Origin of the sequence: Leisingera sp. ANG59 (genome assembly GCF_013317235.1) — a bacterium.
GTDB lineage: Bacteria > Pseudomonadota > Alphaproteobacteria > Rhodobacterales > Rhodobacteraceae > Leisingera.
This window is the reverse complement of sequence record NZ_WLCM01000006.1, coordinates 110,336-193,743: the sequence shown is the minus strand read 5'-3', so window position 1 is coordinate 193,743 and position 83,408 is coordinate 110,336. Positions and strand designations below refer to the sequence as shown.

Here is an 83,408-nt window from a genome sequence, read left to right as displayed (position 1 = left end):
GGTAGCGTCCCAACCCGTGGTGTAGGAGGCCGCGCGCGAAGCCATTGGCTTAGCGCAGCGCGCGGCCGGGCTGGCGGCCACCGCGCATCTTCGTAGTCTGAGGTTGTTGAAGCCGATGACAACGAAGGAGAGCACGATGACCGAGACCATGATCGACCTTCCGGGGGTGATCGCCAAGAGTGATGACGCGGATTTCTTGCGTGAGCTGATCCAGGACGCCGCACAGCGGCTGATGGACATCGAAGTATCTGCGCTTTGCGGAGCCGGGCATGGCGAGCGGACACCAGAGCGTGAGAACCAGCGTAACGGCTACCGATCGCGGCAGTGGGATACGCGCGCGGGCACGATCGGGCTGAACATCCCCAAGCTGCGCAAGGGCAGCTACTTCCCGGCGTTTCTGGAGCCACGCCGGACGGCCGAGAAGGCGCTGATGGCGGTGATCCAGGAAGCTTACATTCAAGGAGTCTCCACGCGCGCCGTCGACGACCTGGTGCGCGCCATGGGTCTGGCCGGCACGTCGAAGAGCCAAGTGTCGCGGCTCTGCGGGGAGATCGACGAGCGCGTGCAGGCGTTCCTGAACCGGCCGCTGGAGGGCGATTGGCCCTTCCTCTGGCTCGACGCCACCTACGTGAAGCTGCGCGAGGGCGGGCGGATCGTGTCCATGGCGGTGATAGTGGCCGTGGCGGTCAACACCGACGGGCGGCGCGAGATCCTCGGGATCACCGTCATGCCTTCCGAGGCCGAGGCGTTCTGGGCCGACTTTTTGCGTTCGCTCACCCGACGAGGCCTGCGCGGAGTTCAACTTGTGATCAGCGACGCCCACGAGGGCCTGAAGGCCGCTGCCCGCAAGGTTCTGGGAGCTGGATGGCAGCGCTGTCGCGTGCATTTCCAGCGCAACCTTTTGGCCCGGGTGAACAAGACCAACAAGCCGGTGGTCAGCGCCGTGGTGAAGACCGTCTTCGCAGAGAAGGACCGCGATCAGGCCCATGCCCGCTGGCGGGAGGTCGCCGACAGCCTGCGTGACCGGTTCAGGGATGTCGCCGAGCTCATGGACGAGGCAGAGCACGACGTTCTCGCCTACATGGCCTACGACGAGAGCCTGCGCTCGAAGTTGCACAGCACGAACCCTTTGGAGCGCGTCAACAAGGAGATCAAACGGCGCACCAACGTCGTCGGGATCTTCCCGAACCGCGCGGCTGTCGTCCGGCTCGTCGGCGCCCTCATGCTGGAACAAAATGATGAGTGGACCGTCTCGCGCCGCTACATGCCGGTGGAAAAGCTGACTGACGTGTGCAACGATCCCGATACGGCGAAGATGGTCGCCGCCCAGTGAACGAGCAACACCAGCCATGAAGAAGCAGGTGGACGCCAGTTCCTACACCATCTCCCGGGGCACTACCNCAAACGGCGCACCAACGTCGTCGGGATCTTCCCGAACCGCGCGGCTGTCGTCCGGCTCGTCGGCGCCCTCATGCTGGAACAAAATGATGAGTGGACCGTCTCGCGCCGCTACATGCCGGTGGAAAAGCTGACTGACGTGTGCAACGATCCCGATACGGCGAAGATGGTCGCCGCCCAGTGAACGAGCAACACCAGCCATGAAGAAGCAGGTGGACGCCAGTTCCTACACCATCTCCCGGGGCACTACCCGCACCATCGGCTGGGTAAGGAAGGATTTGCCATCCTTGTCGGACAGCCTTGCCAGCATCTCCAGCGGGGTTTCCGCGCCGCCATAGCGGGACTTGCGGCCGCCCCCTGCGGCCTCGCCCGGATCTGGCGCCTCGAACGCCGCCTGTGCCTCGCAAAAACCGCCCTCCAGCCGGGCGCGGGCGCGGTTCTCCTGGTCGGCGATGATCCGGTTCAGCGCCGCGCGCCCGGCCGCAGTGATCGAATATCGGCTGATCCGCCCCTTGCGCGAGCAGGCAATCCAGCCGGTAAGCGCCAGCGCCCCCGCCAGGGGCCGCGACACCGCTACCTTCTGGCAGTCGGCTTCGTGGCCTTCGCGCACCACCACGGCCATTTCCATGCCCTCGGCAGCGGCCAGAACCGCACCGCCCCGGCTGAGCAGGGTCAGCACGCTGGCTGCCTCCCGCTCGAATCCCGTCCTCAGGCTGCGGTTTGCGGCGGAGGGCTTTTCCTCCTGCCGGGGTTTCGCCGGGGCGGATTTATAGCGCCCGGCCAAATAGGTCAGCACCTCGTCTATCAGCGGGTCGTCCCGCAGGACCTCCACCCGCCGGACCTGCCGCAGAATGGTCGAGGGATGGCAGCCCGCCTTGCGGGCCAGCTGGCGGATCGGGCGGCCTGCCTCGGTGTGCTGAAGGTAGCGGCATGTTTCCAGCGGCACCCAGCCCGGAAAGGGTGCCCGTGTCATGTTTTGCATTCTTAACCCCCGGTTTTAAGCCAGGCTGCCGGGGCAGCCGCACTCAAAGGTGCCTGCGGCATGTCCCATTTCGCCCGGCCGAATCTGGACAAAAGCGCGGATCGAGCACCATTGTTTCCAGAAAAAGCATAATCATCACAAAACGGACCGTTCGCCGGTTTCCCCCTTTCCGCAACACCACCCTGGGTTGTGTTATAGCAGGGCCAGATCAGAGATAGGAAAGGAGACGATCATGCAGGATGTTTTCAGCCGCGTTTCGTTGCTCCGGCGCCCGAGGATCCTGGCGCGGGCGGCCCGGCTTGGCGCCCGGAACTATTGCCGCAAACGCGACCTGCGGCGGATTCTGGGCTATGGCGGCATACCGCGGCCTGCGGCAGCGGTGATGCGGCTCTTGGAGATGGAAGAGGGCCTGAATGCGTCACGCCAGGCCGGCGAAGCAGGATATTCGATGATCCGCCATGTGGATGTTCTGATCGCGCTGGCCAGTGAGGCGGCGTATCTGCGCACGCGCTGCAACGCAAAAACGGCGGTCCCGCGGGACCGCCGTTTTGCCGCGGCAGAGGGTGCGGCCCCCTGCCCCTGATTTTCGCCCTTGGCCTTACATGAAGGCGTCGGGCATGGAGGCTTTCTTCTCGGCCACGTATTCGTCCAGCGCCATTTTGACCGACGGATCCAGCGCCGGCTGCTCGTAGGTGGCCAGCAGTTTCTCAACCCGGCTTTCTGCCAGCGCGTAGGTGTCGCGGGCGCCTTCTTCTTCCCACTGTTCGAACGGTTTGTAGTCGAGCAGGTCGGATTTCCAGAAGGCCGATTTGAAGTTGGCCTGGGTGTGGCCGCAGCCGAGGTAGTGGCCGCCGGGGCCGACTTCGCGGATGGCATCCATCGCCTGGCCGTTCTCGTCCACGGCGATGCCCTTGGCAAGGCCGTGCAGTGCACCCAGCTGGTCGGCGTCCATCACGAACTTCTCGAAGTCGGCAACCAGGCCGCCCTCGAGCCAGCCGCAGGAGTGCAGCATGAAGTTCACGCCGGACATCAGGCCCATGTTGAGCGAGTTGGCGGTTTCATAGGCGGCCTGCGCATCCGGCAGCTTGGAGCCGCAGAAGGAACCGGCCGAGCGGAACGGAACGCCCAGGCGGCGGGCCAGCTGGCCTGCGCCGTAGGTGACCAGCGACGCTTCGGGGGTGCCGAAGGTTGGCGCGCCGGAGTTCATGTCGATCGAGGACACGAAGGCGCCGAAGATCGCGGGCGCGCCGGGGCGGCACAGCTGGTTGTAGGCGATACCGGCCAGAACCTCTGCCAGCACCTGCGTGAGGGTGCCTGCCACCGACACCGGCGCCATGGCGCCGCCGACGATGAACGGCGAGATGATGCAGGCCTGGTTGTTCTGAGCATAGACTTCCAGCGAGCCCATCATCACGTCGTCGAAGGTCATCGGCGAGTTGATGTTGGTGAGCGAGGTCATCACGGTGTTGTTCTGCACGAACTCCTTGCCGAACAGGATGCCGCACATGTCGACTGAGTCCTGGGCGCGGCTGGGTTCGGTGACGGAGCCCATGAACGGCTTGTCGCTGAGGGTCATATGCGCCATCAGCATGTCGAGGTGGCGCTTGTTCACCGGGATGTCGGTGGGTTCGCAGACGGTGCCGCCGGAGTGGTGCAGCCACTTGGACATATAGGCCAGTTTCACGAACTTGTTGAAGTCGTCCATGGTCGCATAGCGGCGGCCGCCGCTGCGGGTGCGCACGAAGGGCGGGCCGTAGACCGGTGCCAGAACCAGGTTGCGGCCGCCGATGACCACCGATTTCGCGGGGTTGCGGGCATGCTGGGTGAACTCGGCCGGTGCGGTTTCGCACAGCTTGCGGGCCAGGCCGCGGGGGATGCGCACGCGCTCGCCCTGGACGTCGGCACCGGCATCGCGCCAGCGCTGCAGCGCTGCCGGGTTGTCAACGAAATTGACGCCGACCTCTTCCAGGATCGTGTCCGCGTTGTACTCGATGATCTCCAGCGCTTCCTCGTTCAGGATCTCGAAGTTCGGAATGTTGCGCTCGATGTACTTGGCGGTCTCGATCTTGACGCTGGTGCGCTCGGCGCGGCGGGCGGCGCCGCCGCCGGAACCGCGGGCACGACGGCGCGGGGCTGCTTCTGTCATGGTTTATCCTCACCACAGGCATTTCATTGCGAAGGGTATTATAGCCAGTGCGCGCGCCGCCGCCGCAGGATTGCGGCCATTCAAGTTGAAAAGCGACATTGCCGGAGCATTTTCCACCGCGCCGGTGGACTTCGGCATACCTTCCGCGGGCCGGACGCCGGTCAGCCGTTAAATAGAGCACGTGTTCCTGCAGGGCGGCCAAACCCCCTTGCGGAAACCGCGTTCCTGCCCTATGGCGCGTGCATGACAGAGACATCCCATGACCGCCTTCTCATCATCGACTTTGGCAGCCAGGTCACGCAGCTGATTGCGCGCCGCCTGCGCGAGCTGAACGTCTATTGCGAAATCCACCCCTATCAGAATGTCACCATGGACTTTGTGCGCGAGCTGGCGCCCAAGGCGGTGATCTTCTCGGGCGGGCCTGACAGCGTGACCCGCGAGGGCAGCCCGCGGGCGCCGCAGGAGATTTTCGACTATGGCGTGCCGATCCTGGGCATCTGCTATGGCCAGCAGGTGATGATGCACCAGCTCGGCGGCAAGGTGGAAAGCGGCCACGGCACCGCCGAATTCGGCCGCGCCTTTGTGACCCCGACCGTTGACCGGCTGGAGCTGCTGGACGGCTGGTTTGCAAACGACGCCGACCGTGAGCAGGTCTGGATGTCGCATGGCGACCACGTTAGCAAGATCGCCCCGGGGTTCGAGGTCTACGGCACCTCCCCCAACGCGCCTTTTGCCATCACCGCCGATGTGTCGCGCAATTTCTATGCAGTTCAGTTCCACCCGGAGGTGCACCACACCCCGAACGGCGCCAAGCTCTATGAGAACTTCGTGCGTCTGGCCGGCTTCAGCGGCGACTGGACCATGGGCGCCTACCGCGAGCAGATGATCGAGAAGATCCGCGAGCAGGTCGGCGACAAGAAGGTGATTTGCGGCCTGTCCGGCGGTGTTGACTCCTCGGTTGCGGCGATCCTGATCCACGAGGCGATCGGCGACCAGCTGACCTGTGTGTTCGTGGACCACGGCCTGCTGCGCAAGAACGAGGCGGAAGAAGTCGTTTCGATGTTCCGCGACAATTACAACATCCAGCTGATCCACGCGGATGAAAGCGATCTGTTCCTGGGCGAGCTGGACGGGCAAAGCGACCCGGAAACCAAGCGCAAGATCATCGGCAAGCTGTTCATCGACGTGTTCCAGAAACACGCCGACACCATCGACGGCGCCGAATTCCTGGCGCAAGGCACCCTGTACCCGGATGTGATTGAATCGGTCTCCTTCTCGGGCGGGCCTTCGGTCACCATCAAGTCGCACCACAACGTCGGCGGACTGCCGGAGAAGATGGGCCTCAAGCTGGTCGAGCCGCTGCGCGAGCTGTTCAAGGACGAAGTCCGCGCCCTCGGCCGCGAGCTGGGCCTGCCGCAGAGCTTCATCGGCCGCCATCCCTTCCCCGGGCCGGGTCTGGCGATCCGCTGCCCCGGCGAGATCACCCGCGAGAAGCTGGAGATCCTGCGCGAGGCGGATGCGATCTACATCGACCAGATCCGCAAGCACGGTCTGTATGACGAGATCTGGCAGGCCTTCGTGGCGATTCTGCCGGTCCGCACCGTCGGCGTGATGGGCGACGGCCGCACTTATGACTACGCCTGTGCCCTGCGCGCGGTGACCTCTGTCGATGGCATGACCGCGGATTACTACCCCTTCAGCCACGAGTTCCTGGGCGAGACCGCCACAAGGATCATCAACGAGGTGAAGGGCATCAACCGCTGCACCTACGACATCACCTCGAAGCCTCCGGGCACCATCGAGTGGGAATGATCTGATTTCACAGAGCCCCGGCCAGTTTGGCCGGGGTTTTTCTTTTCGGCAGCGGATTAACCTCTCTGACAGGTGTCTTTGGAATATTGCCCAAAACACTTCAGGTCAGGAGAATCCCATGATCATTTGCCACCCGCTGAAACTCATCTTTATCAAGACCAAGAAGGTTGGTGGCACGTCGTTTGAAATTGCCTTGTCCAGCTTTTGCGACGGCACAAGCATCATCACTCCGATCTCTCCCGATGACGAAAAAAACCGTGCAGAATTGGGCTATCCTGGTGCGCAGAACCATCAGCGCCAGGTCTGGCCGGACGGCTCCGAAACAAGTGCCGGTTTCTACAACCACATCCCCGCCGCAGAGGCCCGGAAACTGATCCCGCAGGATATCTGGGACAGCTATACGAAGGTCACAATCTGGCGCGATCCCTTTGACGCCATAATCTCCCGCTATTACTGGGAAAAAGCTGATGCCGCCGGGATTCCCTTCGGACAGTTCGTGCAACGATTCCCCGGCATGCTGACTGAAAACACCCGGATTGCACCACTGGAGGGCCCCTCTGCCCCGGATGTTTTCCTGCGTTACGAACACCTGGAAGAAGATGTCGCCGCACTGGGCATCGACGGGCTGTGGGAGCGGTTTTCCAGCCTGAGGGCCAAAGGGGCGTTCCGCCCGAAATCCGGCACGGATCCCGCCACGCTCTTTGCACGGCATCCTGACGCCGCAGACATTGTGGCAAAGAAATGCGCCGCTGAGATCCGCAAGTTCGGCTATACGCGCCCGGGCGCTCCAGCGGCGGCTGCCGCCATACCGGAAAAACCCCGTACAAGCGACTTTATCTTCGCCCTGTCAGCCGGGCGTACCGGCACCGCCTGGCTGGCGCAGCTCCTGAAGGACAACCTGGAAATCAACTCTGTGCACGAGCCCATGGCGGTCGAGGATTTTGGTTCAGCAATGCCCGAAATCGGCCACATGCGCACATTCAACACCCGCGGTATGACGCCGAAGTTGCGGGACTTCTGGAACAGGAAACTGGACTCTCTGGAGGCCCCTTATGGTGAGTCCAATCACGCCTTGGGCAAATGCGGGCTGATCGAGGCACTGGCGGACAGCAGCATCTGCGACCGGACCACCGTGATCATCCTCCGCCGTGATCTGGCCAAGCAATGCGCAAGCTACGCGGGGCGCGGTGATTTCACCAATTTGACAGTAGTTTGGCAGTGGTACCTCGACGTGAGCTACGGCAACGTCATCGTCAATCCTGCTAACTTCCTGAAACTGGGCCAGATCGGCTGGGCGATCTGGTACGCGCTGGAGATGGAGGCACGCTATGCCTATTACCTGCTGAGGTACGGCCAAAAGATAAACTTTGTCACTGCCCGCCTTGAGGAGGCGACAACACCGAACGGCGCCGCCAAGCTGCTGGCGGACCTGGGGCATAGCGGCCCAGTGGTGCTGCCGGAGAAGAAGAATGCGACCAGCAACCCGGCTGATGCGGCCGGGGAACTGACGGCCGAGATCAGAACGCTGCTGAACCGGCTGAACTTCGACCCGGTGGCAGCGGCAGCCACCTACATCAAGTCTGGGCGCACGCTGGATGCGCAGGCAATGGGCCGCGCTGCGGCCTGAGACTTGCGGGCGGCCCGCCTTTTGACCGCCCCGCCGCGTTCTGCTTGACCCCGATGGGAAAATCCGCCTCTTCTCTCACCAGAAGAGCGGGGGGCAGGCATGACACAGGGCGAGACACGCGCGGGACTGGCAGCGCTGTGGATGGTTGGGGCCATTGTCTCCTTCTCCGCAATGGCGATTGCCGGGCGCGAGGCCGGGCTGACGCTGGATACCTTCGAGATCATGGCCTACCGCAGCCTGGTGGGGGTGGTGATCGTGGTTGCCATCCTGACCGCCGCGGGCCGCTGGCATCAGGTCCGGCGGCAGCGGCTGGGGGTGCATCTGCTGCGCAATACCTTCCACTTCACCGGGCAAAACCTGTGGTTCCTGGCAGTGACGCTGATTCCGCTTGCCCAGGTCTTCGCGCTGGAGTTCACCTCGCCCTTGTGGGTGATCATCCTGTCGCCGCTGCTTCTGGGCGAGGCGCTGACCCGGCGACGGATGCTGGCGGCTGCACTTGGCTTCAGCGGCATTCTGATCGTGGCGCGGCCCAGCCCGGACACGCTGAATATTGGCCTGGCCGCGGCGGCCAGCTGCGCCATTTTCTTTGCACTCACCGCGATTCTGACCAAACGGCTGACCCGGTATGAACACACCGCGTCGATCCTGTTCTGGCTGACGTCCATGCAGCTGGCGATGGGGCTGCTGGCGGCGGGATGGGACGGCGACATGGCGCTGCCGGATGCAACCACCCTGCCCTGGCTGGTGCTGATCGGCATTGCCGGGCTGACTGCGCATTTCTGCCTGACCACCGCCCTGTCGCTGGCGCCCGCCAGCGTGGTGGTGCCGGTGGATTTCGCCCGCCTGCCCGCCATCGCCATCCTGGGCATGGTGATCTATGGTGAGGCGCTGGATGCCTGGGTGTTGGGCGGAGCCGCTATCATTTGCTTTGCGAATTACCTCAACATAGTTGCAAGACAGCCCCACAGAACCCCTCAGAGCTGACTGAAACCGCCTAGTTGCCGCGCGGTTAATGTTGATTTGCTGAAATCCGCCCGATTACGTTCGCGTAAAGCGGCTCACCACGGCCGCAAATGAGGGAGGAACAATGAAACGCTATCTTGCAACTACGGCGGCTTTTGCGCTGGTATCCGGCTCTGCCATGGCAAGCGGTCTGGACCGCACCGGCCAGCCGATCGGGATCATCTTCGAAGAAGGCAACTATGCCGAGTTCTCGTTCGCCACAACCTCGGTAGACCTGTCGGGCAATGACCGCACGTCCCTGAACCCCTTAGGCTCTGCCACCGGCGATGTCGGTGAGCGTTTCAACATGTTCGGCGCCGGCTACAAGCGCGACATCAACGAACAGCTGTCGTTCGCCCTGATCTTCGATCAGCCCTGGGGGGTGGATGTGAATTATCCGACCACCGGCTCCCTGCTGCTTGGCGGCACAACCGCACAGGCGGATTCGAACGCGATCACTGCCCTGCTGCGCTACAAGTTCAATGAGCGCTTCAGTGTTCACGGCGGCCTGCGCTACCAGGAAATTGACGGTGAGATCAATCTTGCCGGCGGCGCATACACTGCAGCCATTCCCGGCGGCACCTACAATGTTAAAGTCGCCAAGGATGGCGCATTCGGCTGGGTGGCCGGTGTCGCCTATGAGATCCCCGACATCGCATTGCGCGTGGCACTGACCTACAGCTCTGAGATCGAGCATGATTTCGACCTGACGGAAACCTTTGCCGGCTTCCCGGCGGCGAACGGCACGTCTTCGACCAAGACCAAAACGCCGCAGTCCGTGAACCTGGACTTCCAAACCGGCATCGCGCAGGACACGCTGCTGTTCGGCGGCATCCGCTGGGCAGAGCACAGCGTGACCAATCTGGTTCCCGGGATCTTTGGCCGCGACCTGATCGACCTGGACGACTCGGTGACCTACACGCTGGGTGTCGGCCGCGCCTTCAACGAGAAATGGTCCGGTTCGGTGGCGCTGATCTATTCGGATTCGGACGGCGACAACCTGGTCTCGCCGCTGGCGCCGACCCACGGCTATGAGGCAATCCGCGTCGGCGTGCAGTACAAGCAGGACAACATGACCGTCTCTGCCGGTGTCCGTTACACCCAGCTGGGCGATGCGGTGGCCTCCCCTGGCGGCAACCCGGTCACAAACTTTCAGGACAACGACGCGGTCAGCTTCGGCCTGAAGGTCGGCTTCCACTTCTGATCCAGGCGCCAGCCGGACAGATTGCCCCGCCCCTTTCCGGGCGGGGTTTTCTTTTGCCGCAAGAAACGGGTCGCTCGACGCCCGCCCGCGCGCTACTTGGCGGGCATGAGCCCGCAGAAATCCATATCCCCCCGCGCCTGGGCCGAGCTGATCCTGCTCGGCGTGATCTGGGGCGGATCGTTCCTGTCGATCCGCATCGCCCTGGATGAAATCCCGGTTGTCACCCTGGTGCTGCACCGCTGCGGCTGGGCGGCGCTGTTCCTGTGGGCCGTTGTGCTGCTGATGCGGCTGCCGGTGCCCAAGGAGCCGCGGGTCTGGGGCGCCTTTCTGGTGATGGGGCTTTTGAACAACGTGATTCCCTTCGGGCTGATGGCCTGGGGGCAGCTGCATATCGAAACCGGGCTGACCTCGATCCTGAATGCGGCGACGGCGATTTTCGGGGTGATCGTGGCGGCCCTGGTGTTCGCTGACGAGCGGCTGACGGCGCGCAAGGCGCTGGGAGTGGGGTTTGGTTTCCTGGGCGTGGCGACGGCCATCGGGCTGGAGCAATTTGCCAATTTCGACATCCGCAGCACCGCGCAGCTGGCGGTTCTGGCGGGCACGGTTTCCTATGCCTTTGCCAGCGCCTGGGCGCGGCTGAAACTGTCCGGCCTGGCGCCGCAGGTGGCGGCGGCGGGGATGCTGAGCGGCTCCACCCTGTGCCTGGTGCCGGCCGCGCTGCTGATTGACGGCGCGCCTGCGCTGGCGCTGGAGACTGGCACCTGGATCTCCATCGCCTATTTCTCGCTGATTGCCACGGCCGGGGCCTATCTGCTGTATTACCGGGTGCTGGGGCTGGCGGGCAGCGGCAATCTGATGCTGGTCACGCTGATCATCCCGCCGGTCGCCATCGTGCTGGGCGCATGGGTGCTGGGCGAAGCGCTGAAGCCGCAGGCCTATGCAGGCTTTGCCCTGCTGGCGGCTGGGCTGGCGGTCCTGAACGGCAAGCCCAGCTTGCGGCGCAAGCGCGCACGGAATTGACCCAGCCCGCGCAGACGATTAGCAAGGCCTGAAACCTTCAGGGACTTGGAACTTCCATGCTTTACTCTTCCGCACAGGACTGGCGCGACGCCCCCAGCAAACGGGTGCTGTTCTTTGGCATGTCCGGGCTTGGCAAAACCTATGTCAGCAACGTCCTGCGCGGGGCCGGCAGCTGGTTCCACTATTCCATCGATTACCGCATCGGCACCCGCTACATGGGCGAATACATCGCCGACAATGCCAAGGCCGAGGCGATGAAAGTGCCGTTCCTGCGCGAGCTGCTGCTGACGGATTCGATCTTCATCGGCTCCAACATCACGTTTGAGAATCTGCGCCCGGTCTCTGCCTATCTGGGCAAGCCCGGCGATACCGCCAAGGGCGGGCTGCCGATTACCGAATACAAGCGGCGGCAGGAGCAGTTCCGGGTTGCCGAGATCCGCGCGCTGCTGGACACCGAGTATTTCGCGGACCGGGCGCAGCAGCTCTATGGCTACCCGAATTTCATCTGCGACACCGGCGGGTCGATCTGTGAATGGGTTGAGGCCAACGACCCGAACGACCAGCTCCTGTCGGAGCTCAGCAAGCACACGCTGATGGTCTGGATCAAGGGCAGCGAGGCGCACACCGCAGAGCTGGTGCGCCGCTTTGACCGGGCGCCCAAGCCGATGTCCTACCAGCCGGAGTTCCTGAACCGGGTCTGGCAAGAGTATCTTGACAAAAACGGGGTATCCGAAGCGGATGTTGACCCCGATGCCTTTATCCGCTGGACCTATGCCCAGGCGCTGGCGCACCGCCAGCCGCGCTATCAGGCGATGGCGGACAACTGGGGCGTGACCGTAACCGCCGACCAGATTTCGGCCGTCAAGGATGAGGCCGGTTTCGTGGATTTGATCACCTCGGCCCTTGAGGCCCGCGGCTAACCGGCTTATCTGACAACCTCCGCTATATCGCACAACTTTCCGCAAATCAGGATACTGACATGCCCATCAAGATCCCCGCAGACCTGCCCGCCTATGACGTTCTGACGAACGAAGGCGTGATGGTCATGTCGCCGGATCAGGCGGCGCGTCAGGACATCCGGGCCTTGCGCATCGGGCTGCTCAATCTAATGCCCAAGAAGATCCAGACCGAAAACCAGTTTGCCCGGCTGATCGGGGCGACGCCGTTGCAGATTGAGCTGAGCCTGATCCGGATGACCGAGCATCAGACCAAGAACACCGCGGCTGAGCACATGGAGGAGTTCTACCACTCCTTCCAGGAAGTGAAGCACGAGAAGTTCGACGGGCTGATCATCACCGGCGCGCCGATCGAGCACCTGGAGTTTCCGGAAGTCACCTATTGGGACGAAATGCAGGAGGTCTTCGAGTGGACCCAGACCAACGTGCATTCGACCTTTGGCGTCTGCTGGGGCGGCATGGCGATGATCAACCATTTCCATGGCGTGAAGAAGCACATGCTGGACCACAAGGCGTTCGGCTGCTTCCGGCATCAGAACCTGGAGCCGGCCTCGCCGTACCTGCGCGGGTTCTCGGATGATTTCGTGATTCCGGTCAGCCGCTGGACCGAGATGAAGCAGGCGGAGGTCGACGCTGCCGAAGGATTGAAGACGCTGCTGGGCAGCGACGAGGTCGGCCCCTGCCTGATCGAAGACAAGGCGCACCGGGCGCTCTATATCTTCAATCACTTCGAATACGACAGCGATACGCTGAAGCAGGAATACGACCGCGACGTGGCAAACGGCACCCCGATCAACGTGCCGGGCAACTACTATCCGGACAACGATCCCAGCCGCCAGCCGCAGAACCGCTGGCGCAGCCACGCGCATCTTCTGTACGGCAACTGGATCAATGAGATCTATCAGACGACACCATATGACCTGGATGAGATCGGCCGCTAGAATGCTGGTCTGGGCGGGCCTTGCAGCCGCGGCAGGGGCTGCCCTCACCCTCTGGCAAGCGGGCCGGCGCGAGGCCGCGGCTGAGGCCCGCCATCCGCCGCAGGGGCAGGTTCTGGTGGTGGGGGCCCACCGCGTGCATGTGGTGGAGATGGGCCGGCCCAAGGGCAGCGCCCCGGATCTGGTGCTGCTCCACGGCTCCAGCGGCAATTCGCGCGACATGACTTTCCGCCTGGCGCCAGCGCTGGCGGAGGAGTTCCGCATCCTGATCTTCGACCGCCCGGGACTGGGCTATTCCAGCCCGCTGAACGGCAGCGGCGCCACCATCCGCCAGCAGGCAGACCTGCTGCGCCAGGCCGCGGCGCAGATGGGGGCGGAAAAACCAGTGGTACTGGGGCAAAGCTACGGCGGCGCGGTGGCACTGGCCTGGGCGGTGGATCATCCCGGAAGCGTCTCGGCCCTGGTCTCGGTATCCGGGGTGGCCTACCCTTGGACCACGCCGCTGGATCCGCTCTACCGTGTGACCTCCTCGCGCTTTGGCAGCATGGTGGCGGTGCCCCTACTAGCAGCTTATGTGCCTGATTTCGTGGTCAGCCGCTCCTTGCAGGAGATCTTCGCGCCGCAGGCGGTGCCCGAGGGGTACGAAGAGCACTTCGGCACCGGCCTGTCGTTGCGGCGCGGCTCCCTGCGGGCCAATGCCCGGCAGCGGGCGAACCTGCTGGAGGAAGTGACCGAGCTTTCCCGGCACTATGGCGGCATCACGGTGCCGCTGGAGGTGATCCACGGCAGCGCCGACGATCTTGTCAGCCCCGTGCTGCATGCCGAGGGGCTGGCGCAGACTGTGGACAGCGCAAAGCTGACCCTGCTGGAGGGGATCGGGCATATGCCGCAACATGTGGCCACGGAAGATGTCGCCGATGTCGTCCGCCGGGCAGCGGGCCGCGCAAATTTGCGTTAAAGCGATTCACATTCCATACTTCCTTCCCATATAAGGGGTTGAGGACAGGAGGGTTTTACATGCAGCTGCCATTTGATGGCGCGATCAGCGCATATTTCGAAAGCGGCGCTCCGAAGGACATCCGGACGGCCATTGAGAAGGCCGGCAAGGATGGCATCCTGAACCCCTCCTATCCGCATGCCGAGCGGATAAGCCGCAAAGAGTATGAGAAAGAGATCAAGGCGCTGCAGATCGAACTGGTCAAGCTGCAGGCCTGGGTCAAGGCAACGGGGCAGCGGATCGCCATAGTCTTCGAAGGCCGAGATGCAGCCGGCAAGGGCGGCACTATCAAGCGGTTCCGCGAGAACCTGAACCCGCGCGGCGCCCGGGTGGTTGCGCTGCCAAAACCCACCGAGGCCGAGCAGAGCCAATGGTATTTCCAGCGCTACATCGAACACCTGCCCGCGGGCGGGGAAATCGTTTTCTTTGACCGCAGCTGGTACAACCGCGGGGTGGTCGAAAAGGTGTTCGGCTTTTGCACCGACGCGCAGCGCGAGCGGTTCTTTCACCAGGTCAGCGGCTTTGAACGGGCCCTGGTGGACGACGGCATCAGATTGTTCAAGCTGTGGCTGAATGTCGGCCGGGCAGAGCAGTTGCGCCGCTTCATGGCGCGGGAATCCGACCCGCTGAAGCACTGGAAGCTGAGCCCGATTGATGTTCAGGGCCTGGCGAAATGGCACGAGTACACCGCGGCGATTTCCGAAACTTTCGAACGCAGTCACAGCGAAGACGCCCCCTGGACCGTGGTGCGCTCCGATGACAAGAGGCGCGCGCGGCTGCAGTCGATACGTTCGGTGCTGATGAACATTGATTACGCCGAGAAAGATGCGATGGCAGTCGGCAGGACCGACGGTTCAATTTGCGGAGGCCCGGATATCTGGGATGCCTAAACGCGGTTATCATCACGGCAATTTGCGCCAGGCGCTGGTCGAAGCCGCTCTGCAGCTGATCGAGGCCAAGGGGCCGACCGGATTCACCCTGTCGGAAGCGGCGAAGCAGGCAGGTGTCACCCCGGCGGCGGTCTACCGCCATTTCGAAGGCCGCGAGGACCTGATCGCGGAAGCTTCCCGCCAGGGCTATGTGATGTTTGCCGATCTGATGCAGCATGCCTATGACAAGTATCAGCCCTCGGCGCTGGCCGCTTTTGAGGCCACGGGGCGGGCCTATCTGGCCTTTGCCCGCAAGCACCCTGGCCATTACATCGCCATGTTCGAAAGCGGCATTTCGGTGAACCGCACGCCCGAACTGTCAGATGCTGCCGCCCGGGCGCGCGCCATTCTGGAACGCGCGGCGGCAGACCTCAGCCAGCATATCCCGGCAGAGAAACGCCCGCCCGCCTCGATGTTCTCGGCGCATGTGCTGGCGATGAGCCACGGGGTGGTGGAGCTGTATGCACGCAATTCCCCCGGTGCGGCCTCGCCGTTCCCGCCGGAGGATCTGCTGGAAAGCGGGATCGGGATTTATCTGCGCGGTTTGGGGCTGATTGAACCGGACAGCTAGCGGGCTGACACCTAAAAGCGGCTGCTCGGCTGCGGTGCGCTCAACTCATCGCCGACATTGACCAGATGCACCTCACCGATGCCCTTGATGTCCTCCGGGCCGATGTCGGTGACATGGAATTCCTCTGACAAGGCATCCTTCATTTCCTCTGGCGCGACAATTTTCATCGGGTTGGCAAAGACCTGCAAGCGGGAGGCGAGATTCACCGCCGGTCCGAAGACGTCATAGACGTACTTCTGGATACCAACCACAGACCCGACGGCAGAGCCGGTTCCAAGGCCGATCCGCGCCTCCCATTTGTGCTGGTGGCTCTGGTTGCGCCGGTCCAGATAGCGCAGGAATCGGGTGGCGCAATGGGCCACCGCAGTGGCGTGATCCGGCGCCGGTTCCGGCATCCCCGATACAGCGAGATAGGCGTCGCCAATGGTCTTGATCCGCTCGCAGCCGTATTGCTCAACGATGCGGTCGAAGGCGGTGAAGATGTCGTTCAATTCGCCCAGAGTGACGGTCGGGTCGGTGCGGGAGGCGAAGTCGGTGAAGTTCACGAAATCCAGCATCACCACCGACACCTTGGGGTAGAGCTGCGGGGTGACCACGCCGAAAGTCTTGAACTCCTCGTAAACGGAGCGCGGCATCAGGTTGAGCAGCAGGCGCTCCACCCGCTCCTTCTCACGCTCCAGCTCGCGGGTGTTGCGCTCCACCATGGTGGAGTAGCTGTCGATCATGCTCTCCAGTTCGCGGATACGGGTGATGTTCTGGCATTCCACCACCAGCAGCGCCTCATTCCGGTGGCTGGCCTGGGAGATGTTGATGGCAAAGACCAAAGTGCGGCGTTTGCGCTTGATCTTCAGCTCCGCGGAATAGCGCAATCCGTCATCGCAAAGTGCGTTCAGGTCCTCCAGGCTGAGCCCGTCCATGGCGTCGGTCAGCGATGCGCTTTCGCCCGGTGTCCCGAACCACTCCGCAAATGGCTGATTATGAAAGACAAACCCCAGGTCAGAGGCGCGCACCACAGCCACTCCGACGCCAATGGCACGCAACAGCTGCTCATTGATTGCGGCGATGCTCATGCCGCTTCCCGGGTGACGATGATATTGCGTTTGCTTTCAATGGCGTGAAGGGTGGTGCGGATGTCCGGCTCTGACAGACCATGCCGTGCCAGCGCTTCTTTCAGTAGCGCGCCCATTTCGTCGAAATCTTCATGGGTTATGCCCAAGGCCTTGTGCACCGCTTCCAGACGCTCGTCGCTGAAGGAGGCCGGGCCGCCCAGGAGCGAGGAAATGAACTTGGTCTGGTGGTCAATGAGCCGCGCCATGTCCACATCGGCGAAGTAATCGCCGATCTGATCAGAATCCAGTGCCAACTCGTAGAAGGTCATCACAACCCGGCTGATGGCACTGAACCCGCCGTATTTCTCGTAGATCGTTTGCGGCATGGCAGCTGTCCCCCAACAGGAAGCGGTCTGCCCATGTTACGCCAATTTTGTAAAAAAGTTAACGCCCGGGGGCCGCCCGGCCGGAAATCAGCCGGTATAACGGTGGAGCTTCATGGCCCTCCGCGGTCAGGCCGCGCTTTCATCAGAGAAGGTCACCAGATCGCTGACAATGCATTGCAAACCCTCGATCAGGTCCAGCGTGGGCTGTGCGGACAGCAGCGGTGCCATTTCCTGGATCAGCGGAAGCGGCAGATCCCACCAGCGCAGCGCCTGCAGATTTTTGCAAACCGCGTCGTCAAAGCGCTTGCGCACAAGCTGCGCCGGGTTGCCGGCCCAGACCTCATATGCCCCCACATCGCCGGTCACGGTGGCATTGGGGCTGATGACGGCGCCGTCGCCGATTGTCACCCCGCCAAGCAGGGTTGCGTTGGCACCGATCCAGACATCGTTGCCGATCACCACATCCCGTCCGCACTGCTGCGGCGCATGTGTTTCAGCACCGCCCAGATGCTCCGTAAAGACTTCGCCAAAGGGGAAGGCCGTGATCCGGTCCAGCGTCGGGGACTGATCCAGCATCACCCGCACGCCCCGGCTGATTGAGCAGAAGGAGCCAATCGCCACATTTGCACCGCCGCCCTGCCCCTCAATCTCCATGTCTTCATAGCCATGGGTAAACCGGCCGATGTCCAGCTTGCCGTTGCCGATCGGGGCAGTCTTGAAGAGTTCCGGTGATGCCATTGTTTTTCCTGCCTTCCGTTGCCCATTCCAGAAATTCGGGGCCAGCCTAGAAAAACTTTCTAAAAGAAGCCTGAAAGATTTCCCGAAAGCCGCGAAGGCAAAAACAGAAAGGGCCCGCCAGAGGCGAGCCCTTCCAAAACCATATGGTCCCAGCTTAACGCTTGGAGAACTGGAACGAACGGCGGGCTTTGGCCTTGCCGTATTTCTTACGTTCCACAACGCGGCTGTCGCGGGTCAGGAAGCCGGCCGCTTTCAGCGCGCCGCGCAGCGACGGATCGTACAGCTGCAGAGCTTTGGAGATGCCGTGCTTGACCGCACCGGCCTGACCGGACAGGCCGCCGCCCTTGACGGTGGCGTAGACGTCGAACTGGTCTTCAACGCCGGCAACCGTGAACGGCTGGCGCAGGATCATCTGCAGCACCGGACGGGCGAAGTACTTGTTGATTTCCTTGCCGTTCACTTCGACCTTGCCGGAGCCCGGCTTGATCCAGACGCGGGCAACAGCGTCCTTACGCTTGCCGGTGGCATAGGAGCGGCCCAGTTCGTCACGAACCGGCTCACGCGCGATGGTTTCTTCAGCCACTGCTTCCGCACCGGTTGCAGCTGCGAGCTCTTCAAGAGTGTTGATCTGATCAGCCATCGGTATCAGCTCCGGGTGTTTTTCTTGTTCATGGATTTGACGTCCAGAACTTCAGGTGCCTGGGCTTCATGCGGGTGCTCGGCACCGGCATAGATACGCAGGTTGGTCATCTGCTGGCGCGACAGGCGGTTGCCCGGCAGCATGCGCTTGACAGCCTGGAACACGACGCGCTCCGGATGTGCACCTTCCAGGATTTCCTGCTTGGTGCGCGACTTGATGCCGCCCGGGTGGCCGGTGTGCCAGTAGAAGTGCTCGTCGCGCTTCTTGCCGGTCATCTGCACCTTGTCGGCGTTGATGATGATGACGTTGTCGCCCATGTCCATATGCGGAGTGAAGGACGCTTTGTGCTTGCCACGCAGGCGCATGGCAACGATCGAGGCAAGACGGCCCAGAACAACGCCCTCGGCGTCGATCAGGATCCACTTCTTCTCGATATCTGCCGGAGTAGCAGAGAAGGTTTTCATGGCAGGTCAATCCTGTTTGTCGTGAAGGCAGAATCCCATAGGTCTTCGGCCTGAATTCGATGGTCGGGGTTTACGGGCTTCCCAAACCCCAGTCAACACCAGCAAACAAGAATAAACCAATATAAATCAATAAGTTAAAAAATAGGTATAGTAATACCCCACAAAATCACACGCTGATCTGCTCCGGCGGGTTGTCCAGCAGGGCGCGCAGGCGCAGCATAGCCTCCTCAAACTGTTTCAGCGGCACATGCGCGTTGATGGCAATGCGCACCGCATGGGGTGCGCGACCGTCGCGCAGAGCGAACTCATCTGCCGAGCGGATCTGCACCCCGTTGGCCTCCGCCGCGCGGGTAAAGGCGGCGGCGCGCCAGCCGGACGGCAGTTTCAGCCATAGGAACGGCACCTCAGGGTTCCAGGTCAGGTCGAAGCCGCCAAGCGCATTGACCGCCACCCGCACGTAGCGGGCCATTTCGTTGTGCACCGCCTTCACCAGACCCGGCAGGCGCGGATCGGTCAGCAGGATCCGCACCAGTTCCGCCAGCGGCTGCGCCAGACCGAAATAGCCGTATTCCGCCACCCGCCGCAGGTCTGCCGCCCGCCCCTCCGGAGCAAGGGCAAAACCGACGCGCAGGGCCGGCGTCAGGATCTTGGAGATCGAGGAGACATGCCAGGCCAGCTCCGGCGCCAGAGAACGGTAGCTGGGGGCGCGTGACTCGCCGAGGCGGTAGCAGTCGTCCTCGACAATCTGCACCCCGTGGCGGCGGGCGATGCGGACAATCTCCTTGCGCCGTTCCAGCGGGGTGAACAGCCCGGTGGGATTATGGACCTCCGGACTGGTGCAGATGACAGAGGCGCCGGACTTGCGGATTGCCAGCTCCATCGCATCCGGGCGGAGGCCGTGTTCATCCATGGCGACCTCAACCACCTGCGCCCTGAGCAGCTCCGCCGCGCGGCGGAAGCCGGCATAGGTCAGGTCCTCCACCATGATCACCGGCTGCTGGCCTTGCAGGATGGCCTGGAGAACCACCATGATTCCATTCTGACCGCCATGGGTCAGGACCACGTCCCGTTCGCTGACCGGGCCAACCGGCGCCTTGGCAATCCAATCCGCAGCGGCCTGGCGTACCGGCTTATATGCATCACGGGTCGGGTAGTTCAGGAAATTCCGCGCCTGACCCTCGGCTACCTTGTGCAGCGCCTCGCGCACCGCAGCCACCTGCCCCATGTCGGCAATCCGCGGGCTGAACAGGCTGACATGGCCGGGATCGCGCGCCTCCAGCAGATGCAGTTCCCGCGACCATACGTCATCGGGCACCGGCTTCTTCTTTTCGGCTACGAAAGTGCCGCGCCCGACTTCAGCCTCCAGCACGCCCTCATCGGTCAGAATGCTGTAAGCGCGGGCGACAGTGCCGGGTGTGATGCTCAACTGATACGCGAGATCACGCACCGGCGGCAGCTTTGTACCAATTTTCAAGCTACCCAATTCAACAGCAGATCGGATTGTATCTGCGACCTTTTTGTACTTGGGACCTTTTGTCTCACCCAGGGCTTGCGGCCAAATTGTACCCATTACAATCCATCCTTGGACAATGTTGCACCCCCTTTGTATCAAAACATCACGACAAATCAACAGGATTGTATCAACACAATACGAAGGAAGCCTCCCATGGCACAGCATACGCAAATGGCACAATCGCACATGTCCTACCTGAACAGCCGCCCGGCCTTGCCGGTGCTGGCGCAGTGGGCCGTTTCCTTTGCCGTGCTGGTGACCAAGTGGAGCCTGCGCCATCGCACCCGAACCCATTTGAAACACCTGAGCGAGACGCAGCTGAAGGACATCGGGCTGAGCCGAGAGGACGCCCATTATGAAGCCACTCTTCCGTTCTGGCGCCCGTGATCCCCTGGGCAAAGGAACAACCTGACGGCCGGGGCATGCCCCGGCCTTTTTTGTTTCGCCGCCGCCTGCAGGATCTGAAGCCGCGCAACCGCGGTGCTGGAAATCCGCTCTTGGCCCGCGCCCTGCTTCTTGCTAGGCGCAGCGGGACGAAACCTGATTTGGCAGATTTGATGCAGCGCGACCCCATTCTTGTTGTTGACCGCGAGACCGGTGAGACCTTTGAAGAGGCGGTGCTGGGCGAGAAATGGATCCGCTGGGCCTATCAGAACGCCAGCGCGCGGCCCATCGAGAAGCTGCTGTTCCACTCCTCCCTGATCAGCCGCCTGATGGGCGCCTGGTTCGACTCGCGGTTTTCCCGGGGCAAGATCCGCGCAGTGATCGACGAGCTTTCGATCGACATGGATGAGGCCACCGCGCCTGCCGAAAGCTACGGCTGTTTCAACGACTTCTTCGTGCGCCACCTGAAACCGGAGGCTCGCCCCTTCAGCGCGGCCCCGAAAGACATTGTATCGCCCGCCGATGGCCGGGTTCTGGTGTTCCCGGAACTGGCGGAGGACGTGTTTGTGCCGGTCAAGGGCTATCCGATGTCGGTCCGCACCATGCTGCCCGGCATTGCCGAGCGGTTCATCGGCGGCGCGCTGGCGATCGTGCGGCTGTGCCCGGCGGACTACCACCGCTACCACTTCCCTGCCGCGGGCCGCATCACCGCAGCACAGGACATTCCCGGCGCGCTGCATTCGGTCAACCCGATAGCGCTTGGCGCGGGGCCGGATGTGTTCGGCGAGAACAAGCGGACCTGGACCCTGATCGAAACCGAGAACCTGGGCAGCTACTGCTTCGTCGAGGTCGGCGCCTTCGGGGTCGGCTCTATCATCAATACCCGCACCTCGGGCGCGGTGCAGAAGATGGACGAAAAGGGCTACTTCAAGTTCGGCGGCTCCACCGTGGTAGTGGTGTTCGAGCCGGGCAAGGTGCGGTTCGCCGATGATCTGGCGGCAAACAGCGCCAAGGGCCGCGAAACACTGGTCAAGGTCGGCCAGCCTTTCGCCACTGCGCTTTAACGCTTGGGCGGGATCGAATAGGTCATCGAGGCGCGGGCCACCGGCTCTGCCATGCCTTCGGAATAGATCAGCACATCCGCCACCGCCAGAACCCGGCCCAGCTTCAGCAGCCGCGCCTCGCCGATCAGGTCTGCCCCAGCCGCAGGCTTGCGCATGAAATCGAGCGAGCAGTTTGTGGTCACGGCCAGCGCCTCCTGCCCCAGATGCGCCAGTATCAGCGCGTAGACCGCGCAATCGGCCAGCGCGAACATTGACGGGCCGGACACCGTGCCGCCGGGGCGCAGGTGCCGCTCCGCCGTCAACAGCCGCATCCTGAGATGGTTTTCCTCCATCGCGTCGATGGCAAAGTCATCCCGCACCTGCGGAAAAATCTCATGCAGGTACTCCGTCAGACCTGCGACATCAAATGCCAGCGCCATGCTTTCCCTTTCCGTTTGCCCCGCCTAGAGTTGCCCCCGGATTTGCACGGAGGGCAAGATGGCAATTCTGGAACGTCACGACACGGGCGCAATTGCCCGGCTCACCATGAACACGCCGGAAAAGCTGAACGCGCTGTCGGACGAGATGCTGGCAGCACTTCAGGAGCAGATCGATGCCTTGCGCGAGGACAGCCGCATCAAGGCAGTGATTCTGTCCGGCACCGGCAAAGGATTCTGCGCCGGCCATGACATCAAGCAGATGACCGCGGGCCGCGCGTCAGAGGACGGCGGCAAGGCGTATTTCCAGGACCTGTTTGCACGCTGCACTAGCGTGATGACGGGGCTGCAGTCCCTGCCGCAGCCAGTGATCGCCCAGGTCCACGGCATAGCCACCGCGGCGGGCTGCCAGCTGGTTGCCTCCTGCGATCTGGCGGTGGCGGCTGAAGGCACCAGATTCGGTGTCAACGGCGTCAACATCGGCCTGTTCTGCTCCACCCCGATGGTGGCCCTGTCGCGCAATTTCCCGCGCAAGCAGGCGTTTGAGCTGCTGACCACCGGCGAATTCATCGACGCTGCCCGCGCCGTCGAACTGGGCCTGGCCAACCGCGCTGTGCCGCTGGAGGAGCTGGAGACGGAAACCACCAGGCTGGCCGAAACCATTGCCGCCAAGCTCAGCGCGGCGGTGAAGATTGGCAAGCAGGCGTTTTACGAGCAGCTGCAAATGCCGCTGGACCAGGCCTATGCCTATACCAGCGGGGTGATCGTCGAGAACCTGATGTACCGCGACACCATCGAAGGCATGGCCGCATTTATCGAGAAACGCCCGCCCGACTGGCAGGAGTGAAATTTTCCGAAAATTTACGGAAAGCTTTAGTCTTTGTTTACCATTGGGAACGTAATGTTTCCGTAATAGGCCAAATGACCGCCTTTCAATTCGGGCGGAAAGATGGCAAAGATTGGGCACGGCCGCTGAGCAATCACCGGCCCGCACAATTTGGGCTGCTGCTGCGGAAGGGTCCCTCCAACCGGTTCTCTCACCCCGGTGATCCATACCCGCAGCGGCGGCCCCAAATTTCCCCAACCGGCACAGACAGACCGCACCAGGCCATCCGCCTGCGCAACACCCAAGCCTGTTGCACGCGCCCGCCCCCTGCCCTATGTGGCGGGCATGACAGATCATTCGGCACAAACACTGCATATCGTGGGCGGCGGCATGGCCGGCTCGGAAGCGGCCTGGCAGGCGGCAAACATGGGCGTTCAGGTGGTGATCCACGAGATGCGCCCCAAGGTGGAAACCTTTGCCCACCAGACCGGCAACCTGGGCGAGATGGTGTGTTCGAACTCCTTCCGCTCGGATGATGACGAGCAGAACGCCGTGGGCCTGCTGCACTGGGAAATGCGCGCCGCAAACGGTTTGATCATGACCACTGCGGATGAACACCGCCTGCCCGCCGGCGGCGCCCTGGCCGTGGACCGCGAACCCTTTGCCGAAACGGTGACCGCCAAGCTGAAGGCGCACCCGAATGTCTCGGTGTCTTATGAAGAAATCACCGAACTGCCCGCGGACGGCCACTGGATCTTTGCCACCGGCCCGCTGACCTCGCCTGAGCTGGGCAAGGCGATCCAGGCGGAAACCGGCGCCGAGGCGCTGGCCTTCTTTGATGCCATCGCGCCGATTGTCTACGCCGAGTCGATCGACATGTCGCAGGCCTGGATGCAGTCGCGCTATGACAAGGGCGAAACAGAGGAGGAGCGCACCGCCTACCTCAACTGTCCGATGGACAAGGACCAGTACGAGGCCTTCATCGACGCACTGCTGGCCGCCGACAAGACCGAGTTCCACGAGGGCGAAACCGCTGGTTATTTCGACGGCTGCCTGCCGATCGAGGTGATGGCCGAACGCGGCCGCGAAACCCTGCGCCACGGGCCGATGAAGCCGGTAGGGCTGACCAACCCGCACCAGCCGGAGGTCAAAGCCCATGCGGTGGTGCAGCTGCGCCGCGATAACGCGCTGGGGACGCTGTTCAACATCGTCGGTTTCCAGACCAAGATGAAATACGGCGCCCAGACGGAAGTCTTCAAGATGATCCCCGGGCTGGAGAACGCCAGCTTTGCCCGGCTCGGCGGCATCCACCGCAACACCTTCATCAACTCGCCTACCCTGCTGGATGCGCAGATGCGGTTGAAGTCGAAACCCAACATCCGCTTTGCCGGCCAGATCACCGGGGTTGAGGGCTATGTGGAAAGCGCCGCAATGGGCCTGCTGGCGGGCCGCCTGGCCGCGGTGGAGATCCTGGGACGGGATTTGCCGGAAGTGCCGCAGGACAGCGCCATGGGCGCGCTGATCCACCACATCACCGGCGGCGCCGAGGCCAAGACGTTCCAGCCGATGAACGTGAATTTCGGGCTGTTCCGCCCGGTGGACGGCCTCAAGGGCGGCCGCCGCGGCCGCAAGGACCGCTACAAGGCCTACACCGACCGCGCCAAACAGGTCTGGCAGGAGTGGCTTGGCAACTTTTCCTAGACGGAGTACGGCCATAGCGCCTAAGCTTATGGCATGAGCGAAAAGTTTCTGGACAAGTCCTACGACCTTGAAACACCGGAAGCGACCCTGGAGCACTACAACCAATGGGCCGCTTCCTACGACGCCGAGATTGCCGAAAACGGTTACGCGACACCGGGGCGGATTGCCCGGGCTTTGGCAAAATACCAAAAGGACATGACCGAGCCTGTGCTGGATTTCGGCTGCGGAACAGGTTTGGCCGGGCTGGCGCTGCGGCTGCAGGGTTTCGTAACCGTGGACGGCATGGAGCCGTCGGAGGAAATGCTTGCCCAGGCCCGCAACAAGGACGCCTACCGCACGCTGACCCGGATCGATCCCGCGGAGAAACAGCCGATCCCGCGCGGGGCCTACCGCCTGATCACAGGCTGCGGTGTTCTGGGCACAGGCGCAGCGCCGCCCGCGGTATTCGACACGATCATGCATGCCCTGCCGCGCGGCGGATTGTTCACCTTTTCCTATAATGATCACGCGCTGGCAGACCGTGCCTATACCGGCAAGCTCAATGAATGGCTGGACTGTTCGGCCGCCCGGCTGCTATTCCGGGAGCACGGGGATCACCTCCCCGGCATCAACCTGAAGTCCACTGTTTACGTAATTGAGAAAGCGTGACATTCACCACACGTTTCGCACCGTCGCCAACCGGCCCGCTGCACTTGGGGCACGCCTATTCGGCCATGCTGGCCCATGACATGGCTATGGCGGAAGGCGGCACCTTCCTGCTGCGCATCGAAGACATCGACCAGTCCCGCGCACGCACCGGGTGGGAAATGCAGATCTATGAGGATTTGCAATGGCTCGGCCTCAGCTGGCCCAAACCGGTGATGCGCCAGTCTGACCGGCTGCCCCGCTACCGGGCAGCGCTGGACCAGCTGACCGCCATGGGTCTCACCTACCCCTGCCGCTGCAACCGTGCAGATATCGAGGCTGCTGCCGGCGCCCCTCAGGAAGGCGTTCCGCAATTCGGCCCTGACGGGCGCATCTATCCCGGCACTTGCCGCAGCCGCTTGCCATCCGAGGCCACGGGCCAGGACGTGATCCGGCTGAACATGGAGAAAGCCGTCCGCGCCGCGGATCTGCGCAGTTTCACGGAGACGGGAGCGGATTTTCAGGGCACGCATGCCCTGGACACAGATGCGCTGGTCTCAAGTGTTGGCGATATCATCCTGGTGCGCCGCAACATGGGCAGCTCCTACCACCTTTCAGTTGTGGTGGACGATGCGGACCAGGGCATCACCCACGCCGTGCGCGGTGCGGACCTGTTCGACGCGACCCAGATCCACGTCCTGCTGCAAAGCCTGCTGGACCTGCCCACACCCATCTACCACCACCACCATCTGATCCGCGACGAGAACGGCAAGCGCCTCGCCAAACGCGATGACGCCAGCGCCATCGCGAAATACCGCGCCGAGGGGGCCACCCCGCAGGACATTCGTGAAATGGTGCGCCTGCCGTTTCTTTCCGGCTAAGAAAAACACTTACGCCCAACGCACGCCCCGTTTCCAAAGGTGCCGGTCACTCCATCGGCTTCATCAGTTCTACTTCTTCCCCCTCCCGCACAGCGGTATAGAAACAAGTCCGACGGTTCGTGTGGCAAGCCGCCCCGGTCTGGCGCACCAGGGCCAGCAGGCAGTCACGGTCGCAGTCAATGCGCAGATCGACCAGTTCCTGTACATGGCCGGAAGTCTCGCCCTTGATCCAGAACGACTGCCGCGAGCGCGACCAGTAGGTGACCCGGCCGGTCTCCAGCGTGCGCGCCACCGCATCGGCATTCATCCAGGCCATCATCAAAACCTCACCGGAGGCTTCGTCCTGCGCGATGCAGGGGATCAGCCCGGCGTCATTATAGGTCAGGCTAGCGGGATCAAAGGACATGGGTAAAAACCTTTTGCATCTGCTGTTCGGCTCCCTATGTATGGGGAACCTGCAAAATGGGAAAGACCGGGAAAGCGATGTCTGGCGATAGTGATCTGATCAAGCTGTATTCCTCGCGCATTCTGGCGCTGGCAGCCGACATTCCGCACCTGGACCGGCTGCAGGCGCCGGACGCCACGGTGAAGAAACGCTCACCCCTGTGCGGTTCTGCCGTGACCGTCGACATCAAGGTTGAGAACGGCCGGATCACGGACTTCGGCCAGGATGTGAAGGCCTGCGCACTGGGTCAGGCCTCTGCTGCTGTGACCGGTGCCAATGTGATCGGCTGTTCGCTGGACGAAGTTGAAGCCGCCCGCGATCAACTGAAGGCCATGCTGACCCAGGACGGCCCAGTGCCGGATGCGCCGTTTGACGAGCTGGAAGTGCTGCAGCCGGCAAAGGAATTCAAGAACCGCCATGCCTCGATCATGCTGGCACTGGAGGCGACGCTGGAGGCCATGCAGACCGCCGCCAAGGAGCAGTGCGCCTAAGAGGCCCGCTCGTATTACCGCTGCACAATTTGCAATGCGCGCCGCTCCGATTCTAGGCGGAAGCTTTCGCCTATCTTCCTAAGACGTGAAAAAACCGCCGCACATCCGGGCAGATGGCGGCGGCAGTGATGCTCTGCGGTGCGGGACCCGGGCAGGCCAGGCAGGATCTTGAGGCAATTCAGCCGGAGATCGGGCCAGAGGGGATCGGAACAGGCGGATGATCCCCGGAAACAGTCCGGGACAGGAAAGGGCCGGCCCGGCACAGCAGAGGCATTCAGGAAAACGGTACAGGCGTCAGAACAGCCCCGGCAGGTGCAGCGCCGCCACCAGCATCACCATCAGCGAGGCCGCGCCGATGGCGTCCTGCAGCAGGGTTGAATGGGCGTTTTGAATGGTGGTCTTAATCTGTGCAATCATGGCTCGGGCCTCCTCCAGTCTGTGTCGCTGCTCTCTGGCAACCTTGTTGCCTCTTTGTTCTCATTTATAGGAGTGCCTGTAAAGAACTTTTTAAGAACATTTGCGAACACAGGAGAACACCCAAGCGGAACACCCGCCAAGTGGCAGCTTAACCCACTGAAATCAAACGGATCGCCTGATCCTGTTTCATCAGCCACAGGAGAACGCGCGCCGCCTTGCCGCGGTCGCCTTCCAGCTTCGGATCAGCAGCCAGCAGCGCCCGCGCATCGCTTTGCGCCACCGCCATCAGCCCGGCCTGGCGCTCCAGGTCGGCAATCCGGAATCGCGGCAGGCCGGATTGCGCGGTGCCGATCATATCGCCCGCGCCGCGCATCTGCAGGTCGGTCTCCGAGATCCGGAACCCGTCCTCTGTCTCCCGCAGCACCTCCAGCCTTTTGCGGCCGCCTTCGGTCAGCGGCGGCTGGTACATCAAGAGGCAGGTCGAATCGGCACTGCCGCGCCCCACCCGTCCGCGCAGCTGATGCAGCTGCGCCAGGCCGAAGATTTCCGCCCGTTCGATCACCATGATCGAGGCATTGGGCACGTTCACCCCGACCTCGATCACCGTGGTGGCGACCAAGACCTTGGTTTCCCCTGCCACAAATGCAGCCATCGCTGCATCCTTTTCCGCGGGCGGCATCTGGCCGTGCACCAGACCGACTGTGCCTTCGCCCAGCACTGCGCGCAGATGCTTGAAGCGCTCCTCCGCCGCGGTCAGATCGCTCAGCTCGGACTCATCCACCAGCGGGCAAACCCAATAGCACTGCCGCCCCTCAGCTATCGCTTTGCGCAGGTGGTCGACCACCTCCTGCATCCGTTCGGTGCTGACGACCGCGGTCCTGACCGGTTTGCGCCCAGGCGGTTTCTCATCCAGCACCGAGACATCCATGTCGCCGTATTGCGCCAGCGCCAGAGACCGCGGGATCGGTGTCGCAGTCATCACCAGCACATCCGCGCCCTTGCCCTTTTCCGCCAGCTCCATCCGCTGGCGCACCCCGAACCGGTGTTGTTCATCAACAATGGCAAGGCGCAGGTCGCGGAACGCCACATCCTGCTGGAACACTGCGTGGGTACCGACCAGGATTTGGATATCGCCGCGCTGCAGCGCCGCCAGCTTGGCCTTGCGTTCAGCGCCCTTGTCGCGGCCTGTCAGGATCTCGATCACCACCCCGGCATCTTCGGCAAGCGGCGCCAGGCCTTCCATATGCTGCTGCGCCAGAATGCCGGTCGGGGCCATCATCACCCCCTGCCCGCCAGCTTCAACAGCCACCAGCAAGGCCATGAAAGCAACCAGCGTTTTCCCGGCGCCGACATCACCCTGCAAGAGCCGGTTCATGCGCTTGGCCGAGGCCATGTCGGCCGAGATCTCCTCGATGGCCCGCGCCTGGGCGTTGGTGGGCTTGTAGGGCAGCGCCTTGAGAACCCGCGACTGGAGACGGCCCGTCGCATGGCTTTCGATCCCGCGGGCCTTGCGTTCCCTTAGCCGCGCCAGCGCCAGGGTCAGCTGATGCGAAAACAGCTCGTCATAGGCCAGCCGCGCCCGGGCGGGAGACAGCGGGCTCAGGTCATCCAGGCATTGCGGCGCATGGGCGGACTGCAATGCTTCGTGCCAGGCAGGCCAGTTTTCCTTCAGCATCTGCGCCGGGTCGATCCACTCTGCCAATTCCGGCATCCGCGACAGCGCGCTTTGCGCCGCCTTGTACATCGTCTTCTGCGTGACCCCGTGGGTCAGGCTGTAGACCGGCTCATACTCCGGGATCTCATGCGCCTCTTCCACCGGCAGCATGTGATCGGGATGCACCATCTGCGCCAGTCCGTCAAACAGCTCCAGCTTGCCCGAGACCACCCGGCGTGACCCCTCGGGCAGCTGCGCCTCCAGATAGCGGCTGCGACCGTGGAAGAAGACCAGCTGAAATTCGGTCTCCGCATCCTCCAAGTGAATGCGGTAGGCGCCGCCGCGGTTGCGCGCCGGGCGGTGGCGGCCAATGGTCACCTCCACGGTCACAGTGGCGGGCAGCTCCACCCCGCGGATGGTATTGCGCCGCCGCCGGTCCACCACAGAATAAGGCAGCGAAAACAGCAGGTCGCGCGGTGTTTCTATATCGATCTGGCTGAGGTTCTGCGCGGTCTTGGGGCCGACACCCTGAAGGGTCTCAGCGCCGGCGAACAGCGGAAACAGGATCTCAGGACGCCCGCTCATGCCTCTGCGGTAAGCTCCAGCCAGCCGTCTTCGTCCAAAATCCGGATGCCCAGCTCTGCAGCCTTTTTTGCCTTGGAGCCTGCACCTGGCCCCGCCACCAGAATGTCGGTTTTCTTGGAAACCGAACCGGAGACCTTGGCCCCCAGAGCCTCCGCCCGCGCCTTGGCTTCGGCCCGGGTCATCTTCTCCAGCGAGCCAGTGAAGACCACAGTCTTGCCGGCCACCGGGCTGTCGGCGGCGGGGGCATCGGGTGGCACAATGGTCAGCTTGGCAACCAACCGGTCAAACGCCGCGCGCTCCTCCGGGTTGGCAAATGCATCGGACAAAGAAAGGCCCAGGACCGCACCGATGCCATCCACACCGATGAGATCTGACCAAGCGGCAGAAGCTTCCACCGGGACATCGCAAGCCGCCACGGCTGCCGCTCGGGTTTCGGAAATCTTCGCGCGCCGGCCCTCGTCAGCTGCCGCTTGGCGCTCCGCCTCCTCGGCTTCATCCGCAGCCCGGTGCGCTAAGGCGGCCGGGCGGGCTGCGTCGATCGCATCCGCCATCGCCTGCCAGTCCCGGTAGTGCAGTGCCAGATCGCGGCCCGCTACCTCGCCCGCGTGGCGGATACCCAGGGCAAAAATCAGCTTGGCCAGAGGGATGGTGCGCTTTTCCTCGATCGCTGCAAACAGGTTCTCCGCAGACTTTTCGCCCCAGCCTTCCCGGTTCTTCAGCTGCTGAAGGCCGGAGCCGTAATTCGCTTGCAGATCAAAGATATCCGCAGGCTCCTTGATCCATCCATCGCCGTGGAACTGCTCCACCTGCTTGGCCCCCAGCCCCTCGATGTCAAAGGCCGCGCGGGAAACGAAATGCTTCAGCTTCTCCACCGCTTGGGCCGGGCAGATTATGCCGCCAGAGCAGCGGCGCACGGCATCGCCTTCCTCCCGCTCCGCCGGGCTGCCGCATTCCGGGCAGATGTGCGGGAACTGATACGGCTCTGCCTCTTCCGGGCGCTTGGACAGGTCCACATCAGCCACCTTGGGGATCACATCGCCCGCGCGGTAGATCTGCACCCAATCACCGATGCGGATATCCTTGCCGCCGCGGATTTCCTCACCTTTGGAATCGCGGCCCTGGATGTAGTCCTCATTGTGCAGAGTCGCATTCGACACGACCACCCCGCCAACAGTCACCGGGGTAAGCCGCGCCACCGGGCTGAGCGCGCCGGTGCGGCCGACCTGGATGTCGATCGCCTCCAGACGGGTCCAGGCGAGCTCGGCCGGGAACTTATGCGCAATTGCCCAGCGAGGAGTCGTAGAACGGAAGCCCAGCCGCGCCTGCAGCGCCAGATCATTAACCTTGTAGACCACACCGTCGATGTCGTAGCCCAGCATCGCGCGCTGCGCCTCGATGCTGCGGTAGTGCGCGATCATTTCTTCAGTCGAGGCACACAGCCGGGTCAACGGGTTGGTCTGGAAACCCAAGGAACTCAGTCGGGCAATTGCGTCCATCTGTGTCTCAGCCAGCGGTGCGCTCAGCTCCCCCCAGCTGTAAGCAAAGAAGCGCAGCGGGCGGGCACGTGTAATTTCCGCATCCAGCTGCCGCAAAGAACCCGCGGCCGCATTGCGGGGGTTGGCAAAGGTCTTGCCGCCGCGTTCCTCGTGCCGGGCATTCAGCGCCTCGAAATCCGCATGGCTCATGTAGACTTCACCGCGCACCTCCAGAACCTCCGGCGCGCCTTCCAGTTGCTGCGGGATGTCGGCGATGGTGCGGGCGTTGGCGGTCACGTTTTCCCCGACGCTGCCATCGCCGCGCGTCGCCGCCTGAATCAATGTGCCGTTTTCATAGCGCAGGGACAGCGACAGCCCGTCGATCTTGGGTTCCGCGGTCAAGCACAGCGCCTCCGTTGGACCAAGCCCCAGGTATTTGCGGATGCTGCGGTCGAAATCCGCAACGTCTTCATCCTCGAACGCATTGCCCAGCGAGAGCATCCGCATGGAATGGGTGATTTTGCCAAAACCGGTGGCCGCAGGCGCGCCGACTGTGTCCAGCTGTCTGGCGGCTTTGGCCAGGTCAGGAAAGGCGTCCGCAAGAGCCCGGTACCGGCGCTTCAGAGAATCATATTCTGCGTCGCTGATTTCCGGCGAATCTTCCTGATGATAGGCCAGATCGGCCGCTCGCAGCTGTTCTTCCAGCTTCAGAAACTCCGCCTTTGCGTCCTCTGCCGTCAGGCTGGCCACGTCTTTTTCTGTCATCCCTGCCTCGCGCGGTCCCTCTTCGTTCTTCCCTCCGGTGATAAGGTGCCGCGCGCGCGGCGTCCAGCGCATCTGTCTGCCGCGCGCAGCTGAGCCTCAAAAGAAAAGACCCGCCAAACGGCAGGCCCTTGCAACCGGCGGCGCATGTTCATGCGCCGCCCGGGTGTTCATCCTTTCAAGCGCCGACAGCCAACCGCTGGCCGCCTGACAGATGATCCTCCTGCGGGTCGCGCAGCACATAGCCGCGGCCCCAGACGGTTTCGATATAGTTCTCGCCGTCGGTCGCGTTGCTGAGTTTCTTGCGCAACTTACAGATGAAAACGTCGATGATCTTCAGTTCCGGCTCATCCATGCCGCCATAGAGATGGTTCAGGAACATCTCCTTGGTCAGCGTGGTGCCCTTGCGAAGGGACAGCAGCTCCAGCATCTGGTACTCCTTGCCTGTCAGATGCACCGCCTTGCCGCCGGCCTCCACCGTCTTGGCGTCCAGGTTGACCGCAATCTTGCCGGTCTTGATGATCGACTGCGAGTGCCCCTTGGAGCGGCGGATGATCGCATGGATCCGCGCAACCAGTTCCTCGCGGTGGAAAGGCTTGGTCAGATAGTCGTCCGCACCAAAGCCGAACCCCTTGATCTTGTTGTCGGTATCGTCGGCACCGGACAGGATCAGAATGGGGGTTTCAATGCGGGACATGCGCAGCTGGCGCAGCACCTCATGGCCGTTCATGTCCGGCAGACCCAGATCCAGCAGGATCAGGTCATAGTCGTAAAGTTTGGCCAGATCGATCCCTTCTTCCCCCAGATCCGTTGTATAAACGTTCAGGTTGGCATGGGTCAGCATCAGCTCGATGCTTTTCGCCGTGGTCGGATCATCCTCAACCAGCAGAATGCGCATATTATTTTCTCCGCCTGTACACTGTTTCCCTCAGGTCTCGTTAACCTTGGTGGAAAAAAGTTAATGCCTCGTTACCATGATGGTTAATTTGCATTTTCAACTCAAGGGCGGCCTGCTCTATTTTGCGTCCTTATCACGAAATTTCTTGAGCCGTGTGGTTTTCAGGGCCTCTTCGCCGTGGTCGGCCACCGCCGCGACCCAGCTGCGGAACTCCTCCTCGCTGAGGCCATAGCGGCGCATCGCCTCCTTCTGCGGCAGCAGCCCGTAGAGCACGCCGCGCACCACAGCCGCCTTGCGCGAAGCAACCCAGCGCTTGGTGGTTTCCGGCGGCAAATCCGCCCGCGTCATGATGGTCCCGTCCGGCAGGGTGACTGCCCGCGGTCCGTCGACTTTCTTCAAAAACATTTTTCTTCCCTCTGAAGATCTTGTTCGTTGGGTCTGGCAACAGGATTTACGAACAGGCTTAACACCGCATGAACCACGCCCCTTGAGAGTTCTTAGGATTTTCATATATTCTGCGGCGCCTGCCCCCTTGCCTTTAGGAGCTGCCCCATGGCGCTGGACCAAGATCTGGAACTGAACTCGCTCGGCTTTGCCAAACCGCCCTCGGAGACCCGGGTGGTTGTGGCCATGTCCGGTGGCGTCGACAGCTCTGTTGTTGCTGCATATTTGGCCGATCAGGGCTATGACGTGGTCGGCGTCACGCTGCAGCTTTACGATCACGGCGCGGCGCTAGCCAAAAAAGGCGCCTGCTGTGCGGGTATCGATATCCACGATGCGCGCCGCGTCGCGGAGGAGCGCGGCTTTCCGCATTACGTGCTGGATTATGAGAACATTTTTAAGGATGCGGTGATTGACGAGTTCGCCGAAAGCTACCTGGCAGGCGCAACACCAGTGCCCTGCATCCGGTGCAACGAGCGGGTGAAGTTCAAGGATCTCTTGGAAACCGCCAAGGACCTGGAGGCCGACTGCATGGCGACCGGCCACTACATCCAGCGCAAGATGGGCGAGCACGGGCCGGAACTGCACTCCGCCGAGGACGCCAACCGCGATCAGAGCTATTTCCTGTTCTCCACCACGCCGGAGCAGCTCGATTACCTGCGATTCCCGCTGGGCCACTTGCCCTCCAAGGACGCCACCCGCGAGATGGCAGCGCAATACGGCCTAGCGGTGGCAGACAAGCCCGACAGCCAGGACATCTGCTTTGTGCCGGACGGCAACTATGCCAGCGTGATCGAAAAACTGCGCCCCGGCGCCGCCGAGCCGGGCGAGATCGTGCATGCCGATGGCCGGGTTCTGGGCAGCCACGAGGGCGTCATCCATTACACCATCGGCCAGCGCCGCGGCCTTGGCATCGGCGGCCTGTCCGAGCCGCTTTATGTGGTAAAACTGGACGTGGACAAGAAACAGGTTGTCGTCGGCCCCAAGGAGCTGCTGGCCACCCGCACCATTCCGGTGCGCGAGATTAACTGGCTGGGAGATGAGCCATTTACCAGCCAGAAAGAATGGCATCTGAAGGTCAAGGTCCGCTCCACCCGTCCGCCGCGCGAGGCGATCATCCGGCCGCTGACGGACACCACCGCCGAGGTGGAATTGCTGACGCCGGAGGAAGGCGTCTCTCCCGGCCAGGCCTGCGTTTTCTATGCCAGCGAAGGCAGCCGCATCTTTGGCGGCGGCTGGATCTGGCGCGGCTACTGATCCTCCGCTCCTTGAAACAGCGGGGCTGCAGCACCGATGGCCGGCGCGCAGCTGTTTGCGCCGCTCTTACTGGAGGTCGGTGCCGCTGTTCACCAGCACGTAGATCCCAGCCGCAATCATCACGAAGGGGCCGATCCGCTCGAGCCGGGCGCTCCATATACCCGCTGGTCCCGCGGCTTCTGCGGCCTTGACGGCCAAGGCGGCGAGGCCAGCCACCGCCGCTGCCGCTCCGCCTAGCGCCCACAGCCGGTAGCCCGTCTGGCTGTCTGCCAGCAGCGGAGCCATAACGGCAAAACTGTCAAAGGACAGAGCCAGGAACAAAGCCGCAAGGCCCAGCACACCGGCATTCGATGACATCCTCGGATTGGCATTGCCCGGCTTTCTCACCAGCATCCGCACGGCACCGCGCAGGCCAAGCGCCAACGGCACAACCCCAAGATAGCCTGACATGCCGCCAGGCATTGCCTGGTCCGCCCCAAGCGCCGCGGCCATGGCAGCACCAAGCATGATGAACTGCGACAGCAAATAGCCTGCAACCGCCCGGCCTTTTCCGGCCGTCAGGAGGAGGGCCAGCAGGATCGCGAAATTGTCGAGGCTGGTGGCAATCTGAGCCGCGCCGGCGGAAACTGCAAAAGCCAGTTCGTCGAGGAGCATCTATTTCAGCCTGCCCAGGACCGCACGGGCGGCCCTAAGTCCGGGCGCTTCGCCACCCTGACCCAGGCGCTGCATGGTCAGTTCCATTGCCTCGAGCTGAGCACTTGGATTCGCAGCCAGCGCCTCCAGGCGGGCGGCAATTTTTTCCGGCGTGCAGTCCGGCCCCAGGCACTCCGGCACCACGCGGGTTTCACTAACCAGATTGACCAGCGTCACCGTGTCGATCAGCGCCATGCGCTTCATGATCTGCCAGGTGAGCCACTGGAATTTGTAGGCAATCACCATCGGCGTGCGAGCTGCGGCCAGTTCCAAAGACACGGTTCCAGAGGCGGCCAGCGCCAGGCTGGCGGAGGCAAAGGCTGCGCGTTTGAAGGCTTTGGCACGGTCTGGCGTGTAACGGTTCGGATCTACCATGACGGTGTCTTTCGGCCAATCCTGCAGCGCCTCTTGCACCAAACCAGCGACGGGCGCGGCGGCGGGAACCGCAATCCGGTAGTCCGGATGCCGCGCACTGAACCGCACCAGCGCTTTGCCGAATTCCGGCGCCAGACGCGACACTTCAGACCGGCGCGATCCGGGCAACGCCAGCACAAATGGCGCGGCGCCCAGGCCGAATTCAACGCGGAAGGCTTCGATCTCCGCTTCCGTCGCCTGCGGCTCCGCCACCACCGGGTGGCCGACGAAGTCGCAGTCCATACCTGCGGCCTCCATATAGGGCGGCTCAAACGGCAGCAGCGCCAGAACGTGGTCGATGACCTCCGCCATCTTGCCCGCCCGTTTGGGCCGCCAGGCCCAGACTGAGGGCGCCACATAATGCACAGTGCGGATGTTGCAGCGTTCCTTGACCAGCCGCGCTACGCGAAGGGAGAAATCCGGGCTGTCGATGGTGATCAAAACATCCGGCTTAGTCTCAAGGACGGCCTCTGCCGTTTCCCGGATCCGGCGCTTCAGATGCCGGTACTTGGGCAGTACCTCGGTCAATCCCATCACCGACAGTTCATCCATCGGAAAGCGCGAGACCAGCCCCTGCTCTGCCATCAGCGCGCCGCCGATACCGTCAAAGCTGACGCCAGGAGCCCGTTGCTTAAGCCCTGCCATCAGCGCCCCGCCCAGCCGGTCGCCCGAAGGCTCCCCCGCCAGGATGAACACCCGCAGGCTCATGCCGCGCGCAGCCAGAGGAACAGGCCGAGCCGGTCGCAGGCCGCAATCACCGCGTCCTGATCCAGAACGATGACGCCGCCCGCCTCCAGCACGATGCCGGAGAGGCCAGCCTGTGCTGCGGCTTCAACCGTTTCCACGCCAATAGCGGGAAGATCGGCCCGGCGGTCCTGCCCGGGTTTCGGAGCCTTGAACAGGAGGCCGCCATGCCCGTCCGGGCGCTGCTGCAGAGCATTCAGCATCCAGTCGGTGCCAAACAGGTTCTCGACCGCAATCGCCTGCTGCTTGCGCACGGCACAGGACTGGCCGATGTCAGCCTCAGACATTGCAGCAACGATCTCCGCGCCGCGCTCTGCGTCAGCCTTGTCCAGCTCTCCAGGCTGCACCTTGGTTGGCACCCCGGCGGCCATCAGCAGATCCGGGGCTACCTCATGTGCAGCACGCACAGCAAAGCCTGCCTGTTCGAAGATCCCGATAATCGCGCGCAAGGCGCCATCGTCACCGGCCGCCAGCGCCGCTTGCAGGACTGGAACCAGAGGCATCGTGGCTGCATCAATAGCCGAGGGATCAATATGCGGACGGCGCACGGCGCCGGCGAGGCAGATTTCAGTGACCTCTGCCGCCTTCAGTCGCTCCAGAAAACTGCCAAGCTGTTCAAAGCGGAAGGTGATCTCGGGATCGACCATATCCGGCTCCGCCCCTGCCATTGCGCAAATCAGCGGGCGGCCCGGCGCATGCGCGGCCACCTCAGCCGGCAGCATGCCGGTGCCTGCAATCACAGCCAGCATCGCTTCAGCCTCCCGGCGTCAGGAAAGAGCGGTCGCTTTCGCCGGTGATAAAGGCGACAATTTCCTGCACGTATTGGCTCTCGGTCTCATCACCCAGCCGTTTGGCGCGCTCCTGGAAGGTGCCTTCGCCCTGGGCCAGCATCTGGAACGCCGCCCGCAGAGCGGTGATGTCGCTGCGGGCGACGCCGCGGCGCTTGAGGCCCACCAGGTTCAAGCCATCCAGTTCGCCGCGCTGCGCCTGCACCAGACCGTAAGGAATAACGTCGTTGGTCACCATGGTGACCGCGCCGATGATGGCGCCCTTGCCGATCCGCACCCACTGGTGAATGCCCGAAAGCCCACCGATGATCACGTCGTCCTCCAGCACGCAGTGCCCAGCCACCGCGGCCGAGTTCACCACGATCACCCGGTCGCCGATCTGGGCGTCATGGGCAATGTGGCAGCCCGCCATGAAGAGGCCGTCATCGCCAATTTTGGTCACGCCGCCGCCGCCCTCGGTGCCGGCATTCACCGTCACATGCTCGCGGATGCGGTTTCGCTTGCCGATCACGGTCTTGCACTTTTCGCCTTTGAACTTCAGGTCCTGCGGGATCTCGCCGAGAACGGCAAACGGGAAGACCACTGTCTCGTCACCGATTTCGGTATCGCCGGTGACAACAACATGGGACTTCAGAACAACCCGGTCCCCAAGAACAGTCTCAGGGCCAACCACGCAGAAAGGACCGATTTCGCAGTCTTTCCCTAGCTTGGCACCCTCTTCAATCACGGCACTGGGGTGGATCTTGCTCATCTCAGCTTCCCTCGGCCTGACGGTCGACCATTGCGGTGAACTCAGCCTCTGCAGCGACTTCGCCCTCGACCGTTGCCCGGCCCAGGAACTTGAAGATTTTGCCGCCCGGCTTACCGCGGAGCGTCTCTACATGCATCTCCAGCACGTCGCCCGGCACCACCTTGCGGCGGAATTTGCACTTGTCGATGTTCATGAAGTAGATCAGCAGGTCGGTATCGACCATATCCATGCCGACACCCAGCATGACACCCGCGGTCTGCGCCATCGCCTCGACGATGGTGACGCCCGGCATGATCGGCGTGCCGGGGAAATGTCCCTGGAAATGCGGCTCGTTCATAGTGACATTCTTGATGCCGCGCGCCGATTTATAGCTGTCGATGTCGACCACCTTGTCCACCAGCAGGAACGGATAGCGATGCGGCAGGATCCGCTGGATCAGTTGAATGTCAGCGCTTTGCAGCTCGGTGGTCATGCTTGGTTTCCAATCTACGTCAAGAATACTGCGCTGTCCCTACCAAGCGGACAGCCTTTGGGCAAGTTCGCGCGCTCAGCGCTCACCATCCTCGTCTGTGGTGCCATCCCCCAGGACCGCGTCAATCCGGGCGATTGCCAGGGACGTTATGTCGGCCGCATCAGCGCTCAGAAACACCGAAGAATGATCGAGGATCGCCCCTGCCCCGGCCTCTTGCATAATCTGCTGCAGCACCGGCAGCGAGGCCTTGATAAACTCCCGCCGGGCCTCTTCCCCCATCTGAGAGATTTCACGCAGTTTCTGGTCCTGGCGGCGGCGGGTTTCCTGCACTTTCTCGTCAAACGCGTCAGCCAGGGCGCGGAAGGCGTCCGGCTCCATCCCGCTGCGCCGTTCGGTCAGTTCCAGTTCCTCGCTGCGCAGTTCCGCTTCGATACGCCGGTTCTCTGCGGTCAGCACCGCACCTTCAGCCTCGATCTCGCGCTCCACCCGCTTGCCAAAGGCGCTTTCAGAGAACAGGCGGTCCGGCTGGATCGTGAGGATGCCGCTTTGCGGCAGCCCCAGCTGGAACTCAGCTCCTCCGTTCGCATTGGCTTCCTGGGCGTGGCCGAATGGCGCCGAAAACCAGCTCAGCGCCAAGGCAAGGCCAAATGCTGCCCAGTTTCCGGGCGCAAACCGCGGCACCAGATCAGAACCTCGCCTGCAAGGTCAGGTCAAAGGTCTGTTCCTCGTCAAAGTCCTCTTTCTGAAGTGCCTTGGAGAAATTGAACCGCAGCGGGCCGAAGCCAGTGGTCCAAAGCAGAGAGACGCCAACCACATGGCGGAAGGACCTGTTGCGGCCAACAATCGTCGCGCCGGCGGTGTCAGCATCCTGGAGCCCCCAAAGGCCGCCAACATCGTAGAACAAGCCGCCGCGCATGCCCAGTTCTTCAGGCAGGCCAAGCGGGAACTCCGCATCGAAACGCGCGACAGCATAGTAGTTGCCGCCAAGGAAGTCGTTGTAATTGCCACCGCTTGGGTTGCCAGGGCTTTGGTCCCGCGGACCAATGCCCCCGGGTTCAAAGCCGCGCATGACAGAAGGCGTCAGAACGAAACGGTCGATCGAGCGGCTGCTGCCGTTGCCCTCCCACTGAAAAGCTCCGGCCTCAAGGGTCGCGCGGATCGTCACTTCCTCGTTGAAGATCTGCTTTTGGGCAACCAGCTTGGTTGTTGCCTTGATGTATTCGGAATCACCGCCGATGCCGGCATAGTCCGCACCGATTTCCACCAGGAATCCCGCAGTCGGGTCGAGCCCGGTCAAACGGCTGTCGTACCGGTAGGTAAAACCGATTGCACTGGCATTGCGTTCGCCTTGTGCGATCTCGTTCCGCACCACCGGACCTGGCAAGTTCCGGTTGGTGTCGTCGTCATCGAACAGCATCTCGTCCGCATCCCAGGTGTAGCGGACCTGCAGGGAAGTATCCTCACCGGTATCAAACGTCAGAGCCGGACGGAAGAAAACCCGCTTGGTTTTATACTCAGAGAAGCTGGAGTCCGTTTCATTCAAACCCAGATCCAAGTCGAAACGCAGTTTCCGGCCCAGCAAATAAGGCTCGGTGAAACCCAGAACGTAGGAATCGGATTCGGTTGCGGTTGCGATGTTGAAAGACAACCGCTGCCCGCGGCCCAGGAAGTTGTTTTCCGTCAGACCGATGCTGAGGCCGAAACCGTCGGTGACCGAGTATGCACCGCCCAGGTTCAGCGAGCCGGTTGGCTGCTCTTCAACGTCCACATCAACGATCACCTGATCCGCAGAGCTGCCCTCACGGGTTTCGACGTCCGCGTTTGCAAAAAAGCCCAGAGCACGGATCCGCTCCGCACTGTTGCGGATTGAGCGCGGATTGAAGGGGTCGCCTTCGACAGAGGCAAACTGCTGGCGGACAACCCGGTCCAGCGTTGTGGTGTTACCTTCGATGTCGATCCGTTCGACAAAGACGCGCGGGCCGCGCGTCAGCACGAATTCGATATCCAGGGTCAGGTCACGGTCGTTGCGGATGACCCGCGGTTCGACACGCAGGAAGTCGATCTCATTGCGGACTGCCAGACCTTCCATCCGGTCGATTGCGTTTTCAACCAGTGTCGGCGTGTAGGTGACACCCGGCTTTATCTTCAGCGTCGACGCGAACTCGTCCGCATCCGCCTCAGCCATTTCACTGGTCACAGTGATGTTGCCGAATTTGAACTGCTGCCCCTCTGTCACATCGACAACCAGAAACACAGCGTCGCGTTCCTCGGTCACTTCGGCATTGGTGCTGTTGACCCGGAAGTCAACGTACCCGCGCGACAGGTAGAAATCCCGCAGCACCTGCTTGTCGAACTCCAGCCGGTCCTCGATCAGCGTGTCCGAGCGGATGAACCCGCGCAGCAGGCCGGCCTGCTTGGTTTCCAGAACCCGGCGCAGGCGGCGGTCGGAATAGACACGGTTGCCAGTGAAGGAGACGCGCTCCACTTCGATGGTATCGCCTTCGGAGATCTCGAAGACCAGGTCAACACGGTTGTTGCTGCGGCGGATGATCCGCGGGGTCACGCGTGAGGCCAGGCGCCCCTGCACACTGTAGGCTTCGGCGATAGCCGCAGCGTCCCGCTCTGCCTGGCTGGGGTTGAATACCCGCCGCGGTGCGGATTCGATCATCTGGGTGAGCGCGTCGTCCTTAAGGCGCTTGTTGCCCTCGAAACTGATCTGATTGATGGTCGGGAATTCAGTGACCTTGATCACCAGCGTGCTGCCGCGCGGCACGATTTCCACTGTTTCAAATACGCCACTGTCAAGAATGCGCTGGTAGGCATCGTTCAGCTCGCCCGCGCTGACTGTCTGACCGCGCTCAATGCCGGTATAAGCCACAACCGTGGACGTTTGAATGCGCTGGTTGCCTTCGACCTGCACCGAATTGAAACGGTAGCTTTGCGCCTCGGCCGGAAGCGGTGCCAGCGCGTAACCCAGCGCAACCGCCAGAGAAATAGCAGAAACTTTCCGGTACAAGATATTGACGCCCGACTTGCGCTCGCCACAGGACTTGCCTGCGTTTTTCCCCCAAACCATTTTTCAGAACCCGATTATTATAGCAGCTTTGCGACGTGCGTACCGGGTTTGAAAGCGCTTGTCAAAACCAACTAGGGCGCTTCATGGGGGCAAGGCGCGCAGCGGGCTGCCGCGCCGGTTGCGGGAATCACAAAGAGGCCAGCCAGGCGCCTGCGGCAAGCGCACCAAAGATCGCGAAACCGGTCAGAGCCCGGTCCCAATTCAGCCGGACCAGAAGGCCAAGGCCGTGATATGATTGCGAGAGTACGTGCATCACTATCCCCAGTTCTTCACCCTACCGCCGGCAAGCAGCAGAAGGTTCTGCCAGCGGGTTGAAGAAAAGTTAATGCGGGAATGTGGCAGCACTTGGGCGGCACTGTGGCCGCCCTTGGCCGGGGTCTTCACATCGGCGCCCGTTCAGCAGAACAGGTCGTTACCCAGAGCAAACAGCATTAGCGACAAAACAACCGCAATGCCAAAGGTCATCAGAACCCTCACCGCCCGGTCGCTGGGCGGACGGCCGGCCACGGCCTCATAAGCGTAGAACATCAGATGCCCGCCATCCAGTGCAGGCACAGGGAACAGGTTCAGCAGCCCGACAGCCGTCGACAGCACCGCGATAAAGCGGATAAAGCTTTCGGCCCCCTGGCTGGCCATCGCGCCGGAGGTTTCGGCGATGCCGATCGGCCCGGACAGGTTACAGGTGCTGATCGCGCCGGTGATCATGTGTTTCAGGCCTGACAGTGAGGTCTCGACCACAGCCCAGACCTGATAAGTGCCCGCCGCCAGGGCTTCGCCGAAGCCCGCGGATTCGGTTGCGGGGGAAAACGCCAGACCGCCGACAATGCCGATCCGCCAGCGGGTGGCAAAACCGCCATCCGGCTGCGGTTCATCCGTGCGCCGCGGTGCCAGCGCCATCTCGACAGTTTCGCCGCCGCGCCACACATCCAGCACCAGCACTCTGCCATCCGCCGCCTCGACCAGTTCCTTCAACTGGCCGAAGGACACCAAGGGTGCGCCATCGACCGAGACGATCACATCGCCAGGCTGCAGACCCGCATCAGCGGCAGCACTGCGCGGCACCACGCCCCGCACGAATGGCGGATACAGGTACGGCCCGCTGACCGTCAGCTCCTCGCCATTCCGGCGCACGGTATACTCCAGAGACTGCTTTTGCGGCAGTGCCTCCCGGAACGCGTCCCAGGCGTCAGAATCCAGGTAGTCGGGAACTGCCAGACCTCCCGCTGCAATCAGCTCATCGCCCTGCTGCAGCCCGTATTCAGCTCCGGGCAGCTTCTCAAGAGAGCCAATCGTCAAGGGATCCCGCATGGTTCCCTGCGAGAAGGCAATTGCCGTGAAAATCAGCGCGGACATCACGAAGTTGAACACCGGGCCTGCCGCAACTGTTGCCCCCCGCGCCCACAGCGGCGCCCCATGCATTGTACGACGCAATGCCGCCGGGTCAGCCGCAGCCGCCTCCATCGCCTGCGCATCCTTGCCCGAGGCCGCATCGGCATCGCCGAGGAACTTCACAAAGCCGCCGAACGGCAGCGCAGCCACCTGCCAGCGGGTGCCGTGCCTGTCCACCCGGCTCCACAGCACAGGGCCGAACCCCAGCGAAAACACCTCTGCATGGATGCCCGACCAGCGGCCGACGATGTAGTGGCCGTATTCGTGTACCGCCACGATCACCGACAAGGCGATGACAAAGCTGGCGATAGTATACAGAAAACCGCCAAACTGCGGGACAAAAGAAAGTACGTCCAAAGATCTACCCTATGCGTTCTTCGGCGGCACGCGCCGCCTGTTTCCTGGCGACATGGTCAACCCGGGTCACGTTATCAAGTGTCATTGCGGCATCTATGAGGCCGCCCTCGGTCTCAATCCGTTCCAGCACCGCAGCCGTCACCGCTGCCATATCAGTGAAACGGATGCGCCCGGCAATGAATTCATCCAATGCCCGCTCCTTGGCTGCGTTGAAGGCCGCGCCCATGAGGCCGCCCCGCTCCATCACCTCATAAGCCTGCCGCAACGCCGGATAGCGCGCCGGATCGGGTACGCGGAAATTCAGCTGGCCGATGCGGGCAAGGTCCAGCCGTTCAACCGGCAGATCCTGGCGGGCCGGCCAGTGCAAGGCATAGCCGATGGCGTGGCGCATGTCGGCAGCGCCCAAATGCGCCATCAGCGCACCGTCGTTGAAGCCGACCAGCGCATGGACCAGGGATTCGGGATGCACCAGCACTTCGATCTGATCGGGCCGGACACCAAAGTATTCCCGGGTTTCAATGATTTCCAGCGCCTTGTTGAACATCGACGCGCTGTCGATGGTGATCCGCTGCCCCATGTTCCAATTGGGATGTGAAGACGCTTGCGCCAGGCTAGCCTTGGGCAGATCCTCCAGCGGCCAGTCGCGGAAGGCGCCGCCAGACGCGGTGATGACGATCCTCTCCACCGCTTCGATATCCTCGCCCACCAGGCCCTGAAACACCGCCGAATGCTCACTGTCCACCGGCAGCAGCCGGGCGCCGTGCTTTTCTGCGGTTTCCAGCAGCAGCTTTCCCGCGCAGACGAGCGATTCCTTGTTGGCAAGGGCCAGCGTGGAGCCGTGTTTCAGCGCCTCCAGCCCCGGTGCCAGCCCTGCAGCCCCCACAATCGCGGACATGACCCAATCCGCAGGCCGCGCAGCCGCCTCAACTAGCGCTGCTTCCCCTGCTGCCGCTTCCACGCCGGTACCCGCCAGCGCGGCCCGCAAGTCTGGCAGCCTATCGTCGAATGCTGTCACAGCCACATCTGCGTGCAAGGCAACGGCGTCTTCCGCCAGCCGCGCGATATTGGCACCGCCGGTCAGAGCCACGACATCATAGGCCTCGGGCGCGCGGCGGATCAGGTCGATTGTGTTCTGGCCAATCGACCCGGTGGCGCCGAAGATCGAGATTTTCCGCATGGTCTTTCCTGACTGGTTATCCCCAGAAGGCTGCCACGGCCAGGAACATGGCCGCTGCGCCCAGCATACCGTCAAAGCGGTCAAACAGCCCGCCGTGGCCTGGAATCAGCGCGCTGGAGTCCTTGACGCCCATCTTCCGCTTCAGGGCGCTCTCTGCCACGTCGCCGGCCTGGCTCGCCATCGACAGCAGAAGCGACAGGGCAACGATGCCAAAGCCCTGCCCCATTTGCGCTGCAAAGATTGCCCCGACGATAGCAGCCGCAATCCAGCCCGAGGCGGTGCCGCTCCAGGTTTTCTTCGGGCTGACACGGGGCCAGAACTTTGGCCCGCCAAGGGCCTTGCCCGCAAAATACCCGGCCACATCCGTGGCCACGACGATGCAGATCAGCCACAGCATCCAGGCTATGCCCATCTGACCGCGCAGCCAGATGAAGCCAAAACCCGCCAGCAGCACCCACAGGGCGAAACCGGTGAAGTACTGCCGCCGTTCGCGGATCTGGCTAAACCCGGCTGCCACCGGCGCCGCCAGGACCGGCAGCACCCACAGGGCGGGCAAAAGCGACGCCAGCAGCACCGCGGCAGCTGAAATGGCGCCCAGCTGCAGGGCCGTGCCTCTGCGCGCAGGCATCAGCATCCGCACAAGCTCCCACACCATGCCGCCGCAGCACAGCGCGATCATCGCGTTGAAGATCAGCCCGCCGGCCCAAACAGCAAAACCACCAGCCGCGATCATTACGGCAGCGGACAAGGCACGCGGCAAAAGGTCCGCCCAGCGATCCTTGGCGCAGCTCATGTCTTCACTGCCCCGAATCGGCGGTCACGGTGGCCAAAACTGCGGCACAGCCGCTCCATTTCCTCAGCGGTGAAATCTGGCCACAGCGTGTCGATGAATTCATACTCCGCATAGGCAGACTGCCACAAAAGGAAGTTCGAGATCCGCGCCTCGCCGCTGGTGCGGATCACCAGATCCGGGTCCGGCAGCACATGGGTATCCAGATATCGCGGCAGGGTTTCCTCATCGACATCATCGGGGTTCAGGCGGCCCTCGGCGACATCGCGCGCCAGCCGTTTGGTGGCGCGGGCCACCTCGTCGCGGCCGCCATAGTTCAGCGCGATGGTCAGCTGGGTGCCGCTGTTGCCCTCGGTCTTGCGCTCCAGCTTGTCCATGAGGCCGGTCAGTTTGGCATCAAGCCGCACCCGGTCGCCAATGAACCGAACCCGCACATTTTTTTCCGCCAAGGCATTCATTTCCTTGGAGATATAGCGGCGGAACAGGCTCATCAGACCGGCCACCTCAGTCTGGGTGCGTTTCCAGTTTTCGGTCGAGAAGGCGAAGATGGTCAGGTATTCCACACCCAGACCCGGGCAGCACTCGACAACTTCACGGACCCGGCGCGCGCCCGCATGGTGGCCGAACAGCCGCGGCCGCCCGCGGGCCTGCGCCCAGCGGCCGTTGCCATCCATGATAATGGCCACATGGCGCGGGCCTGTGCGGGCCGCCGGAGCGTCACCGGCAGCGCGCACTTGCGGGTTTGCGTCTCCTGGCATTACAGCCCGTCAGACCTGCATGATCTCGGCTTGCTTGGTCTCAAGCGCCTCGTCCACATGCTTGATCATGGCGTCGGTCAGGTCCTGAACCTCGGCTTCCCAGAACTTCTGGTCGTCTTCCGACATGCCGTCGGCCTTGGCCTTCTTGATCTGGTCCATGCCGTCGCGGCGCACGTTGCGGATCGATACCCGGGCGTGCTCGGCGTACTGGCCAGCAACCTTGCCCAGCTCGCGGCGGCGTTCCTCGTTCAGCTCCGGGATCGGCAGCATGATGATGGTGCCGTTAAGCTGCGGATTGATGCCCAGGCCGGATTCGCGGATCGCCTTCTCCACCTTACCCACCAGGCCCTTGTCCCAGACGTTGATGGTAACCATGCGCGGCTCCGGCACGTTCACGGTGCCGACCTGGTTGATCGGCGTCATCGAGCCATAGGCATCCACCATCACCGGCTCCAGCATCGAGGCCGAGGCCCGGCCGGTGCGCAGCGAGGCGAATTCGGTGCGCAGGTTGGCCATAGCGCCTTCCATGCGGCGTTTCAGATCGTCGGTATCCAGTTCAAAATCATCAGACATGCTGCTCTCTCCCCTTATCTGAGGCGGTCTTCCATTGGCTCATAAGCCATTGGAAGGCTGATGTATAGCGATCAAGCGGAGGATTCGCCGCCGCCGGTGCTGCAAGATTTAGCCTGCCCGCGGTGGAATTCACTGTTTTGATCCCGCCGCCTTGGCTCAGGCTTTGGCCTGACAAGCAAAACCGCCGGCGTTCAGAACGCCAGCGGTTTCACAAGGGCCGTTGTTTAACAAGGGCCGTTTTAAGAATCTCAGCCCTGCACCTTGGTATAGGTTCCCTCACCCGACAGGATGCCGCGGAAGCCGCCCGGTTCATCCAGCGGGAAGACGATCAGCGGCAGGTTGTTGTCGCGCGCCAGGGCGATGGCAGAGGCGTCCATGACTTTCAGGCGCTTGGCAAAGACGTCGTCATAGCTGATCTCGTCATAGCGGACCGCATCGGCGTGTTCCTTGGGGTCTTTGTCATAGATGCCGTCCACCCCGTTCTTACCCATGAAGATCGCCTCGCAGGCCATCTCGTTGGCGCGCAGTGTCGCAGCAGTGTCGGTGGTGAAATAGGGGTTGCCTGTGCCGGCCGCAAAGATGCAGACCCGTTTCTTCTCCAGGTGGCGCACGGCGCGGCGGCGGATGTAGGGTTCGGCGACTTCATCCATGCGGATCGCCGAGATCACCCGGGTGAACACCCCCAGTCCTTCCAGTGCCGACTGCATTGCCAGCGCGTTCATCACCGTGGCCAGCATCCCCATGTAGTCTGCCGTGGTGCGCTCCATCCCCTGGGCTGAACCGGACAGGCCGCGGAAAATGTTACCGCCGCCGATCACCATACAGATTTCCACCCCCATATCGTGCACGGTCTTTACCTCGCGGGCGATGCGCTGCACGGTCGGCGGATGCAGGCCGAACCCCTGGTCGCCCATCAGTGCCTCGCCCGAAATTTTTAGCATGACGCGTTTATAGGCGGCGGCCGGATCCAGTTCCGGCTTTTCGTGCGGTTGAGGCATGTTGCGCTCCAGAAGATGTGAGGGTTAATTTGCGCGGCAAAATGAAGTAAATCGCTGCCGGTTTCAATCCGCGCAGCGCAGTTTCCGCGCATATTTGCGGATCATGACCAAAAGACGGACCGCGCCCCGATGAACCTGCCCGACATCGACCCCGGCAAGCCTGTGCTGATTGCAGGCCCCACCGCCTCTGGCAAGTCTGCGCTGGCGCTGGACATTGCTGCCCGTCAGGGCGGCATCATAGTCAATGCCGACGCCAGCCAGGTCTACGGCTGCTGGCGGGTAATCACCGCCCGCCCTTCGGCAGAAGAAGAGGCCCAGGCATCGCACGCGCTTTATGGCCATGTGGCCTATGACGCGGAATACTCCGCCGGCCATTGGCTGCGTGAAGTGCTGCCAATGCTGCGCAGGCCGGACCGGCTGATCATCGTCGGCGGCACCGGTCTCTACTTCACGGCTCTTACAGAAGGCATGGCCGAGATTCCCGCCACCCCGCCCGCGGTGCGGGCCGAAGCCGACAACCTGCCGCTGGAGGCGCTGCGGGCAGCGCTGGATCCAGAAACCGCCAGCCGCATCGACCTGAAGAACCGCGCCCGGGTGCAGCGCGCCTGGGAAGTGCTGAAGGCCACCGGGCGCCCCTTGGCCCGCTGGCAGGACGACACCCCTGCACCGGCACTGCCGCTGAAGAACTGCACGGCAATGGTCCTGAACTCCGACAAGCGATGGCTTGAAGCCCGCATCCGCAAACGGTTCGGAATGATGCTGGAACAGGGCGCCATGGCAGAGATCGAAGCCATGCGCAGCCGCTATGACCCTGCCCTGCCCTCCTGCAAGGCCATCGGCGTGCCTGAATTGATGGGCTATGCTGATGGACGCCTGACGCTGGAGGAAGCCGAGGAGCGCGCAGCCATTGCCACCCGGCAGTTTGCCAAACGCCAGCGCAGCTGGTTCCGCGCACGGATGAAGACCTGGCACCAGATAACATTGGGCTAAAACTCTGGGGCCTGAGCGGTTGGCGCGGGCTCCAGTTTCGTCAATTTTTCCGCATTTTCCATGCCGGCAAGCGGAAACTTGCCAGAATCAGCAATCCATGAGCTGTTTCAGCCACCGCCACCAGATCCTCTGCCAAAATTTGCTCATGCCATTCGATTCAGATTTCCCGAGAGAGTTTCACGCTGCACCGCTGGTGCGGCTGGCTCCGGACGGCGGCTGGCAGACCCGTCTTGCACACAGCCGCTGCGACCACTTGCTGATCTGGATCTCCCGCGGCCAGGGGCGTCTTTTCCTGAACGGCGAACAGCGCGGCTTTGGGCTGCATAGCGTCATCTTTATTCCTGCAGGCACTCTGTGGTCCGCGGATTTTGGCCGCCAGTGCCTGGGCCAGGTTCTGATGATGTCAGGCCCCCTGCTGCCGCCCTTCCCCGAAGAGCCGGTTCACAAGAGGTTCGCCAGCCTGCAGGAACAGACAAGCCTGGCCGGCCACTTCGAGGCCATTAGCCGCGAACAGGCCGCACGCGAGCCGCATTGGAACCGCGCCGTGCAGGCCCGGTGCGAGCTGGCCGCCGTTGCCCTTCAGCGCCAGCCGGGGGCAGCGGGCAAGCAGACCGCAGCACAGCGCCTTTGCAGGGCCTATTGCCAGCGCATTGCCGGCCCTCAGGCCGGGCAATTCAGCATGGCTGAACACGCCACGGCCCTGAATGTGACCCCGACGCATCTGACCCGGGTCTGCAAGGCCGCGGCCGGCAAGACCGCAGCCACCCTGCTGACAGAGCGCCAGCTGCATGCCGCGCGCACCCTGCTGATCTCTTCCGAACTGCCCATTCGCGACATCGCCGCCCGGCTGGGTTTCGGCAGTGCCGCCTATTTCACCCGCTTCATCACGCAGCACACCGGTGAGTCCCCCAGCGGTTTGCGCGTTTCCGCACGCCGGAAACCGCAATAGCCTGATCCGCCAGCAGTTTCCCGAACCCCGGCTGTCCCGCGAGAGGATTGCGTTTTCGGCTGCCGCCATTACTGGGCAGTTTTGAACAGTATGCGGCGGCATGCAGCGCCCAATCTGAAAAACGGCGACCTAAATGTCGTATTTTTACACGGAAACGACGAAACTGTGCATTGACGAAACGTCCTATCTCTGCCCGAATGAAGGCATGGGGAAACATTAATCCAAAACCTGAACCAAAATCGCCTGGCGCGCCGCCGGGCCAATATCCGTTTCGCACAAGAAAAACCGAACGGTATGACAGGGAGACCTAAATGACCAAAGACACCATCAACGGAGCCCCGATCCATTGGGCCGCGAAGATGCACGCCAAAGAAGTGCTGGACGGCAAGCTGGACCGCCGGGAATTCCTGACCCGCGCCACCTCGCTGGGCGTCACCGCCGCTGCGGCCTATGGCATGATCGGCCTGGCTGCCCCTGTGAAAGCCGCAGAAGAGAAGCAGCAAGGCGGCACACTGCGCGTGCAGACCGAAGTCCGCCCGCTGAAGGACCCGCGCACCTTTGACTGGTCGCAGATGGCCAACAAGACCCGCGGCACCATCGAATACCTGGTGGAATACAACAACGATGGCTCCTTCACCGGCATGCTGCTGGAAAGCTGGGAGATCAATGAGGACGCAACCGTCTACACCCTGAACGTCCGCAAGGGAGTTAAGTGGAACAACGGCGACGACTTCACCGCCGAAGATGTTGCCCGCAACATCGCAGGCTGGTGCGACAAGGGCCTGGAAGGCAACTCCATGGCCGGCCGTTTCGCAACCTTGATCGACAGCGAAACCGGCCAGGCGATCGAAGGCGGCATCGAGGTGGTTGACAGCCACACCGTCAAGCTGAACCTGCCGGCCTCGGACATTTCGCTGATCGCAGGCATGGCCGACTATCCGGCGGCAATCGTGCACTCGTCCTTCCAGACCAACGACTTCACACAAAACGTCGGCACCGGCCCGTTCCTGCTGACCGAACTTGAAGTCGGTGTCCGTGCAGTTCTGCAGCGCAACGACGACCACACCTGGTGGGGCGAGGCGATCTATGGCAAGCCTGCGCTTGACACCATAGAATACATTGATTTCGGCACCGACCCGTCCTCCTGGCTGGCGGCTCTGGAGTCGGACGAAGTCGACATGCTCTATGAATCGGTTGGTGAATTCATCGACGTTATGGACGGCCTCGGCTACAAGAAGTCCGAAGTTGTGACCATGTCTTCGATCGTGATCCGCACCAACCAGCTGGCGGAAATCGACGGCAAGAAGGTCTACGCCGACAAGCGTGTCCGCAAAGCGATCCAGATGGCCGTCGACAACTCGGTCTGCCTGGAACTGGGCTACGGCGGCCGCGGCGAGCCTGCGGAAAACCACCATGTCGGCCCGATCCACCCGGAATATGCCGAACTGCCGCCGCAGAAGGTCGACCCCGAAGGGGCCCGCGCGCTGATGGAAGAAGCCGGCATGATGGATTTCGAGCATGAAATCCTGTCGATCGACGACGACTGGCGCCGGAACACCACCGATGCGGTGGCAGCGCAGCTGCGCGACGCGGGCTTCAAGGTGAAGCGGACCGTTCTTCCCGGCTCGACCTTCTGGAACGACTGGGCCAAGTACCCGTTCTCCTCGACCAACTGGAACCACCGCCCGCTGGGCGTGCAGATCTGGGCGCTGGCCTACAAATCGGGCGAAGCCTGGAATGAATTCGGCTGGGAAAACCCGGAGTTCGACGCCCTGCTGGCAGAAGCCCTGTCCATTGCTGACGCTGACAAGCGCCGCGAAATCTCTGCCAAGGGCCAGGCTCTGATCCAGGAAGAGGGCGTGACCATCCAGCCCTACTGGCGCTCGCTCTACCGCCACATGCGCGAAGGTGTTGTTGGTGCCGACATGCACATCTCCTTCGAGCATCACCACTACAAGTGGGGCTGGGCAGCCTAAGCCCAACCGGCTCCTGACTCTTGCACCGCCCCTGCTCCGGGGCGGTGCTTTCCAGCTCAAAAGATAAGAGACCCGCCCGCGAGCCGGGTCCGATCCGCCAGACTGACAGGGGACCCAAATGGGACTTTTCATTCTCCGCCGTTCGGGCGTGATGCTGCTGACGGCCCTGTGCCTGACGTTCATCGTGTTCTTCCTGACGAACCTCTACCCCAACCTCGAAAAACTCGCCAAAACCCAGGGTAACTTCCGCATGTCGGATGAAGCCGTGGCCAGCTGGCTGGACGCCAATGGATACGGCGGATCCATGGTTTCGAAATACGGGCAATGGCTTGGCGTTCTGCCGGGCTGGACCCGGGAGACCGAAAAAGGGTTCACCGGCCGCTGCATGACTGGCGCCGTGAGCGCCGAGGAAGCTAACGAAGCCCCGACCTTCTGCGGCATTCTGCAAGGCGACTGGGGGTATTCTACCCGGTTCAAGGATGAAGTCTCCACAATCATTGCGGAACGCCTGGGCAATACCGGACGGCTGATGTTCTGGGTGCTGGTGCTGATGGTGCCCTCGGCGCTGCTCATCGGCGTCTTGGCGGGGATGCGCGAGGGATCAGTCACTGACCGCAGCCTGTCGACCGCCTCAATCCTGACAACGGCAACGCCCGAATATGTCTCCGGCGTGATTTTCATCGCCGTCTTCACCTCCTCCACCGTCGGCCTAAAATGGTTCAAGGGCACCGCCACCTCGGCGATGGACAACCCGACCTTCGAGAACTTCTTCCTGCCGGTGCTGACCATCGCGCTTTACGGCATGGGCTATATTGCCCGGATGACCCGCGCTTCGATGACCGAGGTGATGACTGCGCAATACATCCGCACCGCCCGCCTCAAGGGCGTGAGCTTCCACAATATCGTTCTGAAGCACGCGCTGCGGAACGCGCTGATCGCCCCCTTCACCGTCATCATGCTGCAGTTCCCCTGGCTGCTGAATGGCGTGGTGATCGTCGAGACCCTGTTCAACTACAAGGGCTTTGGCTGGATCCTGGTGGAAGCCGCGGGCAACAACGACATCGAACTGCTGCTGGCCGTTTCCGTGGTCTCAGTCTTCGTGGTGCTGATCACCCAGCTGATCTCCGACATCGGCTATGTGTATCTGAACCCGCGTATCCGGATCTCTTAAGGAAGGCAGCAGAGCATGGAACCTCTTAGCACATTCGAAATTGCGGGGCGTATCATCTACCAGCTGTCCCCGGTCTGGTTTTCGCTGGTAATCCTCTACGCCGCCTCCATCGGCTTCAAACGGCGCCTTGGCCTTTATGGCAAGCTGTTTGACAGCCCCATCGGCATGATCGGCTTTGGCCTGGTGATGTTCTGGGTGTTCACCGGCATCTACGGCGCCATGGACATGATCATCACCCATGACCCGCTGGTGCAGGTCTCGGGCATGAAGAACAAGGTCCCCGGCACGCCGATGAACGGCGCCACCGAAGCGGATTACCCCTATTACCTGCTGGGCGGCGACAACCTGGCGCGCGACGTGTTCAGCCGCCTGGTTAAAGGCGCCTGGGAAGTCATCAAGATCGCCCCGATGGCAGCTGTCTTTGCCTTCATGGTGGGGATCACCCTGGGCCTGCCCGCGGGCTACTACGGCGGCCGCCTTGACACCACCCTGTCCTTCGCTGCCAACCTGATCCTGGCCTTCCCGGTGATCCTGCTGTTCTACCTTCTGGTCACGCCCGAGATCGTAGCTACCGGTGTTCCGAATTACATGGCGATCGTTCTGTTCATCTTCCCGATCATCTTTGTCGGGGTGCTGCTGAACTCGCGCTATTACACCCGGCCCAAGGTGCGCAATCTGGTGCTGCCGTTGGTTCTGGGAATCATCATCTGGTTCTACCTGCAGCTGGTCTCCAACGGCGGTTACCTGATCAACACCCCGGCCTATTCGATCCCGGGCCTGCCCCGCGTGATGGATATGTTCGACATCCCCGGCGGTATCCTGGTGGTGTTCGTCTCGGTGGTCTTCGTCAACTCGCCCACGGTGTTCCGCATCGTGCGCGGCCTGACGCTGGACATCAAAACCCGCGACTATGTGGCTGCGGCCCAGACCCGCGGCGAGGGCCCCTGGTACATCATGCTGTGGGAAATCCTGCCGAACGCCCGCGGGCCGCTGATCGTCGATTTCTGCCTGCGCATCGGCTACACCACTATCCTGCTCGGGACCCTGGGTTTCTTCGGCCTCGGCCTGCCGCCGGAAAGCCCGGACTGGGGTTCGACCATCAATGACGGTCGCAAGCTGTTGTCGATCTACCTGCACCCGGCGCTGCCGCCTGCCTTTGCGCTGCTGACGCTGGTTCTGGGTCTGAACCTGCTGGCCGACGGCCTGCGCGAAGAAAGCCTGAAGGATTGATCCGGCTGGGGGACCGGCCCGCCCGGTCCCCTGGTAAATTGGAGCCAGATGAAGGGGAGCCCTTCCCCTCCCGCTCCAACAGGGAGAGAAAAATATGAACAAACTGGCAGACTACGACGGCCCGATCCTTGAGATTAACAAGCTGTCGATCTCCTTTTTCACACGCCTGCGGGAAATCCCCGCGGTTATGGATTTTTCGGTCACCGTGCAGCCCGGTGAAGCGGTGGGCCTGGTCGGTGAATCCGGCTGCGGAAAATCCACCGTGGCGCTTGGCGTCATGCAGGACCTTGGCAAGAACGGCCGTGTCGTCGGCGGCACCATCAAGTTCAAGGGCCGCGACCTTGCGGAAATGAGCAAGGAAGAACTGCGCGACATCCGCGGCAACGAGATCGCAATGATCTATCAGGAGCCGATGGCCTCGCTAAACCCGGCGATGAAGATCGGCAAGCAGCTGATGGAAGTGCCGATGATCCACGAGGGCGTCAGCGAAAAGGAAGCCTACCAGCGTGCGCTGGAAGTGGTGACTGACGTGCGCCTGCCCGACCCGGAGCGGATGCTGAACTCCTTCCCGCATCAGCTGTCGGGCGGCCAGCAGCAGCGCATCGTGATTGCGATGGCGCTGATGTCGAAACCCTCACTGCTGATCCTCGATGAACCCACCACCGCGCTTGACGTGACCGTTGAGGCCGCGGTGGTCGAGCTGGTCAAGGATCTGGGCAAGAAATACGGCACCTCGATGCTGTTCATCTCGCACAACCTTGGCCTAGTGCTGGAAACCTGCGACCGCCTCTGCGTGATGTATTCGGGCGAGGCGGTGGAGCGCGGTTCGATTCACGACGTCTTTGACGAAATGCAGCACCCTTATACCCAGGCGCTGTTCCGCTCGATCCCGCTGCCGGGCGCTGACAAGAACAGCCGCCCGCTGGTGGCGATCCCGGGCAATTTCCCCCTGCCGCACGAACGCCCGCCCGGCTGCAACTTCGGCCCGCGCTGCGACTATTTCGAGGAGGGCCGCTGCGATCAGGACATGGTCATCCCGATGTCGCCTGTGCATGGCGATGACCGGCACGAAACGCGTTGCCTGAAGTTCCAGGAAATAGACTGGAATGCGCCAATCTCGGTAGGCGAGCAAAAGGAAAAGACCGCCCCGGGCAAGGTCATCCTGAAAATGGACAACCTCAAGAAATACTATGAAGTGGCTGCCAACGCCCTGTTCGGCGGTGGCGACACCAAGGTTGTGAAAGCCAACGAGACGCTGAGTTTCGAGGCCCGCGAGTCCGAAACCCTCGCCATCGTCGGCGAATCCGGCTGCGGCAAATCCACTTTCGCCAAGGTGCTGATGGGCCTGGAAACCGCCACCGAGGGTCAGATCCTGCTCGACAACCGAAACATCGAGCAGATTCCGATCGAGGAGCGCGACACCAAGACCGTTTCAGACGTGCAAATGGTGTTCCAGAACCCCTTCGACACCCTGAACCCGTCGATGACCGTCGGCCGACAAATCATGCGGGCGCTGGAAATCTTTGGCATCGGCAACTCCGAGGCCGAGCGCCGCAATCGGATGCTGGAACTGCTGGACCTGGTGAAGCTGCCCCGCGCCTTTGCCGACCGGATGCCGCGGCAACTGTCGGGCGGCCAGAAGCAGCGTGTGGGCATCGCCCGCGCCTTTGCCGGCGGCGCCCGCATCGTTGTGGCGGACGAGCCCGTCTCAGCGCTGGACGTGTCGGTGCAGGCCGCGGTCACCGACCTACTGATGGAGATCCAGCGCAACGAGAAGACGACACTGCTGTTCATCTCCCATGACCTCTCGATCGTGCGCTATCTCAGCGACCGGGTTATGGTGATGTACCTCGGCCATGTGGTGGAACTAGGTGACACCGACCAGGTGTTTGCACCGCCCTACCACCCCTATACCGAAGCGCTGCTGAGCGCGGTGCCGATTGCCGACACCTCGGTTGAAAAAGAGCACATCGTTCTGGAAGGCGACATCCCTTCGGCGATGAACCCGCCGCCAGGCTGCCCGTTCCAGACCCGCTGCCGCTGGAAGTCGGAAGTGCCGGGCGGATTGTGCGAGAAGGAAGTGCCGCCGGTGCGCACTCTGGACCGTGGCCACCAGATCAAGTGCCACCTCAGCGACGAGGTGCTGGAGCGCATGAAGCCAGTTATCAAAGTCGCGGCCGAGTAACGCGCCAGAACAACGTACCACAGAAAAGCCGGGGTTCAGCACCCCGGCTTTTTCATGCATCCGGCTTCGCCCCAAAGCATAACCCCATGCGCAGCCAGCTGGCGGCGCATGGGGTTCCACGTCACTCCCCCACTCCCACGGGGGAAATCCGTTTCAGCTCAACAGCAGGACCGAAATCATCAGAAGATTGATCGAGGCGAATTGCATCAGCCGCGGCGCTTTGCTGCCCTTGGCTGCCGCCATCAAGGCCGCAGCAACTGAAACCGCAAGACCGGCCAGGGCCAGGCTGCTGCCAGCCAGTCCTGCCAAGCCGGCATCTGGTCCCCACGGTGAGTCCGCTACTGTCATGCCCTTGAGCCCGACGCCGATCAGGATACCCGTTACCGCACCAGCCAGGCTGAGCATCGCACTGCGCGGCTGCACCGGCAGACGGCCGGCCAGAACGCTGTCGATCATATGCCGGGTCGGCATTGCGCTTGGCTGCCAGTCGATGCGTTCAAGACGTTCGTCAAAGCTGTTGATGTACAAGGCATTCCCTCCAGAACCTGCGCACAGATTCACGAAAAATTAAGGCAAATGCTTGACACTCCAGCGGAGTTAACGCGGCATTAAGGAAAGTTATCCACAGGTTAACAGTTGCGCCGCCTCAGCTGCCCCAGATCTTCCGGACGTAGTTCTGGGTTTCCTTGTAGGGCGGCACGCCACCGTATTTCTGAACCGCTTCCGGCCCTGCGTTATAGGCCGCCAGTGCCAGCCGCCAAGAGCCGAACTTGCGGAACTGGCGCGCCAGGTAGCGGGCGCCGCCCTCCAGGTTCTGCTTCGGAACCGCCGGGTTCACACCCAGCGCCCGCGCTGTGGCCGGCATCAGCTGGGCAAGCCCCAGGGCGCCCTTATGCGATTTGGCATTGGGGTTCCAGTTGCTCTCCTGCTGCACCAGACGCAGGAACAGTTCCTCCGGCACCCCGTGCTGGCGCGCCGCACTCCGTGCCATCTCCAGATACTGGCCGCGGTACTTGCCGCGGTAGGGCAGCGTGCCGCCAGAGGAGGGGATACTGAAGGTCTTGGGCTGAAGCCGGACAGAGTTTTTGTACTGGGTCGCGGCGCGGCCATCCAGCACCCTTGTATGGGCGGCAAACAGGTCCCGCCGGTTCTTTGTACTGAACATATCAGCAGCCGCAGGCTGCCCTGCCCCAACCATGGCAATTACCAAACCCGCAACGGTCTTGCGCATTTCCGCTGTCCCGACACTGTCCCACTTCGCGCAAATATAACTAATGCGGAGCAAATTTAAAGCAACACAGGCGTAAGAACCCGCCTTTGGCCTTCAAGCTAGCGCAAAACCATCCCCAGAGAGCTGCTTTCCTCACCCTGCCGGGGTCTATAGTGTGCTGGCAAAACAGCCCGGACGGATTCGCACCGGTCCGGTCAATGACAGGATATTCAGGAAATAAAGGACGGAACCCTATGGCCGGCTCACTCAACAAAGTCATGCTCATCGGCAACCTGGGCCGCGACCCCGAGGTGCGCAGCTTCCAGAACGGCGGCAAGGTCTGCAACCTGCGTATTGCCACTTCGGAAACCTGGAAGGACCGCAACACCGGCGAGCGCAAGGAGCGCACCGAGTGGCACTCGGTCGCGATCTTCAACGAGGGCCTGGTGCGGGTTGCCGAGCAATACCTGCGCAAGGGCTCCAAGGTGTATATCGAAGGCCAGCTGCAAACCCGCAAATGGCAGGACCAGAGCGGCCAGGACCGCTACTCGACAGAAATCGTGCTGCAAGGCTTCGGCTCCACCCTGACCATGCTCGACGGCCGTGGCGAAGGCGGCGGCGGTGGCGGCTACGGTGGTGGCCAAGGCGGCGGCAGCTATGGCGGCGGCAATCAGGGCGGCGGCTATGGCGGCGGTTACGACAGCGGCTCCCAGGGCGGGGGCGGCAACTTTGGCGGCGGCGCCTCCCACAACATCGACGACGACGAAATCCCGTTCTGAGGATGCCTGTCCGGCACCCCAAAACCGGACACACTCTGAACTGAACTTCTTCAGGAAAGCCCCCAAGGCACCGCGCCTGCTGGGGGCTTTCTATGAAACGGAACGGCAGAAGCCGAAACCTTGCCTGCACAAACTGCCGACGCATCCCCGCTGTCAGGCAAACCGCCGCGCGAACAGGGGTCCTGCTGCAAAAAGGGGCAGTCTCAAGTACTGCCCCTTTTTCTTCAGCCAGCCTTGAGCTGTCCTTGCAGCCTGCGCCTCAAGCGCCTGCGCTTCGCAGAACCTCCAGCACCGCGCCCGGCTGCACGTCACCGGTGACGAAAGCATCGCCAATGCCGCGTGCCAGAATGAACCGCAACTGGCCGGCCACCACCTTCTTGTCCTGGCCCATCAGGTCCAGCAGCGCCTCTGCCCCGGGCAGTTCGCCCGGAATATCGGCCAGATCGGTCTTCATCCCCATCGCCTTCAGATGAGCGCGCACCCGGCTGGGATCTTCCTGCGAGCACAGGCCCAGCTTGGACGACAGCTCAAACGCTAGCGCGCAGCCGATCGCCACTCCCTCGCCATGCAGCAGCCGGTCGGAATACCCGGTCGCCGCCTCCAGCGCATGGCAGAAGGTATGACCCAGATTGAGCAGTGCCCGGTCGCCCTGCTCGGTCTCGTCGCGCACCACGATATCGGCTTTCATCTGCACTGAACGAGCCACCGCCTCGACCCGCGCCGCCACGTCGCCTTCGGCCAGCGCGGGGCCGTTCTCTTCGAGCCAGGCAAAGAATGCCGCATCGCCCAGCAGGCCGTATTTCACCACTTCGCCGTAACCGGACAGGAAATCGCGCGAGGTCAGGGTTTCCAGCACCGAGGTGTCGGCCAGCACCAACGAGGGCTGATGGAAAGCGCCGATCAGGTTCTTTCCCTGCGGCGCATTGATGCCGGTCTTGCCGCCCACGGAACTGTCGACCTGCGCCAGCAGAGAGGTCGGGATCTGCACAAATCGCACGCCGCGGCGCAGCACCGCTGCCGCAAAGCCCGCCAGGTCGCCGATCACCCCGCCGCCGAAGGCGATAACGACATCGCCCCGCTCCACCTTCTGCGCCAGCAGCCATTCCACCGAGCGGGTGAACTGCGGCCAGCCCTTGGTCGCCTCGCCCGGCGGCAGCGCCAGCGCGGTCATCTCCACCCCGGCAGCAGCCAGCCCGGCACGCAGGCTTTCCAGGTGCTTTTCCGCCACGGTCTCATCCGTCAGCACCGCCACCTGCGGCCGTTTCAGCAACGGCTTGATCCGCTCCCCCGCCTGCGCCAGCAGGCCTGGGCCGATCACAACATCATAGGCGCGTTCGCCCAGGGGCACATGAACCGTGCGCTCCATCAATTCCACTCCAATACATCGGGGCGTGCCTTCAAGGCTTCCAGCACGCGGTCCACCATGGTTTCGATCGAGGCCTGCCCGTCAGAGACCACCGACACATCGGCCTTGGCATAAAGCGGCACCCGCTCGTGATACAGGTTGCTGAGTGTCGCACGCGGGTCGGCAGTGCGCAGCAGCGGCCTTGTGTCCCGGTGGCGCACCCGATTCCACAGCACCTCCAGGTCGGCATTCAGCCAAACCGAGACACCCTTGGCGGTGATCACCTGCCGGTTTTCCTCTGCAAGAAAGGCACCGCCGCCGGTCGACAGCACGCCGCGCTCCTCCTCCAGCAGCCGCGCGATCACCTGGCGTTCCTTCTGGCGGAAGAACGGTTCACCGTCGCGGGCGAAAATTTCCGGAATTGTCATATTGGCGGCGGCTTCGATCTCGTGATCGCTGTCCAGGAACGGCGCGTTCAACCGGGCCGCCAGCGCCCGGCCCACGGCGGTCTTGCCCGCCCCCATCATGCCCACCATCACGATGGTCTTTTTCAGTTTCCCCGGCACCGGCGCTGCTGCCTTCTGGCCGCTGATTTGCTCTTTTTCGCTCATTCTTCAGTGAATGACGTGATCTTGCCGAAAAGGGAATATATAACTTGGGCAAAAGAGCAGGAAACAGGCATTGGATGCACTATGGGGCGATTGATTAAGTATTTGGTCTACTTGCTGGTTCTGGCTGCAATCGGGCTGGTGGGATATGCCTATGTCGGCCCTTGGTTCGGCGCCGATTTCAGCGCGCCCAGCACCGAGGTGCGCAAGCCGGTGGTGCTGAATGCGGATTAAGGCGGCTGCCGCCGGGGTGATGCTGGCGGGCAGCGCGCTTGCCAATGAACCGCTGGCGGCAATTGACTGGCTGAACCAGCCGGCGCCCCGGGACGAGCTGCCCGGCACTGTGCTGCTGGAGCCCCCGGTCGCAGGCACTGCCGCATTGCCGCAGGTTTCGGTCACGCCGCTGGAGGCGCTGCTGCCGCCGATCGGCCTGGTGCCGGCCGCAGCGACCGGCCTGCCCGCCGACCTTTGGCGCGGCAGCTCAGCCGATGACATTACCCATCTGATCGAAACCGTACCGGTGCGCGGCAGCCCGGCGATGCAGGCGCTTCTGTTTACGTTGCTGTTGTCGGAAACCCGTCCGCCCGCCGCCACCGGCGACCGCATCCTGCTGGCCCGCCTCGACCGCCTGCTGGCGCTGGGAGCTACAGACCCCTCGCAAGCGCTGGTGGAGCACGCCGGGCCGACGAACAGCAAAGAGCGTTTTGCACGCTGGTTCGACGCTACCCTGCTCACCGGCAGCGAGGATGCCTCCTGCGCGGCGCTTACCGCCTCGCCGCATCTGTCAGACAGCTATGCTGCGCGGATCTTCTGCGCGGCCCGGCGCGGCGACTGGCCAACCGCAGCGCTGATGCTGGAAACCGCCCACGCGCTGGAACTGCTGCCGAAGGACCAGATGGACCTGCTGGACAGGTACCTGAACCCGGATCTGTTCGAACTGGCCCCGCCGCTGCACCGTCCCGAGCATCCTGATCCGCTGACTTTCCGGCTGTTTGAGACCATTGGCGAGAACATGCCAACCGCGCCGCTGCCGCCCGCATTTGCCGCAGCCGACCTGCGCGACATTGCCGGCTGGAAGGCGCAGCTGGAAGCAGCCGAAAGGCTGGCCCGCGCCGGTGCGATCAACCCGAACCAGTACCTTGGCCTGTTCAGCGCCCGTAAACCCGCCGCGTCCGGCGGCATCTGGGACCGGGTTTCCGCGATCCAGAAACTGGAAAGCGACTTAAACTCCGGCAGCGCCGCGGCCATTGCCAAATCACTGTCCCGCGCCTGGGACGCGATGCAGGAAGCCGGTACCGAGACCGTCTTTGCAGATATCTTTGCCGAACAGCTGGCACGCGCAGAACTGACAGGTCCATCTGCGCAGCTTGCCTGGCGCATCCGCCTGCTGTCGCCCGCTTACGAAACCGCTGCCCATGACGTACAGGCCTCAGGTGCGGCGGATCACTTCTTGGCTGCACTCGCTCAGGGCCGCCCCGGCGACGCCGCTGCGCCCTCGCCGCTGGCTGAAGCCATCGCGCTGGGGTTTGCAGCGGATACCGAGGTGCCGCCTGCCATCCGCCAGTTGCTGGACAATGGCCAACTCGGCGAGGCAATCCTGCGCAGCATGGTGCTGTTTACCCATGGTGCCGACGGCAATCTCGGCGACCTGACCGCCGCCTTGGCCGCGTTCCGGGCCGTCGGGCTGGAGGACACCGCCCGCCGCGCCGCCCTGCAGCTGATGCTGCTGGAGCGCGGCTGACATGACCGCGCCGCGCGACAACTTCCAGTGGATCTCCACCTTCCTCGACGCCCAGGCAGCTGAGACCGGTGCCTCGCAGAACACTCTGCTGGCCTATGGCCGCGACCTCAAGGACCTGACCGCCTGGCTGGAGCACCGCAAGCTTAGCTTCCTGACCGCCAGCCAGGGCGATATCGAGGCCTATCTGATCAATTGCGACGCCCAGGGGTTGGCCCGCGCCACCCGCGCCCGGCGGTTGTCGGCGGTAAAGCAGATCTACCGTTTCGCGTTTGAGGAAGGCTGGCGTGAGGACAATCCCGCAATCCAGATACGCGGCCCCGGACGGGAAAAACGGCTGCCTAAGACACTGGAGGTGATCGAGGTCGACCGCCTGCTGGAGGCCGCCCGCCAGACCGGCCGCAGCGAGGCCGACCGGCTGCGCAATACCTGCCTGATGGAGCTGCTCTATGCCACCGGCATGCGGGTCACCGAACTGGTCTCGCTGCCGGTGTCCGCTGCCCGCGGCGATCCGCGGATGCTGCTGATCCTGGGCAAGGGCGGCAAGGAACGCATGGTGCCGCTGTCGCCGCCCGCCCGCGAGGCGCTGGCGCAATGGCTGCTGGTGCGCGACAGCGCCGAAGCGGAACGCGAAACCAAAGGCCACCCGCCCTCGCGTTTCCTGTTCCCCTCCCGAGGCAAGTCCGGCCACCTTACCCGGCACCGGTTCTATCTGCTGATCAAGGAACTGGCCGTGACCGGCGGCATCGCCCCAGACAAGGTGACGCCGCACACCCTGCGACACGCCTTTGCCACCCATCTCTTGGCCAACGGCGCCGATCTGCGCGCGATCCAGGCACTGCTCGGCCACGCCGATATCGCCACGACAGAGATTTACACCCATGTTCTGGACGCGCGGCTGCAGGATCTGGTGCTGGAACACCACCCGCTCGCCAAACGCGGCTGACTACAGCGCTTGAAGCGGCGGGGCTAAGGCCCCATAAATACTGCGAACAATCAACAAACCGGACATCTGCCATCTCATGGACACCGCCACCTCTGTACTCGACAGCGCCTTCTGGACCACTGCCGGGGCCATTGTGCTGCTTCTTGTGCTTTCGGCCTTCTTTTCAGGCTCGGAAACGGCGCTGACCGCCGCGTCACGCGGCAAGCTGCGCGCCCAGGCCGACAAGGGCTCCCGCGGTGCCGAACGCGCGCTGATCATTACCGAAGACAACGAGCGCCTGATCGGATCGGTCCTGCTAGGTAACAACGTCGTCAACATCCTCGCAGCCTCGCTCGCCACCGCGCTCTTTACCCGTCTCTTCGGAGAAGGCGGCGTCGCGATGGCAACGCTGGTTATGACCTTGCTGGTGCTGGTCTTTGCCGAAGTTCTGCCCAAGACCTATGCCATTTCCAATGCCGAGAAGGCCGCCTCGGCCGTGTCGGCGCCGATCAGTATCCTCGTCATGCTGCTGTCACCAATCGTAGGTGCGGTGCGGCTGTTCGTGCGCGGCGTGCTGCGTGTCTTCGGCGTCCAGATCGACCCGGACAGTCACATCATGGCGGTGCGCGAGGAAATCGCAGGCGCCCTGCAGCTGGGCCACTCAGAGGGCGTGGTGGAAAAGGAGGACCGCGACCGCATCCTCGGCGCGCTCGACCTTTCCGACCGCTTTGTCGAGGAGATCATGCTGCACCGCTCCAACATCGAGATGATCGACGCGGACGCGGAGCCGGAAACCATCCTGGAGCAGTGCCTCCAAAGCCAGCACACCCGCCTGCCGGTGTTCCGCGGCGAACAGGAGAACATCATCGGCGTGGTCCACGCCAAGGACCTGTTCCGGACGATGTACACCGAGGCCGGCGGCGCCGAAGGCGATAGCGAACGGCTCAAATCCATTGACATCACCAAGGTGGCCAAGGCCCCCTATTTCGTGCCCGAAACCACCACCCTGGACGAGCAGATGCGCCAGTTCCTGCGGATGCGCTCGCATTTCGCGCTGGTGGTGGACGAATACGGCGCCCTGCAGGGGCTGATCACGCTGGAGGACATCCTGGAAGAGATCGTCGGCGAGATCACCGATGAATTCGACCCGCACGAGGAAAGCATCGTCAAGAAAGCCTCTGACGGCTCCTATCTGGTCGAAGGCGCGGCCACCATCCGCGACGTGAATCGGGCCACCGAATGGAACCTGCCGGACGACGAGGCCAACACCATCGCCGGCCTGGTCATTCACGAGGCGCAGATGATCCCCACCAAGGGCCAGGTGTTCTCCTTCCACGGTTTCCGCTTCGAGGTGACCGAACGGGAAGGCAACCGGGTCACCGGGCTCAAGATCCGGCCCCTGTCGTGAGTCCTGCTATGCGGCTTGCAGTGAGACAGGTGCAGTTATGACGCGCGCGGCGGTGCTGGCCTGGAATGGTTTCGACCGGATCGTGCTGGAACTGTTCCGGCAGCTCCGCTGGTCCTTCCTGCCGCCGCTCCTGATCTATTTTGCCTACGGCGCGCAGGGCATCACCACCGTCGCCGCCTCGTTTTTTGTCAAGGAATACCTGGACTTGTCGGCCGCCTTTCTGGCCGGGCTAGCGTTCTGGGTCGGCCTGCCATGGGCGCTGAAGATGCCGCTGGGGCATTTGGTCGACCTGATCTGGCGCTGGAAATACCTGCTGATCCTTGCCGGCGCCGGGCTGATGGCCGGCAGCTATGGCATCCTGGCCGCCATCGTGCTGGAACCGGATATGATGGGCGCGGTGATGCCGCTCAATGCGTGGTACGTCACCGCCGCGCTGCTGGCGCCTTGCGGGTTTGTGCTGCAGGACGTTGTGGCGGACGCCATGTCGGTGGAGGCGGTGCCCCACGCCGACGGGCAGGGCAATCCGCTGCCAGAGGCCGAAACCAAATCCCTGCACACCACCATGCAGACCTTCGGGCGGATCGCGCTGATCGGCGGCTCCAGCGCCGCCGCGGCCCTGAACGTCGCCCTGTTCGATGGTGCCGACGCCTTGCCGCAGCCTGAAAAGGGCGCGCTCTACGGCTTTGTCTTCACCCTCGCCCTGCTAATCCCGGTGATCTCGCTCTCTGGCGTCGCGCTGGCGATCTGGCAGAAATGGTGCAAGGCTGCCCAGCTTCGCCGGGCTGGTGTCGCGGAGAACGAGATCCGCAGCCGCATCGACCTGCCGCGCGACCCGGTCGCGCCCAACTATTGGTATTTCATCGGCGGCGGCGCCTTTGTGGCGCTCTCCCTAGCCGTGGGTCTAGGCGATGTGCCCTACTCGCAGGAAATCGTCTTTGCCGGTTCCATGGCCATCGTGCTTTTGCTGATGCGCCAGCTGGTAGCGGTTCTGCCGGCGGACCAGGCCCGTGCCCTGATCGGCACCGCCATCATCATCTTCGTTTACCGCGCCACCCCATTACGCGGCCCTGGTGCCACCTGGTTCGAGATCGACGTCTTGGGGTTTGACCAGCAGTTCCTGTCGGTCCTGTCCCTCATCACCTCACTGCTGACGCTGGCGGGCATGCTGATCTTCCGCCCGATGATGGCCAGCCGCCCGATCGCCTGGATCGTCGCCTTCCTTGCCATCACCGAAGCCGTCCTCAGCCTGCCCAACATCGCGCTCTACTACGGCGCGCACCACTGGACCTCCGCCATGACCGGCGGCGTGGTCGACGCCCGCTTCATCGCCATTGTCGACACTGCGGTTGAATCGCCGCTGGGCCAGGTCGCGATGATCCCGATGCTTGCCTGGATCGCCCGCAACGCGCCCTCGGGGCTCAAGGCCACCTTCTTTGCGGTCATGGCCTCCTTCACCAATCTGGCCCTCTCGGCCTCCAGCCTCGGCACCAAATACCTGAACAAAATCTTCGTGGTCACGCGTGAGGTCACAGATTCGGCAGGCAATATTACCACTCCCGCCGACTACTCCCAGCTCGGTATGCTTCTGATCACCGTCGGCGTGATCCTTCTGGCAGCCCCGCTCACTGCGATATTCATCATTCAAAACAGCCGCTTCCGCACATCTGAGTAACGGCCTCCTTCCCTGGCGCCACAAATGCGGCATGGCGTGCCGTTTTTCTTCTGGACTACTGTTCACTTCTGTACAGAATGCAGGAAACACCTATTCAGGGAGGCCCACATGAAAACCACCACCCGCGTGGCAGTGATCGGCGGCGGCGTCGTCGGCTGCTCTGTCCTCTACCACCTGACCAAGCTCGGCTGGTCCGACGTCATGCTGATCGAACGCTCGGAGCTGACCAGCGGCTCCACCTGGCACGCGGCGGGCGGTTTCCATACGCTGAACGGCGACACCAACATGGCGGCGCTGCAGGGCTACACCATCAAGCTGTATAAAGAGCTGGAAGCGATCACCGGCATGTCCTGCGGCCTCCACCACGTCGGCGGCGTCACCCTGGCCGAGACTCAGGAGCGTTTTGACATGCTGAAGGCCGAACGCGCCAAGCACCGCTTCATGGGCCTGGAGACAGAAATCGTCTCCCCCGAAGAGATCAAGAAGATCGCCCCCGTCACCAACGTCGATGGCATCATCGGCGGGTTGTACGACCCGCTCGACGGCCACCTCGACCCCTCCGGCACCACCCACGCCTACGCCAAGGCCGCGCGCATGGGCGGCGCCACCATTGAGACCCACTGCAAGGTGATCGAGACCAACCAGCGCCCCGACGGCACCTGGGACGTGGTGACCAACAAGGGCACCATCCACGCCGAACACGTGGTCAACGCAGGCGGCCTCTGGGCGCGCGAGGTCGGCGCCATGGCCGGTGTCTACTTCCCGCTGCACCCGATGGAGCACCAGTACATCGTCACCGACGAGGTGCCGATGATCGCCGAGATCATCGACGGCGGCGGCGAGCATCCGCATGTGATGGACCCGGCTGGCGAAAGCTACCTGCGGCAAGAGGGCCGCGGCCTCTGCATCGGCTTCTACGAACAGCCCTGCAAACCCTGGGCAGTAGACGGCACGCCGTGGGACTTCGGCCACGAGCTGCTGCCCGATGACTTTGACAAAATCGAGGATTCCATCGCCTTTGCCTACAAGCGCTTCCCCGCGCTGGAGGCCGCTGGCGTCAAATCGGTGATCCACGGCCCCTTCACCTTTGCCCCCGACGGCAACCCGCTGGTCGGCCCGGTGCCGGGCATGCGCAACTACTGGTCCGCCTGTGCTGTCATGGCCGGCTTCTCCCAGGGCGGCGGTGTCGGCCTGATGCTGGCCCAGTGGATGGTCGAGGGCGAATGCGAGCGCGACACCTTCGCGATGGACTGCGCCCGCTTCGGCGACTGGATCACCCCGGGCTACACACGGCCCAAAGTTATTGAAAACTATCAGAAACGCTTCTCCATCTCCTACCCGAACGAGGAGCTTCCCGCCGCCCGCCCGTTCCGTACCACCCCGATGTATGACATCTTCGACGGCATGGGCGCGGTCTGGGGCGCGCAATACGGCATGGAGGTCCCGAACTACTTCGCCGAAGGGGACGAGCCGCGCTACGAGACGCCCTCCTTCCGCCGCTCCAACGCTTTCGAGGCCACCGCACGCGAGGTCAAGGCAGTGCGTGAAAACGTCGGCATCAACGAGGTCCACAACTTCGGCAAGTATCTGGTCAAGGGCGCCGGTGCCCGCGCCTGGCTGGACCGCATCATGGCCGGCCGGGTGCCGCAGCCGGGCCGCCTGTCGCTGACCCCGATGCTGTCGCCCAAGGGCCGTCTGATCGGCGATTTCACCATCTCCTGCCTGTCGGAAGAGGAATTCCAGCTCACTGCTTCCTACGGTTCGCAGGCCTACCACATGCGCTGGTTCCTGCAGAACCTCGACGAAGGCGTCAGCCTCGAAAACATCTCCGACACCCGCAACGGCTTCCAGATAGCAGGCCCCAAAGCGCGCGAGGTGCTGCAGGCCTGCACCCGAAGCGACATCTCGGATATGCGCTTCATGGATGTGCGCCGCCTGACCGTGGGCATGGCCGACTGCATCGTCCAGCGCGTCAGCTACACCGGCGATCTGGGGTATGAGATCTACTGCGACCTGCCCTCGCAACGCGCCCTCTGGGACGCGCTGTGGACCGCTGGCCAGGCACACGGCATGAAACCCTTCGGCATGCGGGCCATGATGTCGCTGCGCCTGGACAAATTCTTCGGCTCCTGGCTGCGGGAATTCTCGCCCGATTACACCGCCGCGGAAACCGGGCTGGACCGCTTCATCTCCTTCAAGAAAAACGCGGATTTCATCGGCCGCGCGGCCTCTGAGACCGAACGCGATGCGGGCCCCGCCCGCCAGCTCTGCGCCTTTGAGGTGGCGGCAGACGACGCCGATGTAGTGGCCTATGAACCGATCTGGCTCGACGGCGCGGTTGTCGGCTTCTGCACCTCCGGCGGCTATTCGCACCATGCGCAGAAATCCATTGCGCTGGGGTTTGTCCCCACGGAGAAAGCCAAGGAAGGGCTGGAAGTGGAGATCGAAATCCTCGGCAAAATGTACAAAGCCCGGCTCATCACTGAGCCGCTGTTTGACGCCGACGGTGCTCGTATGCGCGGCTGAGTTTGAAAAACACCGGATTCAGGTCAGCCCGACTGACCTGAATCCGCCCTGTTGCCTAGGCAGCGCACGCTGACGCTGCGAAACTTGCGCAACACATACGTCAGTGCCCGCACCCGAATGTTTCGCGCGCGAAACATTCGGTCAATTCTGCTGACCTATGCCGCTTTCACTGGAACCGCTTCTTCATCTGGCTAAAAATATCCCCGCCGGAGGCATCCATCACCCCGGCACAGCGCCGAGGTTCGAACAGTCATGACCGCCATCGCCATCCTCCTGCTCGCCGCCGGCGCGTCGTCCCGGATGCAGGGCCGTGACAAGCTGATGGAGGAGGTGGACGGCCAGCCCCTGCTCACCCTGATGTGCCGCCGCGCCTCGCTGACCGGGTTACCGGTTTTCGTCACCCTGCCCGGCCCGGCTCATCCGCGGGCAGCCGCAACAGGCGATGCAATCCAGGTTCCGGTGCCGGACGCGGCTGAGGGCATGGCCGCCTCGATCCGCCGCGGAACCGCCGCGCTGCCGACAGGAACAGAGGCAGTGATGATCCTGCCCGCCGATATGCCGGAAGTGATGGCCCAGGACATGCTGCACCTTGCTGCGCATTTCAGCGGACAAGGCAGCCCCATCCTGCGTGCAACGGCGGAGGACGGCACGCCGGGCCATCCGGTGCTGTTTCCGCAACGCTGTTTCAAAGCCCTGAAGACCTTGAGCGGAGATCAAGGCGCCCGCAGCGTCCTGAAGGCCGAAGCGGTGCAGCCCGTCTCCCTGCCCGGCCGTCACGCGGTGATCGATCTGGACACGCCCGAAGACTGGGACGCCTGGCGCCGGAACCGCTGACACCCCTGCAAATGCAGAGAAGGCAGGGCACTAGACCCTGCCTTCCTGCGCTACGCTCTTATTCACCGCCTCCCCCAAGACGGCAGCTGCACCTTTCAGTGCACAAGCAGATGCGCCTCGTGTTTCCGCAAAGAGCGGCGCGCGGCGGTGTAACCCTCGCGGCCTTTTTGCGACTTCAGTTCCGGGAACAGTTCGAACAGTTCATTGCGCTGTGCGTTGTCCAGCCCGCGCAGGGACTGGTCCCCAGGCTGGAAGCTTTCGGTCCAGGCGCCGTCGGACAGCACAACCTCATGCTGGTCGAACATGAAGTGGATATAGGTCACACTGGCGACCTCAACCGGATCCACACCTGTCAGGCCGGTCAGATGCTTGGCTGCAACCAGCACTTCGCGGTCCTCGAAGTAAAGCGCGGTCTTGTCGTTGGCGACCAGCACCCGGTGGTTCGGGCTGACCATCATGTCGCGCTCAGGCAGGCCGTTGCCCAGGGCGCCCTGGCGGATCAGCACCGGCTGAAGATGCGCGGCCCCTTTCAGGTCGCCGCCCTGCAGCTTGCGGGTGCCGACCCAGCGGATTTCCTGAATGCCGTTGTCGCGGGTAATCACCCGGTCGCCGACCTGCAGGTCTTCAACCTTGCGCTCCCCCAGCGGGGTGGCGATCCGCGTGCCCGGCGTGAAGCAAGGAATGATCTGCTCAACCTCGCCAAAGGTCATCGAGCCGGTCACGTCCCCGTCCTCATCGAGGAAGTTGACAGTGCCCGACAGGCTGTTGCCATCCGGATCAACCGTGACGCCAGTCAGCTCGAACGGGCCGCTGCCCGTCAGGTCCAGGGTGTCAAAGTCATCACCGCCGGAGCCTCCGTCCACGACATCACCGGCATTGCCGCCGATGAACGTATCGCGGTCGGCGCCGCCCAGCAGCGTATCCGCCCCATGGCCGCCGGTGATCACGTCATTGCCGTCACCGCCCTCGACATAGTCATCGTCGATTCCAGCATCGATGGTATCATTGCCGGTACCGCCATAGATCTCGTCATCGTCATCCTGGCCATAGATCACGTCGTTGCCGTCACCGCCGTAGATCGTGTCCATCCCGTTGGTGGGATCGGGGTCTGCCGGACGCCCGTCACCACCGTCATCGGTGATGTTCAGCCCGTCCGGAAACACCGGATCAAGGCCGCCGTAGATGGTGTCGTTGCCGCTGCCGCCTTCGATGAGGTCGGACCCCTCGCCGCCGGTGATCAGGTCGGCATTCGCGCCGCCATCGATGGTGTCGTCGTCGATACCACCATCAATCACATCCATGCCGGTGCCGCCGTCGATCAGGTCGGCATCATCCCCTGTGGAGATGGTGTCGTTGCCAGCACCGCCCAGAACCGTGTCACGGTCGTCGTAAGGGTCGGCATCGGCCGGGATGAACGGAATATCCGGGTCGGTGCCGGTGTAGCCCGGGAAGCCGCGGTCGGGCAACGGGTAGCTGGTGTCGCTGGAGGTGTCGATCACATCGTCGCCATCGCCGCCGTCCACCGAGTCCGATCCGTCGCCGCCGTCGATGGTGTCGTCACCGCCGCCGCCGAGAATGGTGTCGTCGCCCTCGCCGCCGGTCAGGCTGTCGTCGCCCGGCACAACCGGGTCCTGCGGTTCGGAGGAGTAATCATAGTGCGCATTGTCGAGCGTTGTCCCGGAAGTGCCAAGATCAATGATCAGCTTGACGTCGTTGAAGTCCCTGTCGCCGAGATTGCGCAAATCCTCGAAACCCAGCTGCACCGAGCCATCGGGGAACTCATGGATGCCCTTGGTGTGGTCCAGCCCGTCCGGGTTCAGATCCGCATTGTCGCCGTAACCCGAGGAATAGAAGGTTCCTTGCGGGCTGATGATGCCAACGCCGATCACCGCACCTTCGGGCGCATCATAGGTGTAGGTCTCGCCCACATCCGCATTGGCGTTCTCTGACAGCACGACAATATTGCTGATCTCACCGGTTTCCGGGTCGATCGTGTAAGCAAAGACCTGGTTCTGAAAAGCCGCGCTGGTCGAGGAAATGGTGATCTTTACAGGTTCATAGACACCTGAGACCCCATCGCCGTGGATCAGGTCGTTGCCGCTTCCGCCGTCCACAGTGTCGCTGCCCGAACCGGCGTAAACAGTATCATCGCCGCCGCCAGCGGTGATGACATCATCATCAGGCCCCGCGGCCGGGTCAATAGCGTCTGCATTATCGACCATGTCCCCTTCCGGATCGCCGGTATAGGCGCCGTCAATCAGGTCATTGCCTGCGGTACCCTCTACGATTCCGTCCAGCGCCGGTTTCTGCCCATCACAACCTTTTTTCATTACCTTCTCCTCGCCGGATTGGCCCCAAGCCCCATCGTTCGGGCCAGCCGGGCAGCCGCACAGTCATGCGGAATGCCGCAGTCAAAAACACCTGCCCATGCAGCGAGAGGGCCAGTCCGCTCAAGCGTTCTGGTTTGCGTGCTCAAGCAGCACGCAGCCGGATTGCAGTCGCTTTTCGGATCAGTGGAGTGCGCTTATCGCGGCACGAAGACTTAAATTAAAACTTTATCAGTCAACCACAGTCCAGCAGCTTGCAGAACATGCCCCCCAATGGGCTGACTCATGCATACTTTAGGCGCGGCGGCCGACAAAGCCAAAAAATTGCCTAAAATTCCCCCCATTTCGCCGTCCGGCTCTAAAACTGCGGTCCGCATCGGATCCCAATGCCGCTGACTGTTTCCAGTTTCCAGTCAAAGCCGTGTCCCGAAGAGGAGGAAACATGCCATTTTCACCATATAGGGGCTGTTTCAGCACCGGATCGGTTTCCATTTCCGAAACATGGAAATTTCCGGGTGCGCTCAGTGCCGTTCGCCCCATTCTGCCAGCGCGCGCCTGAGATTAGTACCCTCAAGGCAACCAATTACGTGCCTTTGCAGGGTTTTGTTTCCCGGATCGGCCAAAGATTACACAGAAAGACACGAATCAAGGCAGCAAAAAGGCAGCGAGCCGCGGATCGGTTAACAAGCAAATAGCCGAAAGGAATTTAGTCAAACCTGAGGCAACCAGCCGGTCTGCAACACGCTACTGCGCCGCACAGGGCCGCACCATCAGCACCATCAGCACCAATGTCAGGGTTATGGCGGAGAGACAGGGATTCGAACCCTGGAGACGGTTTCCCGCCTACACACTTTCCAGGCGTGCGCCTTCGACCACTCGGCCACCTCTCCGTTGAGGGGGCTTTTGAAGGATCAGCCGGGGAAATGCAAGGGCTGAAACTGCAAAAACTTCACTTACCCCCAAAAGTTTTTCAGGCCTCCAGATGCAGGTAGACGCGGCGGTTCTGTTTGCCCTTTTTCTCAACCTTTCCAAGGCGGATGCGGCCGATTTCACCGGTGCGCTTCACATGGGTGCCGCCGCAGGGCTGCAGGTCTACCTGCTCGTCTTCAGTGCCGATCCGCACCAGCCGCACCTGCCCTGCCCCGCGCGGCGGCGACACCGACATGGTCTTGACCAGTTGCGGGTTGGCGTCCAGTTCGGCGTCGGTGATCCAATCCTCCGTCACCTGCAGATCACGGTCGATCAGCGCCTGAAGCTGGTCCTGCAGCGCCTGCTTGTCCTTCGGCGCCTCTGGCATGTTGAAATCCAGCCGCCCCTTCTCAGCACTAATGGACCCGCCTGTGACCTCCAAAGGAATCACCACCGAGAGAAGGTGGAGCGCAGTGTGGACGCGCATGTGGCCATAGCGGCGATCCCAGTCGAGCACCTGGGTCACGGTGGCGCCTTCCGGCGGCAGGTCAGAACCCTCCGCCGGGATCATCAAAATGGCACCCTCCTCACCTTTCACCGTTGTCGTAATCTCGCACTGCCCCTCGGCCCACAACAGCTTGCCGCTGTCGCCGGGCTGGCCGCCGCCAGTTGCATAAAACAGGGTGCGGTCCAATATGATGCCGCCCTGCTCCGTATGTGTCAGCACCTGTGCCTCAGTCATCCGGGCATAAGTGTCCTTGCGGAACAGCAGCTCACTTGTCAGCATCTGACTCTCCATCAGCATCCTCGTTTGGATCTTGCTGCAAATCGTCCAGGTCCGGCTTGGACGGAGTCGCCGCGGGGGCGGAGGCCAGGGAGATCGCGGGCTCCCCTGCGGCAGGGGCTGCCTTGGTCTGGGCCAGCGCCTCCGGATTGCGGATCCAGATGTCGCGCTGCATGAAGGGGATCTCGATCCCTTCCTCCTGGAACCGCTTGGCGATTTCGTAGTTCATGTCGGATTTCACCGACAGCACCCAGTTCACGTCGCGCAGGATCGCGCGGATCTCGAAATCGAGGGAGTCGGCACCGAAGCCCTGGAACACCACCGAGGGCGCGGGGTTCAGCAGCACCATCGGATGCCCCTTGGCTATCTCGGCCAGGATGGCCTCGACCTTGCGCGGGTCGGTACCATAGGCGACGCCCACCGGCACGATCACCCGGCCGACGGTGTTGCCGCGGGTGTAGTTGGTGACGGTTCCGCTGATCAGGTCCGAGTTCGGCACGATCACATCGGTACGGTCAAAGGTTTCGATCCGGGTGGAGCGCACCGAAATGTCGCGCACGTAGCCCATCAGCCCGCCGACCTCGATCCAGTCTCCCTTGGAGACCGGGCGTTCGATCAAGAGTATGATGCCGGAGACGAAGTTCGACACGATGTTTTGCAGGCCAAAGCCAATACCAACCGACAGCGCACCGGCAACGATGGCGAGCGACGACAGGTCGAGCCCCGCCATGGAAATGGCGATCAACGCCGACAGGAAGATGCCTACGTAACCGAGGCCCGAGGTGATGGCATTCTGCCCGCCCGGATCGATCTTGGTCTTGGGCAGCAGCGAGTTGCGCAAAGAGCCTTGGATCAGCCGGGTCAGTGCGTAACCGGCGGCAAAGACCACCGCGAAGGTCAGGAAGGCGGTTGGCGAAATGCGGGTGCCGCCGATCTGGAACCCCTCAAGGAAGCGCGACCAGAGTTCAGTCATGTCTGCCACCCGCGCGCCCCAGATCAGCGCCAGCAGCGGCAGCGCCAGGGCGGCCAGCAGGAAGCCGATCAAGACCGCAAACAGCGACTCCTGCGCTGCAGAGCCCTTGCCGGACAGCCAGCCGTAGACGTCGCCCAGGAACCTCTGGAATACCAGCAGCGCTGCCAGCAGCGCCAGTGTGGACACCGCCGGGTAGATCAGCGCCTCGGCCGCGTTGACATATCCGAACGCAGCCAGCAGCGGAGAAACAAATCCCAACAAGTAGCTGGCGCGCCGCGCAAAGGCCAGGATGCGGTTGGCCCCGGCAGCAATGGCGCCGTCTTCTGCGGTGTCTGCCGTCTGCTTCTGGCGGCGTTTGGCGCCGATCCGGTGCAGCCGCAGCAGCACAAGTGCCGCCGCAGTGATCAGCGGGAAGCTGGCAACCGCATGGACGGAGGACGGGATGGTTTCGATGTTTTCCAGCTTCACCAGCGCGTCCTGCATCACCAGGATCACCGCCAGGATATCGACCATCAGCCGGGTTTCATTCAGGCGCCCCTCCTGCACCGGCACCAGATCGTTGTCGAGCCGGTTGGAGAACAGCTGGTTGCCAAGCCAGTGGAACGACAGGATCACCAGCGCCCATCCCGGCACATAGTCCAGCAAGAGCGAGCCGCGGCTGCCCAGTATGCCCGACAGCTCCACCGCGGCGGCCAGGCAGATGATGCCGATAAAAGGGAGGATGACTTCGAGCAAGGACACGACAAAGCCCCAGACACCGCGGCCGCTGCTGCCGAACTGGCGCAGATAGTCGCCGGCTGCATGGGCCCAGGGACGCCCCCTCAGCAGCAGAAACGCGGCAATGGCCAGGAGCAACAGCAGGGCTGGCAGGCTGTTTTGTATCCGTTCGGCAGTGGTTGCGCTGCCGATCCTTGAAGCAGTCTCGTTCCAGATGGAGCTAGCCGACCGGCTGAGAGTGCGCAAGGCGCCCGGCCAGTGTTCCGGATTCAGCGGCGACGGGCCGCGTTCCAGGAGCTTGCGGGTGCGGCGCTCACGGATGATCTTGTCAATCTCGGAAATCAGGCCGTTGGCGCGGCTGTAAGCCTCTTCGGAAACGATGCGCGGCACCTTCAGATCCCGGAGCTGCTCTTCCAGCGAAGCACGCAGCCGGGCGATGTCCTCGGGTTCGCTCTCCCCCTCCTCCGGCGCCTTGCCGAGAGCGCTGATCTGGCCTTCCAGTGTTTTGATACGGTCGCCGTTTTCCGTCCGCGCTTCCAGGAACCGCTGGCGGTAGCTGGTCAGCTCTTTGCGCAGGGCTTCCAGGGCGGCACTGGAGGCGCGGCTGGCGTCGATCACTTCCTCTGCGCGGTTCGCGGTCTTGAGCCAGTTCTGGTAGTAGGCGCGGGACTCAGCGGTCAGCTGTGCCAGCGCAGGCACTGCGAGGCCGGTCACAAGGACCAGCCCCAGCAGCAGGTTCCGCAAAGCGGTTATAATAGGTGTCATACGTCCTCAAAAACACCGGGGATCGACGCGGGCGTGTGGGTCATCCACTCCGGCACCGGCAGGTTCTTTTCACGAAGGAAATCCGGGTTGAACAACTTGGACTGGTAACGGGTGCCGTAATCGCACAGCACCGTCACGATTGTCTTGCCAGAGCCCATCTCCTTGGCCATCCGCACGGCACCGGCGATATTGATCGCGGTGGAACCGCCCAGCACCAGGCCCTCGTCGTGCAACAGGTCAAATACGTAAGGCACCGCTTCAGCATCAGAAATCTGATAGCTGTAATCCGGGGTGAAGCCTTCGAGATTTTTGGTGATGCGGCCCTGGCCGATACCCTCGGTGATCGAGCTGCCCTCGGAGGCCAACTCACCCTTGGTGTAATAGGAATAAAGGGCCGCGCCCATCGGGTCGGCCAGCGCGATCTTCACGCCCTTGGGCTGCAGCGCCTCGGCGACGCCTGCAATCGTGCCGCCGGAGCCGACGGCGCTGACGAAACCATCCACCTTGCCGCCGGTCTGTTCCCAGATTTCCGGGCCGGTGGTTTCCAGATGAGCCTGGCGATTGGCGACGTTGTCGAACTGGTTGGCCCAGATGGCGCCGTTGGGTTCGGTTTTGGCCAGCTTCTCCGCCAGACGCTGGGAATAGCGCACGTAGTTGTTGGGGTTCTTGTAGGGCGCTGCGGGCACCTGAACCAGCTGCGCGCCCGCCAGGCGGAGCATGTCCTTCTTTTCCTCGGACTGGGTTTCCGGGATTACGATGACCGTCTTGAAGCCCATCGAAGCCCCAACCAGCGCCAGGCCGATGCCGGTGTTGCCTGCGGTGCCCTCAACGATGGTGCCGCCTGGCTTCAGCTCTCCGCGGGCGATAGCATCGCGGATGATGTAAAGCGCCGCGCGGTCCTTGACCGACTGGCCCGGATTCATGAATTCCGCCTTGCCCAGGATCTCGCAGCCGGTCTCTTCGCTGACGCGGTTCAGGCGGATAAGAGGTGTGTGGCCGACGGCATCAGCCAGATCGCGTGCAATGCGCATGGTATCCCTTTCGATCGTTCCCCCAACGTGTATCCAAGGCACCCGGCGACCACAAGCCGGGAAGCGGCTCAGGAATACTGTGCGCGCAGCCCTTCACGGTGCCGTGACAGCCACAGCGCCGCAGTCACCAGCGGCATGTCCTGATAAGTCTGCGCGTCAATCCCGGCCATAAGTTCCTCATAACTGAGGATCTGGCTGCGGATGTCTTCACCCTCGCCAGCAACGCCACCGCCGCCCGAGACATCAGCAAGATCCGCTATTCCAATGAAAATATGAATATATTCCGCCAGCGCTCCGCTGGAGGGATAGCCCCGTGCCACGGCTTCCAGATGCTGGACGGTAACGCCCGCCTCCTCCACCGCTTCCCGCCGCGCGGTATCCTCGGCGGTTTCGCCCGGGTCGATCACACCGGCGACCGGCTCCCACATCCAAGGGCGGGCGTCCCCCATCATGAAGGGTGGTGCGCGGAATTGTTCCACCAGCAGCACCTGGTCGCGCACCGGATCGTAGGGCAGCACCACTGCCGCATGGCCCGCCATCGATGCAGACCGGTTCATTACCGGGCTCATACTGCCGTCAAACCGGCGGAACTGCAGGTCCATCTCCTCCATAGCAAAGAAGTTGAGATAGGCACGGTTATGGTTGTGAACGATCACGTCACGGCTGAGGTCATGCACACCGTCGCCAGGCCGGGCCTGCCCGGCCAGCCACGCGGCAGCGCGGCGGCGGACAGCCGGAAAGCAGCGAGCGACTTCCTCCGCGCTCAACCGGCCATAATAGGCCATCACTTCTTCTGCCGCGCGCAAAGACAGCCCCCCCCATTCAGCCACCCAGGCCGCCAGATCCCAGGGCTCCGCCGTCTGCCAAAGCCCCGGCTCCGGGAAGTAGACCTCAGCCGCGGCCGTGCTTCCATCCGGCAGATGCACAGCAACAGGCTTGAGCGCGTAACCGAAGCCTCCTTCGTAGTAATTCAGGGCATCCAGGTCGGCTGGCGACAGATCCCGTACCAGCACACCATCCGCCGTAGCGCCCTGACGTTCCTCGATTGCCGGAAAAGGCTGGCCAACCACCTGATAGACACCGTGACCGGGCAGTTTGGCAGGCTGTGCCCTGAGCGCGTCACCGCAGCGGCCCAGAACCAGTTCAAGCAATGGCAAATGGCGCAGCGAGCCAAAGAAGAAGAGATCAGCCACGGGAGACAACCTGTTTTTATTGCAAGGTATTTCAGCGCCAGCGATGCGAGGCGTTTTCGGTTACAAGACCAGCCAGCGCCCCGCCAACCACCAAGGGTATCACCACCGACGGCACGGCGATAAGAAAGAAGTATTCCATGCCAATGACAAAGATCTGCGACAGCGCCTCGAACGGGCCGCCGTAGCGGTGCCGCATGGCAAGGCGGAACATTTCCCATGCGCCCTGAACAAACAGCGCCCACAGCACCAGGACAGCCATGCCAGTCAGGCCATTGTTGATCGCAGGGACAACCCCGCGGCCGGCGCGTTTGCCCATGAAGATCCAGCCGCAAAGCAGCCCCAGCACCACGTTTATATGCACAAAATATCCGAAGTTGGTGCCCTCGGGCAGCTGCGGCATGACCAGAAAGGATACAATGAACGCCAGAGTAGCCAGGGATATTGCGGCGGCAAGTCGAGCTCCGGTGGGCATATCAGGTCAATTCCGTGGCGCGGTTCAGTTAGCGATGCGCAACTGTAATCTGCGTCACGTCGCAATTTCCAGTCTTAAAGGCAGCGGCGCAGGAAGTGAGGTAAAAGTTCCACATCTTATGGAAGCGCTCATCAAAGCCAAGGGCTGCGATCCGGTCCCACCGGGTGTTGAATGTCTCATGCCAGCGCCGGAGCGTCTGGTCGTAACTGCTGCCGAATTCGATGGACCGGACCACGCCAAGACCCGCCTTTTCCACCTGGGCGCGCAGCACCGCCGGTGACGGCAGCATGCCGCCGGGAAAGATATGTTTCTGGATGAAGTCGACACCTTTGCGGTAGACCTCCCAGCGCCGGTCAGCCACGGTGATGATCTGAAGTGTCGCCTTGCCGCCGGGCTTCAGACGGTCGCGGACCGCACCGAAATACGCGGGCCAGTATTTCTCGCCAACCGCCTCGAACATCTCGATCGACGCAATTCCGTCGAACTGTCCGCGGCAATCGCGATAGTCCTGCAAACGCAGTTCAACTTTACTTGAAAGCCCCACCTTATCAAGCCGTTGCCGGGCAAACCTTAACTGCTCCTTACTGATTGTCAGTCCGGTGACCCGTAAACCGCGATGGCTTGCAGCATATTCGGCAAAGCCGCCCCAGCCGCAGCCGATCTCCAGCACATGATCGCCGGGCTTGACCCCCATCTGATCCACCAAAGAGGCATATTTGGCAGTCTGCGCTTTTTCAAGGCTGTCCTGACCGCTGCGGAACAGGGCGCTGGAATAGGTCATCGTGTCATCCAACCACAGCCTGTAGAAGTCATTTCCCAAGTCATAGTGATGGGCGATGTTCTTTTTGGCCTGGCGGCGGTGGTTGCGATGGAGCCAGAAACGGAAGCGTTCATAGGCGCGCGCCAGTCCCTGGCCCGGAAAGCCGTCATAAACGGTTTCCGCCCCCATATGCACAAGATCCATAAAGGCTTGCAGGTCGGAGGTGCTCCACCAGCCTTCCAAATAGGCGTCTGAAAAGCCCAGGTCGCCCTCCCGGATCAGGCGGGAAAAGCAATCGGGATGGTGGATGATCAGGTCGGCCGCAGGTCCCGGGTTCCTGCCCTTGGCTGTGAAAATGCGCCCGTCCGGAAGCTGGATATCCAGCTGGCCGACCTCCATGGCCTTCACCTTTGCAAACACTGCCGGAAAATAGCGCGGCAGGTTTTTCTGGCCCTTAACGGACTTGAACTTCATTCGCTTCCCCCTATGCAGGATGCAGGCGTGCTATGGGAAAAAGCTAGGCCGCGAAGGGCTTTAAGGCAAGAAAACTGTGCGTTAGCGGTTTTCACGGCTGTCGTGATACGCCGTGAGCGCGCGGTCCCGGCCTGCCTGCAAACTGATGATGGGCTCTACCCGCGGCCTGTCCGGAGCGAGGTTCCACGACCGCGGGGCCGCATCGAAAAAGTCCAGTGCGGTTTGCGGCGGGCTATCCTTCTCTTCGGCAATCCAGCGGCCTGTGTAGTCACCCGAGGGATCGAATTTGTCCAGCTGGCCCGAGGGGTTGAATACCCGGAAGAACGGCGACGCATCGGGGCCGGATCCCGCCACCCACTGCCAGCCCATGGCGTTGGAGGCCGGATCCCAGTCCACCAGCGTGTCCGCGAACCAGTTCATTCCAATTTTCCAGTGCGCCATCAGATGCTTGGTCAGGAAGCTTGCCACGATCATCCGAGCCCGGTTGTGCATCTTGCCGGTCGCATAAAGCTCCCGCATCGCGGCATCGACAAAGCCGTAACCGGTCTGGCCGCGCTGCCAGGCCTGCACCTGCGGCGTAACCTCCTGCGACCAGGGGAAATCCTGCCATTCCTCGCGCCAGCTTTCGGTCAGGATATGGGGGGAATAGTACATCAGGTGATAGGCAAACTCGCGCCAGACCACCTCCTTCAGGAAGGTCTCGGCACCCTGGCTGGTCTGTTCCATTGCTGCGCGGCCCTGGTGCCACAGGCGGTGCGGGCTGATTTCGCCCCAGGCGAGGTTTTCCGAGAGGCCGGAGGTTGCGTCCTCGCCCGGAAAGTCGCGGCATTCCTTGTAGGCGGACACCTTGTCTTCCAGAAACTCATCCAGCCGGTCCTGCGCCGCCGCCTCGCCCACACGGCAATAGCGAGCCACAACATCCGCGCCCCGGCGCATTGCAGCGCCCATCTTCCAATCACTTATTTTCTCGCTTGCAGGCCATGTGTCCGGCGCAGGAATTTCCGAGGGGGCGGGCCGCAGGCTGTCCACATCGCGTACCCGCACGGATTTCCAGAACGGCGTGAATACCTTGTACATGCCGCCGGTCTTGGTTTCGACCGTCCAGGGTTCGAACAGCAGCCGCCCGCCGTGGGATTTGGCAGAGACACCCTGCTCCTTGAGCTGCGTCTTGACGTCCGTATCACGGGCAATCGCCTGCTGGTCGTAGAGGTGGGACCAATGCACGGCCCCTGCCCCCGTTTCCCCGATAAGCTCCCCCAGTACCTCCAGAGACTTGCCGCGGCGCAGGATCAGGCGGGAGCCCGCCTTGGCCAGTTGCTGGCCGAAATGCTCCAGCCCTAGGCCGAGGCGGAATTTGGGTGCGGCGCCCAGCGCCTCGTCCTGATCGTCCAGGATGTAAACAGGCAGGACCGGAGCGCCGCTACTGACGGCAGCCGTCAGGGCCGGGTTGTCACACAGGCGGAGATCCCGCCTGATCCACCAGATCACCGGGGGACGGCTGTTCATGTCGTGCTCCTTGTCCTGTTCGCGTTACAGCACCCTGTCCAGCGCCTCGATCAGCTTCGCGACCTCGTCTTCGGACGTGTAGTGGGTGAAGCTGATACGCAGCACGCCTTCGGCTGGATCAATGCCCATCGCCTCCAGTGCGCGCACGGCATAGAAATCGCCGCCGCCTGCCATGATGCCATGTTCTGCCAGCTGCGCCGCAACCGGCTCAGCCGTGCGGCTGAGGGCCAGGGCCACGGTGGGCGCACGGTTTTCGGCGGTGGACGGACCCAGCAGGCGCACATCGTTGCGGTCCTTCACTGCGTCCAGCAGCGGCTGCAGCAGCTTGATCTCATGCGCGCGCATCAGGTCGTGGACAAAGGCGCCGGTTTCAGAGGCGCTGCCGCTGTGGCCGTGATGAGTCGCCAGCGCTTCGAAATAATCCGCCATGCCAGCGGAGGCGGCCACCTGGGCGTGGTCGGGGCCGGCCGGAGTAAAGCGTTTGTAGAGGTCGCCTGCGTTGAAGTAGTGCGCCTGATTCGGCAGCAGTCCGCCCAGCGCCCGGCGGATCACCATGACGCCCTGATGCGGCCCGTAGGTCTTGTAGGAGGAGAAAAGGTAGATGTCGGCGCCCAGTTCATCCACATTCGGCAGGCCGTGCGGCACGTAGGAGACGCCGTCGACGCAGACAAAGGCACCCTCGGCATGAGCCAGCGCGGTGATCTCGGCCACCGGGTTGATTTCCCCCACCACGTTGGAGCAATGCGGGAAGCAGACCAGGCGGACGTTTCCATCCAGCAGGTTCTCCAGCTGAGCCGTATCCAGATGGCCGGTCTGCGGGTCCAGCTGCCATTCGCGGATCTCGATCCCTTCTTCTGCCAGCCGACGCCAAGGGCCGGTATTGGCCTCGTGGTCCTGGTTGGTGACGATGACCGCCTCCCCCGGCTTCATAATTTTGCGGAACGCCTGCGCCAGAACATAGGTGTTTTGGGTGGTCGAGGGGCCAAAGCTCAGCTCTTCCGTGGCGACGCCCATCAGCGCGGCCAGGCGTGTGCGGGCCTCGTCCATTTCCTCTCCGCCCAGACGGGAGGCCTCGTATGGCGCATAGGGCTGCACCTTGCGCTGGATGTAAAACCGGGTCAGCCGGTCTATTACATGACGGCAGGTGTAGGACCCGCCCGCGTTTTCAAAGAACGCCTGCCCCTTCAGGCTGGGTTCTGCAAAGGCAGGGAACTGTGCCCGGACGAAATCAATATCCAAAACGCTCATCGCGTGTCTCCTCAATCGCTGCGGTTCAGGGGGCGACCGGCACATGCCAGGGGTCACCCCGAACATGGCAGGTCTTCCAGCCGAGCCGCGCTCCCGCACAAGGATTGAGGGATCGCAGGCAGCCCTGCAAGGCGGAACAGGCCAAGCAGGACGCCAAGGTGGTATCGTACCAGAGGCGGTGCGGTCAAGCGGCACAGCTGATGCCGGAAACTGTCAGGAGCGCATGGCAGTCTGCCCCCATCACATCAAGGAGAACAAGACATGGCTTTCACACCAAAGGATTTCCTGGTCTGGGGCGAGCTTCCTGTAAGCGACCTGGACGCGGCAGTCACCTTTTACAGCAAGGTAACCGGTGCCGATCTGAGCATCGACGACAGCGGCCCGAACGCTATTGCGATGTTCAAGCCCGCCAATGAGACGACTGGTATTGCCCTGCATCTCTATCCCGGCAAGCCCGCTGGCGACGGCCGCGGCCCGACCCTGCATCTGACCGCCGAGGGTGAGTTGGAGGACGTGATGGAGCGCGTAACCGATGCTGGCGGCAAGGTAGTCTCAGAGACCATCGCGGTCCCGCCTGGACGGTTCTTCTATGCCACCGATCCGGATGGCAACTCGCTTGGTTTCTTCAAATACAACAGCTGACAAAGCAAAACGCCCCGGTTGCACAGCCGGGGTGTTTCTCCGTTTGCGGAATTTTCCTCAGCGCGCCTCTGTCCGCAGGCCGCGGAAGATGGCCCAGCACATCAGGCGCAGCTGCCATGCGCGGCGAGGTTCCTGTCCCAATGGCCGCGATTTAAAAGGAAAACGCGCGGACACCGCCGCGCGCTCCCGCAAATTATTTCTATTTCAATGGCTTACGAATTGACATCCACTACCACCCGGCCCTTAACCTGGCCCTTGAGGATATCCGCGCCGAGCTGCGGCAAATCACTGAGGGCGGCAGGCTGGATCATCGCTTCCAGCTTGTCCATCGGCAGGTCACTGGCGACCCGCTGCCAGGCCCGGACGCGGTTTTCATAGGGCTGCATGA

General features: G+C 62.7%; 78 protein-coding genes, 1 tRNA gene and 1 pseudogene (1 of these 80 cut by a window edge). 36 read left to right on the top strand and 44 right to left on the bottom strand.

The annotated features are described in order from the left end of the window. Positions 1-115 precede the first annotated feature (115 nt). Entirely contained in the window at positions 116-1,333 is a 1,218-nt protein-coding gene (locus tag GKC28_RS08355; protein ID WP_174146439.1) for an IS256 family transposase, read from the top strand. Between the two features lie 69 nt (positions 1,334-1,402). Next, positions 1,403-1,582 (top strand): annotated as a pseudogene (locus GKC28_RS08350) (transposase); the annotation flags it as partial. Positions 1,583-1,624: 42 nt separating this feature from the next. Here the strand turns inward: GKC28_RS08350 and GKC28_RS08345 are convergent. Continuing rightward, on the bottom strand, positions 1,625-2,371 hold the full coding sequence (locus tag GKC28_RS08345; protein WP_254604186.1) for a helix-turn-helix domain-containing protein: 747 nt from the start codon (positions 2,369-2,371) through the stop codon (positions 1,625-1,627). A gap of 241 nt (positions 2,372-2,612) precedes the next feature. On the opposite strand from GKC28_RS08345, the gene GKC28_RS08340 reads away from it, so the two are divergent. Continuing rightward, on the top strand, positions 2,613-2,963 hold the full coding sequence (locus GKC28_RS08340) for a DUF6477 family protein (protein WP_174146438.1): 351 nt from the start codon (positions 2,613-2,615) through the stop codon (positions 2,961-2,963). Between the two features lie 15 nt (positions 2,964-2,978). On the opposite strand, the gene GKC28_RS08335 is transcribed toward GKC28_RS08340, so the two are convergent. After that, positions 2,979-4,526 (bottom strand): trimethylamine methyltransferase family protein, encoded by a 1,548-nt coding sequence (locus tag GKC28_RS08335; RefSeq protein ID WP_174146437.1) that lies wholly within the window; start codon positions 4,524-4,526, stop codon positions 2,979-2,981. A gap of 243 nt (positions 4,527-4,769) precedes the next feature. Here GKC28_RS08335 and guaA point away from each other — a divergent pair, with 243 nt between their 5' ends. The 10 genes from guaA (at position 4,770) to GKC28_RS08285 (ending at position 15,582) form a co-directional block, all read left to right on the top strand. Further along, on the top strand, positions 4,770-6,338 hold the full coding sequence (gene guaA, locus GKC28_RS08330; RefSeq protein ID WP_174146436.1) for a glutamine-hydrolyzing GMP synthase: 1,569 nt from the start codon (positions 4,770-4,772) through the stop codon (positions 6,336-6,338). Positions 6,339-6,456: 118 nt separating this feature from the next. After that, positions 6,457-7,965, top strand: a complete 1,509-nt coding sequence (locus GKC28_RS08325) for a hypothetical protein (protein ID WP_174146435.1) — start codon at positions 6,457-6,459, stop codon at positions 7,963-7,965. Positions 7,966-8,064: 99 nt separating this feature from the next. Next, entirely contained in the window at positions 8,065-8,949 is an 885-nt protein-coding gene (locus tag GKC28_RS08320; protein WP_174146434.1) for a DMT family transporter, read from the top strand. Between the two features lie 103 nt (positions 8,950-9,052). Beyond that, complete coding sequence (locus tag GKC28_RS08315) at positions 9,053-10,171, top strand: OmpP1/FadL family transporter (protein WP_174146433.1); 1,119 nt, start codon at positions 9,053-9,055, stop codon at positions 10,169-10,171. A gap of 105 nt (positions 10,172-10,276) precedes the next feature. After that, the gene (locus GKC28_RS08310) at positions 10,277-11,191 is read left to right on the top strand and encodes a DMT family transporter (RefSeq protein WP_174146432.1); all 915 of its coding nucleotides are present in this window, start codon (positions 10,277-10,279) and stop codon (positions 11,189-11,191) included. A gap of 56 nt (positions 11,192-11,247) precedes the next feature. After that, on the top strand, positions 11,248-12,111 hold the full coding sequence (locus GKC28_RS08305; RefSeq protein WP_174146431.1) for an ATPase: 864 nt from the start codon (positions 11,248-11,250) through the stop codon (positions 12,109-12,111). 59 nt (positions 12,112-12,170) lie between these two features. After that, entirely contained in the window at positions 12,171-13,088 is a 918-nt protein-coding gene (gene metA / locus GKC28_RS08300; RefSeq protein ID WP_174146430.1) for a homoserine O-succinyltransferase, read from the top strand. Continuing rightward, positions 13,063-14,043: an alpha/beta fold hydrolase gene (locus tag GKC28_RS08295; protein ID WP_368041104.1), complete on the top strand. Its 981-nt coding sequence runs from the start codon at positions 13,063-13,065 to the stop codon at positions 14,041-14,043. The genes metA and GKC28_RS08295 overlap by 26 nt, the downstream gene beginning before the upstream one ends. A 59-nt stretch (positions 14,044-14,102) precedes the next feature. Further along, positions 14,103-14,972, top strand: a complete 870-nt coding sequence (gene ppk2, locus GKC28_RS08290) for a polyphosphate kinase 2 (RefSeq protein WP_174146429.1) — start codon at positions 14,103-14,105, stop codon at positions 14,970-14,972. Continuing rightward, the gene (locus GKC28_RS08285) at positions 14,965-15,582 is read left to right on the top strand and encodes a TetR/AcrR family transcriptional regulator (protein ID WP_174146428.1); all 618 of its coding nucleotides are present in this window, start codon (positions 14,965-14,967) and stop codon (positions 15,580-15,582) included. Before ppk2 ends, GKC28_RS08285 begins: the two co-directional genes overlap by 8 nt. An 11-nt stretch (positions 15,583-15,593) precedes the next feature. Here GKC28_RS08285 and GKC28_RS08280 read toward each other — a convergent pair whose 3' ends face one another. From GKC28_RS08280 to GKC28_RS08255, 6 genes are all read right to left on the bottom strand, one after another. Further along, positions 15,594-16,652, bottom strand: a complete 1,059-nt coding sequence (locus GKC28_RS08280; RefSeq protein ID WP_174146427.1) for an adenylate/guanylate cyclase domain-containing protein — start codon at positions 16,650-16,652, stop codon at positions 15,594-15,596. Then, positions 16,649-17,017 carry a group 1 truncated hemoglobin gene (locus GKC28_RS08275; protein WP_174146426.1) on the bottom strand — a complete coding sequence of 123 codons (369 nt, stop codon included), beginning with the start codon at positions 17,015-17,017 and terminating at the stop codon, positions 16,649-16,651. Before GKC28_RS08275 ends, GKC28_RS08280 begins: the two co-directional genes overlap by 4 nt. 126 nt (positions 17,018-17,143) lie before the next feature. Continuing rightward, positions 17,144-17,755 (bottom strand): CatB-related O-acetyltransferase, encoded by a 612-nt coding sequence (locus tag GKC28_RS08270; protein WP_174146425.1) that lies wholly within the window; start codon positions 17,753-17,755, stop codon positions 17,144-17,146. A 154-nt stretch (positions 17,756-17,909) separates the two neighbouring features. Beyond that, entirely contained in the window at positions 17,910-18,395 is a 486-nt protein-coding gene (rpsI, locus tag GKC28_RS08265) for a 30S ribosomal protein S9 (RefSeq protein ID WP_174146424.1), read from the bottom strand. A 5-nt stretch (positions 18,396-18,400) separates the two neighbouring features. Continuing rightward, positions 18,401-18,859: a 50S ribosomal protein L13 gene (rplM, locus tag GKC28_RS08260; RefSeq protein WP_174146423.1), complete on the bottom strand. Its 459-nt coding sequence runs from the start codon at positions 18,857-18,859 to the stop codon at positions 18,401-18,403. Between the two features lie 166 nt (positions 18,860-19,025). Then, positions 19,026-20,429, bottom strand: coding sequence for a PLP-dependent aminotransferase family protein (locus GKC28_RS08255; protein WP_174146422.1), 1,404 nt, complete (start codon positions 20,427-20,429; stop codon positions 19,026-19,028). A 96-nt stretch (positions 20,430-20,525) separates the two neighbouring features. On the opposite strand from GKC28_RS08255, the gene GKC28_RS08250 reads away from it, so the two are divergent. Then, on the top strand, positions 20,526-20,759 hold the full coding sequence (locus GKC28_RS08250; protein ID WP_174146421.1) for a DUF1127 domain-containing protein: 234 nt from the start codon (positions 20,526-20,528) through the stop codon (positions 20,757-20,759). Between the two features lie 170 nt (positions 20,760-20,929). Further along, a complete protein-coding gene (gene asd, locus GKC28_RS08245; RefSeq protein ID WP_174146447.1) occupies positions 20,930-21,820 on the top strand; it encodes an archaetidylserine decarboxylase in 891 nt (296 codons plus the stop codon). Here the strand turns inward: asd and GKC28_RS08240 are convergent. Next, positions 21,817-22,239 carry a PaaI family thioesterase gene (locus GKC28_RS08240; RefSeq protein ID WP_065267351.1) on the bottom strand — a complete coding sequence of 141 codons (423 nt, stop codon included), beginning with the start codon at positions 22,237-22,239 and terminating at the stop codon, positions 21,817-21,819. The two genes, asd and GKC28_RS08240, sit on opposite strands and share 4 nt — an antisense overlap. 58 nt (positions 22,240-22,297) lie before the next feature. On the opposite strand from GKC28_RS08240, the gene GKC28_RS08235 reads away from it, so the two are divergent. The 4 genes from GKC28_RS08235 to gluQRS all read left to right on the top strand — a co-directional run bounded on the left by GKC28_RS08235 (position 22,298) and on the right by gluQRS (position 26,268). Then, positions 22,298-23,083, top strand: a complete 786-nt coding sequence (locus GKC28_RS08235; RefSeq protein WP_174146420.1) for an enoyl-CoA hydratase — start codon at positions 22,298-22,300, stop codon at positions 23,081-23,083. 324 nt (positions 23,084-23,407) lie between these two features. Continuing rightward, positions 23,408-24,763, top strand: coding sequence for a methylenetetrahydrofolate--tRNA-(uracil(54)-C(5))-methyltransferase (FADH(2)-oxidizing) TrmFO (gene trmFO / locus GKC28_RS08230; protein ID WP_174146419.1), 1,356 nt, complete (start codon positions 23,408-23,410; stop codon positions 24,761-24,763). Positions 24,764-24,796: 33 nt separating this feature from the next. Continuing rightward, on the top strand, positions 24,797-25,411 hold the full coding sequence (locus GKC28_RS08225) for a class I SAM-dependent methyltransferase (RefSeq protein WP_174146418.1): 615 nt from the start codon (positions 24,797-24,799) through the stop codon (positions 25,409-25,411). Further along, positions 25,408-26,268, top strand: a complete 861-nt coding sequence (gene gluQRS, locus GKC28_RS08220; protein WP_174146417.1) for a tRNA glutamyl-Q(34) synthetase GluQRS — start codon at positions 25,408-25,410, stop codon at positions 26,266-26,268. The genes GKC28_RS08225 and gluQRS overlap by 4 nt, the downstream gene beginning before the upstream one ends. 46 nt (positions 26,269-26,314) lie before the next feature. Here the strand turns inward: gluQRS and hisI are convergent, their stop codons facing one another. Continuing rightward, positions 26,315-26,674 carry a phosphoribosyl-AMP cyclohydrolase gene (gene hisI / locus GKC28_RS08215; RefSeq protein ID WP_174146416.1) on the bottom strand — a complete coding sequence of 120 codons (360 nt, stop codon included), beginning with the start codon at positions 26,672-26,674 and terminating at the stop codon, positions 26,315-26,317. A 77-nt stretch (positions 26,675-26,751) separates the two neighbouring features. Here hisI and GKC28_RS08210 point away from each other — a divergent pair, with 77 nt between their 5' ends. Continuing rightward, positions 26,752-27,204, top strand: coding sequence for an iron-sulfur cluster assembly scaffold protein (locus GKC28_RS08210; RefSeq protein ID WP_174146446.1), 453 nt, complete (start codon positions 26,752-26,754; stop codon positions 27,202-27,204). Positions 27,205-27,498: 294 nt separating this feature from the next. Here the strand turns inward: GKC28_RS08210 and GKC28_RS26705 are convergent, their stop codons facing one another. The 5 genes from GKC28_RS26705 to GKC28_RS08190 form a co-directional block, all read right to left on the bottom strand. Then, positions 27,499-27,621, bottom strand: coding sequence for a hypothetical protein (locus GKC28_RS26705; protein WP_019296173.1), 123 nt, complete (start codon positions 27,619-27,621; stop codon positions 27,499-27,501). Positions 27,622-27,769: 148 nt separating this feature from the next. Further along, complete coding sequence (recG, locus tag GKC28_RS08205) at positions 27,770-29,860, bottom strand: ATP-dependent DNA helicase RecG (RefSeq protein WP_174146415.1); 2,091 nt, start codon at positions 29,858-29,860, stop codon at positions 27,770-27,772. Beyond that, positions 29,857-32,100, bottom strand: coding sequence for an NAD-dependent DNA ligase LigA (gene ligA, locus GKC28_RS08200; RefSeq protein ID WP_174146414.1), 2,244 nt, complete (start codon positions 32,098-32,100; stop codon positions 29,857-29,859). Before ligA ends, recG begins: the two co-directional genes overlap by 4 nt. Positions 32,101-32,275: 175 nt before the next feature. Next, entirely contained in the window at positions 32,276-32,995 is a 720-nt protein-coding gene (ctrA, locus tag GKC28_RS08195; RefSeq protein ID WP_174146413.1) for a response regulator transcription factor CtrA, read from the bottom strand. A 117-nt stretch (positions 32,996-33,112) separates the two neighbouring features. After that, complete coding sequence (locus GKC28_RS08190) at positions 33,113-33,400, bottom strand: DUF1153 domain-containing protein (protein WP_174146412.1); 288 nt, start codon at positions 33,398-33,400, stop codon at positions 33,113-33,115. A gap of 147 nt (positions 33,401-33,547) precedes the next feature. On the opposite strand from GKC28_RS08190, the gene mnmA reads away from it, so the two are divergent. Beyond that, entirely contained in the window at positions 33,548-34,693 is a 1,146-nt protein-coding gene (gene mnmA / locus GKC28_RS08185) for a tRNA 2-thiouridine(34) synthase MnmA (protein ID WP_174146411.1), read from the top strand. A 66-nt stretch (positions 34,694-34,759) separates the two neighbouring features. On the opposite strand, the gene GKC28_RS08180 is transcribed toward mnmA, so the two are convergent. The 14 genes from GKC28_RS08180 to pyrH form a co-directional block, all read right to left on the bottom strand. Next, the gene (locus GKC28_RS08180; protein WP_174146410.1) at positions 34,760-35,347 is read right to left on the bottom strand and encodes a hypothetical protein; all 588 of its coding nucleotides are present in this window, start codon (positions 35,345-35,347) and stop codon (positions 34,760-34,762) included. Then, a complete protein-coding gene (lpxB, locus tag GKC28_RS08175) occupies positions 35,348-36,508 on the bottom strand; it encodes a lipid-A-disaccharide synthase (RefSeq protein ID WP_174146409.1) in 1,161 nt (386 codons plus the stop codon). Further along, positions 36,505-37,293, bottom strand: coding sequence for an LpxI family protein (locus tag GKC28_RS08170; protein ID WP_174146408.1), 789 nt, complete (start codon positions 37,291-37,293; stop codon positions 36,505-36,507). The genes lpxB and GKC28_RS08170 overlap by 4 nt, the downstream gene beginning before the upstream one ends. A 4-nt stretch (positions 37,294-37,297) precedes the next feature. Continuing rightward, positions 37,298-38,083, bottom strand: a complete 786-nt coding sequence (gene lpxA / locus GKC28_RS08165; protein ID WP_174146407.1) for an acyl-ACP--UDP-N-acetylglucosamine O-acyltransferase — start codon at positions 38,081-38,083, stop codon at positions 37,298-37,300. 1 nt (position 38,084) lies between these two features. After that, entirely contained in the window at positions 38,085-38,555 is a 471-nt protein-coding gene (fabZ, locus tag GKC28_RS08160; RefSeq protein WP_065266844.1) for a 3-hydroxyacyl-ACP dehydratase FabZ, read from the bottom strand. 75 nt (positions 38,556-38,630) lie between these two features. Next, a complete protein-coding gene (locus GKC28_RS08155) occupies positions 38,631-39,191 on the bottom strand; it encodes an OmpH family outer membrane protein (protein WP_174146445.1) in 561 nt (186 codons plus the stop codon). Positions 39,192-39,240: 49 nt separating this feature from the next. Further along, positions 39,241-41,631, bottom strand: coding sequence for an outer membrane protein assembly factor BamA (gene bamA, locus GKC28_RS08150; protein WP_174146406.1), 2,391 nt, complete (start codon positions 41,629-41,631; stop codon positions 39,241-39,243). Positions 41,632-41,758: 127 nt separating this feature from the next. Next, positions 41,759-41,884: a hypothetical protein gene (locus GKC28_RS26700; RefSeq protein WP_271905460.1), complete on the bottom strand. Its 126-nt coding sequence runs from the start codon at positions 41,882-41,884 to the stop codon at positions 41,759-41,761. Between the two features lie 143 nt (positions 41,885-42,027). Beyond that, positions 42,028-43,377: an RIP metalloprotease RseP gene (gene rseP, locus GKC28_RS08145; protein WP_174146405.1), complete on the bottom strand. Its 1,350-nt coding sequence runs from the start codon at positions 43,375-43,377 to the stop codon at positions 42,028-42,030. 4 nt (positions 43,378-43,381) lie between these two features. Beyond that, positions 43,382-44,554, bottom strand: a complete 1,173-nt coding sequence (gene dxr / locus GKC28_RS08140) for a 1-deoxy-D-xylulose-5-phosphate reductoisomerase (protein WP_174146404.1) — start codon at positions 44,552-44,554, stop codon at positions 43,382-43,384. A 16-nt stretch (positions 44,555-44,570) separates the two neighbouring features. Next, a complete protein-coding gene (locus tag GKC28_RS08135) occupies positions 44,571-45,347 on the bottom strand; it encodes a phosphatidate cytidylyltransferase (protein ID WP_174146403.1) in 777 nt (258 codons plus the stop codon). Continuing rightward, positions 45,344-46,102 (bottom strand): isoprenyl transferase, encoded by a 759-nt coding sequence (locus GKC28_RS08130; protein ID WP_174146402.1) that lies wholly within the window; start codon positions 46,100-46,102, stop codon positions 45,344-45,346. Before GKC28_RS08130 ends, GKC28_RS08135 begins: the two co-directional genes overlap by 4 nt. Before the next feature lie 9 nt (positions 46,103-46,111). Then, entirely contained in the window at positions 46,112-46,675 is a 564-nt protein-coding gene (gene frr / locus GKC28_RS08125; RefSeq protein ID WP_065266850.1) for a ribosome recycling factor, read from the bottom strand. A 248-nt stretch (positions 46,676-46,923) separates the two neighbouring features. After that, the gene (gene pyrH, locus GKC28_RS08120) at positions 46,924-47,673 is read right to left on the bottom strand and encodes a UMP kinase (RefSeq protein WP_174146401.1); all 750 of its coding nucleotides are present in this window, start codon (positions 47,671-47,673) and stop codon (positions 46,924-46,926) included. A gap of 129 nt (positions 47,674-47,802) precedes the next feature. Here pyrH and miaA point away from each other — a divergent pair, with 129 nt between their 5' ends. The 6 genes from miaA to GKC28_RS08090 all read left to right on the top strand — a co-directional run bounded on the left by miaA (position 47,803) and on the right by GKC28_RS08090 (position 56,174). Continuing rightward, entirely contained in the window at positions 47,803-48,663 is an 861-nt protein-coding gene (gene miaA / locus GKC28_RS08115) for a tRNA (adenosine(37)-N6)-dimethylallyltransferase MiaA (RefSeq protein WP_174146400.1), read from the top strand. Between the two features lie 145 nt (positions 48,664-48,808). Further along, complete coding sequence (locus GKC28_RS08110) at positions 48,809-49,612, top strand: AraC family transcriptional regulator (protein WP_174146399.1); 804 nt, start codon at positions 48,809-48,811, stop codon at positions 49,610-49,612. Positions 49,613-49,923: 311 nt separating this feature from the next. Then, on the top strand, positions 49,924-51,588 hold the full coding sequence (locus tag GKC28_RS08105; protein WP_174146398.1) for an ABC transporter substrate-binding protein: 1,665 nt from the start codon (positions 49,924-49,926) through the stop codon (positions 51,586-51,588). Between the two features lie 118 nt (positions 51,589-51,706). Next, entirely contained in the window at positions 51,707-52,759 is a 1,053-nt protein-coding gene (locus GKC28_RS08100) for an ABC transporter permease (RefSeq protein WP_174146397.1), read from the top strand. Positions 52,760-52,774: 15 nt separating this feature from the next. Continuing rightward, positions 52,775-53,989 (top strand): ABC transporter permease, encoded by a 1,215-nt coding sequence (locus GKC28_RS08095; protein ID WP_174146396.1) that lies wholly within the window; start codon positions 52,775-52,777, stop codon positions 53,987-53,989. Between the two features lie 94 nt (positions 53,990-54,083). Then, the gene (locus GKC28_RS08090; protein WP_174146395.1) at positions 54,084-56,174 is read left to right on the top strand and encodes an ABC transporter ATP-binding protein; all 2,091 of its coding nucleotides are present in this window, start codon (positions 54,084-54,086) and stop codon (positions 56,172-56,174) included. Between the two features lie 153 nt (positions 56,175-56,327). Here GKC28_RS08090 and GKC28_RS08085 read toward each other — a convergent pair whose 3' ends face one another. After that, the gene (locus tag GKC28_RS08085) at positions 56,328-56,702 is read right to left on the bottom strand and encodes a hypothetical protein (RefSeq protein WP_174146394.1); all 375 of its coding nucleotides are present in this window, start codon (positions 56,700-56,702) and stop codon (positions 56,328-56,330) included. A 118-nt stretch (positions 56,703-56,820) separates the two neighbouring features. Then, complete coding sequence (locus GKC28_RS08080) at positions 56,821-57,405, bottom strand: lytic transglycosylase domain-containing protein (protein WP_174146393.1); 585 nt, start codon at positions 57,403-57,405, stop codon at positions 56,821-56,823. A 233-nt stretch (positions 57,406-57,638) separates the two neighbouring features. On the opposite strand from GKC28_RS08080, the gene ssb reads away from it, so the two are divergent. Then, positions 57,639-58,163 carry a single-stranded DNA-binding protein gene (gene ssb, locus GKC28_RS08075; RefSeq protein WP_174146392.1) on the top strand — a complete coding sequence of 175 codons (525 nt, stop codon included), beginning with the start codon at positions 57,639-57,641 and terminating at the stop codon, positions 58,161-58,163. 259 nt (positions 58,164-58,422) lie between these two features. Here the strand turns inward: ssb and aroB are convergent, their stop codons facing one another. Both aroB and GKC28_RS08065 read right to left on the bottom strand, forming a co-directional pair. After that, positions 58,423-59,529 (bottom strand): 3-dehydroquinate synthase, encoded by a 1,107-nt coding sequence (aroB, locus tag GKC28_RS08070; protein ID WP_174146391.1) that lies wholly within the window; start codon positions 59,527-59,529, stop codon positions 58,423-58,425. Next, positions 59,529-60,119 (bottom strand): shikimate kinase, encoded by a 591-nt coding sequence (locus GKC28_RS08065; RefSeq protein WP_174146390.1) that lies wholly within the window; start codon positions 60,117-60,119, stop codon positions 59,529-59,531. Before GKC28_RS08065 ends, aroB begins: the two co-directional genes overlap by 1 nt. Positions 60,120-60,200: 81 nt before the next feature. Between GKC28_RS08065 and GKC28_RS08060 the strand changes: the two genes are divergently transcribed. From GKC28_RS08060 to GKC28_RS08030, 7 genes are all read left to right on the top strand, one after another. After that, the gene (locus GKC28_RS08060) at positions 60,201-60,350 is read left to right on the top strand and encodes a hypothetical protein (RefSeq protein ID WP_174146389.1); all 150 of its coding nucleotides are present in this window, start codon (positions 60,201-60,203) and stop codon (positions 60,348-60,350) included. Continuing rightward, complete coding sequence (locus tag GKC28_RS08055) at positions 60,340-61,857, top strand: hypothetical protein (RefSeq protein WP_174146388.1); 1,518 nt, start codon at positions 60,340-60,342, stop codon at positions 61,855-61,857. Before GKC28_RS08060 ends, GKC28_RS08055 begins: the two co-directional genes overlap by 11 nt. A 1-nt stretch (position 61,858) precedes the next feature. Next, on the top strand, positions 61,859-62,800 hold the full coding sequence (locus GKC28_RS08050; RefSeq protein WP_174146387.1) for a site-specific tyrosine recombinase XerD: 942 nt from the start codon (positions 61,859-61,861) through the stop codon (positions 62,798-62,800). 76 nt (positions 62,801-62,876) lie between these two features. Then, positions 62,877-64,187, top strand: a complete 1,311-nt coding sequence (locus GKC28_RS08045) for an HlyC/CorC family transporter (protein ID WP_174146386.1) — start codon at positions 62,877-62,879, stop codon at positions 64,185-64,187. 37 nt (positions 64,188-64,224) lie between these two features. Then, complete coding sequence (locus tag GKC28_RS08040) at positions 64,225-65,859, top strand: hypothetical protein (RefSeq protein WP_174146385.1); 1,635 nt, start codon at positions 64,225-64,227, stop codon at positions 65,857-65,859. Between the two features lie 108 nt (positions 65,860-65,967). Next, entirely contained in the window at positions 65,968-68,385 is a 2,418-nt protein-coding gene (locus GKC28_RS08035) for an FAD-dependent oxidoreductase (protein ID WP_174146384.1), read from the top strand. Positions 68,386-68,637: 252 nt separating this feature from the next. After that, positions 68,638-69,219 (top strand): NTP transferase domain-containing protein, encoded by a 582-nt coding sequence (locus tag GKC28_RS08030; protein ID WP_174146383.1) that lies wholly within the window; start codon positions 68,638-68,640, stop codon positions 69,217-69,219. Positions 69,220-69,314: 95 nt separating this feature from the next. Here GKC28_RS08030 and GKC28_RS08025 read toward each other — a convergent pair whose 3' ends face one another. The 10 genes from GKC28_RS08025 to GKC28_RS07980 form a co-directional block, all read right to left on the bottom strand. Further along, positions 69,315-71,549 carry a Hint domain-containing protein gene (locus GKC28_RS08025; RefSeq protein ID WP_174146382.1) on the bottom strand — a complete coding sequence of 745 codons (2,235 nt, stop codon included), beginning with the start codon at positions 71,547-71,549 and terminating at the stop codon, positions 69,315-69,317. A 797-nt stretch (positions 71,550-72,346) separates the two neighbouring features. Then, positions 72,347-72,436: transfer RNA gene (locus GKC28_RS08020), tRNA-Ser, on the bottom strand. A gap of 80 nt (positions 72,437-72,516) precedes the next feature. Further along, positions 72,517-73,242 (bottom strand): alanyl-tRNA editing protein, encoded by a 726-nt coding sequence (locus tag GKC28_RS08015; protein WP_174146381.1) that lies wholly within the window; start codon positions 73,240-73,242, stop codon positions 72,517-72,519. Further along, entirely contained in the window at positions 73,229-75,694 is a 2,466-nt protein-coding gene (locus GKC28_RS08010) for a DUF3772 domain-containing protein (RefSeq protein ID WP_174146380.1), read from the bottom strand. Before GKC28_RS08010 ends, GKC28_RS08015 begins: the two co-directional genes overlap by 14 nt. Next, positions 75,691-76,725 carry a cysteine synthase A gene (locus tag GKC28_RS08005; RefSeq protein ID WP_174146379.1) on the bottom strand — a complete coding sequence of 345 codons (1,035 nt, stop codon included), beginning with the start codon at positions 76,723-76,725 and terminating at the stop codon, positions 75,691-75,693. The genes GKC28_RS08010 and GKC28_RS08005 overlap by 4 nt, the downstream gene beginning before the upstream one ends. 68 nt (positions 76,726-76,793) lie before the next feature. After that, positions 76,794-77,918 carry an NUDIX domain-containing protein gene (locus GKC28_RS08000; RefSeq protein ID WP_174146378.1) on the bottom strand — a complete coding sequence of 375 codons (1,125 nt, stop codon included), beginning with the start codon at positions 77,916-77,918 and terminating at the stop codon, positions 76,794-76,796. A gap of 31 nt (positions 77,919-77,949) precedes the next feature. Then, positions 77,950-78,390, bottom strand: coding sequence for a TrgA family protein (locus GKC28_RS07995; RefSeq protein ID WP_174146377.1), 441 nt, complete (start codon positions 78,388-78,390; stop codon positions 77,950-77,952). Positions 78,391-78,418: 28 nt separating this feature from the next. Next, a complete protein-coding gene (locus tag GKC28_RS07990; protein WP_174146376.1) occupies positions 78,419-79,624 on the bottom strand; it encodes a cyclopropane-fatty-acyl-phospholipid synthase family protein in 1,206 nt (401 codons plus the stop codon). Positions 79,625-79,705: 81 nt separating this feature from the next. Next, the gene (locus tag GKC28_RS07985; RefSeq protein ID WP_174146375.1) at positions 79,706-81,130 is read right to left on the bottom strand and encodes a deoxyribodipyrimidine photo-lyase; all 1,425 of its coding nucleotides are present in this window, start codon (positions 81,128-81,130) and stop codon (positions 79,706-79,708) included. 24 nt (positions 81,131-81,154) lie between these two features. Further along, positions 81,155-82,378 (bottom strand): aminotransferase class V-fold PLP-dependent enzyme, encoded by a 1,224-nt coding sequence (locus GKC28_RS07980; RefSeq protein WP_174146374.1) that lies wholly within the window; start codon positions 82,376-82,378, stop codon positions 81,155-81,157. Between the two features lie 261 nt (positions 82,379-82,639). On the opposite strand from GKC28_RS07980, the gene GKC28_RS07975 reads away from it, so the two are divergent. Further along, a complete protein-coding gene (locus tag GKC28_RS07975; RefSeq protein ID WP_174146373.1) occupies positions 82,640-83,020 on the top strand; it encodes a VOC family protein in 381 nt (126 codons plus the stop codon). Between the two features lie 212 nt (positions 83,021-83,232). Here GKC28_RS07975 and acuI read toward each other — a convergent pair whose 3' ends face one another. Then, positions 83,233-83,408: the 3' portion of an acryloyl-CoA reductase gene (gene acuI, locus GKC28_RS07970; RefSeq protein ID WP_174146372.1), read on the bottom strand. Its footprint extends 817 nt past the window's final position; the window shows 176 of its 993 coding nt (coding positions 818-993); its start codon lies off the right edge, out of view; it ends in the stop codon at positions 83,233-83,235.

Bases quoted from the DNA above. Each gene is read 5' to 3' on its own strand.
- GKC28_RS08355 (WP_174146439.1), top strand. From the start codon at position 116: ATGACAACGAAGGAGAGCACGATGACCGAGACCATGATCGACCTTCCG.
- GKC28_RS08345 (WP_254604186.1), bottom strand. From the start codon at position 2,371: ATGACACGGGCACCCTTTCCGGGCTGGGTGCCGCTGGAAACATGCCGC.
- GKC28_RS08340 (WP_174146438.1), top strand. From the start codon at position 2,613: ATGCAGGATGTTTTCAGCCGCGTTTCGTTGCTCCGGCGCCCGAGGATC.
- GKC28_RS08335 (WP_174146437.1), bottom strand. From the start codon at position 4,526: ATGACAGAAGCAGCCCCGCGCCGTCGTGCCCGCGGTTCCGGCGGCGGC.
- guaA (WP_174146436.1), top strand. From the start codon at position 4,770: ATGACAGAGACATCCCATGACCGCCTTCTCATCATCGACTTTGGCAGC.
- GKC28_RS08325 (WP_174146435.1), top strand. From the start codon at position 6,457: ATGATCATTTGCCACCCGCTGAAACTCATCTTTATCAAGACCAAGAAG.
- GKC28_RS08320 (WP_174146434.1), top strand. From the start codon at position 8,065: ATGACACAGGGCGAGACACGCGCGGGACTGGCAGCGCTGTGGATGGTT.
- GKC28_RS08315 (WP_174146433.1), top strand. From the start codon at position 9,053: ATGAAACGCTATCTTGCAACTACGGCGGCTTTTGCGCTGGTATCCGGC.
- GKC28_RS08310 (WP_174146432.1), top strand. From the start codon at position 10,277: ATGAGCCCGCAGAAATCCATATCCCCCCGCGCCTGGGCCGAGCTGATC.
- GKC28_RS08305 (WP_174146431.1), top strand. From the start codon at position 11,248: ATGCTTTACTCTTCCGCACAGGACTGGCGCGACGCCCCCAGCAAACGG.
- metA (WP_174146430.1), top strand. From the start codon at position 12,171: ATGCCCATCAAGATCCCCGCAGACCTGCCCGCCTATGACGTTCTGACG.
- GKC28_RS08295 (WP_368041104.1), top strand. From the start codon at position 13,063: ATGACCTGGATGAGATCGGCCGCTAGAATGCTGGTCTGGGCGGGCCTT.
- ppk2 (WP_174146429.1), top strand. From the start codon at position 14,103: ATGCAGCTGCCATTTGATGGCGCGATCAGCGCATATTTCGAAAGCGGC.
- GKC28_RS08285 (WP_174146428.1), top strand. From the start codon at position 14,965: ATGCCTAAACGCGGTTATCATCACGGCAATTTGCGCCAGGCGCTGGTC.
- GKC28_RS08280 (WP_174146427.1), bottom strand. From the start codon at position 16,652: ATGAGCATCGCCGCAATCAATGAGCAGCTGTTGCGTGCCATTGGCGTC.
- GKC28_RS08275 (WP_174146426.1), bottom strand. From the start codon at position 17,017: ATGCCGCAAACGATCTACGAGAAATACGGCGGGTTCAGTGCCATCAGC.
- GKC28_RS08270 (WP_174146425.1), bottom strand. From the start codon at position 17,755: ATGGCATCACCGGAACTCTTCAAGACTGCCCCGATCGGCAACGGCAAG.
- rpsI (WP_174146424.1), bottom strand. From the start codon at position 18,395: ATGGCTGATCAGATCAACACTCTTGAAGAGCTCGCAGCTGCAACCGGT.
- rplM (WP_174146423.1), bottom strand. From the start codon at position 18,859: ATGAAAACCTTCTCTGCTACTCCGGCAGATATCGAGAAGAAGTGGATC.
- GKC28_RS08255 (WP_174146422.1), bottom strand. From the start codon at position 20,429: ATGGGTACAATTTGGCCGCAAGCCCTGGGTGAGACAAAAGGTCCCAAG.
- GKC28_RS08250 (WP_174146421.1), top strand. From the start codon at position 20,526: ATGGCACAGCATACGCAAATGGCACAATCGCACATGTCCTACCTGAAC.
- asd (WP_174146447.1), top strand. From the start codon at position 20,930: ATGCAGCGCGACCCCATTCTTGTTGTTGACCGCGAGACCGGTGAGACC.
- GKC28_RS08240 (WP_065267351.1), bottom strand. From the start codon at position 22,239: ATGGCGCTGGCATTTGATGTCGCAGGTCTGACGGAGTACCTGCATGAG.
- GKC28_RS08235 (WP_174146420.1), top strand. From the start codon at position 22,298: ATGGCAATTCTGGAACGTCACGACACGGGCGCAATTGCCCGGCTCACC.
- trmFO (WP_174146419.1), top strand. From the start codon at position 23,408: ATGACAGATCATTCGGCACAAACACTGCATATCGTGGGCGGCGGCATG.
- GKC28_RS08225 (WP_174146418.1), top strand. From the start codon at position 24,797: ATGAGCGAAAAGTTTCTGGACAAGTCCTACGACCTTGAAACACCGGAA.
- hisI (WP_174146416.1), bottom strand. From the start codon at position 26,674: ATGTCCTTTGATCCCGCTAGCCTGACCTATAATGACGCCGGGCTGATC.
- GKC28_RS08210 (WP_174146446.1), top strand. From the start codon at position 26,752: ATGTCTGGCGATAGTGATCTGATCAAGCTGTATTCCTCGCGCATTCTG.
- GKC28_RS26705 (WP_019296173.1), bottom strand. From the start codon at position 27,621: ATGATTGCACAGATTAAGACCACCATTCAAAACGCCCATTCAACCCTG.
- recG (WP_174146415.1), bottom strand. From the start codon at position 29,860: ATGAGCGGGCGTCCTGAGATCCTGTTTCCGCTGTTCGCCGGCGCTGAG.
- ligA (WP_174146414.1), bottom strand. From the start codon at position 32,100: ATGACAGAAAAAGACGTGGCCAGCCTGACGGCAGAGGACGCAAAGGCG.
- ctrA (WP_174146413.1), bottom strand. From the start codon at position 32,995: ATGCGCATTCTGCTGGTTGAGGATGATCCGACCACGGCGAAAAGCATC.
- GKC28_RS08190 (WP_174146412.1), bottom strand. From the start codon at position 33,400: ATGTTTTTGAAGAAAGTCGACGGACCGCGGGCAGTCACCCTGCCGGAC.
- mnmA (WP_174146411.1), top strand. From the start codon at position 33,548: ATGGCGCTGGACCAAGATCTGGAACTGAACTCGCTCGGCTTTGCCAAA.
- GKC28_RS08180 (WP_174146410.1), bottom strand. From the start codon at position 35,347: ATGCTCCTCGACGAACTGGCTTTTGCAGTTTCCGCCGGCGCGGCTCAG.
- lpxB (WP_174146409.1), bottom strand. From the start codon at position 36,508: ATGAGCCTGCGGGTGTTCATCCTGGCGGGGGAGCCTTCGGGCGACCGG.
- GKC28_RS08170 (WP_174146408.1), bottom strand. From the start codon at position 37,293: ATGCTGGCTGTGATTGCAGGCACCGGCATGCTGCCGGCTGAGGTGGCC.
- lpxA (WP_174146407.1), bottom strand. From the start codon at position 38,083: ATGAGCAAGATCCACCCCAGTGCCGTGATTGAAGAGGGTGCCAAGCTA.
- fabZ (WP_065266844.1), bottom strand. From the start codon at position 38,555: ATGACCACCGAGCTGCAAAGCGCTGACATTCAACTGATCCAGCGGATC.
- bamA (WP_174146406.1), bottom strand. From the start codon at position 41,631: ATGGTTTGGGGGAAAAACGCAGGCAAGTCCTGTGGCGAGCGCAAGTCG.
- GKC28_RS26700 (WP_271905460.1), bottom strand. From the start codon at position 41,884: ATGCACGTACTCTCGCAATCATATCACGGCCTTGGCCTTCTGGTCCGG.
- dxr (WP_174146404.1), bottom strand. From the start codon at position 44,554: ATGCGGAAAATCTCGATCTTCGGCGCCACCGGGTCGATTGGCCAGAAC.
- GKC28_RS08135 (WP_174146403.1), bottom strand. From the start codon at position 45,347: ATGAGCTGCGCCAAGGATCGCTGGGCGGACCTTTTGCCGCGTGCCTTG.
- GKC28_RS08130 (WP_174146402.1), bottom strand. From the start codon at position 46,102: ATGCCAGGAGACGCAAACCCGCAAGTGCGCGCTGCCGGTGACGCTCCG.
- frr (WP_065266850.1), bottom strand. From the start codon at position 46,675: ATGTCTGATGATTTTGAACTGGATACCGACGATCTGAAACGCCGCATG.
- pyrH (WP_174146401.1), bottom strand. From the start codon at position 47,673: ATGCCTCAACCGCACGAAAAGCCGGAACTGGATCCGGCCGCCGCCTAT.
- miaA (WP_174146400.1), top strand. From the start codon at position 47,803: ATGAACCTGCCCGACATCGACCCCGGCAAGCCTGTGCTGATTGCAGGC.
- GKC28_RS08110 (WP_174146399.1), top strand. From the start codon at position 48,809: ATGCCATTCGATTCAGATTTCCCGAGAGAGTTTCACGCTGCACCGCTG.
- GKC28_RS08105 (WP_174146398.1), top strand. From the start codon at position 49,924: ATGACCAAAGACACCATCAACGGAGCCCCGATCCATTGGGCCGCGAAG.
- GKC28_RS08100 (WP_174146397.1), top strand. From the start codon at position 51,707: ATGGGACTTTTCATTCTCCGCCGTTCGGGCGTGATGCTGCTGACGGCC.
- GKC28_RS08095 (WP_174146396.1), top strand. From the start codon at position 52,775: ATGGAACCTCTTAGCACATTCGAAATTGCGGGGCGTATCATCTACCAG.
- GKC28_RS08090 (WP_174146395.1), top strand. From the start codon at position 54,084: ATGAACAAACTGGCAGACTACGACGGCCCGATCCTTGAGATTAACAAG.
- GKC28_RS08080 (WP_174146393.1), bottom strand. From the start codon at position 57,405: ATGCGCAAGACCGTTGCGGGTTTGGTAATTGCCATGGTTGGGGCAGGG.
- ssb (WP_174146392.1), top strand. From the start codon at position 57,639: ATGGCCGGCTCACTCAACAAAGTCATGCTCATCGGCAACCTGGGCCGC.
- aroB (WP_174146391.1), bottom strand. From the start codon at position 59,529: ATGGAGCGCACGGTTCATGTGCCCCTGGGCGAACGCGCCTATGATGTT.
- GKC28_RS08065 (WP_174146390.1), bottom strand. From the start codon at position 60,119: ATGAGCGAAAAAGAGCAAATCAGCGGCCAGAAGGCAGCAGCGCCGGTG.
- GKC28_RS08060 (WP_174146389.1), top strand. From the start codon at position 60,201: ATGGGGCGATTGATTAAGTATTTGGTCTACTTGCTGGTTCTGGCTGCA.
- GKC28_RS08055 (WP_174146388.1), top strand. From the start codon at position 60,340: ATGCGGATTAAGGCGGCTGCCGCCGGGGTGATGCTGGCGGGCAGCGCG.
- GKC28_RS08050 (WP_174146387.1), top strand. From the start codon at position 61,859: ATGACCGCGCCGCGCGACAACTTCCAGTGGATCTCCACCTTCCTCGAC.
- GKC28_RS08045 (WP_174146386.1), top strand. From the start codon at position 62,877: ATGGACACCGCCACCTCTGTACTCGACAGCGCCTTCTGGACCACTGCC.
- GKC28_RS08040 (WP_174146385.1), top strand. From the start codon at position 64,225: ATGACGCGCGCGGCGGTGCTGGCCTGGAATGGTTTCGACCGGATCGTG.
- GKC28_RS08035 (WP_174146384.1), top strand. From the start codon at position 65,968: ATGAAAACCACCACCCGCGTGGCAGTGATCGGCGGCGGCGTCGTCGGC.
- GKC28_RS08030 (WP_174146383.1), top strand. From the start codon at position 68,638: ATGACCGCCATCGCCATCCTCCTGCTCGCCGCCGGCGCGTCGTCCCGG.
- GKC28_RS08025 (WP_174146382.1), bottom strand. From the start codon at position 71,549: ATGAAAAAAGGTTGTGATGGGCAGAAACCGGCGCTGGACGGAATCGTA.
- GKC28_RS08015 (WP_174146381.1), bottom strand. From the start codon at position 73,242: ATGCTGACAAGTGAGCTGCTGTTCCGCAAGGACACTTATGCCCGGATG.
- GKC28_RS08010 (WP_174146380.1), bottom strand. From the start codon at position 75,694: ATGACACCTATTATAACCGCTTTGCGGAACCTGCTGCTGGGGCTGGTC.
- GKC28_RS08005 (WP_174146379.1), bottom strand. From the start codon at position 76,725: ATGCGCATTGCACGCGATCTGGCTGATGCCGTCGGCCACACACCTCTT.
- GKC28_RS07995 (WP_174146377.1), bottom strand. From the start codon at position 78,390: ATGCCCACCGGAGCTCGACTTGCCGCCGCAATATCCCTGGCTACTCTG.
- GKC28_RS07990 (WP_174146376.1), bottom strand. From the start codon at position 79,624: ATGAAGTTCAAGTCCGTTAAGGGCCAGAAAAACCTGCCGCGCTATTTT.
- GKC28_RS07985 (WP_174146375.1), bottom strand. From the start codon at position 81,130: ATGAACAGCCGTCCCCCGGTGATCTGGTGGATCAGGCGGGATCTCCGC.
- GKC28_RS07980 (WP_174146374.1), bottom strand. From the start codon at position 82,378: ATGAGCGTTTTGGATATTGATTTCGTCCGGGCACAGTTCCCTGCCTTT.
- GKC28_RS07975 (WP_174146373.1), top strand. From the start codon at position 82,640: ATGGCTTTCACACCAAAGGATTTCCTGGTCTGGGGCGAGCTTCCTGTA.